Origin of the sequence: Actinomadura sp. NPDC048955, assembly GCF_040649435.1 — a bacterium.
Taxonomy (GTDB): domain Bacteria; phylum Actinomycetota; class Actinomycetes; order Streptosporangiales; family Streptosporangiaceae; genus Spirillospora; species Spirillospora luteofluorescens.
On record NZ_JBEZJI010000006.1, the window covers coordinates 1 to 113,621 of the forward strand.

Consider the following 113,621-nt stretch of genomic DNA (forward strand, 5'->3'; position numbering starts at 1 on the left):
CGCGGGTGATCTCGCGGTCGCCGAAGGCGGTGAAGCCGGTGGCGCGGCGCAGGAGTTCGGTGCCGAGGCGTGGGGCGGCGAGCGGGCGCCGGGAGCCCGGCCCGCCGGACCGGGCGCCCCGCGGGCCCGCCCGGCGCGCTCACCTGCCGCGCGGCCGGGAGAGGACGACCATTTTCCGTGATCACCTGTGTGCCCCGGTATTTTGGTGCATCCTTGTCACGCCTTATTCCGATATGACCACCGTGCAGCGGGTCGAGAAAGTCCTGCGCGCCAGTCACCGACGCTCACAGGGACACGAGGGATGGCAACGCGAGCGGATCGAGCACGCACCGAGCGCGCCGCGCTGGAACGCGCCTTCTGGGTCTGGCTGATCGTGGCGATCGTCAGCGGCGGCGCCTGGCTGGGAACGCTCCTGGCCGTTGACCGGGGAGCGCGGACCGTCGTCGCCCTCGGCGGCGGCATCGGGACCCTCCTGGTGAGCCTCGCCGTCGGGGCCGCGGCCTACTACGCCGTGTGCGCCCGCGCCGCCCGCGCCCGGCTGGCCCGGGTCGAGGGCGAAAGCGACCTCCTGGAGCGCAGGCTCCAGGAACTGGTCGACGGACCGCTCCCGGCCCTGATCGAACGGCTCCACGCCGGAGCCGGGCCGGACGAGACCCTGGCCGGGCTGCAGGCCGTCCCGAACCACCTGCTGGGCCGCCTGGTGCGCCTGGTGGCGGAGGGCGTCGCCGCGAGCGAGCGGCACGCGTCCCGGGCCGAGGCCGAGCTGGCCGCCCTGGAGGAGGAGGTCGACCGGCTCGCCGACTCGACGCTCCCCGTCCTGATCGAGCGGATCCGCGGCGACCGCGCCTCGGCCGCGTCCGTGCTGGCCGAGTTCCCGGCGCCCGCGCACGCCGCGCTCGGCCGGCTCCTCCGCGCGCTCGCCGACGACGTGGCCGCCGGGGAGCGCACCCGGGCGGCGGCCATGGCGGCCTCCGCGGCCGCGGCCGCGCGGATCCAGGCGCAGACGACCCGCATGCTCGCCCAGCTCCGGGACCTGGAGGACCGCTACAGCGAGGACGAGGTCTTCGGCGACCTGCTCGACCTCGACCACCACGTCTCCCAGATGGGGCGCCTGGCCGACAGCATCGCGCTGCTCAGCGGCGGGCGCTCGGGACGGCGCTGGACCAAGCCCATCGTGCTGGAGAGTGTCATCCGCGGCGCCATGGGGCGGATCGCCTCCTACCAGCGCGTCCAGTACCACTCGACCAGCACCGCCGCCATCGCCGGCTTCGCCGCCGAGGGCGTCATGCACGCGCTGGCCGAGCTGATGGACAACGCCGCCAACTTCTCCCCGCACGGCTCGGCCGTGCACGTCTACGCCGAGGAGGAGGACGCCGGGATCGTCGTCACCGTCGAGGACAGCGGGCTCGGGATGCGCCAGCGCGAGCGGGAGCGCGCCGAGCGGCTGGTCTCCGAGGCCGCCGACCTGACGTCGCTGCCCGGCACCCGGCTGGGCCTGGCGGTCGTCGGGCGGCTGGCGGGCAAGCACGGCCTGCGGGTCAGCTTCCGGCCGTCCTCGCGCGGCGGCGTCGGCGTGGTCGTGCTGATCCCGCGCCAGCTCGTCACCCACTCCTCCGAAGGGCCCGGCACGGGAACGCTGGCGGAGTCCATCCGCAGCGCGCCCCGGAGCACCGGCGCCCACGCCCGCGGACCCGTCCGCGAACCCGCCGCGGCCATGGCGGCGGCGCCCGGCGCGGACGCCCCCGACCCGTCGGCGTACCTGCCCAAACGCCGGCGCGGCGCCACCCTCACCGAGGAGGTGGAGCAGCCGGCGGCCCCGCCTCCGCTCCCCCGCGATCCGGGGGCGCGGTTCGCCGCGTTCCGCGCGTCCACGTCGGGGAGCCACCGAACGACCGGCGGCGCCGGCACCGGCTCCGCCCGGGAGGACACGTCCACCGAAGACCCCGATCAGTAGCTCATGGCCCGGCGCCCGTCCCGCGGACGGCCGCCGGCCGACCGGTCCCGGCGGCCTCGTCCGGACCGCAGGATCGACAGATAGGAGGCAGGGGCCCGCGTCTGCGGCGGACGGCGCCCCGTGATCTTGATGAGCACCGATGAGCGTCGACTCGACTGGCTGCTGACATCCCTCGCCGAACGGGCCCCCGGCGTCCAGCACGTCCTCGTGCTGTCCCGGGACGGCCTGAAGATCTGCCACACCCCCGGGCTGAGCAACGACCGGGCCGACCAGCTCGCGGCCATCGCCTCGGGCATCCAGAGCCTGTCCATGACCGCCTCCCACGAGTTCGGCCGGGGCGTCGGCGCCGGCCAGGCGATGGTGGAGTTCCCGGGCGGGCTGCTGCTGATCATCCCGGCCGGCGAGGGCGCGCACCTGGCCGTCGTGGCCGGCGACGACGCCGACGTCGGCCTGGTCGGGCACAGCATGAACGAGCTGGTGGAGCAGATCGGCGGCTACCTGACCGCGGCTCCGCGCACGTCCGCGTCGAGATGACCCCCCGACCCCTGGATCTCGGCGGGCCGGACCGGCTCTACACCGTGACCGGTGGCCGCAGCCGGGCCGGCGACGCCGACCTCGACCTCGTCACGCTGGTCGTCGCGGAGAACGACCCGGCGCCGGGCATGCAGTCCGAGCACGTCGCGATCCTGCGGCTGTGCCGGAACGAGCCGGTGGCCGTGGTCGAGCTGTCCTCCCATCTGCGGCTGCCGGTGAGCGTCGTGAAGATCCTTCTGCTCGACCTGCGCGACACCGGCCACATCACCGTCCGCCATCCGACGTCGGCCACCGCGACCACCCACCTGGCCGACCTGGACACCCTGAAGGAGGTGCTCGTTGGACTCAAAGCCCTCTGACCGCGCACCGGACCCCGCGCCCGCGGGCGGCGTGCCGCTGCGGCGAAGCGTCCGGGACGCGCTGAAGATCGTGGTCGTGGGCGGGTTCGGCGTCGGGAAGACCACCATGGTCGGCTCGATCTCCGAGATCCCCCCGCTGAGCACCGAGGAGGTCATGACGAAGGCCGGCGTCGGCATCGACGACCCGAGCCGCGTCGCCGACAAGCGCACCACCACGGTCGCCTTCGACTTCGGCCGGATCTCCCTGGACGCCCACCGCGTGCTCTACCTGTTCGGCGCCCCCGGCCAGCAGCGGTTCTGGTTCATCTGGGACCAGCTGTTCTCCGGCAGCCTCGGCGCGGTGGTGCTGGTGGACACGCGCCGCCTGGAGGAGTCCTTCTATCCGCTCGACCGGCTCGAACACCACAAGATGCCGTTCGTGGTGGCGGTCAACCGGTTCGAGGGCCCCGAGCCGCGCCCCCCGCTGGACCGGGTCCGCGACGCGCTGTCGCTGCCCGAGGACGTCCCCCTGATCGACTGCGACGCCCGGCAGCGCGACTCGTCCAAGAACGTGCTGATCACGCTCGTCCGGCACCTCACCACCCTCCACGATCCCGCCGCGCTCCAGGAGGCCGCGCAGTGACCGACGCGACCGTCCGGCCGCCCGCCGACGAGAACGCCGTGCGCCTGTACGGCGAGGAGTTCGACCAGCGGCCGAGCGACTTCTTCGAACGGATGCGGCGCGAGCACGGCCCCGTCGTGCCCGTCCTGCTCGAAGGCGACATCCCCGCCTGGTACGTGATCGGGTACCGGGAGGTCAACCACGTCACCGGCAACCCCGCCCTGTTCGCGCGCGACACCCGCCGCTGGAACGCCTGGGACATGGTCCCGGAGAACTGGTCTCTGCTGCCGTTCGTCGGCTGGAACCCCTCGGTGATGCTCGCCGAGGGCGAGGAGCACCACCGGCGCAGCGCGGCGATCAGCGACTCGCTGGACGCGGTCGACCGCACCGAGCTGGCGGGCATCAGCGAGCGCGTCGCCGACCACCTGATCGACGAGTTCGCGGGGGACGGCGAGGCCGACCTCGGCACCCAGTTCGCCGACCGGCTCCCCCCGATGGTGATGGTCGGCCTGTTCGGCGTCCCCGACGCCGAGGTGCCGGACATGATCCGCGACATCCAGAACGTGGCGGGCTCCGACGAGCACGCCGTCGCGGCCTACCAGCGGCTCCAGGAGACGATGCGCCGGCTGGCCGAGACGCGCAGGGCGAACCCCGGCCCGGACGTCACGTCCCGCCTGCTCCAGCACCCCGCCGGCTACACCGTCGACGAGCTGATCAGCGACCTGATCCCGATGCTCAGCGCCGGGACCCTGCCGACCGGCCACTGGATCGGCAACACGCTGCGGCTGATGCTGGTGGACGAGCAGTTCGCCGTGACGCTCCAGGGCGGCCGCGGCAGCGTCTCGCAAGCCCTCAACCAGGTGCTGTGGGAGGACACGCCGTCCCAGAACAACATCGGGCGCTTCGCCGTGCGCTCCTGCGAGCTGGCCGGCCGCAAGATCCGTCCGGGCGACATGCTGATCCTCGGCTGGGCCGCGGCGAACGCCGACCCCCAGGTCCAGCCGCCCGCGCAGGGCGTCGGCGCCGGCAACCGCGCGCACCTGTCGTTCGGCCACGGCGACCACGGATGCCCCTACCCCGCCCCGGAGCTCGCCGAGGTCGTCGCCAGGACGGCGGTGGAGGTCCTCCTCGACCGCCTGCCCGACATCGAACTGGCCGTCAAGCCGGAAGAACTCCTGTGGCTCCCGTCCTTCTGGGTCCGCCGCCTGGCCGCCCTCCCCGTCACCTTCACCCCCACGATGACCTCCCACTGACTCCCCTGGAGCCGTAGGTGCGGTAGGGCTCCGCGTCGGGCCATCTGACCTCCAGGCCCAGGCCGGGACGGTCGGGGGCGGGGACGAGGGCGCCGTTCGCGGGGGTGAGCGTCCCGTCGAAGATCAGGCGTTCGACGCGCACGTGGTCGTGGAAGTACTCCAGGTGGCGCAAGCGGTCGACCGAGGCGCAGGCCCGCGAGGTCGTCGGAGCTCACCGGCTCCTCGAACCACCGCACGTCCCACTCCTCGGCGAGACGCCGCGCCCAGTACAGGGCGTCCTTGCGGGTGAGGGCACCGTTGGCGTCGGCGTAAAGCTCGACGCCGTCCCCGATCGCTTCGCGGACGGCGGTGAGGCGCCGGGGGTCCTCGTCGGGGCGCCGCGAGACCTTCAGCTTGACGCGCGGGACGCCCTGCTCGACCCAGCCGGCGAGCTGGCCGGCCAGCCGGTCCAGGGAGTAGTTCGTGAAGCCTCCGCTGCCGTAGACGGGCACGTGGTCGTGGAATGCGGGCAGGAGCCTGAACAGTGGAAGCCCAAGGAGCTTCGCCTTGAGGTCCCAGAGCGCGACGTCGACGGCGGACACCGCCATCGCGCCCGCGCAGGGTCGTCCGGCGTTGCGGATCGCGGCGAACATCCGCTCCCAGGCAGCGGGCGGGGCGAGCGCGTCGGCGCCGCGCACCGCGGGCGCTAGCGCGGACTCCACGAACGCGGCGACCGAGACGTCCCCGTAGGTGTAGCCGATCCCGGTCCGCCCGCCCGCGTGGGCCTCGACGAGGACGAGGGTCGTGGAGTCCCAGCGGAGCGTGCCGTCCTCCTCCTCGCCGCCGGGGCCGTCAGTGGGCACTTCGAAGGCGTGCACCCGGACGCCTTCGACTTCGGCACCCTCCCGCGGACACATCGTTCTCCCTCCGTCGGCGTCTACCTACCGCTGGCGCCGGGCCTGAACCGGGAGGGGCCCTGGCCGGTCTCCATACCTTGGAGTACGGTTCCGTACCATGGAGTATGGAGATGAGATCGTGTGCCGCGTACGGGACCTCGCGCCGACGCTCGCCGGACGTGCGCGAGCCGCCGAGGAGGCGCGGCGGCTGCCCGACGAGACCATCGCCGACCTGGCCGCGACCGGGCTCTTCGCGATGCTGGTGCCGAAGCGGTTCGGCGGGGCCGAGCGCGGGTTCGAGGAGATGGCGGCGGCGTGCCGGGAGGCGGGCGCCGGATGCGCCTCCACGGGATGGCTGTCGGTCATCTACACGCTGCACAACTGGATGGTCGGGCTCTTCCCCGAGCGGGCGCAGGCCGAGGTCTGGGCGGACCGGCCGTACGCGCTGATCCCGTGCGTCCTCGCGCCGACCGGGACGGCGGCACCCGCGGACGGCGGGCACCGGGTCACCGGGCGCTGGTCGTGGGGCAGCGGGGTGATGCACGCCGGGCACGTCATGGTCATGGCGCTGGTCACCGCGGACGACGCCGTCGAGCCGAGGCTGTTCCTGCTGCCGCGCGAGGAGGTGGCCGTCCACGACGTCTGGCACACCAGCGGGATGCGGGGCACCGGCAGCAACGACATCGAGGTGGCGGACGTGTTCGTCCCGGCGCACCGGTCGGTGCCGCTCCTCGACCTGGCGGAGGGGCGCTCGCCCGGGTCCCTCGTCCACTCCGGCGCGCTCTACCGGACGCCGCTCGTGCCCGTGTTCGCGCTGACCGGCGCCGCGCCCGTGCTCGGCGTGGCCGAAGGCGTGCTGGCACGGTTCGCCGAACGGACGCGCGGCCGGGTGATGGCCTACTCCGGCGAGCGGCAGCGCGAGACGACCGGCGCGCAGGTGCGGCTCGCGTCCGCGACCGCGGACCTGGCCGCCGCCCGGCTGCTGCTGGAGGACGCCCTGCGCGGCGTCGTCCGCGCCGTGGCCGAGGGGAGCTGCGACCTGCGGCGGCGGGCCGGGGCCCGGCTGGTGGCGGCGCATGTCGCCGGGACGGCGCGGCGGGTCGTGAACGACCTGTGCTCGGCGGCCGGGGCGAGCGCGCAGTTCGCCGACTCCCCTTTCCAGCGGGCGCAGCGGGACGTGAATACGCTCTCCGGGCATGTGGTGTTCGAACCGGACGCGGCGTACGCCCTCTACGGCAGGATCGAGCTGGGCCTGGATCCCGGCCCGGTGACCCTGGTGTGACGGCGGCCCGGCGGAGACAGGGGGTGGGATGACGGCCCGGACGAGGGCGGCGCGGCCCAGGGTGGCGCGGCGCGACTGGATCGAGGCCGCCTACGGGGAGCTGGCCCGCGCCGGCGAGCGCGGCGTCGCGATCACCACGCTGGCGGCCCGGCTCGGCGTCACCAAGGGCAGCTTCTACTGGCACTTCCGGGACCGACCGGAGCTGATGCGGGCGCTGCTGGACCGGTGGGCGCACGAGCGGACCGACGAGGTGCTCGGGCTCGCGCTCGGCAGCACCGCCGACCCGCGCGAGCGGCTGCGCCGCATCGAGGCGCTCGGCCGCGAGGTCGCGCCCATCGACCGGGCGATGCGGCTGTGGGCCCAGGAGGAGCCCGCGGCGGAGGAGGCGGTGCGGCACGCCGACCGGGCGCTGCTCGGCCACATCGCCGCATGCCTGGAGGACCTGGGCTTCGAGGCGGAGGAGGCGCTCCTGCGGGCGCGGCTGATGCTGCGGTTCTGGGCCGGCGGCTACCTCGTGCCCGAGGCCGGGCCCGACCCGCGCGAACGCGTGCTGGAGATCCTCCTGGCTCCCTAGCCGGGCCTCACTCCCGGCGGACGAAGCCGTGCCGCGCGAGCACCTCGGCGAACTGCCGCCCGGCCGGGGTGAGCTCCTTGCCGAGGCCGCGGCACGCGGCGCAGCGCTCCTCCTCCGGCTCCTCCGGGCGGGCCCGCATGTGATCGTCGATGGCGCGTTCGACGGCGGTCACGATGGCGGGCTCGGCGTGCTCGGGCGCGGCGGCCGGCGGGGCGCCCGGGACGGGGCGCAGCTCGTGGGCGCGGCGGGCGGCCTGGGCGACCGCGATCAGCTCGCCGGCCCGCCGGTGCCAGGCGAGCCACTGCCCGTTCGGGGTGCTGCCCGTCCCCCCGCACTCCGCGCAGTCGTCCTCCAGCGCCTCCAGCAGCCGTGACAGGAACCCGGCGCTCGCCGCCCGGTCACCCACTCCGGTCACCCCGCGCAGGCTTCACGAATCCCTGTCCATTCACGTCGCGTCGGCCGGGCCCCGCGGGGCCCCACTCCCTCGTACGCGCGGCGTGCCCGCCGGGTTCGGATCCGCGCCGGTCATCGCGTCGCCTTGATCAGCTCGACGCAGATGCGGAACAGCAGGCTCGCCAGGGCGAGCGCCAGCCCGCACATGACGGCGACCCGGAGCCAGACGCCGTCGTGGAGCGCGCCCGCCAGGACGAGGAAGCACAGCGCCGTCGTCACGACGATGGCGCCGGCCGCGGTGAAGCCGTAGATCCGCACCCGGGGCTTGGTCCAGAACCGGACGCCGTTCGCCGGGTCGGCGCGGCGGGTCACGCGGTGCTCGCCGCGCAGCTCCTGCAGGTACCTCGACTCCCAGATGAGCGCCAGCAGGAGGACGGGCAGAACCTGGGCCATCGTCGCGTAGAAGTCCCGCATGTCGTTCTCCTCACTCGGGGGGTGCTCACGGCAGCCGGTCGACCCGCGCCCGGACCGCAGGGGCGAGCCTTCGCAGCAGGGCGGCGGCCCGGTCGCCGGGGAGCCCCCGCAGCAGGGCCGCGATGGTCGGCGGGGGGACGTATCCGAGGGCCCCGGCGGCGCGCGGCACCGGCATCGCGGCGAGCAGGCGCGCCCCCTCGGACGGCGGCAGCGCCCCGAGCACCCAGGCGGCCGTCCGCTGGTCGGCCTGCGCGACGATGCGCGCCGCCTCGCCGGCAGGCATCGCGGCGAGCACCGCCAGCGCGCGACTCCCGGTCATCCGCCCGAGGGCGCGGCCCGCCCGCTCGGCGGTGAACATCGGCAGGATCAGCGCGGTCGTCTCCGGGACGGCCGCCATCGCGTCGAGGACCCCGCCGAGGGACGCCGGCGGCAGCTCCGCCAGGATCAGCGCGGCGCGGTGGCGGGGCAGCGCCAGCAACGCGGGAGCGGCGGCCGCGGGCCCGGCCTTCACGACCGCCCGGGCGGCCTCGTCCACCGTCATGTTCTCGACCAGGGCCGCCGCGCCAGCGGGGGGTCTCGCGTTCACCGGCGGCGCCGCGCTCACGGGGCGTGCCGCGCGGACCGCGCCCGGCCTCCCGGCCCGCCCGGGGACCTCGGCCCCCTCCGCGCGCGGCACCCGCGCCTCCACCGCGGCGGGACGGGGAGGCGCGGGCCGCGGGACGTCCCGCGCCACCTCTTCCAGGGCGCTCCGCAAACGGGCGGCGTCGGACCGCGTGGCCGGGTCCTTGTCGAGGAGCCGGAGGATCGCGTCGGCGAGGGAGCCGGGGCGGCTCGGCGCCGGCGCGGGGTCGTGCACGATCGCGTAGAGGGTGGCGGGGACGTTGAGGGCGTCCGCGCCCCGGCGGAACGGCGAGTAGCCCTCCAGCGCGAGGAAGAGGGTGACGCCGAGCGACCAGAGGTCGGAGGCGACCGTCGCGTCGTGGCCCGCGATCTGCTCCGGGGCCATGAACTCCAGCGTTCCGAGGACGGTGTTCGTGACGGTGAGGGACGCGGCCCCGGCCAGCCGCGCGATGCCGAAGTCGGCGAGCAGGACGCGGCCGTCGGCGGCGAGGAGGATGTTCGCCGGCTTCACGTCGCGGTGCAGGACGCCCGCGCGGTGCACCGCGTCCAGCCCTTCGAGCGCCCACCGCCCGATCCGGGCGATCTCCCGTTCGGCGACGGGGCCCTCGGCGACGAGGTCGGCGAGGGTGCGGCCGTCGATGAGCTCCATCACCAGCCAGGGGACGCCGTCCTCGACGAACAGGTCGTAGATCTCGACCACGGCGGGGTGGCCGACGCGCGCCAGTGCCTGGGCCTCGCGCCTCGCGCGCGCGACGATGGGGCCGGCCTCGCCCGGGCGGCCGGGTTCGAGATTGATCGCCTTGAGCGCGACGCGGCGGTGCAGCACCAGGTCGTCGCCCACCCACACGGTGCCCATCCCGCCGGCGCCGAGCCGGGACAGGACGCGGTACCGGCCGTTCAGCGTGGGGTCGCGCCCGGCCACCGGCGGCTCAGAAATCGTCGTCGTCGGTGTAGAGGGGCTGGCCGTCGGAGCGGTCGGAGGAGTCGACCGTCCGGGTCACGCGCGTGTCGAGCGCGTTGCGGATCGCCTCGTGCTCGCTGGAGGGCGGCGTTCCGTCGCCGGACGCCTCCGGCCGGGTGCCGGGCGGAGGGCCGCCGGGCCCGGAACCCCATTCCGGGGCGCCTTGGATTCCGCCTTCGCCGCCGGAAGACCCCGTTTCCCTGCCCGGTCCGGACGGCCGGGCCGGGCGCCATTCCTCCTGCTCCCTTTGGCGCTCACCCCAAATATCATGAACGGACCCGCCGGATTCGCCCCCGAACAGGTTTCCCGGGACTGGAACGATCTTCTTCTTGGCCTGCTGGAGTTCCTTCTTGGCCTCCAGCGCGAGGATCTGATCGTAATTCGAGGTTTTCTGGAGCAGCTTGACCGCCACCGGAAGGCACTCGATGAGCAGGAAGAGGAGGAAGAGGAGGATGCGGGCGCCGTTCAGGACGACGTCCTTGCCGGAGACCTCGTCCAGCGCCTGCAGGCGGATCAGCAGCCCGTGGGTGTTGCCGTTCTGCGCGTCGAAGGACCGCTGGAGATCGGCCTGGCGCCGCTCGTCGGCGGTGAGCCGCTGCCGGGCCGCGGGCAGGTCGGCCTGCGCCTGCTCCAGCCGGGTGCGCTTGGCGGCGTCGCCCGTCGCGGTGAGCTCGCGCTTGCGGTCCTCGATCTGGCCGTTGAGGTCGTCCACGCGCTTCTTGGCGTTGCGGTACGCGGCCTCGCTGGCCGCGGCGAGCGGCCCGTCGCCCTTCCGGGGGCACTGGGGGCCGCCGTAGAGCTGGCACTGCCACTGCTGGTACTGGCTCTGCATCTGCTTGCGCTGGTCGTCGCGCTGCTGGGTGAGCGCCCGGATCCGGACGTCGGAGGCGGGGTCGAGCGGGACGTCGCCCTGGGAGGCGATCACCTGCTGGAGGCCGGCGACCGCCTGGCGGTCGCGGGCGACGTCGGCGCCGATGGCGCCCCTCTTCTGGTCCAGCGCGAAGTCGTCGGCCCGGCGCTGCTTGATCTCCACGATCTGCGCGTCGATCTCCGCCCGGAAGATCTGCAGCACCAGCGGGGTCGAGATCACGAAGCCGAGCAGCACGGCCATCGCCACCCGGGGCAGCGCCAGCTTCCAGCGCCGGCCGCCGCTGGAGGGGATGGTGGCGACCAGCCACCGGTCCAGGCTCAGGATGGCCAGGCCCCAGAGCAGCGCGAGCGGCATCGCGGCGACCGGGTGGACGCCGATGGCGCTGGAGAGGGCGAACCACATGGAGATGGTCGCCAGGGTGCTGGTGGTGAGCACGGCGCCGCCGATGCCCTCGAACTTGCCGCGCTCGGTCGGGCACTGGTCGAGGACCGAGGCCCGGGCGCCGGAGAGGGTGATCAAAATTCTGCGCAATTCGGCCCCCGCTCGCGCCGATGGTTGGGATGGATAAGCATAAAACAGCGAACTCGGAGGGCAGTGTGGCGCAGTCCCCATTTGAAGCCATTGGCCAGATCAGGCCATTGAGGGGCCGGTAATGCGATCCCATGCCCCACAATCGATGCAGTCTCGCGGCCTGGGGGCCGGCCTTGAGTCCGTATTTCCACGGGGTGACGGGAGCCGCCATTGATCGAACAGAGTGGGGAGCTACGCGAAAGCCTTGCAAAAGCGATCGTTATGCATTCTTCGCAAAAGCCCCTTCTGGTGGTGGACGCGACGGCCGAGGGCCTGGACGTCCACGAACTGGTGCGGCTGGAGAACGGTGTTCCGTCCGGCCGCACCTGGCGGACGCCCTGGTCGGGCCTGGTCAGGTACGACCAGCTCGACCGGGGGGCCGTGCTCGACCGCGTCCCGCGCCTGCACGACGCGCCGACCGTGTTCCTGACCTGCACGTTCACCTCGGCGATGCGGCCGCTGCTGGCGCACGAGTGGCTGGCGGCGGAGCGGCCCGACGCGCGCACGGCGCGGGTGCACGGGGCGCGGACGGCCGAACTGCTCCGCGAGGTGATCGACGACGAGCCGTTGAGCCAGAGCTACGAACTCGTCACCGTCCAGGAGGCGGCGTCGGGGCGGCCCGAGCTGTCCGGCCTGCTGCTGTTCGCGGTCGGGGCCCGGCGCGGCGAGCGGGCGTCGCTGACCCTGCGCTGCGAGCCCGCCGGAGAGGACGGCACCGTGTTCGCGGTCATGGCGTGGTCGAGCGAGCGCAGGACGCTGAGCCTGGTGTCGCGGCGGCGGATCCGGCTGGCGCCCGGCCGCTACCCGCTCAGCGCCGAGCTGCGGGGGCCCGGGCGCGTGTCCTTCCACGGGCTGCCCGGCCCCCTGAGCCGCGAGGAGCGCAGCACGGACGAGCTGGTGGCCGCGCTTCCCGCGCGGCTCGCGCGGACGATGCCGCGCACCCACCTGGTCTGCGCGGTGGAGGTCTGCGCGGCGGAAGCCGACGCGGTCGCCGCCCGGGTCTCCCGCGCGCGGGAGGTGATCGGCGAGGTGGCGGCGGGCATGCGCCCGGGGCTCACGGTGTCCCTCATCGCGTACGGGAGCCACTCCTACGAGCGGCGGCCGCGAGGGTCGCCGGTGGAGGTGCTGCTCTGGGACGCGTCCGCCGACAAGGCGCTCGCCGCGCTGGACGAGCTGGACGCACGCCCGCCCGGGCCGCCCGGCCATCCGCGCGCGGCGCCGGTCGAGTGCGTCCTGGCCGAGGTCGACGCCCGGCTCGCCGCGCGCGGACGCACCGCCGCGCGGCCGGCCCCCGGCGTCCGGGGCGCGGAGGCCGAGCGGACGGCGCTGGTCCTGGTCGGCGACCGTCCGCCGCATCCGCTCTGGCCCACGCCGGGGCACCTTCCCTGCCCCGCCGGGACCGACTGGGAGGAGGCGCTGGTACGACTCCGGCACCAGCGGCGCGTGCGGGTCGGCGCCCTGTGCGACCGTCCGGCCACGCGCTCCCATCCGGCGTGGGCGCGGCTGGCCGGAGAGCCCCCGGCGGGCGCGGACGCCGGCGGCGGCCTTTCTGAACTCGTGGCCCGGCTGGGCCTCGGCCCTGACGAGGGGTACCGCGTGCCCTTCCCCATCAGCGAGCCGTCATGACGTCCACCCGCGGAGGGACGAGGTCGAGGATGCAACCAGGACAGGATGAGCGCGCCGCCACGCAGAACATCGCGATGTGGGGGGCGGCCGGCTGCGGGAAGACCACCTTCCTCGCCGCGCTGGACATCGCGCTGACCCAGGTGGACGGCGACTGGAAGGTGGTCGGCGCCGACGCCGGCTCCACCGAGGTGCTGACCGACCTGACCCGGTCACTCGCCGACAGGCGGCAGTTCCCCCGGGCGACCGGCGAGGCCATCGAGCGCTACAAGTGGTACCTGATCGGGAACCGCCCGGTCCGCACCGGACGGTTCCCGCGGCGGCGCACCGTCGTGGCCGAGAGCCGGATCGGCCTCGACCTGATCGACGCCGGCGGCGAGCAGTTCGAGCGGGGACGGGTGATCGGGCGCAGGCTGCTCGACAACCTCGTCCAGAGCCGCGGCATCCTCTACCTGTTCGACCCGATCCGCGAGTACGAGAAGGGCGACGCTTTCGAGAACCTGCACGGCATGCTCGCCCAGCTCTCGCAGCGGATGGTGGCCGCCGGCACGTTCCCCGGCGGCCGCCTCCCCCACCACCTGGCGGTGTGCGTCACCAAGTTCGACGAGGTCAGCGTGCTGAAGACGGCCGACAGCATCGGGGTCCTCGGCGTCGACCCGGACGACACGCGGGGCTTCCCGCGGGTGATGGAGGACGAGGACGCCGAGCGCCTGTTCGAGAGCCTCTGCGGGGTGTCGGCGAGCGGCAACGCCGAACTGGTCCTGCGGAAGCTGAAGAAGTTCTTCCACCAGGACCGCATCAGGTTCTTCGTGACCTCGGCGATCGGTTTCCACCTCCCGCCCGGCACGAACCGCTTCGATCCGCGCGACTACCAGAACCTGGTCCCCGCTCCGGGCGGCTACCAGATCCGCAGCGGCGTGCGGCCCATCAACGTCATGGAGCCGCTGCTGTGGCTCGCCCAGTCCCTGTCCGCCGATCAGCAAGGGTGAGGTGTCGACGATGAGCACCGACGGGGTGCGGCTGACGCCGGAATGGGCCCTGTGGGGCAAGGACCCGCAGGAGCGCGACTTCCGCCTTCTCCGCTGCAGCGACGTCCGGCTGGGGCGGCACGACTTCTCGGAGATCATCTCCCGCTACTCGCCGGGCACCCACACCGACCTGCCGCAGGTCGCCATCAGCTGGACGCGGCTCGGCGACGAGATCTACCTCGGCTTCGCGATCCAGGAATGGTCCAGCGAGGGCGACCGGCTCGGCCGGGACATCGCGGTCACGCGCTACTTCGGCGTCCCCTACTTCCAGCTCGGGCATCCGATCTCCTACGTGGACCTCTACGAGGCGCTCGCCACCTACGACGCCGCCGCGGGCGAGCCGATCAGCGTGCCCGGGCTCGACCCGCACCGGATCGCCGCCCGCGTCGGCTCGGACGCGCTGGGGGCGGCGGCGCTCCTGCTCACCCGGTCCCCGGTCCAGATCGAGGGCGCGGAGGGCGTCCCCATGCTGGACAGGCTGCGCTTCCTGGACACCGTGGCCGCCCTGCTGCCCTACCCGATGCGGACCAGGTTCTCGGCGGTGACCTGGGTGAGCAGCACCTCGGAGCACAACTTCAGGCTCGCGTTCAGCAGCCACGTGCGGGAGGGCGCGTTTCCCGTCATGTGGAGCGGCCCGCCGTCCGTGCCTCCAGCGGAACAGGTCGCGCAGACCTACCTGGACGTCCTCGCCCGCCAGAACGACCTGTCCCACGTGATCGGGGAGCTGGCCCGGCTCGACAAGCCGATGGGGTTCGGTCACCTCCATATCCGGGCCGCCCTGCGGCGCCTCCAGGACATCGCCGACTCTCCCCCGCAGCGTCCGGCGCCCGTGGTCGGCGCCGACACGGACCCGGCGGAGGTGCTGCGCACCTACGCCGACGCACGCCGGAACGGGCGGCGGGAGGCGGCCGAGTACTGCGTCGACCAGCTGGAGCATCTGCGGACGCAGAGCATCACGGCCGAGCAGCGCGGCCGGTACCGGCAGATCGTCAAGGAGCAGCGGCTGCTGGAGGAGTCGCCCGTGCTCGCACCGCCACGGCAGCTCCAGCTCTACCAGGCGCTGCTGCAGATGGCGTACGCGAGCACCCTGAGCGAGGCCCATCTCGACCAGATCGAGGAGGACGCGGGGATGGTCCACGGCCTGCTCCTGCGGGCCCTGGAGACCTACCCCTGCGCCGACCCGGTCGTGGACCTCCTCATCGCGGTCAGGTGCGGCGAGGACGGGCGCCGGAGGATCCTGGGCCGGCTCGACAGCGGTGCGCTGGTCGCGGCGGCCGCGCGGGAGCCGCTCAGGGTGGGCCTCTTCGACCTGGTCTTCCGCGAGCTGGCCCGGCGGCTCGCCGAGGAGGAGGACGCCGTCGGCGCGCTGTGGCAGCACGCCTACCTGGCCCATCCGCTCCGCGGACGCTTCCCGAACGACGACCTCACGCAGTTCACCTGGCTGCGCGGGCTGCTCGAAGCGGCCTACGGCCCCCAGCTGGGCGTCAAGGAGTTCGAGGAGGTCGTGGACGGGAGCCGGGCGCTCCAGCCGACCCCGGCGCTGTTCGCGGCCGCGCTCTCGCTGCACGGTCCCTCCCCGGACGCCGGCGCCGCCCTCTTCGACGCGTACTTCGGCCGGATGCTGCGGTCGTCCACGCTCGGTCCCCAGGTCACCGAGGACATCGAGGCGATCCTGGAGGGCACCGTGCCGGACCCGCCGCCCCCGAGCGGTCCTCCGCAGGAGTCCGGGAGCGTGGTGGAGAGATTCGTCCGCAAGATCCGTCCCCGGCGCGGCGGCCGGGGACGGCACGCGTCCCCCTCCCCGTCCGGGACGTCGGCTCCGCCGTCGTGGGGCGAAGGATCGAGACCGGATGAGCGACCCGGCCAGTCCCGGCCCCGGCAGAACCGCGAGCCCCACTACGACCCCCAGGGGCCCTGGATCACGTTCCTGACGGTCGTCGTCCTGCTTCTGGTGCTCACGCTGCTGGTGCTGACCCTGCAGTGGTTGCGCCTCAACTCCCCGCCCCCCTGATCGGAGGCCGCATGCCGCACGACGAGACGAGGGTCACCGCCGAGTGGGCGCTGTGGGGGCTGGACCGGCGCTCCGGCCTGCGCGGCGTGCTCGCCGGAAGCGGAGGACGGTTCAGCCGGGGGAACTTCGCCGAGATCGTGCACCGGTACCACACGGGCGCGCCGGCCGAGCTGCCACAGGTGACGATCGGCTGGACGCGCCTGCGGGACGTCCCCTACCTGACGCTCGCCATCGAGACCTGGCGCGGGACGGGGGCGGCGCCCGCCGGCGACTCGGTGACGCGCGTGTTCTGCGTCCCCTTCGCACCGCTCGCGCGGGCCCGGGTGTCCTACGAGTCGCTGTACCGGGCCTTCGCCCCGCTCGATCCGCCCGCGGACGGCGCCGCCGCGACGGTCGTCCTCCCGGCCGGCGAACCCGGCAAGCCGCCCGGCGGGCCCGCGATGGGGACCGCCGCGACCCTGCTGTCCGGGGAGAGCCGGCCCGTCGTCATCGAGGACGCCGGGGCGCTTCCCATGCTCGAACGCCTGCGCTTCCTCGACGAGGTGGCGTGGCTGCTGCCGTACGGGATGCGCGCCCGGCTGTCGGTCTCCACCTGGACGAGGAGCACCGCCGAGCACCGGATCCGGCTGTCGTTCACCGACCACGCCCCGTCCGGGTCCCGGGCGCTCACCTGGGACCGGCCACTGGACCTGCCGGCCGGTGCGGACGTGCCGAGGCGGTACCTGGCGCTGCTGACGGAATCCGCCGGCTCCGCCGACGTCCGCGGCGAACTGGCGAGCGCCGCCGCCCCCCTGTCGTTCGCCGACCCCCGCGCCGTGCTCCAGGCGCTGAAGACGGCCGTGGCCGTCGCGACCGGCGAGTCGTCCGACATCGAGACGCTGCTCACCGTGTGCCGCGACATGCTCCGGCAGGAGCGCCACGAGCCGCTGGTGACCGCGCTCGGAAGGCTCGACGCCGAACTGCGGTCCGGCGACGCGCACAAGAAGCGCGCGCAGCACCGCAAGGTCATCGACGATCTCGGGCTCATGGCCGGCCACGCGAACCTCTCCGGCTCCATCGCGGTGCTGTTCTACTCGGTCCTGCTGCGGCTCATGCACGGCCCCAGGCTCGACGACGCCGCCGCCGAGAAGCTCCTCGGCTCGTTCTCCGACCCCCCGGCGGAACTGCTGGAGGCGCTGCGGCGGCTGTCGGCGGGGGCGAAGCCTGTCAGATGACGAGCGGGAGGGGCAGCCGGGCCGCCATCGGCGGGACGAGCCGCAGGTCGATCGCCAGCCGCTGAGCGTCGACGACGTCGAGGGGGACGGGCGGCGCCCCGCCGCCGAGGCGCCGCCAGGGGGCCTCCGGCCGCCGGGCGGGATCGTCGCAGATCGCCGCGAACGTCATCCCCTCCCGCGCCTCCAGCCGCCGCAGCAGATCCGTCCAGTCGCGGCGGTTCGGGCACGGGAGGATCTCCGACGCGGTGACCCGCGCCGGATGCGGCGGCCGGTCGCCGACCGTCAGCAGCGCGGTGCGGCCCCCGGGGCGCCGGGGCAGCCTCTCGTCCACGACGGCCAGCGCGTCCTCGACCATGGCCGCGTCGGGGTAGGTCACCGGCAGCGGGGCCCGCTCCGTCGCCGCGGACAGCGCGGCGCGGGCCGTCCGGGCGTCGGCCGACCAGGCCAGGACGTCGGGCACGGGATCGCGGCGGCCGAGCCGGTCCCCGTAGTCGTGCCGGCCGTAGGCGACCAGCGACACGCTGAGGCCCGCGGGCACCTCCCATCCCAGCAGCATGACGAGCTGGTCGATGCGGCTCAGCCGGTCCGCGACCCGCTCGCGCGCACCGCTGACCTCGACGAGGCAGACCAGGTGCAGGGGCCGGGGCCGGGGGTCGTAGCGGTCGGGGACGGCGGTGACGATCTGCGTCCAGTCCCGGCGGTCGGCGGCCAGGCCGTCCAGCCCCCCGAACCTGACCAGGCCGGGGCGCCTCAGCCGCGCCACGAGGTCGTGGTGCCCCGACCGGATCCGCGCCGACCGGATCGACATGACGCGGAACAGGCCGTCGGGACCGTGCGCGCCGACCGCGAAGGCCGTTCCGGCGTCGGCGCCGGGCTCGCAGCGCACCGAGACCGGCACGCTGTCGTCGCGGAGGGCGCCCGGCGCGAACAGCGGCACGGTGGTGAGCCGCAGGCCCCCCGCGCCGTTGTGCGGGGCCAGGGCGACGAGGCTGTAGGGCTGGCGGATCGGCTCGCGCTCGACGACGCGGCGCAGCCAGCCGGCGACGTCGGCGTCCGGCGCGGTGACGAGATCGGCGTCCGGACGGGCCTCGCGGACCAGCGCGGCCACCCGGTCGGCCTCCGCCAGCCCTGCCGGGGCGGTGCGGATCGCCGCCAGGGGGCCGCGGCCGCCGGTGAGGCGCTCGATCCGCGGGGCCGCCGCCCCCTCCGTCCCGAGCCCGGTCCAGGGTTCGGTCGCGAGCCTGCTGGGGTGCGGGGTGCCCATCGCGTCGCGGTGCACCCGGTAGCGGGTGACGCCTGCCGCGCCGATATCGAGGATGGTGAGCGCGCCGCCGCCCTCGACCGCCGCCACGTGGCCGGCCAGCGCCGCCACGGGCGCCGGCAGCGCCGGGAGCGCCCGCGGGACGGGCGCCGTCCGCGCGGCGGGCACCGCCGCGCGGTCGAACGGCGCCGGCTCCAGGGACACCGGTCGCGGGGGTTCGCCCGCCGGGTGCCGCCCGGCCGGCAGGACGAAGCCCTCGCCGGACGGGCGGCCCCCGTCCGGGAGGATCGCCGCCACGGCGTCCTCCGGTCCGGTCAGCACCGCCAGCCGGTCGGCCATGTTCCGCCGGAGCTGCGCGAACGGCTCGGCCTCCACGGGGACGCCGCTCTTCCCGCCCGGATCGGGGACGAGCGTCCGCAGGTCCCCGCCGACGCCGAAGTTGCGCTGCAGGTGGTCGGAGGCGACGTTGAACGCCTTGAGCTCCTCCAGGTGGCCGACCTGCTCCCGGAACGTCTCCACGGCGGCGGGCAGGAACCGGTAGCTCTCGGATCCGGCCGGCTCCAGCAGGCCCGAGACGAAGATCTCCGCGCGTTCGGCCAGCCCCGTCTCGGGGGCGAGGTGCTCCTGCAGGATCTCGATCAGCTGCGTGGACAGCGTCGGCGCGCATGACAGGACCTGCGCGAGGTGCACGGCGCGCGGCGACGCGCGGCGCATGAACGCCGCGAGCAGCTGCCCGTCCCGGTTCTCCAGCCGGCGGTTGTACGCGCTCGGGTGCTCCGCCGGGCCCGTCCCGGGCACCGCGGTGGAGATGCCCTCCGCCCAGGTCGCGCCCGAGGTGAGGGCCCCGGCCCAGCCGCCGAGCCCCGCCGGGCTCAGCCCGACCACGGGCAGCGGCAGGCCGGCCGTCCCGGTGATCCACCAGCCGCGCTCCACCGTGTAGTGGGCGTTCGGCGCCGGCGTGCCCGGGGCGCCGAGCCGCATCCGCAGGCACGGCTCGCCGACCGCGGTCTCGCCCCAGTAGCGCCGCGGGAGCACGTGCAGGAGCGCCGTCGGCATCACCGCGGCCCAGGACTCGATCGTCTCCCAGATGTCCCGGTCGTACCAGTGGTCGCCGACCGCGTCGGAGGCCAGCAGCACGAGGCGGCGGCCGGACGGATCCCTGAGCCGGTCCGGCGGATGGCGGGTGCCGCCCGCGTCGACGAGGCGGGAGCCGTCGCGGCGCGGGAGGAGCCCCCACCGGGTCACCGCCCGGAACGCGCCGCTCTGGACGAAGATGTGCTCCAGCTGCGTGAAGGCCCGCTCCCAGATGCGCATGGAGGAGCCGGTGTCGACCACGAGGGCGACGTCCAGCGCGCGGACCGGAGGGCGGTGCGTCACGACGACCAGCGGCCTCGGCGAGGCGGCACCGGCGCGGGAGGGCGCGGCCCGGGCGGACAGGGCCGCGGTGACCCAGGCCTCGGCCGTGGCCTGCACCGTGGCCTCCTCGTCGGGGACGAGCGGTCCGGGTCGCACGGCCCGCCTGAACGGCCGGAGCGCGCGGGTCAGCTCAAGGGCGTCCCGCAGCGGACGCACGCCCTTGAAGCCGACACCGGTCACCGGGACGAGCCGGTCGGGCCCCTCGTCCGAGCCGGCTCGGCCCGGCGCGGCGTCCTCGTCACCCGCGCCGGCCCCTTCGGCCGGGCCGCCCCCTTCCGGTGGACCGCCCGCCTCCGGCGAGCCGGCCGCGCCGTCCCCGATCCGCACGGAGGGCGTGTCGCCCGCGAACACCGGCTCCACGACCGTGGCGGGCGAGTCCGGCCCGGTGGGCTCGGGCGGTCGCCGCTCGATCGCCTCCTCCCGGACCGTCGGCGGAGCCGGGACCCGGAGCGGCGACGGCGTGACCGGGGCCGCCCGCCCGGCCGGGAGGGGCGGCGGGTCCCGGGCCAGCCACAGCAGGTCGAGGATCTGCTCGGCGTCGGGGCCCGCGTCGCCGCGGGCCAGCCCGAACTCGGCGAGCGCGCGTACGAGGCCGTCCATCACCGCTCGCCGAGATCGTCCAGAAGGATCTTCTCCAGCCGCCCGCGCTCCTCGGCGCCGAGGTCGTGCCCCGTGACGAGGTACACCATCTCCAGGAGCTGGTTGACGGCGAGCTTCTCGCCCGCCTGGAGCCGCCCCGCGAAACGCTCGATGTCCTGCCGGCACGCGCCGTCGATCTCCGGCAGGTGCGCTTGCACGATCCTGGTGAGCAAGGAGGCGTCCGGGTTCTTGATCTGGAAGCGGATGCAGCGGCGGAGGAAGGGCGGGGCGAACGTCCGCTCATTGTTGCTCGTCAGCACGATGACCGGATAGTGCCGGCGGGTGACCCTCCCGTCCCCCACGTCGTAGGTCCGGCCGTCGGCGCCGGTCACCCGGAACGGGCCGCCCTTGCTGCGCATCAGGGGCGGGATGTCGAAACGGCCGCTCTCCAGGACGTTCAGCAGGTCCCCCGGCAGGTCGAGGTCGCTCTTGTCGATCTCGTCGATGAGCACGGCGCGCGGATGGCCGGGATCGGCCAGCGCCGTGCCGAGCGGCCCGAGGCGGACGAACTCGCCGATGGGCGCGTTCCCGTCGGCCAGCTGGGCGGCGTGCAGGCGGTCCAGGGCGTCGTACCGGTAGAGCCCGTCGTTCACCGTGCTCTTGGAGGTGATGTGCCATTCCAGGACCTCGCCGAGTTGCAGCTCGTGCGCGAGCACGCCGACGAGCGTCGACTTGCCCATCCCGGCGGACCCGTTGATCAGCAGCGGGCGGCGCAGGTGGAGCGCCGCGTTGACGGCGTCGTCCAGGCCCGGCAGGGCGACGAACACCGGGGGGCCGCCGCCCTCGGCGCGTCCCCGCCAGGGCGGCAGGTCGGGAAGGGCGCGCCAGGCCGGCAGCGGCCTGCCGTCCGGGCCGATCCCGCCGGGCCGGGGCCTGCCGTCACCGTGAAACAGTTTCCAGGTCACCGTCGCTCTCCTCTGGGGGGTTCTGCAGGCGGGCCAGGGGCAGGTCGAAGCCCGGGCGGCCCGTGGGGTCGTTCCAGATGACCGACGGCGGGTTCGCGCCGTTGCCGCCGTTCAGGAGCTTCTCCGGCAGCAGCTGGCGGCGCTGGTGCCCCTTCAGCTCGTCCCAGTGCCGCCGCGTGATCTGCACGACGCCGCCGGGGCGGTGCCACACGATGTAGCCGCACCCCGCGGCCAGCAGCCAGCCCAGCGCCTCGGTGCGGACCGTCTCGTCCTCGACGGCGAGCACGCAGGGCCGCTTCGCGTTGGCCTCGTGCGCCAGCCACGCGGAGACGGCGTCCCAGCTGCCGGCCTCGTCCGGCGAGAGGAGGGGCGGCGCGTGCTCCCACGCCGACTCCGCCATGGCCGCGGCGCGGTCGTGCTGCATCTGCCGGACGCCGGGGTCCAGCACGTGCCTCACCCAGCGCAGCCTCGGTTTGCACCGGCGGCTCAGCGGCTCCCTGAAACCGGACGGGAGGGGGACGAGGCTCTGGTGCTCGTAGCCCTCGGTGAGGAAGCGCAGGGGCGCCACCAGGTCGATCACCATGGGGGCGTTCTCCAGCTTCTTCTGGAGGTCGCGGATGAGCTCGTGGAGCTTGGCGGGAAGCTCCTCCGGGGACCGGCACTCCGTCTTGACGAGCGCGTGGTCGATGTACGACCCGTCGCCGTCGGCGGCCTCCAGGAGGCCCACGGGCTTCGGCTCCACCACGGCGCACAACCGGATCGGCCCGTCCCGGTCCGCGCCGATGGTCTCCTCGCCGAGGAAGATCAGGGCCCAGTAGTGCCGCTTGCAGGTCCGCAGGTACTCGGAGGCCTCCTTCTCCTGGCCGCGCTCCATCACCCATGTGTGCAGGTCCGGGTGGTCGAGGCCGACACCGTGATGCGCCGCCACCCGCAGGAGGAAGGCGGTCAGGGGATCGGGAACCCGGTCGTAGCCCGTCAGCGCGGCCTCGACGAGCAGGACTTCCGTGCTCTGGGTGTCGACCACCCGGTCGGTGGCCTCGTAGAAGAACCAGCGCGCGTGCTGGAGGCCCGGCGTCCCCCCGATCGCCTGGTAGACGGCCTTGGCGCGCAGCGCCCGCAGCAGGGCGGGAGCGGTCAGGGCGTGGTCCTGAGTCCCGCCGTCGAAGGCGATCTCCTCCAGCCCCTCGACGTCCCACCGGGCGGGCTGCGCGGCGAGCCTGCCTGCGTAGCGCAGGCGCACCTCGTCTCCGAAGGACGCCCTGGGTGCGGGCCGCTCGACGAGGGACCTGTCGACCTCGCGTACCGGACGGTTGGTCACGTGAAGGACGAAGCCGACGTCCACCATCGTCGTCCCGTTCGACCTGTGGAGAACTTCCCTGCCCTTGGCGCAGGCCTCCTCGAAGCCGAGCCGGCTGCCGAACGGGAGCGGCGTGAGGGCGGTGAGCTCCACCGGGTGCCACCGGCCCGCGAGGTTCTCGCGGACGTGGTCCGCGGTGGGCCGCGCGAGTCCGTCCGCTGCGGGCACCCGGCCCCAGACCAGGGTCGCCTCGTCCTGGTCGAGCCAGACGTCCGGAAGGACCACGATCGCGTGGGGGCCGTTCGGGAGATCGAGGAGCGCGATCAGCGGTCGCAGCCCGAGCTGCTGGCACAGGCCCGCGTAGGCCACCGACAGGTCGAGGCAGTTGCCGTGCCTCTCCGTCTCCACCACCTGGTGCGGCTGGCGGATCTTCTGGCCGTTGGGGTTCCAGTGGTAGAGGGGCCCGTCGTAGGCCAGCTCCAGGTCGAGCAGCTGCGAATAGGCGAACCCGGCGCGTTCGAGCACCGTGCGGGGAAGCTCCTCCCCCACCCCGCGCATCAGCTCGTACTCGGCGGGGACGGTGAACACCGCGAGGTCGGCCGGGTTGGTGGACCACCACGTCCAGTCCGTGCTCATGAGACGTGCACCACGTCGAGAAGACCGTCTCCTCTGGGAGAGGCCGCGACCGACAGCGTGTAGAGGCCCGGCTGGACGAGTCCTAAGGGGATCGCGAACGAACCGTCGTCCTCGACCACGGTGGTGGCGGGGTCGCCGGGCGCCGGGGCGGCCCCGGCCGCGAACCGGAACCACAGGGTGTCGCCCGCCTCGAACCCCTCGGCTCTGCCCGTGACGGTGACCGGCTCCACGGCGAGGTAGGCGTCGGCCAGGTCGAGGCCCAGCACGCGCTCTCCCGGAGGCGGCCCGAAGTCGTCGGGCTCGGCCTCGGCGCGGGAGGGAGCGGGAGCGGGGGTGTCCGGTCGTTCCGGGAACAGGACCGGCCTGCGCCGCGCCAGCCTCGAAAGGTCGTAGCCGAGCATGCGGATCAGCTCGTCCACCTGGTCGCCTCCGTGCGCCAGGCCGTTGTGCGTCTGGTTGCAGTAGACGGGCGGGACCTCCTGGTAGACGGCGGGGCTCGCCGAGACCGCCGGGACGGTGCCGTCACCGCCGGAGTCCTCGCCGGTCAGCCCGGACCCGGCCGCCTTGGAGACCTCCAGGCGCCCGCCGGGGCGCAGGACGGCGTGCTGCGCGGTCCGCTGCCCGTACCCGATCACCGGGCGGACGTCCGACAGCCGCTCGTGCGGGGCGTTGAGCTCCAGCAGGAAGTCCCGCGAGGCGCGGGCCCGCCCGGCGTCGAGCCCGGCGATCGCACCGGCGAGCTCCGCGACCCGGGCGGCGGGCCGGGCGGAGCCGTTCCGCGCGTCGGTGACCACCGGGTAGAGCGGGAGCAGCTCGTAGACCGACGGGAGGCGGTGCAGCGCCTCGTGGATGTGCCCGAGCGGAAGCCGCTCGGACGGGACGGGCCCGAGCCGCGGCCCGTTGGCGAGGGTGTCGAGGGCCTTGACCGCGCCCCGGAACGGCGTGCCGAGCGTGTAGACGCGCCGGCAGTCGCGGCGGACGTCGTGGCGGCGGATGTAGTCGAGCGCCACGAGGCCGCCCATGCTGTGCGCGACGAGGATGACCCCGGCGGCGGGGAACCGCTCCCGCAGCGCCCTGAGGCGCGGCGCCACCGCGCCGGCGAGCCGGGCGGAGTTGACCGCTACCGGACGCCGCCAGTCGTAGGCGAATTCCAGATGGTTGGCGTCGTCCAGCTCGAAGTGCCGGCGAAGGCGCGACCGCAGCTTCTGGTAAGGCCCGAGAATCCGGGAAAACCCGGGTACCGGAATGGCCATGAGATCGTACGCCTCGACGCCGTCGTCGTATTCCGGATCGTCCAGCCGCGCTTTGGGCAGGGCCAGCCGATCGGGATTGGCGATGGCCCGCGCCAGGGCGGCGCCCGTCCCCCAGATCTCCTCGTCTCCCCTGCGCAGGGCACTTCCGCCCAGGCCGGGCAGGAGGACCAGAAGATGCGGGAAAGCCCGCCTCACCGGTCGCCCGGCCCCGTCCGGGGTGCCCCCGTATCGACTCACCACGAATGCCCGTCCCCCGTGGATCGGCAACGTCTGGGCGCAAATGCTACATCGCACATATCCGCCAAGGACATGCTTTGGCCGCAATGGTCCACCCGCACGGAAGGGGGATTTATCGATCATGAAATCGAGAATGCCGGGGCGCACGCCCCGAATGCGCCTTATGGCGCGCCTGCCTCCCGGCGGGGGCGGGACCGGCCGGAGGGCGCCTCCGCACACCGGCGCGGACGCGGCCGTGCGTCCCGACGGCCCGAGCCCCTATCGTGGTACCGCCCGCGACCGTACCGTCCGGTCCCTGACCGGGGGCGGCGCGGCGGGGCCACCGGGGGCCGAGGAGAGGCCTCACCGGCGGGGACTCCGTGCGAAAGGCTGAGGTGTGAGTCAGCGACGACCGCGGCCGTCAGGCGAACAGCAGGCGAGCGAAGCACCCGGCGCCGTCCCGGACGACGTCGCGGCCGCCGTGGAGCGCGTGCTGAGCGCGACGGCGCTGCTCTGGAACCGCGCCGACCAGGGCCTGGAACCCGCCATCTCGCCGATCCAGCTGCGCGCCGTCGAGGTGATCGCGCGGTTCGGCCGGCTGAACCTCGGCCGGCTCGCCGAGGAGCTCGGCGCGATCCCCTCGTCCACGAGCCGGCTCTGCGACCGGCTGGAGGCGGCCGGGCTGATCGTGCGGGAGACCGCCCGCGTCGACCGGCGCGAGATCGTGCTGCGGCTGACCGACCAGGGCGAGCGCCTGCACGCCGAGCTGGTCCGGCGGCGCCGCGCGGCGGTGCGGGACGTGCTGGCGCAGATGTCGCCCGCCTCCCGGGGCCGGCTGCTCGACGCGCTGACCGAGTTCGGCCAGGCGGGTGAGCGGCGTGAGCACGGCGGAAGAGGGATGCTCGGGTCCCGGACGGCCTGACCGGCGCCCGCGCGGCCCGGCGCGCGGACCCCTCCGCCCGCAGCTCGACATCAAGTATTTGCCATACGGCAATCTCTTTGGCAGTCTTCCCCTGCGGTCCTGCGTCCGAGACGGGGCGGACCCGATGACAGAGCCGCATTCCCGCGGTTGGACGGCCGGTCGAGGGGGGCACGGCCGTTCCCGCGGCCCGGTGCATGGAAACCGGGCCGCCCCGGGAACGCGGCCGCGTCCGGCGCGTCGGCAGGCAGTGATGAGATGGGGTCGCGATGAGCACGCACGGCCGCCCGGCCAGGGATGAACACGGCCGCCCGGCCAGGGATGAACACGGCCGCCCGGCCAGGGGCGAGCACGGCCGCCCGGCCGGGGACGAGGACGGCCGCCCGGGGCGCACGGCCAGGGTCGAGCGGGCACTGCGGGCCGCCCCGGCGTACGCGCTGCCCGAGGTGCTGGCCGCGACGCTCTCGCGGGAGTACCCCGCGGTCTCCACCGCCCGCCTGCTGGTCAGCGACTACCACTCGCGCACCCTGATGCCGGTCGCGCCGCTTCTGGCCACGCCCCACCCTGACAGCCTGGCCCTGGCCGTACCGGACGGCGAGGCGCGGGCCGCCGAGGAGGCCGCCGAAGCGATCAGGATCCGGCAGAGCCCGGCCGGGCGGTCGTTCGTCACCGGGCGCGTCCTCGCCGCCCCCGACGGGGACGGCGACGGGTCCGGCGAGGCCGGGACCTATATACCGGTGCGCGCGCGGGGCGAGCGGCTCGGCGTCCTGGAGATCGGCTCGTCCGGCCCCTGGAGCGCGGACGAGGTCGGCGAGCTGGCCGAGATCGGCGAGCTTCTCGGCAGTGCCCTGAAGGTCGCGTGGAACCGGACCGACCGGTACGAGCGGGCCAGGCGGCGGCACCGCCTCACCCTCGCCGCGGAGCTGCAGTGGCAGCTCCTTCCCGGCCACGCCCACGCGGACGAATCGTTCAGCCTCGCGGGTCATCTGGAGCCGGCCTACTCGATCGGCGGGGACAACTTCGACTGGTCCGTCGAGCACGACCATCTGGCGCTGACCGTGACCAACGGCTCGGGCACCGGCATCAACGCGGCGCTGCTGACGTCGCTGACCGTCGGCGCGCTGCGCAACGCGCGCCGGTCGGGCGCCGACCTCGGTGAGCAGGCGAGCCTGGCGAACGACATGGTGCACGTGCGGCACGGCGGCCGGGAGTTCACCGAGACCCTCGTCATGCGGATCGACCTCGCCGACGGGAAGGTGCACGTCATCGACGCGGGGTCCCCGCGGCTCCTGCTGCTGCGCGGCGCCGAGGTGGCGCCGGTGCCGCTGGAGCAGCAGATGCCGCTCGGCATGTTCCCCGACACCGAGTACCGCCCCCAGTCGTTCGAGCTCGAACCCGGCGACCGGCTGATCATCGTCAGCGACGGGGTCTTCTCCGCGACGGCCCCGGCCGGCGAGTACGGGGCGCACCAGCTGGAGCAGGCGGCCCGGCGCAGCCGGCTCCAGCCCGCGGCCGAGGTCCCGCTGACCGTGATCGACGAGCTCATCGAGTTCCACGAGGGCACCGACCTCGCCGACGACGCGGTCGTGGTGTGCTTCGACTGGAACCATCCGCTCGGCGGCGCCGCGCCGGACCCGCGTGGCGGGGCCGTGCGCGGCGAGTCCGCCGTCTAGGGGAGGCGCCCGCGGCCGGCTACCGACAGGGCGGCGGCCTTCCGGTCACTCGGCCGGCGGGCCCGGCCGGTCGTCGGGGACGAGGCCGAGGGCCACCTCGAGGGCGGCGGCGTGCAGCTCGTCCTCGCTGAAGGCGGTGTCGCGCATGGCGAAGTGGGTCATGTGCAGCGTGAGGATGGCCAGGCGCCCGCGGATCTGGTCGGGCAGGTCCGCCTTCTCGTCGACCATGAACTCGGCGTACGACCTCATGCGCTCGCGCAGGTCCGAGGCGGCCTTCAGCTCTCGGACGGCCGGTTCGTTCACCTGCATGAAGCGGAGCATCTCCTTGCCGGGGCCCTCGATGATCTCGGCATAGCGGCGCACGAACTCCCGCCGCGACGCCGGGTTGGGCTGCTGCCCGCGCGCCCACTCCAGGAGTTCCTCGCCCTCGGCGCGGAAGTCCTCGAAGAGGCTGGCGACGATGTCCTCTTTGGTCTTGAAGTGGTAGTACAGCGCCGCCTTCGTCACCTCGAGGCGTTCGGCGATCTCGCGCAGCGAGGTCTTCTCGTATCCCTGCTCGGCGAACAGCTCCAGCGCGACGCTGCGGATCCGCTCGCGGGTGTCGCCTCGACGGCGGGCCATCGCGTCCTCCCCCTCAAACTTACTTGACGACCGGCTAGTTACGAGCCTACCGTACGGCAGGTAAGAACTAGCCGGGCGGCAGGTAAGTCGGACGGAGCGGGGACAGGGATGAGTACGTCACTCACGAAGGACGGGACGGCGGAGCCGCCCCGGAGCAAGCGCCAGGTGTACATCGTGATGAGCGGGCTGATGATCGGCATGCTGCTCGCCATGCTCGACAACATGGTGGTCGGCACCGCGATGCCAACGATCGTCGGCGAGCTGGGCGGGGTGGCGCACCTGTCCTGGGTGGTCACCGCCTACACGCTGGCCACCGCCGCGGCGACGCCGATCTGGGGCAAGCTCGGCGACATGTACGGCCGCAAGGGCATGTTCATGGCCGCCGTCGTGGTGTTCCTGGCCGGTTCGGCGCTGGCCGGCATGGCGCACAGCATGACGCAGCTGATCGCCTTCCGCGGCGTCCAGGGGCTCGGCGCCGGCGGCCTCATGGTCGGCGCCATGGCCATCATCGGCGACCTGGTGCCGCCCCGCGAGCGCGGCCGCTACCAGGGGCTGATGGCCGCGGTCATGCCGCTGGCCTTCATCGGCGGCCCGCTGCTGGGCGGCCTGGTGACCGACCACCTCAGCTGGCGGTGGGCCTTCTACGTCAACCTTCCGCTGGGCGCCCTCGCCCTGGTGGTCACCGCGCTGACCATGCACCTGCCGAAACGTCCCCGCAGCACGGCCCGCATCGACTACGTCGGCGCGGCCCTGCTGACCGCCGGCATCGTCTGCCTCTCGCTGATGACCAGCTGGGGCGGGACGGAGTACGCCTGGGCCTCCGCCACGATCATCGGCCTGGGCGCCGGCTCCGCCGTCCTGCTGGTCCTGTTCGTGCTGTGGGAGATGCGCGCGGAGTCCCCGATCCTGCCGATGAGCCTGTTCCGCAGCCGCAACTTCACGCTGGCCTCGGTGCTGGGCTTCCTGGTCGGCTTCGCGATGTTCGGCGCGGTGACCTTCCTGCCGCAGTTCCAGCAGCTGGTGCAGGGCGCCTCGGCCACCAACAGCGGTCTGCTCCTGCTGCCGATGATGATGGGCATGCTCTTCACCACCATGACCGTCGGGCAGTTGGTGACCCGGACCGGGCGCTACCGCGTCTACCCCATCGTCGGCGGGGTCGTCATGACCGCGGGCATGCTGCTGCTGTCCCGGCTCACCGTGGACTCCACCCAGCTCACCACCGGTCTGTTCATGCTCGTGCTGGGCGCCGGCATGGGCTTCCTGATGCAGAACACGATGCTCATCGCGCAGAACAGCGTGGAGATGAAGGACATGGGCGCGGCCAGCGGCGCGGCCACCCTGTTCCGGACGATCGGCGGCTCGCTGGGCGTGTCGATTCTCGGCGCCGCCTACAGCAGCCGCCTGACCGGCGGGCTGAGCGACCGGCTGGGCGAGAGGGCCGGCGAGTCGATCTCCGGCAGCGGCGGGCGGCTCACCCCGGCGCTGCTCAAGCGGATGCCGGCCGACGTGCGCGGCGCCGTGGAGCACGCGGTGGCCTCCGGCGTCCACAACGTCTTCCTCTGGGCGTCCGCGTTCACCCTGCTGGCCATCGTCGCCGCCTGGTTCATCCGCGAGACCCCGCTGCGCGGCGGTCCCGCGGAGCGGCCCGCCGCGGAGGACCGCACGGTCACCGAACCCGTCGCGATCTGATCCGGCGGCTTCCGGGCAGGGGCCGTCCTCGTCGACGACGGCCCCTGCCGCTCCCCTTGCGAGACCGCCCCGACCGGACAGTAACCTTTCGCTTACTTGATCAGCGAGGAAGCGGGAGAGCAGCGATGGGCGAGCTGAGCGCCGCGGAGACCGTCCGCGCCGCCGACAAGATCATCCACGACGTCGGGTCGCGGTGGATGCTGTCGCGCGGCACGGCGGAGCACGGCAAGGAGCAGGGGTACGACAACCCGTTCGCGTACTACTTCGCCGGACGGGGCGGGGTGATGGGCGACGTCGACGCCGACGTGGTCTCGGCGGCGCTCGGCTGGTTCGAGCCCGGTTTCGTCCGCGCCCAGTGGGACGAAGGGGTCGCGGTCGCCGGGGCGCGCGAGGCGACGCGGCGGTACATCCTCGGCTGCGCGGCCTGGGGCGAGGCCCACCTGCCGGAGGACCCGCGCCTCTGCGAGCTGGCCGAGCGCGTCGTCCGCGCGGCCGAGGGGTCGGGGCTGCCGCTGTTCTGCGGCTGGCGCGCCGAACCGCTGCCGGACGCCACCCGGGCCCGGCTGATGCAGCTGGTGCAGGTGCTGCGGGAACTGCGCGGCGGGCTGCATCTCGTCGCGACGACCGCCGTCGGGCTCTCCCCGCTGGAGGCGATCCTGACCCAGGACGGGCCGGACATCGCGCGCTTCTTCGGCTGGCGGGGCGACCTCCCCGACTGCGCGGCGCTCCGGCCGCGGCGCGTGGAGGCGGAGGAGATCACCGACCGGCTCTCCGCCGCCGTCTACGAGCGGGCGCTGTCGCCGTCGGAGCGGGCCGAGTTCGCCGAGCGGACCGGCGCGGTCGGCGCGGCCGTCCTCGGCTGAGCGGTTCCGCGAGGCGCGCCGGGGCCGGTCTTGTCGCCGACGGACAAGGGCCGGGCGGAGATTGCGCAAGCGGGGGACTGTCGCCCGGAGGACGACAGGTCCACAGTCGGACTTGAACCGATCACGCTCGGAAGGAGCATGTGATGGGACGGTCCCCTCTCCCCCTCGGCGCGCTCGCGGCGCTGGCCATAGCGGCGGCGTGCCTGCCGGCCCTCACCGCGGCGGCCGCACCGGTGGGCGCGCGCGAGGCCGGCCGGACCGAGACGCCGGTCGCCTCCAGCTCGCCCGTCACCGACGTCGCCGAGTCGGTCGTGCGCGTCAGGGTGCCGCTGCCCGCGTCGGCGGGCCCGCGTCCCGAAGCCTGCGACTGGCTGTCCTACCTGCGGTTCCGGCACAAGGACGGCCCCGCCGCGTCGGCCGCCGCCGACCGGATCCTGGTCGCGCAGCCCGGCATCCTGGAGGGCGCGGGCGCGTTCGACAGCGTCGCGCGCAACACGGTCTCGGCCGCGGCCGAGCGCGGGAAGCACATCGAGTTCTGGGCGCTGGACCGGCGGTCCAACTGCCTGGAGGACGGCACCGGGATCCGGGCGGGGCTCCGGGCGGGGGACGCCCACCTAGCGATCGACTACTACTACAGGCAGAAAGAGGTCGACGGCCGGAAGTTCGCCGGGTACCAGACCAACGACCAGGTGAAGTGGCTGCAGAACGTCGGGCTTGAGCAGACCGTCCGCGACCAGTACGACCTGATGGTCAGGGAGCTGCCCGACCCGGCCGCGCGCAAGCGGAAGACGATGTGCGGCGGGCACTCGCTGGGCGGCGTCCTGACGGCCTTCTTCGCCGAATGGGACTTCGACGGCGACCACTCCACCACGGGCGACGCCGGGTACGAGCAGTGCTCCGGCTACTTCGCGCTCGACACCCGGATCTCGACGGCGCTGCCCGGGTTCGGCGGGGACTTCCCCGAGGACTGGGTCCCCCTGCTGAAGTTCGGCGCGGGCGCCGTCCAGGCGGGACTGGAGAGCGGTGTGATCCCGCGAGCCCTGTCCGCCCCCGCGGTGGTCAACACCGAGACGATGAACCTGCTCGGCATCGCGGGGCTGGCGGCGCGCCTCGACCCGGGTGGCGTCTCCGACCTCGCCACCTACGTGCCGCCCTCGTCCAACACCGACACCACCTACCGGATCCTGTTCTCCAAGGACTACCCGACGTTCCTCACGGGCTCCCCCACGGTGAAGGACTTCCGGTTCACCAACGCCGCCGCGCTCGGCGGGCTGCTGGACGACAACTCCCAGCCGCTCGCGTTCATGCAGGCCAGCCTCGGGTTCTGGGACGGCGGAAAGATCGTCGACAAGGAGTTCCCGGCACCGAACGACCTCGGCGGCATCGGGCTCGGCGGCCTGTCCCGGCTGCTCGGAACCGAGAAGAAGGCGATCCCGGACGAGCCGGGCGGCCCGCTGTACACGTGGCGGAACTTCGACCGCGTCGGCGCCCCGGACGACCCGGTGCACACGTCCAAGGACGGCACCCCGTTCACGTCCGCGGGCAAGGAGGTCACCGACATCGCCGAACTGGCCCGCAGCCTGTCGGAGCACCCGCTCGACTTCACCGAGCACTACTTCCCCACGAAGTTGGTCACCGACATCGCACTGGCCGCCGCGCCCGGAATCGCCGACGACGCCGTCCATGAGAACGGCGTCGCCGCGAACCCGACGCTCAACCTGGAGGCGGAGGGCGGCCTCGGCGGCGATCCGCGGCCCGGCGACGTCGTCGCGCCCGGCTACCAGCACATCGACGTTCTGACGGCGTCCGCCGTCCAGAACGGCGGACGGCCCGAGCCCGTCTCGGTGAACCTCGCGGCGTTCGCCGCCGGATGACGTGCGTCCCCGCCCCGCCGCCCGCCCCGCGTGTTTCGCCGTGCGGGCGGCGGGTAGGCGGCGGACCGAGCCGTGAAGGGTGGTGTGACGTGGGCGTACGGACATGGATCGAGTCGTGGCCCGTCTACCGCCAGTTCAGCGGCGACGACCCCCTCGGCCGGGGCGCGGCGGCCAGGAGCGCCGGCACGGAGCGGATCACGCCGCGGGTGAGCACCGCCGACGAGGTCGTGAAGTCCGTCTGCCCCTACTGCGCGGTCGGCTGCGGGCAGGACGTGTACGTCAAGGACGGCAAGGTCACCCAGATCGAGGGCGACCCCGACTCGCCGGTCAGCCGGGGGCGGCTGTGCCCGAAGGGCTCGGCGTCCCTCCAGCTGACGACCGGGCCGGCCCGCGAGCACCGGGTGCTGTACCGGCGCCCGCACGGCACCGGCTGGGAGCCGCTCGACCTCGACACGGCGATGGACATGATCGCCGACCGGGTGATCGAGGCGCGCCGGCACGGCTGGCAGTGGGAGCAGGACGGCGTGCGGGTGCGCAGGACGCTGGGCTTCGCGAGCCTCGGCGGCGCCACGCTCGACAACGAGGAGAACTACCTGATCAAGAAGCTGTTCACCGCGCTCGGCGCGGTGCAGATCGAGAATCAGGCCCGCGTTTGACACTCCTCCACCGTTCCCGGTCTGGGAACCTCGTTCGGACGCGGCGGCGCGACCACCTTCCAGCAGGACCTCCAGCACGCTGACTGCATCGTCGTGCAGGGCTCGAACATGGCCGAGTGCCATCCGGTCGGGTTCCAGTGGGTGATGGAGGCGAAGGCGCGCGGCGCGAAGCTGATCCACGTGGACCCGCGGTTCACGCGGACGAGCGCGCTCGCCGACGCGCACGTCCCGCTGCGCGCGGGAAGCGACATCGCGTTCCTCGGCGGGATCATCAACTACGTCCTGCGGAACGAGAAGTACTTCCGCGACTATGTCGTGGCCTACACCAACGCGCCGATGATCCTCACTGACGAGTTCCGCGACACCGAGGACCTGGACGGCGTCTTCTCCGGCCTGGACGCGGAGAAGCGCGCCTACGACCACAGGACGTGGCAGTACGCGGGCACGGAGGTCCAGGCGGCCTCCGGCCAGCGCGACATGGAGTACGAGGACCGCGTCGGCCCTGTGGAGCAGGCGGCGCGCGGCGAGGCGCACGGTTCGGGCGGCGCAGCGATCGGCGAGGGCGAGCCGGAGCGGGACCCGACGCTGGAGCATCCGCGATGCGTGTTCCAGGTGCTCAAGCGGCACTACGCGCGGTACACGCCGGAGATGGTCGAGCGGATCTGCGGCGTCCCGCAGGACCAGTTCCTCAAGGTCTGCGAGATGGTCACGGAGAACTCCGGCCGCGACCGGACGACCGCGTTCGCCTACGCGGTGGGCTGGACGCAGCACACGGTCGGCGTCCAGTACATCCGCGCGGCCTCGGTCCTGCAGGGGCTGCTCGGCAACATCGGCCGCCCCGGCGGCGGCATCCTGGCGCTGCGCGGCCACGCGTCCATCCAGGGCTCGACGGACATCCCGACGCTGTTCAACCTGCTTCCCGGCTACATCCCGATGCCGCACGCCCACAGCAACGAGGACCTGGACACGTTCATCGAGGCCGAGGCCGCGCGCAAGGGGTTCTGGGGCGAGATGCGCTCCTACATGGTCAGCCTGCTGAAGGCGTACTGGGGCGACGCGGCGACGGCCGGCAACGACTTCCGCTTCGACTACCTGCCGCGGCTCACCGGGTCGCACAGCACGTACGAGACCTCGATGGCGCAGATCGACGGGGTGTGCAAGGGCTACTTCCTGATGGGCGAGAACCCGGCGGTCGGGTCCGCCAACGCCAAGATCCAGCGGCTCGGGATGGCCGCCCTCGACTGGCTCGTCGTCCGCGACTTCTCGCTGATCGAGTCGGCGACGTGGTGGCAGGACGGCCCGGAGATCGAGTCGGGCGAGATGCGCACCGAGGACATCGGCACCGAGGTGTTCTTCCTGCCCGCCGCCGCGCACACCGAGAAGGACGGCAGCTTCACCAACACGCAGCGGATGCTCCAGTGGCACCACAGGGCCGTGGAGCCGGCCGGGGACACGCGCAGCGACCTGTGGTTCATGTACCACCTGGGCCGCATCATCCGGGAGAAGCTCGCCGGGTCCACCGACGAGATGGACCGGCCCGTCCTGGACCTGACCTGGGACTACCCCACGACAGGCGACCTCGGCGAGCCGGACGCGGAGGCCGTGCTCGCCGAGATCAACGGCCGGGACGCCGAGGGGAGCCCGCTGTCGTCGTACACGCAGCTGAAGGACGACGGGTCCACCTCGTGCGGCTGCTGGATCTACTGCGGCTGCTACGCCGACGGCGTCAACCAGACGGCGCGCCGCAAGCCCGGCAGGGACCAGAACTGGGTGGCGCCCGAGTGGGGCTGGGCGTGGCCGATGAACCGCCGCATCCTCTACAACCGGGCGTCCGCCGATCCGGACGGCAAGCCGTGGAGCGACCGCAAGGCGCTGGTCTGGTGGGACGCCGAGGAAGGCAAGTGGACGGGCCACGACGTGCCCGACTTCATCGCCGACCGCCCGCCGGACTACGAGCCGCCGCGCGACGCGACGGGGCCGGACGCGCTCGCCGGCGACGACCCGTTCATCATGCAGGCCGACGGCAAGGCGTGGCTGTACGTGCCGGCCGGCCTGACGGACGGGCCGCTGCCGGCGCACTACGAGCCGCAGGACTCGCCGTTCCGGAACCCGCTGTACCGGCAGCAGCGCAACCCCGTCCGGCACCTGCCGGCGCCGCATCCCGACAACCGGTACGCGCCGAGCGGCACGGACCCGGGGGCCGAGGTCTACCCGTACGTGGCGACGACGTACCGGCTCACCGAGCACCACACGGCGGGCGGCATGTCGCGCTGGCAGCCGTACCTGGCGGAGCTGCAACCGGAGTTCTTCTGCGAGGTCTCGCCGGAACTGGCGGCCGAGCGGCGCCTGGAGCACGGCGGCTGGGCGACGATCGTCAGCCCGCGCGGCGTCGTGGAGGCGCGGGTCCTGGTGACCGAGCGGATGTCGCCGCTGACCGTGGACGGCCGCACCCTCCACCAGGTCGGGCTGCCCTACCACTGGGGCCCGAACGGCTACAGCCGCGGCGACGCGGCGAACGAGCTGCTGCACCTGTCCCTGGATCCGAACACCCACATCCAGGAGGCGAAGGCGCTGTCGGTCGACATCCGCCCGGGCCGCCGCCCGCGCGGCCCGGGCGCCGCGGCACTGGTCCGCGAGTACCAGCAGCGAGCCGGCATAACCGACCAGACAGGAACCGAGGTCTAGCGGACGATCAGCGGGTGCTCGCCTGCGGGGATCAACTCGCCGATGACGGGGGCGCCGGGGATCTCGCCTGCCAGGAGGAGGCCGCCGGAGGTCTGGGCGTCGGCGAGCAGGAGGCGGTCGTCCTCGCCGACGGCGCCGAAATCGGTGTGCGGGGCCACCCAGTCGAGGTTGCGGCGGGTGCCGCCGCTGACGTACCCGTCCCGGAGGGACGCGCGGGCGCCGTCGAGGTAGGGGACGGCGGCGGCGTCGACCACGGCGGTCACGCCGGACGCGCGGGCCATCTTGTAGAGGTGGCCGAGGAGCCCGAACCCGGTCACGTCGGTGGCGCAGGCGATCCCGGCGTCCAGCGCGGCGGCGGACGCGTCGCGGTTCAGCGCGGCCATGGTCGCGACGGCGTGCGCGAAGACCTCCCCCGTCGCCTTGTGCCGGTTGTTCAGGACGCCGAGCCCGAGCGGCTTCGTGAGGCTGAGGGGGGTGCCCGGCTTGCCGGCGTCGTTGCGCAGGAGGCGGGCGGGGTCGGCGACCCCCGTGACGGCCATGCCGTACTTGGGCTCGGGGTCGTCCACGCTGTGGCCGCCGCCGACGTGGCAGCCCGCCTCGGCGGTGACGTCGAGGCCGCCGCGCAGGACCTCCCGCGCCAGGTCGAACGGCAGGACGTCGCGGGGCCAGGCGAGCAGGTTCACCGCGACGAGGGGACGGCCGCCGATCGCGTACACGTCGGAGAGGGCGTTGGCGGCGGCGATGCGCCCCCAGTCGTAGGGGTCGTCCACGACGGGCGTGAAGAAGTCGGCGGTGGCGACGGCGGCGAGGTCGTCGCGGAGCCGGACCACGGCCGCGTCGTCGCCGGTCTCCAGACCGACGAGCAGGTCGGCGTTGGGCGAGGCGGGCGCGGCGCCGAGGCCGGCGACGACGTCCTCCAGCTCGCCCGGCGGGATCTTGCAGGCGCAGCCGCCGCCGTGCGCGTACTGGGTGAGCCGTTTCGTGAGCGGTCCGGTCATGGCTTCCTCCCGGTGCAGCGGCGGCGGAGGTCGTCGACCCGGACCGTGTAGCCCCGGTCGTCCATGTACTCCAGGAGCGGGACGGCGACGCGGCGGGTCGTGCCGAGCGCGCGGCGCGCCTCGCTCAGCGTGAAGGGGCCCCCGAGCCCGGCGAGCAGGCCGGCGGCGCGGGCGTCGTCGCCGGGCAGCAGGATGACGCCGTCGGCCACCTTGAGCAGCGCGCCGGTCGCGGCGGCGACGGCGAGCAGCTTCGGCGTGAGGCCGAGTTCGGCGAGCCGGTTCGCGTCCGGCGCCTGGAACGGGGCCGCGGCCAGGTCGCGGCGGACGGCGTCGACGGCCTCGCGCACGGGCGGCGGAAGCTCGGGCGCGGTCGTCCGGCCGTAGATCCTGCCGTCGCGCCGCCGGAGGCCCTCGGCGAGGGCGTCGACGAGGACGCGGTCGGGGAGGTCCAGTACGCGGCGCGCGGCGTCGGCCGGGAGCCCGGGGTCGGTGGGGTTCGCCGCGGCGTGCTCCTCGACGGCCGCCGCGAGCCGCTCGCGCAGGTCCTTCCAGAGGGCGGGGTCGGCGATCCAGTCCCCCGCCACCGGCTCGAAGGGGACGGGGACTCCCATCGCCAGCAGGTCCGACCGCCTGATCAGGCCCCGGCGGCGGACCTCCCCGGCGCCGTCCGGGCGGCCGGTCATGGCGGCGAGCACGCGGGCCCGCGCCGCCGCCGCGCCGCGCCGCGCGAACGGCTCGGGGCGGACGTCCAGGACCGTCGCCCCCGCCGGGACGCGGTGCCGCCCGGGGTCGCGCAGCAGCGCGGCGTCCCCGACGCGCAGCGGCAGCGGGCGGCGCAGCGACAGCCGCGCCGTGTCCTCCCCCAGCGGGCGGACGTGGACCGGCACGGCCGCCGTCCCCGCGTGTAGCGTCAGCTCGCGCGGCAGGTCCGGCGCGGCGTCGCCGCGGAGCCGGACGTCGACGACGTCGGCGGCGAGCCAGCGCCCGGGGGCGAGCAGGGCGTCGCCCCGGCCGATCTCCCCGGCGTTCCCGTGCAGGTTGACGGCGACGCGGGCGACGGCGCCGATCTCCCGGTGGTCCTCCTTGAGGCTCTGGAGCCCGCGCACGCGCAGGACGGCGCCGCCGGCGGCGAGGCGGTCGCCGACGCTGATCGTCCCCGCGCCGAGCGTGCCGGTCACGACCGTGCCCCTGCCGCGGATCGTGAAGACCCGGTCGATCCAGAGGCGGACGTCGGCGTCCCGGTCGGGTTCCGGGAGGGAGCCGGTGAGCCGTTCGAGGGCCGCGCGCAGCTCGTCGAGACCCTCGCCGGTGGCGCCGCTGACCACGACCGGCTCGACGCGGCCGAGCGTGGTTGCCGCGAGGTGGGCGAGGGCCTCCTCGCGCACCCGGTCCGCCGCCGCCCCGTCGGCGAGATCGCGGCGCGTCACGACGAGGAGGCCGTGCCGGACGCCGAGCGCGTCCAGGACGGCCAGGTGCTCCTCGGACTGGCGCTGCCAGCCCTGGTCGGCGGCCACCACGAACATCACGGCCGGGACGGGCCCGACCCCGGCGAGCATCGTGGTGACGAGCCGCTCGTGCCCGGGGACGTCCACGAAGGCGATCCGGTCGCCGCCGGGCAGGGCCGTCCAGGCGAAGCCCAGCTCGATGGTGAGGCCGCGGCGCCGCTCCTCCTCCAGCCGGTCGGGCTCCATCCCGGTGAGGGCGCGGACGAGCGTCGACTTGCCGTGGTCGACGTGGCCGGCGGTCGCGACGACGTGCGTCATGGCGTCCCCGCCAGGACGGCGCCGGCGAGCGCGCCGTCCTGGTCAGGCGGCACGGACCGCAGGTCGAGCAGGCACCGGCCGTCCTCGACGCGTCCCATCACGGCGGGCGTCCCCCGCCGCAGCCGCGCCGCGTACGGCTCGGGCACCGAGACCGCCGCGCTCGGCAGGACGACGCCCGGCGCGCCGCCGCCGCCGACCGCCGCCTCGCTCCCGACGGCCACCGCGTCCACTCCCGCGTCCCGCAGCCGGGCGGCGAGCCGTTCGGCCCTTTCCCGCAGCGCCGCCGCGTCGGCGTGCAGCGCCTCGGCGGTCGGGGTGAGCGGCCCGCGGAGGGTGGCCTCCAGGGCGGCGAGCGTCAGCTTGTCGACCCGCAGGGCCCGCGCGAGCGGATGGCGGGCGAGGCGCCGGACCGGCTCGGCCCGTCCGAGGAGGAGCCCGCACTGCGGGCCGCCGAGCAGCTTGTCGCCGCTGGCGGTGACGAGGTCGGCGCCCGCCTTGAGCATGGACGCGGCGTCGGGCTCGTCCGGCAGGAGCGGCTCGGGGGCGAGCAGGCCGGAACCGATGTCGGCGACGACCGGCACTCCGAGCCCGGTCAGTTCCGCGACGCCCGCGCCCCGTGTGAAGCCGGTCATGCGGAAGTTGGAGGGGTGCACCTTGAGGATGAACCCGGTCGCCTCGCCGACGGCCGCCGCGTAGTCGTCCGGCGCGGTCCGGTTCGTCGTGCCGACCTCGCGCAGCCGGGCGCCGGTGGCGGCGAGCAGTTCGGGGATCCGGAACCCGTCGCCGATCTCCACCATCTCGCCGCGGCTGATGACGATCTCCCGGCCGGGCGCGAGCACGGTCGCGGCCAGGACGAGCGCCGCCGCGCCGTTGTTGACCACGTGCGCGGCCTCCGCCTCGGGCACCCGCTCCCGCAGCGCCGCGAGGACCGACCGGCCGCGCCCGGCGCGCCTTCCGGTCTCCAGGTCGAGCTCGACGTCGGTGGCGCCGGAGGCCACCGCCACGGCCTCGCGGGCCGCGGCCGACAGCGGCGCCCGCCCGAGGTTGGTGTGCAGCAGGACGCCGGTCGCGTTGAGCACCGGGCGGAGCCCGGAGGCGCTCGGCGGGAGCGACGCGACGGCGGCGTCGGCCACCGCCTCCGGTGCGATCTCGCCGGCGCGGGCCCGGCGCTGGGCCGCGACCACCGCCGCCTTCACGACGCCGCGCCCGAGCCGTCCCGCCGCGCTCGCGAGGCGGGGTTCGGCGAGCAGCACGTCCGTGCGGGCGATCCGCCGCCGCTCGTCCTCCCCCGCGCCGGGCCCGGCTCCGCGATCCATCAGACGACCTCCGACATGCAGCGCTACCCCGCCAGCATGGCACGCAAACGGCGCCCTTCCCGGGCAGGGCGCGCCCTCTCCTGCTAACATGCATGACTCATGCATGGCAGACTGGCGAACCTGCTGGGCGCCGCCTCGCTGGCGGTGACCGACCTGGTGCTGGCCGGGGCGACGGACGCGGGACGGGTGAGCGCGAGCGGCGCGGCGGCGCTGGTCGTCCTGTCCCACGCGCCCGGTCTCGGCGTCACCGAACTCGGACGCCGCGTCGGGCTGACCCAGTCCGCCGCCGCGCGCATGGTCGACGGGCTCCAGGCGGCCGGCCTGGTCCGGCGCCGTCCCGGCGGAGGGCGCGCCGTCCAGGTCCTGCTGACTCCGGAAGGCGAGGAGGCGGTGCGCGAGATGCTGGCCGCGCGGGACGCGCCGCTGGCCGGTGCGCTCACCGCCCTGGACGACGGCGAGCGCGAGGCGCTCGCCGGGCTGCTGGCCAAGCTCCTGGCCGGCCTCTACGCGGAGATCGGCGACTCCGACGTCATCTGCCGCCTCTGCGACCGGGGGTGCTGCACGAGCGGCGACGTCTGCCCGGTCGGCCAGGCCGAACGCGACGCGGGCCGTGCATGACGGGGGTCCTCCTGGCCCTCGCCTCGGCCCTCCTCTACGGCGTCGCCGACGTCTGGGGCGGGCTTCTGTCGCGGCGCGCCGACTTCGCGGCCGTCGCGCTGCTCGGCCAGGCCGGCGGGCTCGCGTGCGCCATCGCGGCGGCGCTGGCCGTGCCCGCCCCCTCCGTGTCCACCGGGGACCTGGCGTGGGGCGCGCTCTCAGGCGCGGGGACGGGCCTCGCGATGGTCTTCCTCTACCGGGGCATCAGCAAGGGGAACCTCAGCATCGTCGTCCCGGTCAGCGCGGTCGGCGGGGTGGCCCTGCCGGTGGTCGTGGGCGTCGCGTTCCTCGGCGACCGCCCCACGGCGGCGGCCTGGCTCGGCATCGCCATCGTGGTGCCCGCGCTGTGGCTGGTCTCCCGGTCGCGGTCGGACGAGGGCGGCCGGGTCCGCGCGGCCCTCGTGAACGGTCTCGCCGCGGGCGCCGGGATCGGCGTCCAGTACCTGGCCCTCGCCCAGGCGGGGGACGAGTCGGGGCTCTGGCCCGTCGCGGCGGGACGGGTCGCGGCCGTCCTCGCGATCGCGCCGATGATGTTCTCTCGCGGGCGGCGCATGCCGGGCGGGACGGTGTGGCTCTGGTCGGCGGCGAACGGCGGCCTCGCGGCGGCGGCGCTCGTCTGCTACCTCCTCGCGACCCGGCAGCAGCTCGTCGTCACCGCGGTCGTGCTGTCCTCGCTGTACCCGGTGGTCCCGGTGCTGCTGGGCGTCACGGCGCTGCGCGAGCGCCTGTCGCGGACGCAGGCGGCGGGCCTGGCCGGCGCCGCCGCGGCCGTCGTCCTGCTGACCCTCGCGGCGGGCTGAGGACCACTCCTTGTGCGGCGCCACCAGCCCCATCCGCCGGGGGTGACAAGGAATCGGGCGGCGTTGTCACCGATGTGAGTGTCTTGTGAGACGCACGCTACCTAGCCTGGCGGCCCCAGGTGTCCGCTGACGGAGGTGACACTTTGACGGAGCTGCACGAGAGGTCCGCCCAGGCCGACGACCTGTCGGGGGAGCCCTGGCGGGACGTGCCGCGCGAGGAGGCGCAGTGGATGCGCCCGCACCTTCCGGCCCTGGTCGACTCCATGGTGGAGGGCGTGCTGCGGCACGTCCCCGAGTACGCCCGGCCCGACGACCCCGTCTACACCGAGGTGATGCGGCTCGCGACGGCGCAGGGCATGGGGCACTTCGTGCAGATGATCGCCGACCCCGACGCCTCCTGGCAGGAGGTGCACCAGGTCTACTTCGACATCGGGTACGGGGAGGCGGTCGAGGGGCGCGGGCTGGAGCACCTGCAGAACGCGATGCGCGTCGCCTCCAGGACCGCGTGGCGGTACCTGTCGCGCGAGGCCGACCGGCTGAAGAAGCCCCGCGACCTGGCGATCGCGCTCACCGAGGCGAACCTCGCCTACCTGGACCTGCTCGCGTCGGCCGCCGCCCAGGGCTACGCCCGGGCGCGGGAGAAGGCGGCGGGCGAGCGCGAGCAGCGCCGCGGCCGGCTGATGAGCCTGCTGCTGTCGGACCCGGCGGCGCCGCGGGACGTCGTCGCCGAGCAGGCCAACCTGGCGGGCTGGCCGCTGCCCGAGCGGCTGGCCGTGATCGTGCTGGAGCCGCGGCCCGGCAGCGGCGGGGAGGGTCCCGCCAGGCTGCCGCCGTCCCTGCTGAGCGGCCTGGACCGCGGGCGGCCGTGCCTGGTGATGCCCGACCCGGACCGCCCCGGCGGCCCCGACCGGCTGACCGCCACCCTCGGCGGCTGGGCGGGCGCGGTCGGGCCCTCCGTGCCGCTGGACCGGGCCGGGGTCTCGCTGCACTGGGCGCACCGCACGCTCGACTCGATGGCGGCCGGGCGGCTCGCCCGGCAGGACCCCGGCACGCTCGTCCACGCCGACCGGTACGTGCCCGACCTGCTGCTGGAGGAGGGCTGGACGCTCGCCGAGGCGGCGGCGCGGCGCCGGCTCGCGCCGCTCACCGCGCTCGGCCCGCACCGCGGCGGCCGGCTCGCCGCGACGCTGCTGGAGTGCCTCAAGCACGGCTTCAACGCGACGGACGCGGCGGAGGCGCTGTGCGTGCACCCGCAGACCGTCCGGTACCGGCTGGCGCAGCTGCACGAGCTCTTCGACTACGACATCGAGGACCCGGCGATCCGGCTGGAGCTGATGCTGCTGCTCCCCGTCTGGCTGCGCGACGGCGCCGACGGGGAGCACGCGTGAGGGGCCCGGCCCCGGCTCACTCGGGCCGGGGCGCCGCCTCCGCGACCGGCAGGGTCCCGTCGAGGTAGGCCAGCCGGCACGCGGACCGGGCGATCTTCCCGCTGCTGGTGCGCGGCAGGCCGCCGGGCTCGATCAGCACGAAGTCGTGCACGCGCAGGTCGTGCTGCTGCTTCACGGCCGTCCGCACCGCCCGCGCCACCTCCTCCTGGTCGAGCAGCGCGACCGGCACCCGGCGGTTGCGCTCGGCGACCACGACCAGGCCCTCGGTGTCGCTGGTGTCGACGGCCACCGCGCAGGCGTACTCGCGGCGGATCCCCTTGTGGGCGCCGGAGACGGTGAACTCGATGTCCTGCGGGTAGTGGTTGCGCCCGTCCACGATGACCAGGTCCTTGATCCGGCCGGTGACGAACAGCTCCCCGCCGTGCAGGACGCCGAGGTCCCCGGTGCGCAGCCACGGGGAGCGCGGCAGGTCGCCGGGGTCCGCGAGCTCCGCCTCGAACGTCTCCCTGGTGGCCTCGGGACGTCCCCAGTAGCCGGCCGCGACGTTCGGGCCGTGCACCCAGATCTCCCCGACGGCGCCGTCGGGGAGCCGCGCGCCGGTCCCGGGGTCGGCGATCACGGCGTGCTGGCCGTAGGACGTCCCGCAGGCGATCAGCTGGATCGCGCCGGGCGCGCCCGGGTCGCACGGTTCGGCGACGCCCCGGCGCAGCCCCTCGTGGTCGAACGCGACGCGGGTCGGCTCGCGGAACCGGGACGACGCCGACACGTAGACGGTCGCCTCGGCCAGCCCGTACGCGCACACCTGCGCCTCGGGCCGCAGCCCGCAGTCCTTGAACGCCTCGTAGAACCCGGTGAGGGTGCTCTCCCGGACCGGCTCCGCGCCGTTCATGAAGACCTGCACGCCGCTCAGGTCGAGCTTCGCCTTCTCCTCCTCGGTGACCTGCGCGGTGAGGTACTCGTAGGCGAAGTTGGGGCCGCCGGTGAACGCGTGGCTCTGCGCGCTGAGCAGCTCCAGCCAGCGGACGGGGCGCATGACGAACGCCACCGGATCCATGATCACGCCCGGGTTGCCGTACACCAGCGGCAGCGCGACGGTGGTCACCAGGCCCATGTCGTGGAAGACGGGCAGCCAGTTCACACCGGACGACACGCGCGGGACGCCCTCGAACGTCCGCCACAGCTGCTCGGCGTTCGTCGCGAAGTTCCCGTGCGTGATGATCACGCCGGCGGGGGTGCGGGTCGAGCCGGAGGTGTACTGCAGGTAGGCGACGTCGCCGGGATCGATCGGCTCGGGCGTCCAGTCGAGCGCCGCGTCCACCTCGTCCGCGACGATGACCTCGGCGGGCTCCGGGACCGATCCGCCCCCGAGGAACGCGCGGACGTGCGGCAGCGACGCGCTCGTGGTGATCACGACGTCGGGTTCGGCGTCCCGGTAGACGGCGAGGAGCCGGTCGCCGTGGCCGGGCAGGTCCGGGGAGAACAGCGGGACGCCGATGACGCGGGCGTACATGGCGCCGAGGAACGCGGTGACGTAGTGCAGGTCCTGCGGGGCGAGCAGCGCGACCCGCCGTCCGGGCTCGGTGGCCCGGCGGATGGCGGCGGCGATGCTGCGGGCGCGGCGGTCCAGCTCTCCCCACGTGACGTCGGTGGCGACGCCGTCCGGGTCCGTCATGTAGTCCATGAACGTGTAGGCGCGGTCGCCGGGGAAGTCCTTGGCGAACCGGGCGAGCCGCTCGATCAGCGGCGTGCGGTCGAGCGCGGGAAGACCGGTCATGATCGCTCTCCGGTGGTGGCGGCGGTGACGCGGCGGGCGGCGAGGCGCTCGTGGTCGGGCCAGCGGACGTCCCAGACCCAGCCGAGCCTCTCGAACACCCAGATGACGCGGGCGCTGATGTCGATCTGGCCCTTGAGGACGCCGTGCCGCGCGCAGGTCGGGTCGGCGTGGTGGAGGTTGTGCCAGGACTCGCCGAACGAGGGGATCGCCAGCCACCACACGTTGCGGGCCCGGTCGCGCGTCCTGAAGTCCTCCTTGCCGAACACGTGGCAGATCGAGTTGATCGAGAACGTGATGTGGTCGCCGACGAAGACGCGCATCACCCCGCCCCAGAACAGCGCGGTGACGGCGCCGTGCCACGACCAGGTGAGCAGCGCGCCGAGCCCCAGCGGGACGAGGAACGTCGACAGCACGATCACGGCGTAGACGGGGTCGAGGGACAGGAACCGGATGTCCCTGTCCCTCAGCAGGTCGGGCGCGTACTTGCTGCGGGACGTGCGCTCCTTGCCGAACAGCCAGCCCATGTGCGCGTGGTAGAGGCCCTTGGTCAGCCCCCACACGCCGGGCCCGTACGCCCACGGCGAGTGGGGGTCGCCCTCCTGGTCGGCGTACTTGTGGTGGCGGCGGTGGTCGGCGACCCAGCGGACCACCGAGCCGTGCATGGCCTGCCCGCCGAGGATCGCCAGGGCGATCCGCAGCCACCGCTTGGCCTTGAAGCCGCCGTGGGTGAAGTGCCGGTGGTAGCCGACCGTGATCCCGATCGCGTTCAGCGGATACAGGAACGCGAAGATGGCCACGTCGGCCCAGCCGATCCCCCAGCCCCACAGGAAGGGGACGGCGCCCAGCAGCCCGATGACGGGCCCGACCACGAACACCACGACCGCGACGCGCTCGGGGAACGGGACGGTGCCGGACACGTCCGGCTGCGGGGTGCGGCTGCCGACGTCGGCGACGCCCGCTGTCATGATCTGGACTCCCTTGGTTCGAGTTGCGGGATGTCTCGGCTCCGCGGTCAGCAGTCGCCCTGGGCGGGCTTGCCCTCGAAGCGGTCGCCGAGGAAGTTCGTCACGTCCCCGGCCGCTCCCCAGTCGGTGGACAGGTGCTCGGCCGGGTAGGTGTTCTTCCAGGTCGTGGTGATGCCGGCTTCGCAGTAGGCCTGGCGGGTGGCGTCCTCGGTCTCGTGCGGGATGATCTCTTCGAGCCAGCCGCGGTACTGGAACACCGGGAAGCCGATCTTGTACTTGGCGGCCGAGGACGGGACGCCGACGTCCACCCCGAGCTTCTGCCGGTCGACGATGTCGCCCCAGGTGACGCCGCCGGGACCGGGCAGCGCGTAGATCTGCTCCAGCGACAGGCCGTCCTTGGAGAAGTTCTCGACCCTCGCGCCGAGGAAGACCGCGAGCGTCCCGTACAGGCAGTTGGACCGGACGTCCTTGATCGCCTGCTTGCCCCGGTCGTTCATCAGCTCGTCGAACGGCATCTCCGGGTGGGCCGCGTGCAGGCCGACCAGCGCGTCGGCGAGGAATCCCGCGAACAGGCCGCCGTTCAGCTGCTTCGCCGTCAGCTTCAGGTCGCCGGGCACGCCGCCCGCCGCCGCGCCGACGACGTTCAGCTCCGGCGCGTAGGACGAGGCGAGCTGCGCGCCCCACAGCGCGGCCGCGCCGCCCTCGGAGTAGCCGGAGACGCCGACCGCGCCGTCCGCGGTGAGGGACCCGCCGGGGATGCGGCGCGACGCCCGGACGGCGTCGAGCAGCGCGTGCCCGGCGTTCGCGCCGACCATGTAGGTGTGGACCTGCCCGTCGAGGTACCCGGCGCCGTCGGTGGCGGCGACCGCGAAGCCCGCCTTGAGGAACAGCGTCAGGTTGGCGCCCTCGTACATGTCGACGTACTCGCCGGCGAGCTGCTTGGAGAAGGCGCACTGCGGGCCGGAGCCGAGCGTGCCTGGGTTGAACGCGACTGTCGGGCGGGACCCGCCCTTCGTCCAGGCCGCGTCGGGGACGGCGACCGCCCCGGTCACCACGCTCCTGGCGCCCTTGGCGTCGGTCGAGACGTACCGGACCTTCCACGCCTTCATCGGGACGTCGCCGGGGATGTTCGTCAGCTTCGCCGGGCGGCAGGCGAGCAGGTCGCCCGGACTCCCCGCGACCGTCGCGGGCGGCGCCGCGTAGATCTCCGCGTCGGTGGCGCCGCAGCCGGAGGGCGCGGCTGCGGCCGGGGGCGCGGCGACGGGCACGGCGAGGGCCGCGCCGAGCGCCGCGGTGGTGAGCAGGCTGCGGAAGCGCATTCTCGCTCCAGGGGTGGGCTGGAAACCGAATGCTGACGACTGTCTCCCACCCGGCGCGGCGCGCGGAATGAAGTCCTGTCACATGCTGGGGCGCCGTTCTTAGCACTCAACTCAAGGTCCGAGAAGGCCGGCCACCTCCCGGACCCCGTCCCGGATCGCGGTCTCGGAGAGGTCGCCGAAGCCGAGGACGAGCCGGGGCGGGTCGGCCGCGCCGGACGCCCGGTAGGTGCTCATCCCGTACAGGCCGACCGACCGCCGGCGCGCCTCGGCGACGACGCGCCGCTCGTCCGCCCCGTCCGGCAGGTGCGCGACGGCGTGGAAGCCGGCGGCCAGCCCGGTCAGCCGCACGGCGGGCGCGTGCTCGGCGAGGGCCGCCACGAGCGCCGCGCGGCGTGCGGCGTAGACGGGCCGCATCCGGCGCAGGTGCCGCCCGTAGCGGCCGGACTCGACGAGCGCGGCGAGCGCGAGCTGGTCGAGGACGGGCGAGCCGCGGTCGGCGAGCCGCTTCTCCTCCGCCACCGCCCGGGTCAGCGCGGGCGGGCACAGGATCCAGCCGAGCCGGACGGCCGGGGCCAGCGACTTGCTGACCGTCCCGAGGGCGATGACGCGGCCGGGGGCCAGCCCCTGCACCGACCCGACGGGCTCGCGGTCGTAGCGGAACTCGGCATCGTAGTCGTCCTCGACGACGACCCCGTCCCGCTCGCACGCCCAGTCGACGAGGGCGCGGCGCCGCTCGGGGGCCAGCACGACCCCGGTCGGCCACTGGTGCGCCGGGGTGACGACGACCGCTCGGGCGCCGCTCGCGTCGAGCGCGCCGACGTCCAGCCCGAGGTCGTCCACCGGGACCGGCACCGCCTCGATCCCGGCGCGCTCCGCGGCGGCCATGGTCGCGCCGTCGCCGTAGCCGGGGTCCTCGAACGCCACGCGGCGGACGCCCCGGCGGGCCAGGACGTGCAGGACGATGCCGAGCCCCTGGGCGAAGCCGCCGCAGACGACGATGTCCTCGGCCTCGGCGACCGCCGCGCGCACCCGCCTGAGGTGACCGGCGAGGACGTCCCGCAGGGCCTCGGCGCCGCGCGGGTCGCCGTAGCCGAGCGCCTCGCTGCGCACCGTCCGGGCGACCTCCCGCTGCGCCCACGACCAGTCGCCGCGCGGGAAGGACGCCAGGTCGGGCAGGCCCGCGGCGAAGTCGACGCGGAGCCGGGACGCGTCCGGCCGCGCGGCGGGCGCCCGCCCGCCGTCGACGGCGCGGACGGGCGCCACGCGGGTCGCCGACCCCGCCCGCGTGCACAGGTACCCCTCGGCAGTGAGCTGGCCGTAGCACTCCTGGACGAGACCGCGGGAGACGCCGAGCTGGCGGGCCAGCTCCCGCGACGACGGCAGCCGCTCCCCCGTCTTCAGCCGACCGGTGCAGATCGCGTCGCGCAGCGCGGTCTCCAGCTGCGAGCGCAGCGTCCCGGTCGCGTCCCGGTCCAGGTCCAGCAGCAGCTCCGGTGTCGAACCGGCCCACTCGATTGCCATGAAATTGGACCATATAGCAGGCCGGATGGTCCCCTAGCGTCATGCCCATGAGCGAGACACGGGAGACACTGCCGCAGCCGGGCACCGCCGTCGCCGCGCGGCCGCCGCTGGTCGGGCGGCATCTGGCGCTGGTGTTCGTGGCCGCCTTCACCACGCTGACGGGTTTCTTCCTGCTGTTCTCGGTCGTGCCGATGTACGCGGTGGACGGCGGCGCGGGCGGCGTCGGCGCGGGCGTCACCACGGGCGCGCTGATGCTCACGACCGTGCTCGCCGAACTCTCGCTGCCCCGGCTGCTCGACCGGTTCGGGCACCGGCGGATCCTCGCGGCGGGGATCGTGCTGCTCGGGGCGCCCTCGCTCGCGCTGCCGTTCTCCTCGGCCATGGCGACGATCACCGCGGTGAGCCTGGTGCGCGGCCTCGGCTTCGCGGTGGCCGTGGTGGTGACGGGCGCGCTGATCGCGGCGCTCGTCCCGGCGGAGCGGCGCGGCGAGGGGATCGGGCTGTTCGGGGTCGTGGCCGGGGTGCCGTCGCTGCTCGCGCTGCCGCTCGGGGTGTGGCTGGCGGGCGAGGTCGGCTACACGCCGGTCTTCCTCGCGGGCTCCGTGGCCTCGCTCGCCGCGCTGGCCGTCCTGCCCGGCCTGCCGCGCGAGGTCACCGGCCCGGTCTCCTCCGCGCCGGCCCCCGAGCGGCCCTTCGGCATCGTCGCGGGACTGCGGTCGGCGGCGCTGGTGCGCCCGGCCGTCGCGTTCGCCTCGACCGCGATGGCGGCGGGCATCCTCGTCACGTTCCTGCCCGACGCCGTCCCCGGCGGGGTCGCGGCGGCGGCGCTGTTCGTCCAGCCGGCGGCCGCCACGCTCTCGCGCTGGTGGGCGGGACGGATCGGGGACCGGCACGGCGCCGCGCGGCTCCTCCTGCCCGCCGTGGCGGTCTCCGCGTCCGGCATCGCGCTGCTGACCCTGGCGCCCAACACGGTCGCCGTCCTCGCCGCCATGGTGGTGTTCGGGGCGGGCTTCGGCGTCACGCAGAACGCGAGCATGGCCATGATGTTCGAGCGGGCGCCCGCGTCCGGCTACGGCACGGTCAGCGCGCTGTGGAACATCGGCTACGACGGCGGCATGGGCGTCGGCGGCGCCGCGTTCGGCCTCGCCGCCGCCGCGACCGGCTACCCGGCCGCCTTCGCCCTGACGGCCGCCGTGATCTTCCTCGCCCTCCCCCTCGCCTTCACCCGCTCCGGCTCCCGCCGCTCCTAATTTCAGCGTCCCGGCCCACTGCGCTCGCCTGGCGGCTCGCTACGTGACCGGGCCTGGGCGAACGCGGCATCGCTTCGCGATCTGCCCGGTTCCGCTCGCCTCCGGCCTCGCTCCACCGGCCAGCTCACGCGTTCGCGCGCTTGACCGGAGCCACTTCGAGACAGGCCCTAGCCGAGGCGGGCGGCGATGCGGTCTACGTCGCCGCGCTCCGCCTCGGGCAGCGGCGCGCCGGCGGCCGCCCGGGCCCGCGAGGCGGCGGCCAGCGCCCGCGCGGCCTCCGCGCGGCGGCCGGCGAGGGACAGCGCACCGGCCATGCCCTCCTGCGCGAGCGCGACCGCGCGGGGGTGGCCGGTGGCGCGGGCCGCGGCCAGCCCCTCGGTGTGCAGGTCGAGCGCCCGTCCGGCGTCGCCCCGCAGTTCGGCGATGAACCCCAGCTCGGCCAGGAGGAAGGCGAGGCCGGGCGCGCCGTCGATGTCGCGGCACCAGCCGAGCCAGCGGCGCAGGATCGCCTCCGCCTCGGCCAGGCGCCCGCGCCTGCGCGCCGCGAGGGCGAGGCCGATCTCGGCGAAGTGCTCCATCCGGCGGTGCGACTCGCGGACGGCCAGCCGCCTGCCGCGCTCGTGCAGGTCGTCGGCACGGTCGAGGTCGCCTTCGAGCATCGCGACGCGGCCGAGGCGGGCCAGCCGGCCGGACGCCTCCGCCCAGAGCCCGAGCTCCTCGGCGTCGCGCAGGCCGCTCTCGTGGAGCTCGCGCGCGCGGGCGTAGTCGCCGGTCACCTCCGCGACCAGGGCGAGCGTCTCGGTGGCCTGGAGGCGGCCCCACCGGTCGCCCGCCGTGCCGGACAGCCGCAGGGCCCGCTCGCCGTCGCGCCGGGCCCCGGCGAGGTCACCGGCCGACAGCGCCTGCCCGGCCCGCACGGCGAGCGCCGCCGCCTCGCCCCAGCCGTCCCCGCGGGCGCGGAACCCGTCGAGGGCGCGGGCGGTCAGCTCCTCGATCGGCCCGAGGTCCCCGAACCCTCCCCGCACGAATCCGAGGAACCAGTGCGCCCACGGGTCGCCGTCGGCGGCGAGGGCCTCGCGGACGCGCTCGTCGCGGTCCGCTCCGTCGCCGTCCAGCATGGCGAACCCGGTGTGCCAGGTCCGCGCCCGCGCCGCGTCCGCCGGGTCCGCCGCGCCCGGCACGGCGAGCGCCCGCCCGAACGCCCGGCGCGCCTCGCCGGCGCGGCCCCACAGGAACCACGCCCAGCCCATCGCGTTGACCAGCCGCAGCGCGAGGCCCGCGTCCCCGGTCCGGACGGCGCCGTCGAGAGCGGCCCGCAGGTTGCCGGTCTCCGCGCGCAGCCGCCGCAGCGCGTCGCGCTGGCCCGGACCGCGCAGGTCGGCGCGTTCGGCCAGGCCGATGTAGTACTCGGCGTGGCGGCGGCGCACCCGCCCGTCCTCGCCCGCCTCCCGGAGCCGCTCGGCGCCGTACGCGGCGACCGTTTCGAGCAGCCGGTACCGCGGGCCCTCCCCCACCGCGACGAGCGATCGGTCGACGAGACCCGCGAGCGTCTCGACGTCGGCACCGCAGACCGCCTCGGCCGCGTCGAGGGTGCAGCCGCCCGCGTGGACCGCCAGCCGCCGCAGCACCGCCCGCTCGCGCCCGTCCAGCGGCTCCCAGCTCCAGTCGATAAGGGCGCGGAGCGTCCGCTGCCGGGGCGGGGCGTCCCGGGCGCCGGACGACAGGAGCCGGAAGCGGTCGTCCAGCCGTTCGGCCAGGCCGGCGAGGCCGAGCGCCCGTACCCGCGTCGCCGCCAGTTCCAGGGCCAGCGGGACGCCGTCGAGCCGGTCGCAGATCGCCGCGATCGCCTCGTCGTTCCGGAGGCCCGGCGCGATGCCGGCCCGCTCGGCGAGCAGCGCGGCGGCGGCCCCGGCGGCCAGCGGCGGGACGGTCCACAGCCGCTCCCCCGAGATCGCGAGCGGCTCCCGGCTCGTGGCGAGGACCCGCAGGTCCGCGACGTCCCGCAGCAGCGCCGCCGCCAGCCGTGCCACCGGTCCGGCCACGTGCTCGCAGTTGTCGAGGACCAGCAGCGCCCGCCTGCCCCGCAGCGCCTCGCCCAGCCGCGCGGCCGGTCCGCCGCCCGAGCCCGCGTCGTCGCGCAGCCCGAGCACCCCTGCGGTGAACGACGCCGCGTCGTCGGCGGACGCGCTCGCCTCCAGCCCCTCGTCGAGCCGTACGAGCCACGCCTCGCCCGGGTCGCGCAGTTCGCGCGCGACCGCCACCGCGAGCCGGGTCTTGCCGACCCCGCCCGTCCCGTGCAGCGTCACGAGCCGCGACTCCCCCAGCAGCGCGGTCAGCTCCCGGACGGCGGCGTCCCTGCCGACGAGGGGCGCCACGTCGGCCGGCAGGTTGCCCCGCGGCCCGCCGGCCGCCGGGTCGCCGCGGAGCATGGACGCGTGCAGGGCCGCCAGCGCGGGCGAGGGGTCCACGCCCAGGTCGTCGCGCAGCCGGACGCGCAGGTCGTCGTAGGCGGCGAGGGCCTCGGCGGGACGGCCCGCCCGGTACAGGGCCCGCATGTGGGCCGCGCGCAGCCGCTCCCGGAACGGGTGCTCCCGCACCGGTCCGCGCAGCTCGGCCGCCAGTGCCGCGTCCTCGCCCAGCTCGAGGCGGGCCTCGGCGCGCCCCTCCAGGGCCGCGAGGCGCAGTTCGTCCAGGCGGGCGATCTCGGGGGCCGCGAACGGCGCGTCGGCGAAGTCGGCGAACGCGGGGCCGCGCCAGAGCTCCAGCGCCTCGGCGAACAGCGCGGCCCGGGCGGCGGGGCCGGACGCGTCCGGCACGCCCCCGGCGAGGTCCGCGAAGTCGAGCGCGTCGGTCCGCGCGGCCAGCCGGTAGCCGGGCGGGCGGGTCTCGACCAGGGCCCGGGCGCCCGGCTCGGCGTCCTCCAGCGTCCGGCGCAGCTGGGAGACGCGGGCCCGCAGCGTCGCCGGCGGATCGGCGGGCAGCGCGTCGCCCCACAGGTCGTCGATGAGGCGGTCGGCGGGGACGGCGCGTCCGGCGTGCGCGAGGAGATCGGCCAGCAGCGCCCGCACCTTCCGGTCCGGGACCGGGACCGGGCGGCCGTCCTCGGTCCGCACCTCCAGCGGACCGAGGACCCCGAAGCGCATGCCCCCACCGTAATGCGGCCCGAACCTTTCCCGAACCCGCCCGCCGCAGGCTGGAGCCCTACGAAGACGAAGGGGACCGACATGACGACGACTTCCGTGACCGTGCTGGGACTCGGGCTGATGGGCAGCGCGCTCGCCGAGGCGCTGCTGAGGGACGGGCGGACGGTGACCGTCTGGAACCGCTCGCGCGCCAAGGCCGGGCCGCTCGTCGCCAAGGGCGCGGTGGAGGCGGAGAGCGCCGAGGCGGCGATCTCGGCGAGCCCGCTGGTGATCGTGTGCCTGTCCGTGTACGGCAACGCCGAGGAGATCCTCGGCGGCGCGGCGGCCGGGCGCACGATCGTCCAGCTCACCAACGGGACGCCCCGGCAGGCCCGCGCCATGGCCGGCCGCGCCGCCGGGCTCGGCGCCCGGTACGTGGACGGCGGCATCATGGCCGTCCCGCCCATGATCGGGCAGCCGGGGGCGCTGATCCTCTACAGCGGCGACGAGGAGGCGTTCGAGGAGCACCGCGAGACCCTCGCGGCCCTGGGCCGGCCGCGGTTCCTGGGGGGCGACCCGGGGCTCGCGCCGCTGTTCGACCTGGCCCTGCTGGACGCGATGTACGGCATGTTCGCCGGCGTCCAGCACGCCTTCGCGCTCGTCCGGTCGGAGAAGGTCGCGGCCACGGACTTCGAGCCGATGGCCACCGCGTGGCTGACCGCGATGCTGGGCTCGCTCCCCGAGCAGGCCCGCGCCGTCGAGGCCGGCGACTTCGCGACCACCGTCTCCAGCGTCGCGACCAGCCAGATGGCGTTCCCCGGCCTGATCGAGACGAGCCGCGACCAGGGCGTGGACCCCGGGTACCTGCTCTCCGTGCGGGACCTGCTCGACCGCGCGGTCGAGGAGGGCCACGGCGAGGACGGCCTCGCCCGCCTGATCACCCTGCTGGAGCGTCCTGGCCGGTAGCCGGGTCCGTTGCGAATTGGTGGAGTCTTCATTAACGGTTCGCTGGTCGGCCAGGGGGCGCGCCTACTCTCCCGCCATGCGCCGAACAGCAGCAGCACTCGCGACCGTCCTGACCGCCGGCCTCGCCGCCGGCGTCCAGACGGCCGCCGCGGCGGAGCCGTCCACCTGCGGCATCCCCGCCGACCACCAGATCGCCGAGGTCCAGGGCAGCGGCAGCACGACCCCCTTCGCCGGGCAGACCGTCCGGGTGGAGGGGGTCGTGACCGCGGACCTCCAGCGCGCCGACCAGCTCAAGGGCTTCTTCGTCCAGGACCCGACGCCCGACGCGGATCCGCGGACCTCCGACGGGCTGTTCGTCTACTCGGCCACCGATGTCGCGGTCGGCGACCGGGTCCTCGTCACCGGCAAGGCCGTCGAGTACAACGGGCTCACCGAACTGTCCCCCGTGTCGGCCGTGGACGTGTGCGGCACCGGGAAGGTCGCGCCCACGGCCGTCCGGCTGCCGCTCAAGGACGGCGCGGGCCTGGAGCAGTACGAGGGCATGCTGCTGCGGTTCGGCCAGCGGCTCACCGCCACCGAGACCTACCAGCTCGGACGGTACGGGCAGGTCACGGTCTCCGCGGGCGGCCGCCTCTTCCAGCCGACCGACGGGCACGGCACCACCCAGGCGGGCAACGACGCGCGGCGGCTCCTGGTCGACGACGGGTCGAACGTGCAGAACCCGGCGACGATCCCGTACACCGACCCCCGCGTCCTGCGGATCGGGGACGCCACGACCGGGCTGACCGGTGTGCTCACCTACCAGTTCGGCGCCTACACGTTGCAGCCGACCAGGCCCGCGCGGTTCGACAACGCCAACCCGGGGCGGAAGCGGCCGCAGAACGTCGGCGGTGACTTGCGCGTCGCCAGCTTCAACACGCTGAACTGGTTCACGACGCTCGACAGGCGCGGGGCGGACACGGCCGAGGAGCAGGAGCGGCAGCTCGCCAAGCTGACCGCCGCGCTGCGGGGCCTGGACGCCGACGTCGTCGGGCTGATGGAGGTCGAGAACAACGGCGACACCGCCGTCGGGGCGATCGTCGACCGGCTGAACCGGGCGGCCGGCGCCGGAACGTACACGTGGGTGCGGCACCCGTACCCCGGGACGGACGAGATCCACGTCGCGCTGATCTACCGGCCGTCGAAGGTCACGCCGGTCGGCGACGCGCGCTCGTCGCAGGACCCGGTGTTCGACCGGCCGCCGCTGGTGCAGACGTTCCGCCCCCGGGCGGGCGGGACGGCGTTCACCATGATCGTGAACCATCTCAAGTCGAAGGGCTGCGGCGGGGCCACCGGCCCCGACCAGGACCAGGGCGACGGCCAGGGCTGCTACAACGCCCGCCGCGTGGCGCAGGCCGGGGCGGTCGCCGATCTCGCGGCCGGCGTGCCGAACCCGCTCGTCGTCGGCGACCTCAACGCCTACACCGCCGAGGACCCGGTGAAGGCGCTCACCGGCGCCGGGCTCGTCGGGCAGACGCAGCGGTTCGTCCGCCCGAGCCAGCGGTACAGCTACGTGTTCGACGGGCAGTCGGGCGAGCTGGACCACGCGCTCGCGGGCAGGGCGCTGTCGCGGCGCGTGACCGGCGCGACGATCTGGCACATCAACAGCGACGAGCCGGTGTTCCTCGACTACAACACCGAGTACAACCCGCCCGCGTTCTACAGGCCGGACGCGTTCCGGTCGTCCGACCACGACCCCGTCCTGCTAGGCCTCGACCTGCGCTGAGCGACCTCCCCAGGGCCGGCCGCCGTGAAAGCGCGGCCGGCCCTCTCGCGCACCCCGGTCACCGAGCGTATGATCCAGGTCACATTCCTAGAGATGGGTGCGCTCATGACCGAAGCCGTCTCCGGTGCCGTCTCCGCCTCGGCGCCCGCTCCCCGCCTCGCGTTCGGTATCGGCCCGGACGGCACCTACACACGGTTCGGGCAGGTCGTCGCCTTCGTCCTCGGCCTTCTCACGACGTTCGCGTGCCTGCCGCTGGTCGTGGTGGGCGCCCTGCTGTACACGCGGGCGGAGACCCGGTTCGCGGAGGACCCCGCGCGGGCCCGCACCCTGGTGAACTGGTCGTGGCTCAGCATCGCGGCCCCCGTCCTGATCGCGGTCGTCGCCGTCGCCGTCGTCGCCGCGATGAAGGGCTAGCGGGAAGAGGACCGGCCCGGGACGGGTTGGCACAGGGTATGACCGTGCGCCTCTCCGTCCTCGATCTCGCCCCCGTCGTCACCGGCTCCACGTCCGGCCAGGCCCTGCGCCACACGCTCGACCTGGCCCGGCACGCCGAGCGGCTCGGCTTCCACCGCTACTGGCTGGCCGAGCACCACGCGATGCCCGGCATCGCCAGCTCGGCGACCGCCGTGCTGATCGGGCAGGTCGCGGCGGCGACCTCCCGGATGCGGGTGGGGTCGGGCGGGGTCATGCTGCCCAACCACGCGCCGATGGTCGTCGCCGAGCAGTTCGGGACGCTGGAGGCCCTGCACCCCGGGCGCATCGACCTCGGTCTCGGCCGCGCGCCCGGCACCGACCAGGCGACCGCGCGGGCGCTGCGCCGGTCCGCCGAGGCGCTGTCGGTCGACGACTTCCCCGAGCAGGTCGTCGAGCTGCGCGAGTACTTCGCCGCCGACAGCAAGGTGACCCCGGCGGCCGGGAACGAGCCGCCGGTGTGGCTGCTCGGCTCCAGCGGGTACAGCGCGCGGCTCGCCGGCCTGCTCGGCCTGCCGTTCGCGTTCGCGCACCACTTCAGCGCCGAGAACACCGTGCCCGCGTTGACCCTGTACCGGCAGTCGTTCCGTCCCGGCGCGCTGGACGCGCCGTACTCGATGATCGGGGTGTCGGTGACGGCGTCCGACACCGACGAGCGGGCCCGCGAGCTGGCCGCTCCGCAGGCGCTGTCGTTCCTGCGGCTGCGGCAGGGGCGCCCGGGGCCGCTGCCGACGCCGGAGGAGGCCGCGTCCTACCCGTACACGCCGCTGGAGCGGCAGATGATCGACGCGCGGCTGTCCGACCAGGTCGTCGGCGGCCCGGACGCCGTCCGCAAGCAGCTGGACGAGCTGATCGGCCGGGCCGGGGTCGACGAGGTCATGGTGACCACGCAGGTCTTCGACCACGCCGACCGGCTGCGCTCCTACGACATCCTCGCGGGCCTGTACCCGGAGAGCCTCAGCGCGGCGTGACCCGGAACCCGGTCGCCGACGGGCGGTCCGCGGCTCAGACGCCCTCGGCGGCGTGGACGACGCGGCCGTCGAAGACGGTCATCGCGACGGGGGTGTCCGGGAGGTCGTGCGGGTCGAGGGCGGTCAGGGTGCCGTCCAGGACGGTGACGTCGGCGGCCTTGCCGGGTTCGAGGCTGCCCTTCCAGTCCTCGGCGAAGTCCTGCCACGCGGCGTTGGAGGTGTAGGCGCGCACGGCGTCCGGCAGCCCGACGCGCTCCCCGGGCCCGAACGTGCGGCCGCTGGCCTTGGACTCGCGCAGCAGCATCGCCGCGACGCCCTGCCGCCAGTTCGGGTAGGTGACGGGGGCGTCGGAGCTCGCGGTGACGGGGATGCCCGCCTCGACCGCCGACCGGACGGGGAACTGGTAGGCGGCCCGTTCGGGGCCTAGCAGCTCCTCCACCAGGTCGGCGATGGTCCACTGGATGGCGGGGTTCATGTTCGCGCCGAAGCCGTGGGCGGCGAGCTTGCGCAGGCTCTGCGCGCCGGGCAGGTCGGCGTGGATGACGTAGTGCCGCGGGTCGTCGCGGGGGTGCTCGACCTGCGCGGCCTCGAAGGCGTCCACCACGGCGTCCAGCGCCCGGTCGCCGGTTACGTGCACGCCGAGCTGGTGGCCCGAGACGTGCGCGAGCCGGACCATCTCGGTCAGCTCGCGGGTGCGCAGCGCGTCGGCGGCGCCGTGCACGCACAGGCAGCCGAAGCCGCCGCCGCCCTCGTACTCCTGGTGCATCCAGGCGGTCCTGTTGGGCGGGGTGCCGTCGGCGAAGACCTTGACGCCGAGGACGCGCAGGATGCGCGGGTCCACGTCCCGCGGCACCTTCGCGTTCGCGAGGCCCTCGGCGATCTCGGCGGCCGAGCCGCCCATGCCGGTGAGCAGCAGCAGGACGCTGACCCGGGCGGCGAGGTCGCCGGCGCGGGCGAGGTCGCCGTAGACGTCCAGGGTGAGCTGGCCCGAGGCGCCCGCGAACAGGCTCGCGCCGCCCGGCCCGAGGCCCGGCTCGGTGAAGCTGGTGATGCCCCTCGCGGTGCAGGACGGCGACGGCCGCCCGGATGGCGCGCTCGACGTCGGCCCTGGTGAAGGCGGGCAGGTGCCTCTGGATCAGTTCCTGCGCGCCCTCGGCGAGCAGGCCGGTCGGGTTGCCCGCGCCGTCGGTGTGGACGACCCCGCCCTCGGGGACGGGGGTGGAGGCGTCGACGCCCGCCAGTTCCAGTGCCCGTGAGTTGACCCAGGTGAGGTGGCCGCTGAAGTCCTGGAGGTAGACGGGGTGGGCCGGGGCGGCCGCGTCGAGGTCGGCCCGGTCCGGCGTCCGGGCGCCGTCCGCGCACTCGGCGAGGTAGCCGGTGTCCCAGCCGTTGCCGCGGATCCACTCGCCCTCGGGGGTCCGGGACGCCGCCTCCCCGACCGCCGCCCGGATGTCGGCGATCGACCGGACGGCCGGGAACCCGAGGTCCAGGGCGAGCGGCGGGCGGGTGGACCCGAACGCGCAGCCGTGCAGGTGCGAGTCGTTGACACCGGGGAGCGCGGTCCGCCCGCGCAGGTCGACGACCTGCGTGCGCGGGCCCGCCAGCGCCCGGATCTCCTCGGTCCCGCCGACCGCGCTGATCGTCCCGCCGGTGATCGCCAAGGCCCGCGCCACGCTGAACCGCGCGTCGGCGGTGAGGACCTCGCCGTCCAGCAGGACCAGGTCCGGGGTCACCGTCATCTTCCACCCCTCCTTTGGGCCCAAACGTCATGATGAACGTACGGGGCCAAACGATGGGCGGTCAATACCGGCGCCGACGCGGGTCAGCCCTCGAAGGCCGCGTCCAGGACGTCCAGCCCCTCGGTCAGCAGCTCCTCGGAGATGACGAGCGGCGGCAGGAAGCGCATCACGTTCCCGTACGTCCCGGTGGTCAGCACGAGCAGGCCGTTCTCGTGACAGCGGCGGGCGATCCGCGCGGTCAGCTCGGGGTCGGGCTCCTTCGTCCCCTCCCGCACCAGCTCGATGGCGATCATCGCGCCGCGCCCGCGCACGTCCCCGATCGCCGGATGCCGCGTCGCGAGGGCGCGCAGCCGGGGCAGCATGATCTCGCCGATCCGGCGGGCGCGCTCGGTGAGCTTGCCCTCCTCGATCTCCTCCAGGACGGCGAGCGCCGCCTCGCAGGCGAGCGGGTTGCCGCCGTAGGTGCCGCCGAGCCCGCCGCCGTGCACCTTGTCCATGATGTCGGCGCGCCCGGTGACGGCCGCGAGGGGCAGCCCGCCCGCGATGCCCTTCGCCGTCGCGACCAGGTCGGGCACGATCGCCTCGTGCTCGCAGGCGAACAGGTCGCCGGTCCGCGCGAAGCCCGTCTGCACCTCGTCGGCGATGAACAGGATGCCGTTGGCGCGGCCGAACTCGGCGAGCGCCGGCAGGAACCCGGGCGCGGGCTCGATGAACCCGCCCTCGCCCTGGATCGGCTCGATCAGCAGCGCCGCGACGTTCGTCGGGCCGATCTGCTTGGTGATCTGCTCGATCACCAGCGCCGCCGCCTCCGGCCCGCAGTCGTCGGGGCCGGTGGGCCAGCGGTAGGGGTAGGCCAGCGGCATCCGGTACACCTCGGGCGCGTACGGGCCGAACCCCTGCTTGTAGGGCATGTTCTTCGCGGTCAGCGTCATCGTCAGCAGCGTCCGGCCGTGGTAGCCGTGGTCGAACGCCACGACCGCCTGCCGCCCCGTCGCGTACCGGGCGATCTTGACGGCGTTCTCCACCGCCTCGGCGCCGCTGTTGACCAGCAGGGAGCGCTTCTCGTGGTCGCCGGGCGTGATCCGGTTGAGGTTCTCGCACACCGCCACGTAGGACTCGTACGGCGCGACCATGAAGCAGGTGTGGGTGAACCGCTCGGCCTGCGCCTTCACCCGCGCCGCGACCCGCGGGTTGGCGTTGCCGACGTTCGTGACCGCGATGCCGGAGCCGAAGTCGATCAGCGAGTTGCCGTCGGCGTCGACGACCACGCCGCCGTCCGCGTCCGTCACGTACACCGGCAGGACGCTGCCGACGCCGGGCGGCACCGCCGCGAGGCGCCGCTCGTGCAGCGCGCGGGAGCGCGGGCCGGGGATCTCGGTCACGACGCGGCGTTCCTGCGGCAGGCGGGAGGCGCTCGCGGCGAGGGTGGTGTCCTGGCTGGTCATGGCCTGAACATAAGCCGGGCTCCGCCTACGATGAACCGTACGGGACGGCGAAATCCGTCCGGCGAGGTAGACACTTTGCACAGGGATTGACATGCCGCCCACGTTGGCCGCCGTGGCCGCCCTCCCCCAGCTCGGACTGCGATCGCTCACCGGACCGCTCCCCGCGACCCCGGTCGTGTGGGTCGCCGTCAGCGAGCTGGAGGACCCGACCCCGTTCCTGGAGGGCGGCGAGCTGGTGCTGACCACCGGCATGCGGCTCACCGCCGCGAACGCCGAAGGCTACGTGTCCCGGCTGGTCGCGCAGGGGGTCGCCGGTCTCGGGTTCGCGGTCGGCGTCATCCACGAGACCGTCCCCGCCGAGCTGCTCGCCGCGGCCCGCGACCAGGGGCTCGTACTGCTGGAGGTGCCGCGCCCGACCCCGTTCATCGCGATCGGCAAGGCGGTCTCCCGGGTCCTCGCCGCCGAGTGGTACGAGGACGTGACCCGCGCGTTCCAGGCCCAGCGCGAGCTGACCCGCGCCGCGCTCACCGGCCCCGGCGCGCTGGTCGCCCGCCTGGCCCGGCTGCTCGGCGGGTGGGCCCTGCTGCTGGACGCGTCCGGCGACGTCCGGCACGCCGAACCCGCCCGCGCCCGCGACCGCGCCGGGGACCTCGCGCCCGAACTGGCCCGGCTGCGGCGCCGCCCCGACGGGGGCGGACCCGCCGCGAGCGTCGCGCTGGCGATCCCCGACGACCACATCGTCGTGCAGCGCGTCGGGCTGGGCGGGCGCCCGCGCGGGTTCCTCGCGGTGGGCGCGGACGCGCCGCTCCCGCCCACCGCGCACACGATCGTGGGCGCCGCCGTGGCCCTGCTGACGCTCCAGTCGGAGACGCCCCGCACCGGGCGCGACCTCCGTGCGTCGCTGGCGGCGCTGCTGCTCGGCCGGCCCGGTGAGGGCCCGTCGCTCCCGCGCGGGCCCGTCCGGGTACTGGCCTGCGCGGGCGGCGCCGCCGTCCTGGACGCGCTGGAGTCCGACCCCGCCGGGGAGCAGTGCCCGGCGGTTCCGCTCGGCGGGCACATCGCCGTGATCGTGCCGGACGGGACGCTCGGGACGGTCGAGCGGCTCCTCGCGGGCAGCGGCCCGGTCGGCGTCAGCGACCCCGCCTCCGGCGACCTGCGGCCCGCCCTGCGGCAGGCCGAGGAGGCCCTCGCCGCGGCCGGGCGGTCGGGACGGGACGTCCTGCACTACTCCCGGCTCCCCGGGCAGGGCGTGCTCGGTCTCCTGGACCCCGGCCTCGCGCACGCCTTCGCCGGCGCGCTCCTCGCCCCCCTCCGCGCGGAGGGCCTCGTCGAGACCGTCCGGGCCTACGTGGCGGCCAACGGGCAGGGGGAGGCGGCGGCGCGGGCGCTCGGCGTCCACCGGCACACGCTGCGGTCGCGGATGCGCAAGGCCGCCGAGCTCCTCGGGCGCGACCCGGACGATCCGGCCGTCCGCGCCGAACTGTGGATCGCGCTCGCCATCGCGTCCAACGGCGAGGAGCGGATTGGACAGCACGGCGACTCCCAATCGGGCCCGCCGCGGATACCGTGAAACGCATGAACGTGACCCCATTCTGGCTGGCCGGCCGGCCCGAGACCGGTGACGGTGAGCTGACCGTTACGCATCCCTACGACGGCCGCGTGGTCGGGACGGCGGCCGTGCCGACGCCCGCGCAGGTGGAGGAGGCGGTCGCCGCGGCCGACGCCGTCCGCCGGGAGGCCGCGGCGCTGCCGCTGCACGTGCGGGCCGAGGCCCTCGCGCACGTGTCCGCGCGGCTCGCCGAGCGCGCCGAGGAGGTCGCCCGGCTGATCACCGGCGAGAACGGCAAGCCGCTGCTGTGGGCGCGCGGCGAGGTGGCCCGCGCGGTCTCCACGTTCCGGTTCGCCGCCGAGGAGGCCCGCCGCATCGCCGCCACCACGCAGCGGCTCGACACCGACCCGGCCGCCGAGGGCCGGATGGCCTACGTCACCCGGGTGCCCAAGGGCCCGGTGCTCGGCATCTCGCCGTTCAACTTCCCGCTGAACCTCGCCGCCCACAAGATCGCCCCGGCGATCGCGGCGGGCGCGCCGATCGTCCTCAAGCCCGCCCCCGCCACGCCGCTGTCGGCGCTGCTGCTCGGCGAGCTGCTGGCCGAGACCGACCTGCCCGCCGGGATGTTCTCGGTCCTGCCGGTGCCGAACGACCGGGCCTCCGCCCTGGTCGACGACCCGCGGCTGCCGATCGTGTCGTTCACCGGCTCCGTGCCGGTCGGCTGGGCGATCAACGACCGGGCGCCGCGCAAGCACGTCACCCTCGAACTCGGCGGCAACGGCGCGGCCGTCGTCCTGCCCGACGCCGACCTCGACTGGGCCGCCAAGCGGATCGGGCTGTTCGCCAACTACCAGGCGGGGCAGAGCTGCATCGCCGTCCAGCGCGTCTACGTCGACCGGTCCGTCCTCGACGAGTTCCTGCCGAAGCTGGTCGACACGGTCTCCTCCCTCGTCACCGGCGACCCGTGGGACGACAAGACCCAGGTCGGCCCGCTCGTCGACCAGGCGGCCGCCGAGCGCGTCGAGGCCTGGGTGGACGAGGCCGTCGCCGCGGGCGCGCGCGTCCTCACCGGCGGCACCCGCGAGGGCGCCGCGTACGCGCCGACCGTCCTCGCCGACGTCCCCGCCGACTCGAAGATCGCCCGCGAGGAGGTCTTCGGCCCGGTCATGTTCGTCCAGGCCGTGGACGGCGCCGACGAGGCGTTCGCCCTCGTCAACGACTCCAAGTTCGGCCTCCAGGCGGGCGTGTTCACCCGGAGCCTGGACGTGGCGTTCCGCGCCCACCGCGAGCTCGACGTGGGCGGCGTCGTGATCGGCGACGTCCCGTCCTACCGCGCCGACCAGATGCCCTACGGCGGCGTGAAGGACTCCGGCGTCGGCCGTGAGGGGCTGCGGTCGGCGATCGCCGACTACACCGAGGAGAAGGTCATGGTCCTCACGGGCCTGCCCCTCTAGCCCCGGCCGCGGGGCCCCGCGTACAGCCCGGTGCGCAGGGCCCCGGCCGCCTCGGACGCCGCCTCCCGGAAGCGCCCGCCCAGGGACCACATGTTCGCGAACCCGTGGATGAGGTCCTCCTGCCGCCGCAGCGCGACGGGCACGCCGGCCTTGCGCAGCCGCTCGGCGAACTCCTCCCCCTCGTCCCGCAGCGGGTCGAACCCGGCGGTGACGAGGTAGGTGGGCGGGAAGCCGGAGAGGTCCTCGGCGACCAGCGGCGAGGCGGCGGGCTCGGCGCGGCGCGCCTCGGGGCAGTAGTGGTCGCTGAACCATGTCATGTCGTCGTCGGTCAGGTAGAAGCCCTCGGCGAACAGGTCCCGCGACCGCCGCAGGACGGACATGTCGACCGCCGGGTAGTACAGCAGCGCGAAGTCCGGCCTCCGCCGCGCCGTCAGCCCCACGACCGCCGCGAGGTTGCCGCCGGCGCTGTCGCCGCCCACCGCGACGGCTCCCGGGTCGGCGCCGAGGTCGCCGGCGTGGGCCACCGCGTACTCGTAGGCGGCCAGCGCGTCGTCGGCCGCCGCCGGGTACGGGTGCTCGGGCGCGAGCCGGTAGTCCACCGACAGCACCCGCACCTCCGCGTGCACGGCGAGGTACCGGCACACCGTGTCGTGGGTGTCGAGGCTCCCGATGACCCAGCCGCCGCCGTGGTAGAAGACGAGCAGCGGCGTCCCCTCCGCGAGGCCCTTGGGCGTGTAGAGCCGCGCCGGCACGTCGCCCGCGTCCACCTTCCGCGTCCGGACCGGCCGCGCCGGCACCTTCGGCAGGTACGCCTGCCCCCGGGCGATCCCCCGCCGCGCGTCCTCGACCGTGCCCCCGGCCAGCCTCCGCTCGCCCTCCAGCCGCATCATCGCCAGCAGGAGCTGCGCGTCCAGCGCCAGCTCGTGCCCGTCCCGCCGCACCGGCGCCCCGGCGACGAGCCGCTTCACCGGCCCCGGCAGCGCGAACACGGCGCGGAGCACGGCCCCGGTCACCCCCGGCGGAACCTTCTCGGTCAACGACGCCACACCAGCCTCCAGCCCTCGGCTCCCGCACACCGTACTCCCCAGTAGCCCCCGCGGCCCATCCCCTGCGAAGGGACCGGGGGCACTCAGCGCGGACCGCCGGAAACCCCCGCCCGCAAAGGGCTCTGGCATTCGGACGGGAGTGGCTAGGATCGTCGCGGCCCTGTGGCGGTGCGTGACGGGAGCGGTGGATGCAGCGAATCTGGAAGATGCTGACGGCCTATGTCGACGTCGCCGTCGCGTTCGTCCTCGCCGTCGTCATCCTCGGCCTGGACATCGCGGGGATAGCCTCGACCAAGGTCGTGCAGAGCGCCACCATGGCGACGCTGGCCGTGGTCTCCATCGTGCTCCTGCGCGACCGCGCCCGCAGCGACACCCGCGGCATCGAGGTGCAGAAGTCGGTCGAGACCCTGCAGAAGCAGCTGGACGTGCGTGTCATCAGCGGGACCGAGTGCAACCGGGTCCTGACCGAGGCGCGCCGCACCACGGACCGTTGGGTCTTCCGGGGCGGTACGGGCGCCTTCATCCGCGCGGTCACGCTGCCCGAGTGCGTGGCGACCGCACGGCCGCTGCGGCGCAGGCTCGACTTCCGGCTGGAGATCCTCGACCCCATGGACCCGGACCTGTGCCGCGAGTACGTCCGGCTGCACCAGCGGCTGGCGACCGACTCCGACAGCCCCGAGCAGACATGGACGGTGGAGGAGACCCGCCGCGAGCTGTTCGCGACGATCCTCGCGGCGGCCTGGTACCAGCAGCGCTACGAGCTGCTCGACATCGACGTCCGGCTCTCGTCGGCGTACTCGCTGCTGCGCTACGAACTGTCGACGAGCTGCCTCATCTTCACCCAGCGGGGCCCCGAGTTCCCCGCCCTGGTGATCAACAGCGGGACGCCGACGTACCTGTCCTGGGAGACGGAGCTGCACGTCAGCTTCCAGCAGGCCAGGCGGCTGCCGCTGCACTCGCTGCGCGACGCGCAGCTGAGCAGTGTGCCGAGCGCCGAGGAGATCCGGCACGTCTTCCGGACGCTCGGGATCGAACTTCCCGCCGACTACTCCGACGACGCCCTCGACGCCCTCTGCACCCTCGCCCTCGCCTCGCCCGACCCCTACGCCTGATCGGTCAGGCGAGGGTGATGGCCACGGGCATCTGCTTGATGCCGTTGACGAAGTTGGAGCGGAGCCGGCGGATCTCGCCGGCCGGGCGGATGTCGGCGAGGCGGGGCAGGAGCTCCTCGAACATGATCCGCATTTCCAGGCGGGCCAGGGCGGCGCCCAGGCAGAAGTGCGGGCCGCCCTTGCCGAAGGTGATGTGGTCGTTCGGGGTGCGGGTGATGTCGAAGCGGTGCGGGTCGGTGAAGACGGCCTCGTCGCGGTTGGCGGACGCGAACCACAGCACGACCTTGTCGCCCTCGCGGATCGCCTTCCCGCCGAGTTCGGTGTCGCGGGTCGCGGTGCGGCGGAAGTGGTAGACGGGCGAGGCCCAGCGCAGGAACTCCTCCACCGCGGCCGGCATGAGCGCGGGGTCGGCGCGCAGCCGCTCGGCCTGGTCCGGGTGGTCGATCAGGGCGCGCATGCCGTGCGTGATGGCGTGCCGGGTCGTCTCGTTGCCCGCGACGACCAGCAGCAGGAAGTAGTTGTCGAAGTCGCGCGCGGTGAGCGGCCCGCCGTCCGCCGGGACCTGGTTGACCAGGCGGCTGACGAGGTCGGTGCCCTCGCCGCCCCGGCGCCGCGCCGCGAGGTCGCGGCCGTACTCGAAGACCTCCAGGGCCGCGGGGCTGCGGAACGGCAGGTCGCGGTACAGCTCGCTCTCGGAGCTGTGCAGCAGGACGTCGGCGTGGTCGGGGTCGGTGTTGGCGATGATCCGGTTGCCCCAGTCGATGAGCCTGCGGGTGTCGCCGTCCGGGACGTCCAGCATGCGGGCCAGCACGTTGATCGGGAAGTCGGCGGCGATCTCCGCGACGAAGTCGAAGGCGCTCCCGGCGAGGGCGGTGTCGAGGGTCGCGGCGGTGAGGCCGCGCAGGAAGGTCGCGTAGCCGGCGACGGCGCGGGGGGTGAACTCGCGCTGCAGGAGGCGGCGCAGGGCGAGGTGCCGGGGGCCGTCGGTCTCCAGCATCGACCGGCGGAGCGCGGCCTGCCGGTCGTCGACCTCCTCCAGGTTGACGAACCGCTCGGAGGTGAACGTGGCGGGGTCCCGGCCGGCGGCGACGATGTCGGCGTGCCGGGTCAGGGACCAGAAGCCCTGGCCGCCGTCGGTCTCGGGGTTCCAGTGGACGGGCTCGCCCCGGCGCAGCGCCTCGAACATCCGCCAGGGCGTCTCGCCGTCCATGAAGTTGTCGAGGTCGGCGAGGTCCACGGCGAGGGTGTCGTGCGGCACGGGAGCTCCTTCAGAGGTGGTAGGCGTACTCGCGGAACTCCCAGTCGGTGACGTGCCGCCGGAAGCGCGCGGCCTCGTCCCGCTTGTAGGTCAGGAACGCGGTCGTGAACTGCTGGCCGAGCACCTCGGTGAGCGCCTCGTCGGCGGCGAGCGCGTCGAGCGCCGCGGGCAGGTCGGCGGGCAGGACGGGCGCCTTCGCGGCGTCGTAGCCGTATCCCTCCACCGGCGGCGGCGCGGACGCCTTGTCGCGGATCCCCAGGTAGACGGCGGCGACGAGGCCGGCGACGCCCAGGTAGGGGTTGGCGGAGGCGTCCCCGAGGCGCACCTCCAGCCGGGACGCGGCGCCGCGCTCGGGCGGGATCCGGACCATGGCGCTGCGGTTGTCCAGGCCCCAGTCGACGAGCCAGGGGGCGAGGCTGTCCGGGCCGAACCGCTTGTAGGAGTTGATCGTGGGGTTCAGCAGCGCGGTCAGGGCGGGGGCGTGCGCCAGCACCCCGGCGATCGCGTGGTGGGCGGTCTCGGACAGCCCGTCCGGCTCCCCGCCCTCGAAGACGTTGCGCCCGTCGGCCTCCAGGCACGACAGGTGGACGTGGAAGCCGGAGCCGCCCTCGTCGTTGAACGGTTTGGCCATGAAGGTGGCGAGCCGTCCGTCCAGCCGGGCGATCTCCTGGACGGCCGCCTTGAACCGGAACGCGCGGTCGGCGGCGTCGAGCGCGCCGGAGTGCGCGAGGTTGATCTCGAACTGCCCGCCGCCGAACTCGTGGTTGCCCATCGTGACGCCGAGGCCGAGGTCGCGCAGGTGCCGGAGCGTGCGCAGCAGGTGCCCGTCCGGGTCGCCCTTGCGGCCGGCGGTGTAGACGTTGCCGGGCGCGTCCCCGTACCGGCGCCAGCCGGTGGGCGAGGACGGGTCGGGCTCGCAGAGGTAGTACTCCAGCTCGGGCCCGGCGACGGCCTCCAGCCCGAGTTCCCGCAGCCTGCCGATCGTCCGGCGCAGCACCTCCCGGGGTCCTTCGGGGCACGGCTCGCGGCTTCCGGGCTCGCACGCCTCGCCGAGGCAGGACGCGACGCCGTCCTCCCAGGAGACGGTCGCCAGCGTCGACAGGTCGGGCCGCACGCAGATGTCGGGGAGCCCGGCGTCCAGCCCGCCCGGGACCTCGACGGTGCCGCCGCGCGGGGTCGTGTGGTAGATCGCCCGGCAGAACGACAGGCCGTGCTCGACGGCCTGGGGCAGCCGCTCGACGAGCACGTCCCGCGCGCGCTCGACACCGATCAGGTCGGTGTAGGACACCCGGACCACGTCGATCCCGTCGGCGGTCAGCCGCTGCACCACGTCCTCGACCGGTCGGCTCACGCGCGCTCCCCTCGGGTCATTTGGGACCAAACCATATGGCGGCGGGCGGTCCCTGGCAAGGGTCGCGACGAGAAACCACCTGATCACCGGGCGCGGGTGGCGGAACGGGGCATGGCGGGCTTATCGTATGGGCCCAAACGAGATGGAGGTACGTGGTGGCGACCGTGCGAGGCTTCCTGCACCCCAAGACCGCGACGGGGCGCTCGTCGCTGATTCCGAGCCCGCCGTGGCACTACTCGGGCGACCTGCTCACGGTCGAGTACCGCACCGATCCGGCCCGCGTGGCCGAACTGCTGCCCGTGCCGCTGTCCCCCGCCCCGGACGACCCGGGCGCGGTCGCGCTCATCTGGGCCGACTGGCAGTCCTGCTCGGAGTCCGGCGAGGAACTGCTGGACCCCGTGCGGGCGCAGTACAAGGAGTGCTTCGCCGTCGTCCGCTGCTCGTTCGAGGGGCGCACCTACTCGCGCTGCGTCCACATCTGGGTCGACAAGGACTTCGCCCTCGCGCGCGGCCTGCACCAGGGCTACCCGAAGAAGCTCGGCTCGATCCACCAGACCCGCCCGCACCCCTACGGCCGGGCCGCGCCCCGCATCGCCGCGGGCGGCCGCTTCGGCGCCACCCTGGCCGCCGCCGACCGCCGCCTGGCCGAAGCGGTCGTCACGCTGCACGAACCGTCCGAGACGAACGGCTTCGTCAACGGGCACCCGATGGCCCACCACCGCTTCCTGCCGTCCATCGAGCCGGGCGGCGCCCCGGCCCTGGACGAGCTGATCGAGTCGGGCGCCTCCTCCTTCGAGGCCGGCCCGGCCTGGAAGGGCGAGGCCGACCTGCGCCTGTTCGACTCCCCCACCGAGGAGCTGTCGCGCCTGGCGGTCGAGGAGCCCATCGCCGCCTACTACCGCCAGGTGGGCGTCGTGTGGGACGGGGGACGCCGCCTCGCCTGACCGGTCAGGACGCGCGCGTCCGGCGGCGCCAGTAGGCGAGCGTGACGGCGGCGAGCAGCGGCCCCCACGCCACCAGCGGCGCGTAGGCGACGGCGCCGAGCACGCCCTGCCAGTCGTGGAAGTGGATGGGGAAGCCTTCGGGCAGCGGCCGCCCCTGGACGGTCTCCTGGAACACCAGGCAGTTCACGACGGAGGCCGTCCACATCGGGGTCAGGATCGCGGCGCCCACGAGGCCCGGGACCACGGCGACCGTGATCGGAACGCGCCGTCCCCGCAGGCCCGGCAGCCAGCGCGGGAACACCTCGCCCCACCCGGCGATCATGCCGAGGGCGGTGAACGCCACCGCCTCCGACAGGATCGACAGCAGCACCACGTACGCCTCCAGCGGCACCCAGCCGGGCAGGTCACCTCCCGCCGCGTCCGTTTCCAGGGCGTTGCCGCTGAGGATCGGCAGGTGCAGGGCGAAGGCGGCGATCCGCCACAGCCCGGACGGCAGGACGGTCAACGGGACGGCCATGGCCGCGATCCGCGCCCACCGGGGGACGCCCGCGACCGGGGCGTGCGCGGAGTCCCAGCCCGCGCGCAGCCGCGCGAACGGAACCGAAGGCGTGCTCGCAAGGGTCATGGCCCCACCCTCGCGCCCGCGCCGCCCGCGTTGATCACCCGCGAGCGCCACCGCCCTCCCCCGCACGGGGGAATCCCGGAGCCGGACCACGGGGATCGTACGGAGCCGAACGACCTTCGACGAGAGTAGATTCGTCTTCGGCCCGCCAGAGGCGCGCAAGCGATCCGTCGGCGCCGGGCCCTACGGGAGGACGCACGTGACCGGGCATCACACCCTGCAAGAGACCGAGCAGGCCATCCAGCGGCGGCTCGGGGACGTGCCGCTGCGGCACGACGCGATGATGGCGGTGTCCAACATCTACCGCGCCGCCGCCGCGATCCGGCAGCACTTCGAGAGCTCGGTCCTGCGCGGCGCCGACCTGACCTGGACGTCGTTCGTCGTCCTGTGGGTGGTGTGGATCTGGGACGAGATGGAAACGCGGCACGTCGCCGAGGAGGCCGGCATCTCCAAGGGCACGCTCACCGGGGTGGTGAAGACGCTGGAGGGGCGCGGCCTGATCGAGCGCGGCTCGCACGCGACGGACGGGCGGCTGGTCCTGCTACGGCTGACCGACAAGGGGCGGGAGCTGATGCGGCAGATGTTCCCGGCGTTCAACGCCGAGGAGGCGTTCGTGGTGGAGGGGCTGAGCGGCGAGGACAACCGGGCGCTCGCCCGGACGCTGCGGTCGGTGGTCGAGCACCTGGAGGCCGAGGGCGAGGAACGGCGGGCCGCGCTGCGGGAGCAGTCGCCGCCGCCGCCCCGGCGCTCGGGCCGCCGCTCGCGCGGCTGACCCTCGCCCGTCGATCGTTTGGGCCCATACGATAACGGGATGACGCCACGCTTCGTGCTCGTGCTGAGCGAGAACTGGACCCTCACCACCGGCCGCGACCTGCCCGTGCTCGTCCGCTGGGCGCGGGAGGCCGAGGACGCCGGGTTCGACGCCGTCATGGTCAGCGAACACGTCGTGCTCGGCCCGGACGCCGGCGCGGACGGCGTGATGGGCGTCCCGTTCACCAGGCGCGGCGCGATCCTCGACGAGCAGTTGGAGATCTGGGACCTGCTGTGGCGCGGCTCTCCCGTCTCCCCAGGGGACGCACTTCGCGTTCGAGGACGTCTACTTCGAGCCCCGCGCCCACCGTCCGGACGGCCCGCGCATGTGGTTCGGCGGACAGCACCTCCACGACCGGCTGCTGGACCGCCTGGTCAGGTACGGGCACGGGTTCCATCCGCTGGGCCGTCCCACCCCCGGCGAGGTGGAGCGCCTGGCGACCGCCATGAACGCGGCCGGGCGGGACGCCACCGGACTGGAGATGATCGGCGGCTGCCGCCCGGTGTTCCCCGACGACCACTCGGTCTCCCCGCTGGAGCCCGCCCTGGAGAGCATCCCGGCGCAGATGGAGCAGGGATTCACGACGTTCTGCATCAAGCCGTCGCAGTTCACCGACGACCCGGACGGTGTCGGCGCCTTCTGCCGCAAGGTCGTCGAACACGCCGCCACCCTGACCTCCTGAGTCGGCTAGGGGCGGGGCACAGCCCCGCCCCGGGACTCAGCGGCGCGGTGGGCGGATGCATCGGAACTGCCAGTCGCCGCCGAACGCGGTGGAGATGACCTCTTCGGACTCGGTGGGCTGCGCGCCGCAGTCGTCCCGCACGGGGACGGGCCCAGCGACGATGTGGTTGCGGAGCCGTCCGAGCCCCTCGGCCTCGACCTCGACGACGTCGCCGGGCTGGACGGGACGCGAGTTCGCCGGCGTGCCGGACAGCAGCACGTCCCCCGGAAAGAGCGTGATGGTGCGGGCGATGTCGGCGACGAGGTAGTGCATGTCCCACTCCATCTCGCCGGTGCTGCCGTCCTGCACCAGTTCACCGTTGACGTACGTGCGCAGGTACTTCCCGTGGAAGTCCCAGTCGGTGACCAGGCCCGGCCCCAGGGGGCACAGGGTGTCGGAGCCCTTCACGCGCAGCATCGAGCCCGCGTCGGTGTCGCGGAAGTCGTGCAGGCCGTAGTCGTTGGCGACCGTGTATCCGGCGATGTACCCGCCGGCCTCCTTCGCGGAGATGTTGCGGGCCGTCCGGCCGATGACGATCGCGATCTCGCCCTCGTAGTTGAGGTACCTGCACCGCTCCGGGCGGACGACGGCGCCGCCGTGGGCGTTCAGCGCCGAGACCGGCTTGTGGAAGTAGGTCGGCGCGGGCGGCAGCCTCGTCTGGAACTCCTCCACGCGGCTGCGGTGGTTGAGGTGCACCGCGACCACCTTCGACGGTTCGCACGGCGGCAGGTGGACGGCGTCCGCCGCGCGCACCCGGCGGCCGTCCGCGGCGCGCAGGTCGTCGCCGTCCCGGACGACCTGGGTCGCGGCGCCGTCCAGCAGGATTCTCCGGTACTCGGTCATCAGGCGGTCCATCCGTTCGCGGGCCGGTCGAACCAGAGGTGCACCTGGCCCGTTCCGACGGAGTTCTCGTACTCGCTGTAGAGGCGGCCGGGGGCGGTGCAGGCGTGCTCGCCCAGGGCGCCGATCATCATGAGGTAGTGGCCGAAGCGCGCCTCGGGCCTGAAGGCCAGGAACTCCGGCATGGCGTTCAGGACGCGTGCGTGGTCGCCGTCCCTGAGCCAGGCGATGCGCTGCTCGTCGGCGGCCCGCGCCTGCGGCGTGAAGATGTGCTCGGGGCCGGACGCCTCGTGGTCGCGGATCACCCGCAGCGGCCAGAAGGTGTGCGACAGCGCGCCGGAGGCGATCAGCAGGACGCGGCGGTCGGTCGCGGCGACGGCGTCGGCGAGGGCGCGGCCGAGGCGCAGGAAGTCCTCGGTGTCGGCGGTCTGGCACACGCCGATCGACATCCACCGCCGGCCCGGTTCGCCCAGGTACGGGTCGTCGCGGACGCCGAGGTGCGTCCACAGGTTGACGGTGGCGTAGTAGATCGGCAGGTAGGGGTCGTCGATCGGGGTGATGTAGGTCCCGTGCCTGTCGGCGTAGCGCGCGACCGCCCGGGCCAGTTCGGGGTCGCCGGGGAAGTCGTAGGGCATCCGGCACATGCCGCGCGGCAGCTCCTCGGACGTGTAGAGCCCGGCGCGGCGGTCCTGCGCGGTGGTGACGAACTCGACGGTGGTGGCCCAGTGCGAGTCGAGCACCACGACGGTGTCGTAGTCGTCCCGCTCGAAGACGTCCGCGCGGAGCCTGCGCAGGCCGGAGACGAGGGTGGTGTCCTCGCCGCCGTTCAGCTCGCGGCGCGTGACCTCGGGCAGGACGATCGTGGGGACGTGCGCGAGGAGCCCCGCGCCGACTACCTCGCCCATGGCGCCGTCACCGTGTTCTTCAGGTCGCAGTAGAAGTCGAAGCTCCAGTCGCCGCCCTCGCGCCCGACCCCGGACTGCCGGGACCCGCCGAACGGCGCCCGCAGGTCGCGGACGAAGAAGCAGTTGACCCACACCGTCCCGGCCACGAGCCGCCCGGTGACGCGCCGCGCGCGCTCCGGGTCGCCCGTGGCGAGCGTGGCGGCGAGCCCGAACCGGGTGCCGTTCGCCATGGCGACGGCCTGCTCCTCGGTGTCGAACGTCTGGAGGGTGAGGACGGGCCCGAAGACCTCCTCGGTGAGGATCTCCGCGCCGCCGGGGGCTCCGGTGAACAGCGTGGGCCGGTAGTAGAGGCCGCCCAGTTCGCCGTTCGGGCCGCCGCCGATGAGGGCGCGCGCCCCGGCCTCCTCGGCGCGCCGGACGAAGCCGTCCACCCGTTCGAGGTGGCGGCGGTGGATCAGCGGGCCGACGTCGGTGGACTCGTCGCGGGGGTCGCCCTGCCGGAGCCCGGACGCCTTCTCCACGAACCGCGCGGTGAACTCGTCCGCGACGGACGACTCGACGAGCAGCCGGGTCCCGGCGAGGCACACCTGGCCGGCGTTGTCGTACTGCTCGACCGCGAGGTCCACGGCCAGGTCGAGGTCGGCGTCGGCGAAGACGAGCAGCGGGGACTTGCCGCCCAGTTCCAGCGACAGGGGCGTCAGGTTCGGCGCGGCCGCGGCGGCGATGGCGCGGGCCGTCGGCACCGAGCCGGTGAAGCTGATGCGCCGCACGTCGGGGTGCGCGGTGAGCGGCCCGCCGACCTCCGCGCCGTATCCCTGGACGACGTTGAACACCCCGTCCGGCAGCCCGGCCTCCGCGGCGATGCCGGCCAGCAGGCACGCGGTGAGCGGCGTCCACTCGGCGGGCTTCAGCACGACGGTGTTCCCGGCCGCGAGGGCGGGCGCGATCTTCCAGGTGGCGAGCATCAGCGGCGCGTTCCACGGGGTGATGAGCGCGCAGACGCCCGCCGGGTCCCAGCCGACGTGGTTGGCGTGCCCGCGGGTGTCGAAGTCGTCGTGGCCGAGGCCGAGCAGCCGGTCGGCGAAGAACCGGAAGTTGTGCGCGACGCGGGGCATGACCCCGCGCCGGTGGGAGCGGATCAGGGCGCCGTTGTCGGCGGTCTCGACCTGGGCGAGCTCCTCGGTCCGCTTCTCCACGCCGTCGGCGATGGCGTGCAGCAGCCGCGCTCGCTCGTCCCTGTCCGTCCGGGCCCAGGCGGGGAAGGCCCGCCGAGCGGCGGCGACCGCCGCGTCCACCTCGGCCGGACCGCCCCGCGCGATCTCGGCGATCGGCCGCTCATCGATCGGGGAGACGTCGGTGAACACCGCGCCGGAGGCGGCGCGCTCACCGCCGATCCAGTGCCCGGGCTCGACGGCGACGCCCGCGACTGTTGCCATCGCTGCGCACCTCCAGTTTGTTTGGTCCCAAATAATCTAGGAAGCGGGGATGGCGGCGGTCAAGCCGTCACGGCTATTGTTCGGGATCAAACGAATTGAGGGAGGGTCCGTGGCCGACGTCCCCTACGAGGAATGGCGCGCCCGTGCCGCCGGGCTCGTCCCGCACACCGGCCACCACGTCGACGGGGAGTTCACCGGCTCCGGCTCGGTCCCCGTGGTGGCGCCCCGCGACGGCGCGACGATCGCGCACGTCGCGTCCGGCGGCGCGGCCGAGGTGGACGCCGCGGTCGCCGCCGCGCGCCGCGCCTTCGACACCGGCCCCTGGCCGCGCCTCGCGCCCGCCGAGCGCAAGGCGGCCCTGCTGCGCTGGGCCGACCTGGTCGAACGCGACCGCGCGACGCTCGCCCTGCTCGTCAGCCTGGAGATGGGCAAGCCGATCTCCGAGGCGTACGGGATCGAGCTGCGCGCCGTCGCCGGCTGCCTGCGCTGGTACGCCGAGATCGCCGACAAGCAACGGGACGAGGCGCCCCGCACCGCCTCCTCCTCCCTCGCCCTGGTGACCCGCGAGCCCGCAGGCGTCGTCGCGGCCGTCGTCCCGTGGAACTTCCCCCTGACGATGGCCGCCTGGAAGATCGCCCCGGCCCTGGCCGCGGGCTGCACGGTCGTGCTGAAGCCCGCCGAGGAGTCGCCGCTGTCGGCGCTGCACCTGGCCGCGCTCGCCGCCGAGGCGGGGCTGCCGCCCGGGGCGTTCAACGTCGTCAACGGCCCCGGCGAGACCGCGGGCCGCGCCCTCGGCGAGCACCCATCCGTCGACGTCCTGGCGTTCACCGGCTCCACCGAGGTCGGGCGGCACTTCCTGCGCTACGCCGCCGGGTCCAACCTCAAGCGCGTCTGGCTCGAACTCGGCGGCAAGTCGCCCAACATCATCCTGCCGGACGCCCCGGACCTGGACGCCGCCGCCGACACCGCCGCGTGGGGGATCTTCTTCAACGCCGGCGAGATGTGCACCGCCCCGTCCCGGCTCCTCGTCCACCGCTCGGTCGCCTCCCGCGTCCTGGACCGGGTCGTCGCCCGCGCCGGGTCGCTGCGGGTGGGCGACCCGCTCGACCCGGCCACCGAGATGGGCCCGCTGGTCTCCGCCGCGCACCACGCCCGCGTCGTGTCGCACGTGGAGGCGGCCCGCGCGGACGGCGCCCGCGTGCGCGCCGGCGGGCGCGCCGACGGCCGGTTCCTGGCCCCCACGGTGTTCGACCGGGTCGACCCGGGGATGCGGATCGCCCGCGAGGAGATCTTCGGGCCCGTCCTGGCCGTCCTGGAGTTCGACGACGTCGGCGAGGCGGTCCGCCTGGCCAACGCCACCGACTACGGCCTGGCCGCCGCCGTCTGGACCTCCGACCTCTCCACCGCCCACCGCGTATCCCGCGCGCTGCGCGCCGGGACGGTCTGGGTCAACTGCTACGAGGAGGGCGACATGAGCGTCCCGTTCGGCGGCGTCAAGCTGTCGGGCCACGGCCGCGACAAGTCCCTGCACGCGCTGGACAAGTACACCGACCTTAAGACCACCTGGATCGAGCTGTGAGGCCCCTGATCGCGCTCCCCGCCCGGTTCTCCGCGAACGCCTCGGCCCTGCGGTACCGGGCCGAGGTCGCGTCCCGGGCTCTGGTCGAGGCGGTGTACCGGGCGGGCGGCGAGCCGTTCCTCATGCACCCGGCCGCGCCGTTCGACCCGTCCCGCCTGGAGCGCTGCGACGGCGTCCTGCTGCCCGGGGGCGGCGACCTCCACCCCCGGCACTACGGGGCGGCGTCCGCCCACGAGGCCCTCTACGACGTGGACGACGAGCAGGACGCCTTCGACCTCGCCCTGGCCGCCCACGCCCTGGAGGCGGGCCTGCCGACTCTCGCCGTCTGCCGCGGGCTCCAGGTGGTGAACGCGGTGCTGGGCGGCACCCTCCACCAGCACATGGAGCCCGGCCACCGGCACCGCGTCCACCCCGTGGCGGTCGGGCCCGGCACCCTGCTCGCCAAGACCCTGGACGCCGAGGAGACCGCCGCGTCCTGCTACCACCACCAGTCGATCGCGGCCCTCGCCCCGGCCCTGACCCCCACCGCCCGCGCCGCCGACGGCACGATCGAGGCCGCCGAACTCGCGGACCCGCGGGCATGGTTCCTGGGCGTCCAGTGGCACCCCGAGGACACCGCCGCCACCGACCGCGCCCAGCAGTCCCTCTTCACGGCCCTGGTCCAGGCGTCCGCCCGGCGGTGACCGCCGCGCCCTCAGGGTTTGCGGGCCAGCAGGCAGCCGGCGGGGACGGGGCGCTCGTTGTCCGCGGGACGGCGCAGGAGCCGCGCCACCTCCACCAGCCCGGCCTGGACGGCCAGCTCGGCCATGTCGTCGACGGGCCTGCGGTAGGCCAGGGCGACCTTGTGGTCGAACGACTCCGCCTCGTCCTCGTCGGTCGACTGGAACCCGAGCAGGACCAGGCCGCCGGGGGCCAGCACCCGGTGGAACTCGGCGAAGGCGCGCGGGAGCTCTGCCGGCCCCAGGTGGATGGTCGAGTACCACGACAGGACGCCCGCCAGGCCGCCGTCCGGGAGGTCGAGCGCCGTGATGTCGCCCTCGTCGAAGCGCAGGTGCGGATGGTCGGCGCGGGCCCGGGCGATCATGGCGGGCGACAGGTCGAGCCCGAACGCGTCCAGGCCGAGGCCGTGCAGCAGCGCCGTCCCGCGGCCGGGGCCGCAGCCGAGGTCGGCGACCGGCCCGGCCGGGACCATCGCCGCGAACGCGGTGATCATCGCCCGGTCCAGATGGAGCTCGTCGAGCGCGTCGCGGAAGAGGTCGGCGTACAGGTCGGCGACGGCGTCGTAGGCGCCGGACACGGTCTCGGTCATGATCCCCGACGGTAGCGCGCCCGGCGGGCGGCCGGGCCGGTGGGCGCGAGACCCGACAGCCCCCGCTCCACCGCCGCGGCGGCGCGCCGGCAGAACGCCTCCGGCTCGTCGGCGGCGTCCGGGCGCTCGTCGACGAGCGCGTCCGCCAGCCCGCCGCGCAGCAGGTCCGCCGACCGGACGCCCTGCTCCTCGGCCATCTCCCCGGCCCGCGCCGCGGTCCGGTGGACGATCAGCGAGGCGCCCTCGGGCGGCAGCGGCGAGAGCCAGGCGTGCCGGGCCACCAGGACGCGGTCGGCGGGCAGCAGCGCCAGCGCGGCCCCGCCCGTGCCCTCGCCCAGCAGCAGGCAGAGCGTCGGCGCCGGGAGGGTGATCAGGTCGGCGAGGCAGCGGGCGATCTCGCCCGCGAGGCCGCCCTCCTCCGCGTCGGCCGAAAGGACGGCGCCGGGCGTGTCGACCACGGTGACGAGCGGCAGGCCCAGCTCGGCGGCGAGCCGCATCCCGCGACGCGCGACGCGCAGCCCGGCCGGGCCGAGCGGGTGGCCGCCGCGCTGGCCGCGCCGGTCCTGGCCCACCAGGACGCACGGCGCCGCCCCGAAACGGGCCAGGGCGAGCAGCAGGCCGGGCTCCGCCTCCCCCTGGCCGGTGCCCGACAGCGGCGTCACGTCCGCGGCGCCGTACCGCAGCAGTTCACGCACGCCCGGACGGTCGGGGCGGCGCGACCGCTCGATCGAGTCCCACGCCGTCCCCTCCGGCGGAACGCTCCCGGGCAGGGGCGAGGGAGCCGACGGCGGCCGCCCGCACAGCACGTCCAGTGCGGCGGACGCGACAGCGGCGAGGTCGTCGATGGGCACCACGGCGTCCAGCAGGCCCTTGGCCGCCAGGTTCTCGGCGACCTGCACCCCCGGCGGGAACGCCTCCCCGTACAGGCCCTCGTAGACGCGCGGCCCGAGGAACCCGATCAGCGCGCCGGGCTCGGCGGCCGTCACGTGCCCGAGCGACCCCCACGACGCGAACACCCCACCGGTCGTCGGATGCCGCAGGTAGACCAGGTAGGGCAGCCCGGCGGCCCGGTGCGCCATGACGGCGGCGGTGATGCGGGCCATCTGCACGAACGCGGCGGTCCCCTCCTGCATGCGGGTGCCGCCGGAGGAGGGCGCGGAGAGCAGCGGCAGGCCCTCGGCGGTGGCGCGCTCGACGGCCGCGACGATCCGGTCGGCCGTGGCGAGCCCGATCGAGCCGGCGAGGAACCGGAACTCCGACACGACGAACGCGACGCGGCGCCCGCGCAGCCGGCCCTCCCCCGTCAGGACGGCCTCGTCGCAGCCGCTGCGCTCGCGGGCGGCGGCGAGATCCCGGGCGTACGCGGAGGAAGGGGGCGGCGCCTCGGCGGGCGGGGCGTCCCAGGACGTCCAGGCGCCCTCGTCCAGCACCCGGCGCAGCAGCTCGCGCGCCCCGACACGTTCCGTCACGAAGCCCCTCCCGCCGGTCTCCCCTGCATGATGACCTCACCCTGGGATCGGCGGGCGCGCGGGGTGGACACTGGTGGGGACCCGCGCACGAGGAGGGCCTGTGTCCGAGGAGATCGTTTTCGCGTCCGCCCGCGACCTGGCGCGCCGGATCCGCGCCCGCGAACTGTCGGCGCGCGAGGTCCTGCAAGCGCATCTCGACCAGATCGAGCGGACGAACTCGCAGGTCAACGCCATCGTCACGCTGGTCGCCGAGCGGGCGGAACGGCAGGCGCGCGAGGCCGACGAGCGGCTGGCCGTCGGCGAGCCGCCGGGCCCGCTGCACGGCCTGCCCGTCGCGCACAAGGACACCCACGCCACCGCCGGAATCCGCACCACCTCCGGGTCGCCGATCTTCGCCGACCACGTCCCCGGCCGCGACGAGCTCGTCATCGAGCGGATCCGCGCCGCGGGCGCCGTCACGCTCGGCAAGACGAACACGCCGGAGTTCGCCGCCGGCTCCCACACCTTCAACCCGGTGTTCGGCCTGACCCGCAACCCCTACGACCTCTCCCGGTCGGCGGGCGGCAGCAGCGGCGGCGCCGCGGCCGCGCTGGCGTGCGGGATGCAGCCGCTCGCGGACGGCGGCGACATGGGCGGCTCGCTGCGCAACCCGGCCTCGTTCTGCAACGTCGTCGGGCTGCGCCCCTCGCCGGGCCGGGTGCCGTCCTGGCCGGTCCTCGCGGGCTGGTCGACGCTGGGCGTGCAGGGCCCGATGGCCCGGGAGGTCGCGGACGTCGCGCTGCTGCTCTCGGTGCTCGCCGGTCCCGACCCGCGCAGCCCGATCGCGCTGGAGACGCCCGGCTCGGCGTTCGCCGTGCCGCTGGACCGCGACCTCGCCGGGCTGCGCCTCGCCTGGTCCCCCGACCTCGGCGGGACGATCCCCGTCGACCCGGCCGTCACCGGCGTCCTCGAACCCGCCGCCAAGGTGTTCGAGGAGATGGGCTGCGCGGTCGAGGAGGCCTCGCCCGACCTCACCGGCGCCGACGAGGTGTTCCGGACCCTGCGGGCCTGGCACTGGGACATCACCCTGCGCCCCCTGCTGGACGAGCGGCGCGCCGACTTCAAGCCCTCCCTCGCCGAGAACATCGACGCCGGCCGCTCCCTCACCGGCGCCGACCTCGGCCGCGCCGAGACCCTCCACACGGCGCTGTTCCACCGCGTCCGGGAGTTCTTCGAACGCTACGACGCGCTGCTGCTGCCGGTCAGCCAGGTCCCGCCCTTCGACGCCGGCGCCGAGTACCCCGGCGAGGTCGCCGGGCGGCCGATGCGCGACTACCTGGAGTGGATGCGGTCGTGCTTCCTCATCTCGGCGACCGGGTGCCCCGCGCTGTCGGTGCCCGCCGGGTTCACCTCGGACGGGCTGCCCGTGGGCATGCAGATCGTCGGCCCCCACCACGCGGACCTCGCCGTCCTGCGGATCGGCCACGCGTTCGAGCGGGCGACGCGCCACGGCGCCCGGCGCCCGCCCCTCGCACTCCCCTAGGTCCCCTCGCGGGGGATGCGCAGGACGAAACGGGCGCCCTGGTCGCTGTCGGCGGCCACGAGCGTGCCGCCGTGCGCGCGGGCGATGTCGCGAGAGATCGTCAGCCCGAGGCCGGTACCGCCGCGGTCGCGCTCGCGGCCCTCGGCGAGCCGGTGGAAACGCCAGAAGATCCGCTCGCGGTCCTCCGGCGCGATCCCGGCGCCGTCGTCGCGGACCTCCAGCACCGCCTCCGGCCCGTCCGCCGCCACGCTCACCCAGATCCGCGACTCCGCGTGCCGCTCGGCGTTGTCCAGGAGGTTCGTCAGCAGCCGGACCAGATGGGCCCCGGTCACCCGGGCCGTGACGCCCTCGTCCGCCGCGACCTCGACCGGGACGCGGCGGGGCCGCCGGCTCACCTCCGCCCGGACCAGCTCGCCGAGGTCGACCCGCTCCCGCGCGACGTGCACGCCCGCGCCCAGCTTCGCCAGGAGGAGCATGTCGCTGACGATGGCCTGCAGCCGATCGGCGTCGGCGAGGGCCGCCCGCGCGACCGCCGGCCAGTCCTCGTCCTCCGGCTGCTCCAGCGCCACCTCCAGCTGGGTGCGCAGGCCCGTCAGCGGGCTGCGCAGCTCGTGCGAGACGTCCGCGACGAACGCGCGCTGCCGGGCGAGGACGTCCTCCAGCCGGTTCAGCATCACGTTCACCGAGTCGGCCAGCTCGGACACCTCGTCGTTCGGCTCGGGCACGGTCACCCGCCGGTCGGCGCCGCCGGTGATCTCCGCCATCTCGGCGCTCATCACCCGGACCGGCCGCAGCGCCCGCCGGACCGACAGGGACACGATCCACCCCACCACGGCTGCCGCGACCAGCACCGTCACGATGAGCAGCGCGATGAACACCGGCCTGTAGCGGGTGAACGTCGTGATGGGCGCGCCGGCGTAGACCATACGGGTGCCGAAGCGGGTGTCCACCCGCTCGGTGACGAAGTAGAAGTCGGCGAGCCCCTGGAAGCGCAGGGTGTGGTACTCGGGCCGCCCCGCCATCGGTGAGACCGGCACCTTCAGCGGGCCGCGGCCGTGCAGGGACTCGCTGGCCGCGAGCACGTTGCCCTGACCGTCCAGGACCTGGAGCAGCGGGTAGCCGGGATCCTCGACGCGGATCGACCCCCGGAGGTCGGTCTCGCGCACGAGCGTGGCCAGATCGGTGACGACCAGGGTGCCCCGGTCGTGCAGGCCTCGGTAAACGGTGCTGCGGATGGCCTGGTAGAAGAGCGTGACGCCGACGATGAGCAGAAGCGTAACGATCAGAGTCGCGGCCGCCGTCACGCGGGTCCGCACGGACCAGTACGACGGCGACAGCAGGTCCCCGATTATCCGCACCCCGGCGCCCCTCCCCCTTCCGCTCGCACGCGGCGGCGGGCGCCGCGCCGCGTCGACGCGCCGGGGGGAGAGCGCAGAACTGGTTCTTACCGGGCCATTGCCCTGCGAAACATCGCCACATACCGGACCGGTGCCCGCGCGGGCGGCGCCTCCCACCCCTGGGGAGCCGTCCACGCGGGCACCGCTTCCCTCACTCTGCACGTCCCCGATGCACGGGGTGCTACATCGACGTGACGATCACGTTTCCGCCCTTCTTCGGAAAAACCCGCCATAATTCGCCGCCGAAAGGGGATGGGTGGGCGGGAGAGACGGAAGGGGGGTGCTGAGGCACCGCATGGATACTGACTTCAGGCCACTCGAACCCGCCGACCCCCGCGAGGTCGGCGGACACCGGCTGCTGGGCAGGCTCGGATCCGGCGGCATGGGCACGGTCTTCCTGGGAGCCGACCCCGTGTCGGGCGGGCGCGTCGCGGTGAAGACGATCCACCCGCACCTCGCCGGCGACCCCTCGTACCGGCGGCGCTTCCGCGACGAGGCGCACCTCGCGAGCCGGGTCGCCTCGTTCTGCACCGCGCGGGTCCTCGCCCACGGCGAGCAGGACGGCCTCCCCTACCTCGTCACCGACTACGTCGGGGGCGTGTCCCTGCACGACCGGCTCACCGCAGGCGGCCCGCTGCCGCCCGCCGACCTGCACGGCGTCGCCGTGGGCGTCGCCTCGGCGCTCGCCGCGATCCACGCGGCGGGCCTCGTGCACCGCGACCTCAAGCCCGCCAACGTGATGCTCACCCTGTCCGGGTGCCGCGTCATCGACTTCGGCATCGCGGGCAGCCAGGACGAGCCGGACGAGGCCGCCACGACCGGCCAGGTGTTCGGCACCCCCGGGTGGATCGCCCCGGAGGTGCTCGTCGGGGGCCCGTCGTCCCAGGCGGCCGACATCTTCTCCTGGGGCTGCCTCATCGCCCACGCCGGGACGGGGCAGATGCCGATCGGCGGCGACCCCGCGACGCTGCGCACCGCGGCCGGGGACGCCGACCTGTCCGGCCTTCCGGACTCGCTGGTCCCGCTCGTCCGGTGGGCGCTGGCGCAGGACCCGGCGGACCGGCCCACCGCGACCGACCTGCTGCTCGCCCTCGTCGAGCAGCCACAGCCGCACGCCGCGGGCCGCCTCGCACCCCGCCCCGCTCCGCCGGAGGACACGCCGTCGCGCGCCGCGGCCCGGCGCTCCCTCCCGCCGCGCTCCCGGCGGCGACGCCCCGTCCCGGGGCCCTCGACGCCGTTCCGGTCCCGCGAGTCCGGCGCCGAGGACACCGACACCAGGGCGTTCACGCCGCTCGGCGTGGCGGACGCCACGACGTCCACCCGCACTCGGCTGCTGGCGGGCGCGGGCGCCGCGGCGGGCACCCTGCTGTTCGGGGCCATCATCCTCGGGATCACCGGGGCCAAGGCCGCGCCTCCCGCCTCACCCGGCGCGCCGGCGCCGTCCGCGCCGGCGGTCTCCGCCGCCCCCGCGAAGAAGGCCAACGCCGTCAGGGCCGGAACCTCCCGGCGGCCCCTGGTGAAGAACCACAAGCAGAAGCCGAAGCAGAAACCCCAGGAGAAGAAGAAGCCGAAGTCGAAGCCGAAGCACGCGGCGAAGCACGGCAAGGTCAAGGGAAAGGCCAGGTCCAGGCACTGAGCCCGGCCCCCTGGGCCGCGCCCGTCAGGTGCGCCAGACCAGGACGAGGGCGCAGTCGTCGTCGCGCGAGGCGGACATCGTCTCCACCAGCTCCCGCGCGCCCCTGCCGAACCCCTGCGGGACGAGCCGCTCCGCCTCACCGAGCAGCCGGTCGATGCCGGCGTCGAGGTCGCTGCCCGGCGACTCCACCAGGCCGTCGGTGTACAGGAGCAGCGCGTCGCCCGGCCGGAGCTGCCCCCGCTCGGGCACGCAGTTCAGATCGGGCACCACGCCCAGCACCACGCCCTTGGCGGAGCTGACCCGCCAGGCGCCGCTGCCCGCGTCGAACTGGACGGCGGGCGGGTGCCCCGCCGACTCGACGGTGTACTCCCCCGTGCGCAGGTCGACCACGACGTGGACGGCCGTCACGAAGCCCTCGTCCCAGCGCTGGCGCTGCAGGTAGACGTTGCAGGCGGGCAGGAAGTCCTCGGGCTGGACCGATCCAAGCAGCCCTCCGAAGGCGCCCGACAGCATCAGCGCCCGCGTTCCGGCGTCGGTGCCCTTCCCGGACACGTCGACCAGCGCGACCTCCAGCTTGTCGCCGTCGGAGGCCGACACCACGAAGTCGCCGCCGAACGAGGAGCCCCCCGCCTGGAGCATCACGACCTGCGAGCTCCAGCCGTCCGGCAGCTCGGGCATCTCGCCGTGCCGCCGGAGCCGGTCGCGCAGCTCCAGCAGCATCGAGTCGCCGCGCAGGCCCTGCACGCCGAGCTGCTGGCGGGTCCGGGCCAGGGTGATCGCGAGCACCGCGGTGATGCTCAGCGTGGCGATCATGCCGAGGCCGAACGCGGCGACGTCCTTCCAGACGTTGTAGGCGGCCATCGCGGCCACCACGGCCAGGAGGGCGGCCAGGCTCCGCACCTTCAGCAGCAGCCCGCCGACCACCACGATCAGCACCAGCGCCCCGGAGGGCGCCAGCCCGCGCGAGTCGCCGGACGTGGCGATGCCGATGGCGACCGCGAGGATCGCCAGCGCCGCGAAGACGTACCTGTCCCTGGTCAGCGTGCCCCGCCTGAGCCACCGGTAGAGCACGACCAGGAACGGGATCCTGCGCAGCACGGCACGCACGCGCGGCGGGAGCAGCTGCACCAGACGTTGAAGCATGACTCCGGCACTGTATCGAGCAATGCGCCCGGTCGGTCAGTATCCGACGGCACCAGTGACGCATCGTAACGATCGTGCTACGTGAAATCAGGGTAAATGTGGCCTTGCGACTATCTCGGAGGGAGCGGCCCATGGTTCAGCCGGGCATGCGGATCACGGTGGACGCGGCGATGCGGGCCCGCGACGTCTCGCGCTCGCCCGCCGGGGGCGGGGAGCCGCCCGCCGGCGCCGGACCCGCGGCCGCCTCCGGATCGGCCCCGAACAGGCCCGGCGACACCGGCAGGCGGACCAAGGCCGAGAAGAACGAGCGGCGCCGCCTCGACAAGCGCGGCGCCCGCCGGCCCCCCGAGAACGGGCGCTAGCCGGACGGCTCGGCCCGGCTCAGCCCTCGCGCGGCAGCGGGGGCAGCTCGCCGGTGTGCTCGTAGGCGCCGAGCATCCTGATCCGCCGGGTGTGGCGCGGCTCCTTGGAGTAGGACGTCGCGAGGAACAGCTCCACGAAGCGGGTCGCGGTGTCCAGGTCGTGCTGGCGCGCCCCGAGCGCGATCACGTTCGCGTCGTTGTGCTCGCGGGCGAGCACGGCGGTCTCATCGTTCCAGACCAGCGCGGCCCGCACGCCCTTGACCTTGTTCGCCGCGATCGCCTCGCCGTTGCCGGAGCCGCCGATCACGACGCCGAGCGTTCCCGGCTCCGCCGCCGTCCGCTCGGCCGCCCGCAGGACGAACGGGGGGTAGTCGTCGACGGCGTCGTACACGAACGCGCCGCAGTCGACGGCCTCATGCCCGTTCGCCTTCAGCCAGGAGACCAGGTGCTCCTTCAGTTCGAAACCGGCATGGTCGGATCCAAGAAACACGCGCATGCGCCCGATTGTCGCAGGCCCGCGCCGTGCCCGCGCGCGGGGGTCAGCCGTCGTCGTCACGCTTGCGGTCGATGATCGTCCGGTCGGCCAGATCGAGGTTGTCGTCCTCGGGCGCGTCCTGCGGGCCGTCGGCGGGGGCGTCCTTCGACTCCTCCGGCTTCTCCGCCTTCTCCGGCGGCTCTTCCGGGCTCTCCTCCTTCCGCCCCTCCGGCTCCTCGGGCGCTTCTGGCTCCTCGGGCGTCTCTGGCGGTTCGGGCGCCTCGGGGGCCGCCTGCTCCTGGGGCGGCGCGGACGGCTGCGGGGGCACCGGCGGCACGCCGAACTGCCCCGGCTGCTGAGGCTGCGGGACGGGAGCGGCGCCCCAGGCGGGCTGCTGCGGCTGCCCCTGCGGCGGGACGTACGGGACGGCCGAGGGGTGCGGCGGCATCTGCTGCGGATACGGCTGCCGCTGCACCGGCATGCCCTGCTGGGGCAGGTAGGGCTGGGCCGGGGCGTAGGGCTGCCGCGGCCGGGGCCCGGACTCACGGGTCCGGGCGAGGAAGAACCCGGCCAGGGCGCCGAGCCCGGCGAGCCAGCCGAACGCGAAGCCGAAGGAGGCGCCCTGGCCGACCGTGGCGTTGAAGGTCGCGCTGAACGACGTCTCCTGGAACTCGAACGCCCAGCGGGTGAGCGGCGCGGCCACGATCCCGGACACGCCGCCCGCGACGACCGCCGCCCACCAGCCGATGATCAAAGCGCCGAACGGCCCGCGCTCCGGGTCGGCCAGCCGGGCGCCCGCCAGCACCAGCGCCACCAGCACGCCGAAGAAGACGAGCAGGCTGAAGTCGTCCAGCAGCACCTGCTTCGCGCCGAGGCTCCCCATCGGCGTGATCCGCCAGGAGAGCGTGAGCAGCCACGTCACCACGGGCCCGATGCCCTCGTCGTACCTGATGTGGCTCTTGTTGATCTCGTCGACGACCCACTGGTTGCCGAAGAGCAGCGCGAGGAGCGCCATGGGAGCCACCGCGCCGCCCGTCATCGCGAGCATCCGCCGCATCGTCATGGCGGGCAGAGTAGTGCGGTTCCGTCTCCGCCGGTAGGGCCCGGACTACCCGCAGTAGGCGCTAGGAGGCGGGGACCGGGAAGCGGAACCCGGGGTCGACCTGCGCTTCGAGGTCCTCCCCCGCGGCCGGGCTCGCCCAGCTCCGCGCGTTCTTCACGTGGAACTCTACGGCCTGCCGCTGGAACTCGTCCCAGTCCTTGACGCGGCCGTCCACCTCGGCGCGCATGACGTCGAGGGCGGCGGTGTTGCGGTCCTCCAGTTCGACGCCGTCGCGGCCCTGCTCCAGCGCCCGGACGGCGGCGGATTGGCCGACCCAGGTCAGCAGGTCGTCGCCGACGTGCTCGCGCAGGTAGGCGACGTCCTCCTCGGACTGCACCTTGTTGCCGACGACGCGGATGGCGACGTCGTAGTCGCGGGCGTACTCGGTGTACTGCCGGTAGACGCCGACGCCCTTGCGGGTGGGCTCGGCGACCAGGAACATCAGGTCGAACCGCGTGAAGAGCCCGGAGGCGAACGTGTCGGCGCCGGCGGTCATGTCGACGACGACGTACTCGCCGGACCCGTCCACGAGGTGGTTGAGGTAGAGCTCCACCGCGCCGGTCTTGGAGTGGTAGCAGGCCACGCCGAGGTCGTCGTCGTTGAACGGGCCGGTGGCGAGCAGCGTGACGCCGTCGACCTCCTGGCCCGCCTCGTGGAAGGGGTCGTCGCCGCGGAACCGCAGCAGCCGCGACCCGGAGCCGGGCGGGGTGGTCTTGACCATCGCGGCCGCCGAGGAGATGCGCGGGTTGGCGCCGCGCAGGTGCTCCTTGAGCTCGGTGAGCCGGTCGCCCAGCGCGGGGATCTTGGCGGCGCGGCCCTCGTCCAGCCCGAGCGCCACGCCGAGGTGCTGGTTGATGTCGGCGTCGATGGCGACCACGGGCAGCCCGCGTCCGGCCAGATGGCGGACGAACAGCGCCGACAGGGTGGTCTTGCCGCTGCCGCCCTTGCCGACGAACGCAACCTTCATGAATGCCCCCATTTTGGATATGAAAACCGTTACCACTGTCAGGCAATGAGTCTCCCGGAGCGGGGCCGGGCAGGCAAGCGGAACGGCCGAAGTGCCGGCGATCCGGCGAGGCGGGCGGGCGCGTCGGTCAGCGCAGGGCCGCGGCCGGGTCGAACCCGAAGGGCAGTTCCAGGCGGTGCGCCGCGAGCAGCTCGGCGTCGGTGAGCAGGTCGCGGGTGGGACGGTCGGCGGCGATGACGCCGCCGGAGAGGATCACCGACCGCGGGCACAGCTCCGCCGCGTACGGCAGGTCGTGCGTGACCATCAGCACCGTCACGTCCAGGCTCAGCAGGATCTCGGCGAGCTCGCGGCGGCTGGCCGGGTCCAGGTTCGAGGACGGCTCGTCCAGCACGAGGATCTCCGGCTCCATCGCCAGGACGGTGGCCACGGCGACGCGGCGGCGCTGGCCGAAGCTGAGGTGCTGCGGCGGGCGGTCGGCGGCGTCCCCCATGCCGACGCGGGCGAGCGCGTCCGCCACCCGGCGGTCCAACTCGGCGCCGCGCAGGCCGAGATTGGCGGGGCCGAACGCGACGTCCTCCCGGACGGTCGGCATGAACAGCTGGTCGTCGGGGTCCTGGAAGACGATGCCGACGCGGCGTCGGATCTCCCGCAGCGCCTTCCTGTCCTGGGGGCCGACGGCGAGACCGCCCACCCGGACCTCGCCCAGGCCGCCGTGCAGGATCCCGTTCAGGTGCAGGACGAGCGTGGTCTTCCCGGCGCCGTTCGGCCCGAGCAACGCGACGCGCTCCCCGCGCCCGACCGTGAGGTCGACGCCGTACAAAGCCTGAGTGCCGTCGGGGTACGCGTAGGCGAGGCCCTTCACCTCGAGCGACGGGGTCATGGGGCAATCCAAGCAGCCAGCGCGACGAGCGCGGCGGCCGAGGGCAGCGCGGCGGCGGCCGTCCACTGCGCGGCGGTCGCGCCCACGGTGTCGATGACGGGCATGCGGCCCTCGTACCCGCGGCTCACCATGGCCAGGTGCACCCGCTCGCCGCGCTCGTAGGAGCGCAGGAACAGGGCGCCCACGGACCTGGCGAGGACCCCCGTCGCGCGGATGTCGCGGGCCTCGAAACCGCGGGCCGCCCGCGCGACCCTCATCCGGCCGAGCTCCGCGGCGACGACGTCGGCGTACCGCAGCATGAACGTGGCGATCTGCGTGATGAGCTGCGGCATCCGCAGCCGCTCGATGCCGAGCAGCAGCAGCCGCGGCTCGGTCGTGGCGGCCAGCAGGATCGAGGCGACGACGCCGAGGGTGCCCTTGGCGAGGATGTTCCAGGCGCCCCACAGCCCGCTCTCGCTCACCCGCAGCCCCAGCACGGTGATCTTCTCGCCGTTCGCGACGAACGGCATGAGGAAGGCGAACGCGACGAACGGCACCTCGATGGCGATGCGCCGCGCGACCGTCCCGAACGGAACCCGGGCCGCCGCCGTCACGGCCGCGAGCAGCAGCGCGTACACGCCGAACGCCCAGATCCGCTCGCGCGGCGTGGCGACGACCAGCAGCACGAACGCCAGGACGGCGACGAGCTTGCACTGCGGCGGCAGCCGGTGCACCGGCGAGGCGCCCGGCACGTAGAGCCGGTGCGCGTGGCCCGCGCCCATCAGCCCTTCCGGGACGGCTCGGACGGCGCCGTCTCGTCCCGCTCCGGAGCCGCCTGCGCGGCGGCCGGGCCGCGCCGCCGGACCGTCCAGAACAGCCCGCCGCCCACGAGGAGGACGAGGCCGACGCCGATCACGCCGGACAGCCCCCCGGACAGCCGCGCGTCGTCGACGCCCTTGACGCCGTAGTCGCCGAGCGGCGAGTCCTTGAGCGAGTGGTCCTTCTCCTTGGCGCTGATGCCCTTGTCCTCGGCGACCTTCTCCAGGCCGTCGGGGTTCGCGCTGGCGTAGTAACTGACGATCCCGGCCAGGAGGAGGGAGACGAGCAGGAACCCGGCGAAGAAGCGCTTGGTGGTCATCGTGGTCCTCCTCAGGCCTGGGACGGCTTCGGTTCGGCGGCGTTCCGCCCGCCCGTGCGCAGCTCCAGCGGCTTCATCAGCCCGCGCGCCCCGTACACCAGGTCGGGCCGGACGGCGAGCACGCTCGACACGGTCACGGCGGTGATCAGCGCCTCGCCGATGCCGATCAGCACGTGCACGCCGATCATCGCGGCGGCGACCTTGCCGATCGAGACGTCGGCCGTCCCCCCGATCGCGTAGATCAGCGTGAAGGCCACGGCCGCGGCGGGCACCGAGACGACGGCCGCGGCGAACGACGCCCCCGACACGGCGGCGCGGGTCTTGGGCAGCACCCGCAGCAGCAGCCGGAACAGCCCGTAACCGGCGACCACGGTGACCAGCGCCATCGTGGTGATGTTGACGCCCAGCGCGGTCAGGCCCCCGTCCGCGAACAGCAGCGCCTGCATGAGCAGGACCACCGACACGCACAGCACGCCGGTATACGGCCCGACGAGGATCGCGGCGAGCGTCCCGCCGAGCAGGTGCCCGCTCGTCCCGGCCGCCACCGGGAAGTTGAGCATCTGCGCGGCGAACACGAACGCGGCCGTCAGCCCGGCGAGCGGCGCGGTGCGGTCGTCGAGTTCCCGCCGGGCGCCGCGCAGCGCGACCCCGACCCCGGCCACCGCGACGGCGCCCGCAGCGAGCGAGACCGGCGCGTCGATGAATCCGTCCGGTACGTGCACGACTCAACCACCCCTACCTCTTTGCAGCCAGCAGGACCAGTTTGTCGGCATACACCTCGTAGTTGCAACATCCTTGCAATAGCAACCGGTGTGTGGCCCGCCGGCAAGGGCGCGAGGACGGCCGCGTTCCGCGCTCAGTCGAAGCTCGGGTCCGCCGTCCTCGTGCGCTTCAGCTCGAAGAAGCCGGGGACGCTCGCGACCGCCAGAACGCCGTCGAACAGCTTGACGGCGTCCTCGCCGCGCGGGATGGGGGTGATGACGGGGCCGAAGAACGCGTGGCCCTCGACCTCGATCACCGGGGTGCCGACCTCCTGGCCGACCCGGTCGATCCCGTCCTTGTGGGAGGCGCGCAGGGCCTCGTCGTAGCCGGTGGACTCGGCGGCGTCCGCGAGGGCCGGGTCCAGGCCCGCCGCGGTCAGCGACTCCTCGAAGAACGCGCGGCCGAACTTCTGCCGCTCGTGGTGCCTGCGGGTGCCCATCTCGGTGTAGAGCCGCCCGAGCACTTCGGAGCCGTACTTCTGCTCGGCCGCGATGCACACGCGGACGGGGCCCCAGGCGTCGGCGAGCATCCGCCGGTAGTCCTCGGGGATGTCCTTGTCCTCGTTGAGGACGGCCAGGCTCATCACATGCCAGCGCACGTCGATCGGGCGCTGCTCCTGCACTTCCAGGATCCAGCGGGAGGTGATCCACGCCCAGGGGCACAGGGGGTCGAACCAGAAATCCACGGGTGTGGGAACGTCCTCGGGCAACGTCGCCTCCTAGAGATTGCGCATGTCCCCAGCGACAACCCGGGGGCGGCCGTCCCGATTCCCGTCGGCGAGAGGTCCCCGAAGGCCGTGGCGGACGGGCCGTCGGGTCGTCCGGTTGGTAGACATGGGGGCACCAAGCCTTTAAGCCGACCAAGGAGTTCATGTGGCAGGCAACCTCACGCGCGACGAGGCGCGGGAACGGGCCCGGCTGCTCAGCGTCGCGTCGTACGCGGTCGACCTGGACCTCACGACGGGCGAGGAGCGGTTCGGCTCCACCACCGTGGTCAGGTTCGGGAGCGCCGAGACCGGCGCGTCCACCTTCATCGACCTGCACGGCGCCGTCGTGCGGGAGGTGACCCTGAACGGCGAGGCCCTGGACCCCGGGTCCTACGACGCCGAGAAGGGCCGGATCCCGCTGCCCGGCCTCGCGGCCGACAACGAGCTGCGGGTCGTGGCCGACTGCGCGTACTCCCGGTCCGGTGAGGGCCTGCACCGGTTCGTCGACCCCGTCGACGACAGCGTGTACCTGTACTCGCAGTTCGAGACGGCCGACGCGCACCGCATGTTCACCTGCTTCGACCAGCCCGACCTGAAGGCCACCTTCGAGCTGACCGTGAAGGCGCCCCAGAACTGGGAGGTCGTCACCAACGAGGCCGCCGAGACGGCCGGAGACGGGACGTGGCACTTCCTGCCGACGCCGCAGATCTCCACCTACATCACGGCGCTCGTGGCCGGGCCCTACCACGTCGTCCGGGACGAGTACCGCCGCGAGGACGGCACCGTCATCCCGCTCGGCGTGTACTGCCGCGCCTCGCTGGCCGAGCATCTCGACGCCGACGCGATCGTGGACGTGACCCGCCAGGGGTTCGGCTACTTCGAGAAGGTCTTCGGCCGCCCGTACCCGTTCTCGAAGTACGACCAGCTCTTCGTGCCCGAGTTCAACGCGGGCGCCATGGAGAACGCGGGCTGCGTCACCTTCCTGGAAGACTACGTCTTCCGGTCCAGGGTGACCGACGCGGCCTACGAGCGGCGCGCCGAGACGATCCTGCACGAGATGGCGCACATGTGGTTCGGCGACCTCGTCACCATGCGCTGGTGGGACGACCTGTGGCTGAACGAGTCCTTCGCCACGTACATGAGCGTCCTGTGCCAGGCCGAGGCCACCAAGTGGAAGGGCTCGTGGACGACGTTCGCGAACCTGGAGAAGGCCTGGGCCTACCGGCAGGACCAGCTGCCGTCCACGCACCCGATCTCCGCCGACATCCCCGACATCCGCGCGGTGGAGGTGAACTTCGACGGGATCACCTACGCCAAGGGCGCGTCCGTGCTGAAGCAGCTCGTGGCGTACGTCGGCCTCGACAACTTCCTCGAAGGCGTGCGGCGTTACTTCGACCGGCACGCGTGGGGCAACACCGTCCTCACCGACCTGCTGGGCGCGCTGGAGGAGACGTCCGGCCGCGACCTGGCGTCCTGGTCGAAGGAGTGGCTGGAGACCGCCGGGGTCAACACGATGCGCCCCGAGTACGAGGTCGACGGCGAGGGCAACTTCTCCTCGTTCACCGTGCTCCAGGAGGCCAAGGCCGACTACCCGACGCTGCGGGCCCACCGGCTCGCCATCGGCCTGTACGACAAGACCGCCGACGGGCTCGTGCGGCGCGAGCGGGTCGAGCTGGACGTGGTCGGCGCCCGCACCGAGGTCCCGCAGCTCGTCGGCAAGAAGCGGCCCGACCTGGTCCTGGTCAACGACGACGACCTCACCTACGCCAAGGTGCGCCTGGACGAGCACTCCCTGAAGACGCTCGTCGAGGACATCGGCGAGGTCAAGGACAGCCTGCCGCGCGCCCTGTGCTGGTCGGCGGCGTGGGACATGACCCGCGACGCGGAGATGGCGACGCGCGACTACGTCCGGCTGGTGGTCAAGGGGATCCGCGGCGTCACCGACATCTCGGTCACGCAGACGCTGCTGCGGCAGGCGCGCACCGCCGTCCAGCAGTACGCCGACCCGGCGTGGCGCGAGGAGGGCCTCGCCCTGATGGCGGACACCCTGTCGGAGCTGGCCCGCGACGCCGAACCCGGCTCGGACCTCCAGCTCGCCTACACCCTGGCGTTCACCGCGTCGGCCGTCACCGGCGAGCACCTGGCGTTCGTCCAGGGGCTGCTGGACGGCTCGCAGGTCCTGGACGGCCTCACCGTCGACACCGACCTGCGCTGGGCGCTGCTGCGCCGCCTCGTCACCACCGGCAAGGCGGGCGAGGCCGAGATCGACGCCGAGCACGAGCGGGACCGGACCGCCGCCGGGGAGCGGCACGCCGCCGCCTGCAAGGCCGCGATCCCGACCCCCGAGGCCAAGGCGGCCGCCTGGGAGCGGATCGTCGCCGGCGACCTGCCGAACGCCGTCTACCGGGCCACGCTCGGCGGCTTCGTCGAGCCGGACCAGGCCACGCTGCTCGTCCCCTACCTCGACGCGTACTTCGCCGAGGTCGGGCGCGTGTGGAAGGAGTGGACCAGCGACATGTCCCAGACGTTCGCCGAGGTCGCCTACCCCTTCCTGGTGATCGAGCAGTCCACGGTCGACCGCACCGACGCCTACATCGCGGAGAACGACCCGCCGGCGGCGCTGCGGCGGCTCCTGTCGGAGGGGCGCGACGGCGTCGCCCGCGCCCTGCGCGCCCGGGCGAAGGACGCCGCCTCCGCCTGATCCGTCCGCGGCCGTCCTGCCGAACCGGCCCAAAGGCCCCGTGACCATGCGATCGTTACATGGTCACGGGGAGGGGACGCGGTGGAGACGGCTCGGGACGTACTGACGGCGCTGGCGCGGCGCTACGCCTTCGGCGACCTGGAGGCGCTGATCACCCAGGGCACCCTGGCCGCGGACGGCCGCGCCGCGCCGGTCGCGGCGCTGTGCGCGTTCGGCCAGCGCGTCCTGGACCTGGACGCCGAGGACTTCGGCATGCCGGAGGCGGCCGGCGAGGTCCCGCGGGACCTCCTCGACCGGGCCCGCGCCAGCCGCATGCCGCAGGCGGCGCGCGAGCACCCCCGCGGGGCGCTCGCCAGCCTCCGCCCCGCCTACCGGCTGCTGCTGGAGGTCATCGCGATCCGCTGGCACCGCCGCGACATGGCCGCGCTCGTCGCCGCCGTCCACATCGCCGGCGAGTACCTGCCGATGCTGGCCTGGGAGACCGTCCTCGGCCACGCGGGCGACCCGGCCCGGATCAGGGCCGCCGTGGGCGGCGAGGGCAGCCGCTTCGGCGTCCCCGTCGAGCCGGGGACGGCGCGCGTGTGCGACCACACCCGGCCGGAGCGCTCCGCCTGCGAGCGCACCCTGCGGGTCGCCAAGGAGCCGCCGTCCGGCTGGCGCGCCTACCTCGACCGCCAGCACAGCCAGGTCGCGGCCGCGCTCGGCGACTGCGCCGCCCGCTGCCGCACCCCCTGCACGGTCATGACCCGCATGGACGACCTCGTCCGCGCCGACCTCAGCGACCGCTGCAGGCTCGCCGCCGACTTCTCCGACGGCGCCCTGGTGAAGCTGCGGCACGCCGCACCGGTCGGCCACGGGTTCGGGGTCCCCTCGCCCGAGGAGGTCCAGGCGGCCTGGACGCGCGCCCGCAGGTCCCTGTCCCGGCACCCGCTGGGCAAGTCCGCGCTGGCCGACGACGACTCCTACCCCCTGCCGGGCCTGCCGGCCGTCTTCTCGGCGATCGCCACCACCGACCTGCGGCCCGACACGCTCCTGCGCGACGTCACCGAGCGCATCACGTCCTCGCTCGCCTGAAGAGCCGGAGCGCGTCGCGGGCCCTGAGATCCTCCAGGAGGACGGGGCGGCCCTCCGCGTCCCCGAGCGGAACGCGCCAGTTCGGGTACTCGTCGACGGTGCCCGGCTGGTTCTGCGTGCGGCGCTCGCCGACGGCGTCGGCCAGGGAGATGCCGATGAGCCGGGCGGGGGTGCGGGTCAGGAACTCCTGCAGCGCGGTGACGATCTCCTCGTCGTGGGCGTCGGAGCCGTCCGCCAGCGCCCCCGCGACCTCGGCCGGCTCGGCGGACAGCAGTCCCTCGGCGTGCAGCACGGCGAGCCAGTCGGCCAGCTGGCGGCGGTGGTCGTCCTCCTCCTCGGCCCGGGGACGGGTCAGCAGCCCGAGGCGGTCGCGCAGGTCGATGTGGTCGCCGTGCACGAACCCGGTGATCGGCGGCATGTCGTGGGTGCCGACGGTCGCCAGGGACAGCTCCCGCCACCGGTCCGGCGGCTTGGGCCGGCCCCGCCCGTCCCGCTCGAACCAGAGCAGGGACGTGCCGAGGACGCCGCTGTCGGCCAGCGCCACCCGGACCTCCGGCTCGACGGTGCCGAGGTCCTCCCCGACGACCACGGCGCCGAAGCGCTCGGCCTCCCAGGACAGCGAGCCGAGCAGGGCGTCGCGGTCGTAGCGGACGTAGGTGCCGTCGGCGGGGGACGCTCCCTCGGGCACCCACCACAGCCGCGACACCTGCATGGCGTGGTCCAGGCGGATCCCCCCGGCGTGCCGCAGCGCGGCGGCGGCCATCTCGCGGAACGGCCGGTAGCCGTCGAGGGCGAGCGCGCCCGGCCGCCACGGCTGCTGCCCCCAGTCCTGCCCGCGCTGGTTGAACTCGTCCGGGGGCGCCCCTACGCTCATCCCGGCCGCGCAGGAGGCGCTGTACATCCAGGCGTCGGCGCTGCCGTGCGGCACCCCGACCGCCAGGTCGTGGATGACCCCGAGGGGCATCCCCGCGTCCCGGGCCGCGCGCTGCGCCGCCGCGAGCTGCCCGTCCAGCCTCCACTGGAGCCACTCGTGGAAGCCGGCGCGGGCGTGGTACCGGGGCGCGTCCACCACGCCGTGGTCGTGGGCGCCCCGCAGCCCGGACGGCCAGCGCCGCCAGTCCGTGGTGCCCTGCTCCTCGCTGATGGCGCACCACGTCGCGAAGCTCGCGAGCGCGGCGCCCTCCCTCCGCCGGAACTCCTCGAACCGCGGGTCGCGGTCCCGGCGCCGGCCGTACATCGTCTCCAGGGCCTCCAGCTTCGCGGCCCACACCGCGTCCCTGTCCAGCAGGCCCTCCCGGGCGCGCAGCCCGGCGGCGAGGGCCGCGAAACGCTCCCGGTCCGCGGCGGGCAGGTCCGCGTACTCCGGCATGTCCTCGATCCGCAGGTAGAGCGGCGAGGGGAAGCGGCGGCTCATCGGCGAGTACGGCGACGCCCCGACCGGCGCGACCGGCTCGGTCGCGTGCAGCGGGTTGACCAGCACGAAGCCCGCGCCGAGCTCCCGCCCGCTCCAGTCCGCGAGGTCCGCCAGGTCGTGCAGGTCTCCGAGGCCCCACGACGCGGCGGACCGCACCGAGTACAGCTGCGCCGTGAACCCCCACATCCTGGGCGGCGGCGTCAGCGCGCCGGGCGCCACCAGCAGCTGCGTGTACCGCGTCCGCGTCCCGTTCCGGATGCGCAGGCCGCGCCAGCCGGGCGGGACGTCCGCGAGCCCGTCCAGCGGCTCGAAGGAGCGCTCGTCGGGCGGCACATGAGCGTGCGGCGGCGCCAGCACCTCGTCCGTGCCGGACTCGATCTCCACCTCGGCGCCGGCGTCCAGGTGCCCGCCGAGCGCCGCGCGGATCCGGCCGGCGGTGCCGGCGCCGGCCCGGCGGACGACGACGGTCGGCGGCAGCTCCCGCGCCCGGTCCCGGTGCCGTTCGAGCTCCGCCCGGACGGAGGAGGGGGTGGAGGCGTCCACCCCGAGCGCCGCGAGGACGGCGGCGAGCGTGTCGCGCGAGACCGCCGTCTCCCGTCCCCGCCAGTCCTCGTAGCGCGTCGCGACGCCGTGGTGCCCGGCCAGTCTGATCAGTTCGTCGTCAGCCACGCCTGCACCATGCCCGGTGCGGGTCGCGTCACGCCGTCCAGACCGGCGGCGTGCGGCCGATCCAGGGGCGGGCCTCCTCCAGCTGCGCGGACAGCGAGATCAGCGTGCCCTCCGCGCCGAGCGGCCCGGCGAGCATGACACCGATCGGCAGACCCTCGCCGTTCCAGTGCAGCGGGACGTTCACCGCGGGCTGCCCCGAGATGTTGTACATGGCGCAGAACGGGGTGAAGTGCGTCTGCCGCCGGAAGTTCTCCTCCGGGTCCTGGTCGTGGAAGTACCCGACCGGCACGGGCGGCATGGCGAGGGTGGGGTGCAGGATCGCGTCGAACTCGTCCATCACCGGGAACGCGGCGCGCAGCGCGCCCTGCAGCGCCGCGTGGGCCTGGAACAGCTGCGGCGCCGTCGTCCTCTCGCCGAACCCGCGCAGCCAGCGGGTCAGCGGCTGGAGCTCGTCCTCGCCTCCCTCGGGGACGGGCGTCATCGTCGCCATCACGCCCCACAGCGTCGCGAAGTGCGGGACGAGATCGGAGCCGAGCACCTGCGGCAGCTCCACGACCTCGTGGCCCAGCTCCTCCAGGAGCGCCGACGCGTCCTCGTAGGCGGCGACGCAGTCGGGGTGGACCTCGACGTCCGGCACCGGCGGCTGGAGGCTCCGCGCGATCCGCAGCCGGCCCGGCGCGCGGTCGGCGCGGGCGAGGAACGGCCCGTCCGCCTCCGGCGCACGGTACAGGTCGCCGGGCATGTGGCCCGCCATGACGTCCAGCATGAGGGCGGCGTCGCGGACGGTGCGCGCGATCGGCCCGTTGGTGGAGAGCCCGAACAGGTCGGGGATGACCGGCCCCTGCGAGACCCGGCCGCGGGTCGGCTTGATCCCGAACAGCCCGCACACGCTGCTCGGGATCCGGATCGAACCGCCGCCGTCGCTGCCCTGCGCGATCGGCGCCAGCCCGGACGCGACCGCCGCCGCCGCGCCGCCGCTCGACCCGCCGGCCGACCGGGACGGGTCCCACGGCGTGCGGGCCGGAGGCGACACGGCGCCCTCGGTGTAGCAGGGCAGGCCGAACTCGGGGGTCGCGGTCTTGCCGAGGAGCACCGTCCCCGCCGCCGCCAGCCTGGCCACCACGTGGTCGTCGGCGAACCCGGTCAGCTCGGAGTAGACCGCCGAGCCGAACGTCATCCGGACGCCGGTCACCATGTTCAGGTCCTTGATCGGCACCGGGACGCCGTGCAGCGGCGGCAGCTCCGCCGGGTCGCCGGTCTCCAGCACCGCCTTCTCGGCGCGGCGCGCCTCCTCGCGGGCGCGCTCGGCGGTGACCGTCACGTAGGCGCCCACCTGCTCGTTCAGACGTTCGATGCGGGCCAGGTAATGGTCGGCGAGCTCGACCGGGGACACGTCCCGGGCGCGGACGGCGGCGGCCATACGGGTGGCGCTGAGGTCATGAATCTGTGTCACGATCCGGAACGCTAGACGCCGTGTGCGCGGGCATCAAAGAGGGCACACACGACAGCAGCGGCGGAAGGAGATTAATACTGGCCTACCCGACCGTGCCGTAAGAGAATCACTGACGTGGGGCGACAAAACATTAACCCGGCATGACTGGTCGCCCACCCTCCCGATGATTACTCTGCGCACGGAGGATCATGCCCCCGAAGGGAAAGGAACACGGAGCGTCACCATGGCGACCATGGAGCGGGGCAACACGCAGAATGCCAGGGCGCGACCCGAGTCCGAGGAGGCGCGTGAACACGATGACCAGACACCGGTGAAGGAGCGGCTGGAGGGCAGCGCCGCCGCGGCGGTGCTCGACGATCCCAAGATCCGCCGCTGGGCGTACCGGATCGGCGCGGCCGTCCTCGCCGGCGCCGCCGCGCTCATGCTGACGAGCTGGCGGATCGGCCTGACCGTCGCGGTGCTCGTCGTCATCGGCGACTACGTGCGGCTGTCCCGCAAGAGCTCCACCGTCACCGCCTGGCAGAAGTCCTCGGCGGCCGAACGGCGCACCGAGCGGCAGCTCAAGTCCCTGCGGCGCAACGGATACCTCGTGCTGCACGCGCGGGCCGTCCCCCGCGACGACGAGGGCGTCAGCGACGGGCGGATCGACCACCTGGTCATCGGGCCGAGCGGCGTCTACGCCATCGACTCGGAGAAGTGGGACAAGCGCCTCCCCGTGCGCACCATGTCCCACCTCAAGCTCTTCCACGGCCCCTTCAACAAGAAGGACCGGCTGGACGAGGCGCGCTGGGAGGCCCAGATGGCGAGCATGATCCTCGCCGAGCAGGTCGGCTTCGACGTGCCGGTGCAGCCGTCCGTGGCGATCTACGGCCCGTCCATCCCGTGGAAGGTCATGCGGGTGCGCGACGTCGACGTCTACGCGGGCAACCGGGCGCGCTCGTACCTGCGCCGCCGCCCGAAGATCCTCACCGACGGCGACGTCCAGTGCATCTTCCAGGCGGCCGAGGAGTCCCTGCCGCCGAAGTACCCCGACTGAGGGCGAGGGCGGCCCCCTTTCCCGGGCCGCCCGCCGCAAAGCCGGGACACCGCCGTCCCGGCTTTTTTCCTGCCCTCCGGCGGGTTGGTAGCATCGGAGGTCACGGGCCGGCCCGGGCGCGACCTCCGCTGAGCCGGCGGCAGCGCCGCGATCCGCCGCTGCGCGTACCCTTCCAGGCGACCCGCCCGCCCACGCCGAACCATGCGCGGCCCGTCGTCCCCGCACGTCACAGGTTTGGAGAGGTCGAAGATGCCACCGCTCAGGTCACGCACGGTCACCCATGGCAGGAACATGGCGGGCGCCCGCGCGCTCATGCGGGCCAGCGGCGTGGAACGCGAGGACTTCGGCAAGCCGATCGTCGCGGTGGCCAACAGCTTCACCCAGTTCGTGCCCGGCCACGTCCACCTCGACGAGGTCGGCAAGGTCGTCGCCGGCGCCGTCCGGGAGGCCGGCGGCGTGCCCCGCGAGTTCAACACCATCGCCGTCGACGACGGCATCGCGATGGGCCACGACGGCATGCTGTACTCGCTGCCGTCCCGCGAGGTGATCGCCGACGCGATCGAGTACATGGTCAACGCGCACTGCGCCGACGCCCTGGTCTGCGTGTCCAACTGCGACAAGATCACCCCGGGGATGCTGCTGGCCGCGCTGCGCCTGAACATCCCGACCGTGTTCGTCTCCGGCGGCCCGATGGAGGCCGGCAAGCCCGTCGAGGGCGTCATGGGCGGCAACAAGCTCGACCTGATCGACCCGATCATCGCCTCCGCCGACTCCTCCATGCCGGAGGACAAGCTGCTGGAGATGGAGGAGAGCGCCTGCCCGACCTGCGGGTCCTGCTCGGGCATGTTCACCGCCAACTCGATGAACTGCCTCACCGAGGCGATCGGGCTGGCGCTGCCCGGCAACGGCACCGTGCTGGCCACCCACACCGCCCGCCGCCGCCTCTACGAGGACGCCGGCCGCACCGTCGTCGAGGTCGCCAAGCGGTACTACGAGGGCGACGACGCGTCCGTCCTGCCGCTGAGCATCGCCACCCGCGAGGCGTTCGAGAACGCCATGGTCCTCGACGTCGCGATGGGCGGCTCCACCAACACGATCCTGCACCTGCTCGCCGCCGCCACCGAGGGCGGCGTCGACTTCGGGCTCACCGACATCGACGCGATCTCCCGCCGCGTCCCGTGCGTCTGCAAGCTGGCCCCCGCCACCGGCAAGTACCACGTCGAGGACTGCCACCGCGCGGGCGGCATCCCGGCGCTGCTGGGCGAGCTGAACCGCGCCGGCCTGCTGAACGCGTCGGCGCACTCGGTCCACTCCGCGTCCCTCGACGAATTCCTCGCCAAGTGGGACGTCCTCTCCCCCGACGTCCTGCCGGAGGCCGTCGAGCTGTTCCACGCGGCGCCCGGCGGCGTGCGCAGCACCTCGGCGTTCTCGCAGAGCGCCCGCTGGGAGTCGCTCGACCTCGACCGCGAGAACGGCTGCATCCGCTCCGCCGAGCACGCCTACACCGCCGACGGCGGCCTGGCCGTCCTGCGCGGCAACATCGCCCCCGACGGCGCGATCGTCAAGACCGCCGGGGTGGACGAGGAGCTGTGGACCTTCACCGGCCCCGCCGTCGTCTTCGAGTCGCAGGACGACGCCGTCGAGGGCATCCTCGGCGGGAAGGTCAAGGCCGGCGACGTCGTCGTGATCCGCTACGAGGGCCCGAAGGGCGGGCCCGGCATGCAGGAGATGCTCTACCCGACGAGCTTCCTCAAGGGCCGCGGGCTCGGCAAGGCGTGCGCGCTGATCACCGACGGCCGGTTCTCCGGCGGCACGTCCGGGCTGTCCATCGGGCACGCCTCCCCCGAGGCCGCGGGCGGCGGGATCATCGCCCTCGCCGAGGACGGCGACCGCATCGTGATCGACATCCCGAACCGCGTCCTGGAGCTGGACGTCCCGGCCGACGAGCTGGAGATCCGCCGCGAGAAGCTGCTCGCCGACCTCGGCGGCTACCGGCCCCGCGACCGCAACCGCCCGGTCAGCGCCGCCCTGCGCGCCTACGCCGCGATGGCCACCTCCGCCTCGACCGGCGCCGCGCGCGACGTCTCCCAGCTCGACCGCCTGAACGGCTGAGCATTACCCGGCGGGTAATCGCCTTCATTCCCCGTCCAGGGCAAAGTGGTGGGTGTCGGGCGAACCAGCCCGGCCCCACCACCAAGGAGAACGCGATGACCGCCTACGCCCTCGCCTACATGACCCCCCAGCCGCCGCTGCACGACGACGTCTTTGTCTACATGGAGCGCATCCAGGAGACCATGGACCCGTTCGGCGGTCGCTTCATCGTGCACGCCAGCGAGACCGAGGTGCTCGAAGGCCCGTTCGAGGGCGCCTACGTCATCATCGAGTTCCCCGACATGGACAAGGCCCGCGACTGGTACGCCTCGGACGCCTACCAGAAGATCCTCGCGATGCGCGCCGACAACATTCCCGGCACCACCGTGCTGCTCCAGGGCGTCCCGCCGAACTACGACGTCGCCGCGACCGGCCGGGCGCTGCGCGCGGCCCAGGCCGGGTGACCGGTCAGGAGCAGCAGCCCCCGCCGCAGCAGCCCCCGCCCCCGCTCGGCGGCGGCTGCGGCGCCCCGCCACGGGAGGTGCCGGTGACGGCGACCGTGGACAGGAGCTTGACGGTGTCGTCGTGGCCGGCCGGGCACGGGGCCGGGTCGGACGAGTTGATCATCGGGCGGGAGACCTCGAAGGTCGACCCGCACGCGCGGCAGCGGTAGTCATAGCGAGGCACGCACCCAGGATACGTCCCCCGGGTGTGCGCGTCAGGCCGCGGGCTCGGTGACGTAGGCGGCCCACTGCGGATCGCCGTCGTGGACGAGGCCGATGAGCCGCCAGTGCGCCCCTCTCGGAACGGCCGGGGTGATGCTGAGCGTCCAGCCCAGCTCCGACAGCAGCCGGTCGGCCTTGCTGTGGTTGCACGTCATGCAGGAGGCCACGCAGTTCTCCCAGACGTGCTTGCCGCCCCGGCTGCGCGGATGGACATGGTCGATCGTCTCGGCGCGGCGGCCGCAGTAGACGCAGCGGAAGTTGTCGCGGCGCATCAGCGCCGCGCGGGTCAGGGGCACGCGGGTCCGGAACGGGATGCGGACGTAGCGGCGGAGCCGGATGACGGACGGGATCTCGACCGTCATCGTGGCCGAATGGAGCACGTCACCCGAGGTGTCGTGATGGACGATCTCCGCCTTCTCGCGAAGCACGAGGCAGACCGCCCTCCGCAGAGGCAGCGTGGTGAGGGGTTCGTACGTCGCGTTCAGGAGGAGGACCTGTCGCATCAGACGCCCTCCGCCGGGCCGCACTGCCTGATCGCCCCGGTGGTCGCGGCGCAGCGCGCCTCCCACCGAGGCCCGATTATCGTCTCCGGCACCTGCGCACTCGCCATGAGGACCTCCCCAGGGGCGAACCGACCAGAATCAGTGTGGCGTCTGAGGGAGGTCGTCCGCTACCCCAATAATCCCCCACCGCACACCCGCTCGAACACGGAACCCGCGGGGAGTACTGGCCGGCCAGCCCTTAACGCCCAATACAGTTCAATCATGACGCCGTATCCGTCCGCGCAGCGCCTGGACATCGTCGAGGACATCCACGGCCACCGGGTCGCCGACCCTTACCGCTGGCTGGAGGATCCGGACAGCGCCGAGACCGGCGAGTGGCGCGCCGCGCAGGACGGGCTCTTCCACAAGACCATGGACGCCCTGCCGGGCCGGGACGCGCTGCGGGCCCGCCTGCTCGAACTGCTCGGCGCGGGCAGCGTCGGGGCCCCCGTGTGGCGGGGCGAGCGGCGCTTCTTCACCCGCCGCTCAGCCGACCAGGAGCACCCGGTGCTCCACACCGTGGACCCCGACGGATCCGAGCGCGTCCTCGTCGACCCGACGGCACTCGACCCCGCCGGGACGACGACGCTGGACGGCTGGCAGCCCGACAAGGAGGGCCGCCTCCTGGCGTACAAGGTGTCCACCGGCGGCGACGAGGAGTCGCTGCTGTACGTCATCGACGTCGCGACGGGCGACCGGGTGGAGGGGCCGATCGACCGGGCCCGGTACTCCTCGGTGGCCTGGCTGCCGGGCGGTGAGGCGTACTACTACACGCGCCGGCTGCCCGCCCAGGACGTCCCGCCGGGCGAGGAGCAGTACCACCGGCGCGTCTACCTGCACCGCGTCGGCACCGAACCCGACACCCACGACGTGCTGGTCTTCGGCGCGGACATGGACAAGACCAACTACTACGGGGTCGGCGTCAGCCGCGACGGCCGCTGGCTCACGATCTCCGCGTCGCAGGGCACCGCGCCCCGCAACGACCTGTGGATCGCCGACCTGACCTCGTCCTCCCCCGAGGCGCCCGCGCTGCGGTCCGTGCAGGAGGGCGTCGACGCCTCCACCGGCATCCACGTGGGCCGCGACGGCCGCGCCTACGTCTTCACCGACCGCGACGCGCCCCGGTCCCGGCTGTGCGTCGCCGACCCGTCCGACCTCTCCTACGGGACGTGGCGGGACCTCCTCCCCCAGGACCCCGAGGCCGTCCTCACCGACTTCGCGATCCTCGACGGCCTGGAACGCCCGGTCCTGCTCGCCGGGTGGACGCGCCACGCGATCAGCGAGATCACCGTGCACGACCTGGCGTCCGGGGAGCGGCTCGGCACCGTCCCGACCCCCGGCCTCGGTTCCATCGGCGGCATCGTCGAGCGACCCGAAGGCGGACACGAGGCCTGGTTCGGCTACACCGACCACGTGACCCCCTCGGCGGTCCTGCGCTACGACGCGCGCACCGGAGAGACGACACCGTGGGCGTCGGCGCCCGGCACGGTCGACGTCCCCGAGATCGAGACGCGCCAGGTCGCCTACACCTCCCGCGACGGCACCGAGGTGCGCATGCTCGTCGCGTCCCGTCCGGGCCTGACCGGGCCGCGCCCCGCGATCCTCTACGGCTACGGCGGGTTCAACATCTCGCTCACGCCGTCCTACTCGGCGAGCATCCTCGCGTGGGTCGAGGCGGGCGGCGTCTACGCGGTCGCCAACCTGCGCGGCGGCTCCGAGGAAGGCGAGCAGTGGCACCGCGCCGGCATGCGGGACCGCAAGCAGAACGTCTTCGACGACTTCCACGCCGCCGCCGAGAAACTGATCGCGGACGGCCTCACCACGCCGTCCCAGCTCGCGATCTCCGGCGGCTCCAACGGCGGCCTCCTCGTCGGCGCCGCCCTCACCCAGCGCCCCGACCTCTACCGGGCGGTCGTGTGCTCAGCGCCGCTCCTGGACATGGTCCGCTACGAGCGCTTCGGCCTAGGCCAGACCTGGAACGACGAGTACGGGACGGCCGACGACCCCGAGGAGTTCGGCTGGCTCATCGGCTACTCGCCCTACCACCACGTCCACCCCGGCACCGCCTACCCCGCCGTCCTGTTCACGACGTTCGGCAGCGACACCCGAGTGGACCCCCTCCACGCCCGCAAGATGTGCGCCGCCCTCCAGCACGCAACGACTTCCGAAGCCCCGATCCTCCTACGCGACGAACCCGAAGTAGGCCACGCCGCCCGCTCCGTGACCCGCTCAGCAGACCTCACCGCCGACACCCTCACGTTCCTGGCCGCTCAAACCGGCCTCACCCTGAAAGAAGAATTGACGCGTGATCTAATAGTGGGATGAGCACGACGTTGCGCGAGTCGGCTGTGTTCATTGCAATCCCCTCCTCCTTCGGGCCTGACGGCCCTCCATCGTCGGACACTGCGGGCGATCGCTGGCATCGCTCCGACGCGCCTGGCGGCTCGCTGCGCGATCAGGTTCTCGCTTCGCTCAAACCTGCCTTCGGACGCGATCGCAACTGTTGGGGTTGTTGCGTGGTTGCCGTGTCGGCTGAGGTGGGCGCCAGCGAACGACGAATTGACGCGTGATCTAATAGTGGGATGAGCACGACGTTGCGCGAGTCGGCTGTGTTCATTGCAATCCCCTCCTCCTTCGGGCCTGACGGCCCTCCATCGTCGGACACTGCGGGCGATCGCTGGCATCGCTCCGACGCGCCTGGCGGCTCGCTGCGCGATCAGGTTCTCGCTTCGCTCAAACCTGCCTTCGGACGCGATCGCAACTGTTGGGGTTGTTGCGTGGTTGCCGTGTCGGCCGAGGTGGGCGCCAGCGAACGACGAATTGACGCGTGATCTAATAGTGGGATGAGCACGACGTTGCGCGAGTCGGCCGGGCGGGTGCTGGAGCTGCTGCGTGAGGCGCCCGGCGAGCCTGACATGTCCGCCGGGTACCTCGACTTGCTGGGGCCGTCCGCGAAGAGGTCGCCGTCCCTCGCCCAGTCGGTGATGGAGTCGACGTTCCTGCCGCGGATCTACGAGAAGGTGTGGCGGCCCGTCGGCTTCAACCTCGCCAAAGGCTGGCCCTTCGGCCCCGACACCGCCGAAGAGCACGCGATGGCCCGCGACTGGCTCGGCCTCTCACAACCCGGCTACGCCGCCCGTCCGCCCGCCACCGTCCTGGACGTGGCATGCGGACCCGGCAACGTCACCCGCGCCCTCGCCGCCGGCATCGGCGCCTCCGGCCTCGTCGTCGGCCTCGACGCGTCCGAGACCATGCTGACCCGCGCCGTCGCCGACACCGACCCCGCCGACCCCGTGACCTACGTCCGCGGCGACGCCGTCGACCTCCCCTTCCGCGACGCCGCGTTCGACGCCGTCTGCTGCTTCGGCGCCCTCTACCTCTTCGACGACCCCTGGGCAGCCCTGGACGGCATGACCCGCGTCCTCAGACCCGGCGGGAAACTGGTCATCCTCACCTCCCGGCGCCCGCTCGCCGCCCCACGCCTCGGCACCGAACTCCTGCGCCGCGCCACCGGCTTCACCGCCTTCGGCGACCGCGAGATCACCCGCGCCCTCACCGAGCGCGGCTGCACCGGCGTCCGCCGGCGCCGCTACCCCCTCATGCAGGTGGTGGCCGCCGGTCGCCCCTGACCGATCCACAGCACGCGCCCCAAGATCGCGCTACGCTGCCGGAGCGACACGCACGGCCAACCGTGCCCACGATCGACCCCCTCCTGGGGTTGGGAAGCCTCCAGGAGGGGGTTTGGCGTGTTTATCGCTTTTTCTCCTCCTTCGGGCCCTGGCGGCCCTCCATCGTCGACAAAAGCGGGCGATCGCTGGCATCGCTCCGGCTCGCCTTGCGGCTCGCTGCGCGATCAGGTTCTCGCAGGCTCGAACCTGCCTTCGGACGCGATCGCGACCGTTGGGGTTGTTGCGGGGTTGCGGTGCTGGCTGAGGTTGATCCTGTGGACGGTTTGTCGTCGTGTCGCCTGAGGGGCCTCAGCGCATCAGTTTTTGGATGTAGATGTTGACTATGCCGCCTATGGACTCGCGGCGGGTCTCCGTCCAGCCGAACTTGCTGTAGAGGGCCAGGGCGGGGGTCTGGAGTTCGGTGGTGTCGGCGCGCAGGATGCGGTAGCCGTACTCGGTCGCGCGTTCCTCCAGGGCCTGGACGAGCGCGGTGCCGTAGCCGCGGCGCTGGACCGCCGGCAGGACGCGCAGGCGCACCATCTCGGCGGCGTCGAGGGCCGGGGTGCCGGGGGCGTAGCCGCCGTAGGCGCGGGCGCGGCCGCCGGGGATGAGGTCGGCGCGGCGCAGGCCGCCCATCGCGACTATCCCGCGGTCGAGTTCGCCGATGAGGAACTCGCCGTTGTTGCGGAGATAGATGTCCTCCATCTGGAAGAAGTCGTGGTCGTAGTAGACGCCGTCGCCAGGGCGCAGGCCGACCTGGGCCAGGCCCTTCTGGTGGAGGGCCAGGACGACGCCGTGGTCGGCCGCGCGGTACCGGCGGATCCGCAGGTCGCCGTAGCGCCATTCGGGGGGCTCGTCCTTGAGCCGGACGAGCGTGGGGTGGCCCTGCCAGGAGGCGTTGTCGGTGCTCATCCCGGTCAGACCTGCTCCCCCGGGCGGACGGCGGCGGGCTGATCCTGGGTCGGGCTCTTCACCGACGGGCCGGAGAGGGCCTCGTAGAAGTCCGCCAGCTCCGGGATCTGGCCGTGCTGGGTCGCGACCGCCGCGCCGATCTGCCGGGCGCGGTGCACGAGGATGTCGGACCGGTGGTCGGCGGGCAGGTCGTAGATGGCCTCGCGGCCCGCCGTCAGCGCGGCCTCGGGGTGACCGGCGTGCAGCTTGCACATCGCCCGGTCGAGCCGCACCAGGGTCAGGTCGACGCGGTCGGTGGGCGAGTACAGGGTGAGGGCGTGGCTGAGCACCTCGTCGCCCTGCTTGTGGTCGCCGAGGTTGGTGAAGGTGTCGCCCTCGTAGAAGGCCATCTGCCGGTCGGTGAACCCGAACACCAGGTCGGAGGTGTCGGTCTTGGAGAGCTGGTCGAACACCGAACGGCCGCGCACGAGCGCGCGGCGGGCGCTGGGGGCGGCGTCACCGCGGCCGCGCATCGCCAGCATGCCGAGTGCGCGCGCCTCCACGGCGGGGGCCATGGCGGCGGCGACGCCGGGGGTCCGGCCGGCGAGGTCCTGCGCCTTGCGGGCCAGGTGCAGCGCCTCGCGCGGGTCGCCGTAGTACATCGGGACGAGCGACTCGCGGACGGTCACCCAGGCGCGCAGCTGGCGGTCGCCGGTCTCGTCGGCGGCGGTCCGCGCGGTGCGGAAGAACGAGCGGGCGAGCCGGTGGTCCCCCAGGTTGATCATGATGAGCCCGGACAGCCCGGACAGCTGCGCGGCGATCCGGCACAGGCGTTCCTGCAGCTCGACCGGCTGGCGCTTGTCGCACATGCGGCGCACCTCGCTGAAGTCGAGCAGCACGTCGCAGAGCATCCGCAGCGACGGGGTCGCCTGGTACTGCCGGCCGTAGCCGTAGGTGGTCTCCTCCCACTGGTCGAGCATGGTCGGCGAGACGGTCGCGCTGACCAGGGTGTCGTCCATCTTGCGGCGCAGGTTGTCGACCGCCCCAAGGAACTGACCGTCGAGCGCCACGCCCGCTCCGGCCAGCAGCTGCAGAAGGGTTCTACGAAGCACGATGTCCTCCTCTCCCACATCAATGGTCAGGGGGCCGTCGGCGCGGTCATGGCCCCGCAGGTCGTTGACGGTCGCCCAGGGGCGCTCCTCGCTCCTGGGCACGATCGCCCCGACGATGGCGTCGGGGTCGGGTACCGGACGCAGGTCCGGCGCGCGCGGTTGCGGGACGCTCGCGGCGCCCGCACGGGCCGCGTGTCCGCGGCCGCAGATGCAGGGACTCTGGTAGTCGAGGGCGTCGGGTTCCACCCGGTAGACGGCGCACAGGTAGTGCAGGTACTCCGGGCCGGGACGCTTGTAGCCGCTCTCGTAGGCGGACAGCAGCGTCTCCCCGAGTCGCGGCGGCGGCTTGCCGTCGACCTCGTAGAGCGCCTTGACCTGCGCCACGATGTCGGACAGCGCCACGCCGTGGGCCAGCCGGTGCGCCTTGACCCGGCTGGTCCCGAACAGCGGCCCGCACTGCTCGTGGATCTCTTGGGCGATCTCTACCGGACCCCGTCCCCGTGCCAGGGCGTGTGCGCGTATCCGGCGAGCCACGTCCGTTTCTCTCCGAGGGGGGTCCGACATCCGGCCTCCTCCCGTCGGGCCGGCACGCCGCCCTCCTCGGGGGGTGGGCGGTCGTCCCGGCCACGGCGACCGGTCGTTTTGGCCACAACAGATAATCTCTTGCGCACGCAGCGTAATCCTCGTCACAGTCCCCGCCAAGCGATTCCGGAGAACTGGTGAGGGCCGGGACGCGCTCCGCACCCCGCGGGTAGAGATTTTTCCTCCGCGGGGAGGAGGACTTCTCCTGAGGTGGGGTTATCCGGTTCTTCGGCGCTCGGCCGGCCCCTTGACCGGTCAGTGTGAGAGTTGCAAATCTCTCGTGTTGTGATCGAGCGAATCCGGAGTGTCGACCGTCCGGTCGACCGGGCCCTGGGCCCGCGGGCGATCCGCCCGCCTATGGAGGGGGTGCGAAGGTGGTCAGCGACAGACGCGTCGGCTACCTCGAAGAACTGGAGCACGAACTGGACACGCGGGGCCTCGTCGCGCGCGTCGTCAGGACCCGCTCGGGGCCGGCCTTCCTGAGGGTCGTGAACCCCGAGGCCGCGAGCCTCGCGGAGGACGTCACCTGCGCCCCCGCCCCCGAGACCAAGGACCACTACTTCTGGTGGTCGTGGGGCGAGCGCATGCACCGCGTCGACGACGTCGGCGGCGCGGCCCTCAAGCTGGCGCACGTCCTCCAGCCGCTCGCCGCGGGGTGAGCGGACGCTCCCCGGGCCGCTGAGCCCGGGCTCCGTCACAGACTCGGGCGCCCTGACCGGGCGACCCGCAAGACCGGGCGTGTCCCGCGAGGCCGCGGCGAAGGGCGCGGCAGCCGCGGTCCCCGCGGGACACGTTCGCCCGGTGGACCCCCTCCCCGGCCGGTCCCCGCCACCAGCCCCGGCGTTCGTATGAACCGGTCGGAACCGTCCCCTACGATCGGGCTCGTACCGCCGCCGGTCCACGGCGAGGTGGCGTGGAACCGCAATGGCCGGGGAGGGTCTGCCACACCATGTCTCTGTTCGCGTCGATCAGCGTGCCGCTCGCCGCGTCGCCGGTCGCCAAGCCGTTCCTGCCCTGGGCCGAGAAGGGGACCCCGGAGGCGGCCTGCAAGAACACCGACCCCAGCATCTCGTGCCGGCTGGTCTGGAACGTCTCGAAGAACACCGACTTCACCCAGTTCTGGGCCACCTGGCTGGACAAGCCGCTCACCACGCTGCTGTGGATCATCGTGACCTTCGTGGTGGCGCTGATCGTCAAGAACATCGCGCACCGGATGATCACCAAGGTCACGCTGCGGATGGCCGAGGGCACGATGTCGGAGAAGGTCCGGGAGCGGTCCCGGACGGTCTTCGAGGGCAGCCCCGCCCTGCTCAACAGGCGGCGCGCCCAGCGGGCCCAGACGCTCGGCTCGGTGCTGCGCTCCATCGCGTCCATCATCATCATGGGGACGGCCGCGTTCAGCATCCTCGGCTCGCTCGGCCTCAACCTCGCCCCCATCCTGGCCAGCGCCAGCGTCATCGGCGTCGCGGTCGGCTTCGGCGCGCAGAACATCGTCAAGGACTTCCTCGCCGGGCTGTTCATGCTGCTGGAGGACCAGTACGGCGTCGGCGACGTCATCGACGTGGGCAGCGCCAAGGGGACGGTCGAGGCCGTCACCCTGCGGGTCACCCGCATGCGGGACGTCGACGGCACCGTCTGGTACGTCCCGAACGGCGAGATCAAGAAGGTCGGGAACGAGTCGCAGAACTGGGGACGCGCCGTCCTGGACATCCCGGTCGACATCAACGAGGACACCGAGAAGGTCAAGGAGATCCTGCAGACCACCGCCGACGAACTGGTCGCGGACTCGCCCTGGAACGACATCGTCCTGGAGCAGCCGTCGGTGTGGGGCGTGCAGGCCCTCGCGGGCGACGCCGTCGTGATCCGCGTCGTGCTGAAGACGGTGCCGGGCCGGCAGGGCGACATCGCCCGCGAGCTGCGCGAACGCGTCAAGCGGGCCTTCGACGAGGCGGGCGTCACCGTCGCCACCCCCGCCCCCTAGCCCCTTCCCAGTGGATCAAGGTGAGGAAGGGGGCGTGTCTCACATAGGGTGGGGGCGCTATGGCTGAACAGGTGACCTTCTACGAAGCGGTCGGCGGCGAGGAGACCTTCCACCGGCTGGTGCACCGCTTCTACCAGGGGGTCGCGGACGACCCCGACCTCCGCGCGCTCTACCCCGAGGAGGACCTCGGTCCGGCCGAGGAGAGGCTGCGCCTCTTCCTGATCCAGTACTGGGGCGGCCCCAACACCTACAGCATGCGGCGCGGGCATCCGAGGCTGCGGATGCGTCACGTTCCCTTCGTCATCGGCTCCGCCGAGCGGGACGCGTGGCTGCGGCACATGCGGGTCGCGGTGGACGAGCTCGGGCTTCCCGAGGATCTGGAGCGGCAGCTCTGGGGCTACTTCACGATGGCGGCGCAGAGCATGGTGAACGCCCCTACGTAAGCGGGTAGAGGGCCCCGTATGACGCGAACCCCTTGGTGGCGCAACGCCGTCGTGTACGAGGTCTACGTCCGCAGCTTCGCCGACGCCGACGGGAACGGCGAAGGCGACCTCCAGGGGATCCGGTCCCGGCTCGGCCACCTGCGCGAACTCGGTGTGGACGCGCTGTGGCTCACCCCCTTCTACACCTCCCCGCTGGCGGACGGCGGCTACGACGTCGCCGACTACCGCGACGTCGATCCCCGGTTCGGCACCCTGGACGACTTCGACGCGCTCGTGGCGGACGTGCACGCCCACGGGATGCGGCTGATCGTCGACATCGTCCCGAACCACTCCTCCGACCGGCATCGCTGGTTCCGGGAGGCGCTCGCGGCGCCGCCCGGATCGCCCGCACGTTCCCGCTACATCTTCCGGTCCGGCAAGCCAGGGGATCGTCCCGGCGAGGAGGCCCCGCCGAACGACTGGCCGTCGGCGTTCGGCGGCCCCGCCTGGACGCGGACGGACGACGGCGAGTGGTACCTGCACCTGTACGCGCCCGAGCAGCCCGACTTCGACTGGCGCAACCCGGACGTGCGGCACGAGTTCGAGGACATCCTGCGGTTCTGGCTCGACCGGGGCGTGGACGGCTTCCGCATCGACGTCGCCGCCGGCCTGTTCAAGGACGAGTCGTTCCGCGACCTCCACGGCCAGGACCGGCGCATGCCGGACGGTCCCATCTACAGCCGTCCGGAAGTCCATGACGTGTACCGGAGATGGCGGCAGATCCTCGACGAGTACGACGGCGACCGCATGGCCATAGGCGAGGTGTGGACGGACGGCCCGGAAGACCTCGCGCTGTACCTGCGCCCGGACGAACTGCACCAGGTCTTCCAGTTCGACCTGCAACTCGCCCCATGGTCGGCCATGGCGTTCCGCGAAGTGATCGACGCCGCGCTGAAGGCCGTCGCCCCCACGGGCGCCGCACCGACGTGGGTGCTGTCGAGCCACGACTCCGTCCGCCACGTCACCCGCTATGAGCGGCAGGAGGGTTTCCAGGGGATCGGGCTCGCCAGGGCCAAGGCCGCGTTACTGCTTCTCTTGGCGCTTCCAGGGTCCGCCTACCTGTACCAGGGGGAGGAACTGGGGCTGCCCGAGGTGACCGATCTGCCGGATGACGCCCGGCAGGACCCCATCTTCAAGCGGACGAACGGGGAGAACGCGGGACGCGACGGCTGCCGGGTGCCGCTCCCGTGGTCGGGCCGCGCCGAACCCTACGGCTTCTCGCCCGACGGCGTCCGGCCCTGGCTGCCGATGCCGGAGCGGTGGGCGTCCATGACCGCCGAGGCGCAGGCGTCCGACCCGTCGTCCATGCTGAACTGGTACCGCAGGGCGCTCGCCCTGCGCCGCCGCCTGCACGGCGACCTCCCGGAAGACCTGGAGTGGATCGACTCCCCCCAGACCGCCCTCTTCTTCAGGCGCGGTTCACTGCTGTTCGCCCTCAACTGCGGCGACAACCCTGTGCGCCTTCCTGCGGGCACCCCGCTGCTGACCAGCACACCCCTGTACGGCGAGTTGCTTCCCGGCAACACCGCCGCCTGGCTGAGCTCCCCCTGAAAGCGCGACGCGGCGCGCCGGTCCGTGCGAGGGGTCGACGCACGGACCGGCGCACCGCGGCGCTTCGCCGATGGGTGCCTCCGGCTACAGCGGCGGGCGCTGAAGCTGGAGCGGGTCGTCGGCCATCGGAGCCGACTTGAGGGTCTGCAGGCCGGTCCCGACGCCCGCCCAGCGCTTGACGTCGGTGATCGCCTTGGTCTGCTGGTCACCGGGCAGCTTGGCGATGAGCCGGCCGCTGTGGTTCATGCCCGGCGCGACGTAGACGGCCGAGTCGCGGCTGCCGCGCCCGAGGCGGAACGGCTCGGAGCCCCACGGGTCGTTGGCGCCGTACAGGAACAGCATGTGGTTGGCGTTGCCCCGCACCCAGCGGTCGATGTCGCGCATGGCGCGGCCGTTGTCGAACCGCATGGAGATGTCACGCGGAACGTAGGTGCGCGGCTGGTAGCTGTCCTCGTACCGCAGCAGCGGCCGCAGGTGCTTGAACTTCGGCGTCGGCCAGCCCAGCTGCGTCCCCGCCTGGTAGTAGTACGGGATGTACGGGGAGAGGCCCTGGTCGCTGTAGAACGACAGGCCCGAGATGTTGTCGAGCGTCTCGTAGAGCTGGTCGTCCGAGGCCTCGCCCGCCTTGGGCAGCGATGCGCAGTCGGACTGCAGGCTGTACTGCCAGAAGCCCCACTCGTAGTCCATCACCGAGTTCTCGAACGCGCGGTCCTGGGTGCGCAGGATGTCGAACGTCCAGCCGTTCTCGTCGGCGGCGGCCTTGAAGCGCTTGAGCATCTCGGTGCGGCGTTCGAGGAACCTGTGCGCGAGGGCCTTGACGTTCGCCCGGCACGCGGGGTCGGAGCCGACCGTCTGGAAGAACTTGTCGTAGGCGCGGTCGTCGTTGTTGCTGACGTCGTTCGGCGCCACGTACACGACGCTGCCGTCGACGTCACGCGGGTAGAACCGCTTGTGGTAGACGGCCGTCATGCCGCCCTTGCTGGCCCCCGTCGAGATCCACTTGCCCTGGTAGATGGTCTTCAGGGCGCCGATCAGCCGGTGCTCGTCGGTGGCCGCCTGCCAGATCGTGTCCTTCTTCCAGTCCGTCGGCTCCGGACGGGACGGGGTGAAGTACCGGTACTCGACCGAGATCTGGTTGCCGTC

General features: G+C 73.9%; 95 protein-coding genes and 3 pseudogenes (1 of these 98 running past the window's edge). 50 read left to right on the forward strand and 48 right to left on the reverse strand.

The window, feature by feature from the left end; all coding sequences use genetic code 11:
- The 6 genes from AB0C84_RS08220 to AB0C84_RS08245 form a co-directional block, all read left to right on the forward strand.
- A partial coding sequence (locus AB0C84_RS08220) for a hypothetical protein (RefSeq protein WP_361062694.1) occupies positions 1-181 on the forward strand: 181 nt, incomplete at its 5' end.
- 120 nt (positions 182-301) lie between these two features.
- Entirely contained in the window at positions 302-1,954 is a 1,653-nt protein-coding gene (locus AB0C84_RS08225; protein ID WP_361062697.1) for an ATP-binding protein, read from the forward strand.
- Between the two features lie 129 nt (positions 1,955-2,083).
- Positions 2,084-2,488, forward strand: a complete 405-nt coding sequence (locus tag AB0C84_RS08230; RefSeq protein WP_361062700.1) for a roadblock/LC7 domain-containing protein — start codon at positions 2,084-2,086, stop codon at positions 2,486-2,488.
- The gene (locus AB0C84_RS08235) at positions 2,485-2,847 is read left to right on the forward strand and encodes a DUF742 domain-containing protein (RefSeq protein ID WP_179846991.1); all 363 of its coding nucleotides are present in this window, start codon (positions 2,485-2,487) and stop codon (positions 2,845-2,847) included. Before AB0C84_RS08230 ends, AB0C84_RS08235 begins: the two co-directional genes overlap by 4 nt.
- Before the next feature lie 31 nt (positions 2,848-2,878).
- The gene (locus AB0C84_RS08240; RefSeq protein WP_258942685.1) at positions 2,879-3,469 is read left to right on the forward strand and encodes an ATP/GTP-binding protein; all 591 of its coding nucleotides are present in this window, start codon (positions 2,879-2,881) and stop codon (positions 3,467-3,469) included.
- Positions 3,466-4,701, forward strand: a complete 1,236-nt coding sequence (locus tag AB0C84_RS08245) for a cytochrome P450 (protein ID WP_361062704.1) — start codon at positions 3,466-3,468, stop codon at positions 4,699-4,701. Before AB0C84_RS08240 ends, AB0C84_RS08245 begins: the two co-directional genes overlap by 4 nt.
- On the opposite strand, the gene AB0C84_RS08250 is transcribed toward AB0C84_RS08245, so the two are convergent.
- The gene (locus tag AB0C84_RS08250; RefSeq protein ID WP_361063242.1) at positions 4,676-4,843 is read right to left on the reverse strand and encodes a hypothetical protein; all 168 of its coding nucleotides are present in this window, start codon (positions 4,841-4,843) and stop codon (positions 4,676-4,678) included. The genes AB0C84_RS08245 and AB0C84_RS08250 overlap by 26 nt on opposite strands.
- Positions 4,844-4,946: 103 nt before the next feature.
- Positions 4,947-5,597, reverse strand: a pseudogene (locus tag AB0C84_RS08255) (enolase C-terminal domain-like protein); the annotation flags it as partial.
- Positions 5,598-5,694: 97 nt separating this feature from the next.
- On the opposite strand from AB0C84_RS08255, the gene AB0C84_RS08260 reads away from it, so the two are divergent.
- Both AB0C84_RS08260 and AB0C84_RS08265 read left to right on the forward strand, forming a co-directional pair.
- Positions 5,695-6,858 (forward strand): acyl-CoA dehydrogenase family protein, encoded by a 1,164-nt coding sequence (locus AB0C84_RS08260; protein WP_361062707.1) that lies wholly within the window; start codon positions 5,695-5,697, stop codon positions 6,856-6,858.
- Between the two features lie 28 nt (positions 6,859-6,886).
- Positions 6,887-7,432: a TetR/AcrR family transcriptional regulator gene (locus AB0C84_RS08265; protein ID WP_361062710.1), complete on the forward strand. Its 546-nt coding sequence runs from the start codon at positions 6,887-6,889 to the stop codon at positions 7,430-7,432.
- A gap of 7 nt (positions 7,433-7,439) precedes the next feature.
- Here AB0C84_RS08265 and AB0C84_RS08270 read toward each other — a convergent pair whose 3' ends face one another.
- The 4 genes from AB0C84_RS08270 to AB0C84_RS08285 form a co-directional block, all read right to left on the reverse strand.
- Positions 7,440-7,847 (reverse strand): hypothetical protein, encoded by a 408-nt coding sequence (locus AB0C84_RS08270; RefSeq protein ID WP_361062713.1) that lies wholly within the window; start codon positions 7,845-7,847, stop codon positions 7,440-7,442.
- Positions 7,848-7,957: 110 nt separating this feature from the next.
- Positions 7,958-8,299 carry a hypothetical protein gene (locus tag AB0C84_RS08275; RefSeq protein WP_361062716.1) on the reverse strand — a complete coding sequence of 114 codons (342 nt, stop codon included), beginning with the start codon at positions 8,297-8,299 and terminating at the stop codon, positions 7,958-7,960.
- A 25-nt stretch (positions 8,300-8,324) separates the two neighbouring features.
- Positions 8,325-9,842 carry a protein kinase gene (locus tag AB0C84_RS08280; RefSeq protein WP_361062719.1) on the reverse strand — a complete coding sequence of 506 codons (1,518 nt, stop codon included), beginning with the start codon at positions 9,840-9,842 and terminating at the stop codon, positions 8,325-8,327.
- Between the two features lie 7 nt (positions 9,843-9,849).
- Positions 9,850-11,283 (reverse strand): DUF4407 domain-containing protein, encoded by a 1,434-nt coding sequence (locus AB0C84_RS08285; RefSeq protein WP_361062722.1) that lies wholly within the window; start codon positions 11,281-11,283, stop codon positions 9,850-9,852.
- Positions 11,284-11,544: 261 nt separating this feature from the next.
- On the opposite strand from AB0C84_RS08285, the gene AB0C84_RS08290 reads away from it, so the two are divergent.
- The 4 genes from AB0C84_RS08290 to AB0C84_RS08305 are packed head-to-tail and all read left to right on the forward strand — an operon-like array spanning position 11,545 to position 17,198.
- On the forward strand, positions 11,545-12,948 hold the full coding sequence (locus AB0C84_RS08290) for a hypothetical protein (protein ID WP_361062725.1): 1,404 nt from the start codon (positions 11,545-11,547) through the stop codon (positions 12,946-12,948).
- A gap of 29 nt (positions 12,949-12,977) precedes the next feature.
- Positions 12,978-13,934 (forward strand): hypothetical protein, encoded by a 957-nt coding sequence (locus AB0C84_RS08295; protein ID WP_179846981.1) that lies wholly within the window; start codon positions 12,978-12,980, stop codon positions 13,932-13,934.
- 10 nt (positions 13,935-13,944) lie between these two features.
- On the forward strand, positions 13,945-15,984 hold the full coding sequence (locus AB0C84_RS08300) for a hypothetical protein (RefSeq protein ID WP_361062728.1): 2,040 nt from the start codon (positions 13,945-13,947) through the stop codon (positions 15,982-15,984).
- Positions 15,985-15,995: 11 nt separating this feature from the next.
- Positions 15,996-17,198, forward strand: coding sequence for a hypothetical protein (locus AB0C84_RS08305; RefSeq protein ID WP_361062731.1), 1,203 nt, complete (start codon positions 15,996-15,998; stop codon positions 17,196-17,198).
- Here AB0C84_RS08305 and AB0C84_RS08310 read toward each other — a convergent pair.
- The 4 genes from AB0C84_RS08310 to AB0C84_RS08325 are packed head-to-tail and all read right to left on the reverse strand — an operon-like array spanning position 17,191 to position 24,800.
- Complete coding sequence (locus tag AB0C84_RS08310) at positions 17,191-20,475, reverse strand: SAV_2336 N-terminal domain-related protein (protein ID WP_361062734.1); 3,285 nt, start codon at positions 20,473-20,475, stop codon at positions 17,191-17,193. The two genes, AB0C84_RS08305 and AB0C84_RS08310, sit on opposite strands and share 8 nt — an antisense overlap.
- Complete coding sequence (locus AB0C84_RS08315) at positions 20,475-21,419, reverse strand: MoxR family ATPase (protein ID WP_361062737.1); 945 nt, start codon at positions 21,417-21,419, stop codon at positions 20,475-20,477. Before AB0C84_RS08315 ends, AB0C84_RS08310 begins: the two co-directional genes overlap by 1 nt.
- On the reverse strand, positions 21,394-23,352 hold the full coding sequence (locus tag AB0C84_RS08320; protein WP_361062740.1) for a hypothetical protein: 1,959 nt from the start codon (positions 23,350-23,352) through the stop codon (positions 21,394-21,396). The genes AB0C84_RS08315 and AB0C84_RS08320 overlap by 26 nt, the downstream gene beginning before the upstream one ends.
- Positions 23,349-24,800 (reverse strand): hypothetical protein, encoded by a 1,452-nt coding sequence (locus AB0C84_RS08325; RefSeq protein WP_361062743.1) that lies wholly within the window; start codon positions 24,798-24,800, stop codon positions 23,349-23,351. The genes AB0C84_RS08320 and AB0C84_RS08325 overlap by 4 nt, the downstream gene beginning before the upstream one ends.
- Positions 24,801-25,218: 418 nt before the next feature.
- Here AB0C84_RS08325 and AB0C84_RS08330 point away from each other — a divergent pair, with 418 nt between their 5' ends.
- Both AB0C84_RS08330 and AB0C84_RS08335 read left to right on the forward strand, forming a co-directional pair.
- The gene (locus AB0C84_RS08330) at positions 25,219-25,743 is read left to right on the forward strand and encodes a MarR family transcriptional regulator (RefSeq protein WP_258942663.1); all 525 of its coding nucleotides are present in this window, start codon (positions 25,219-25,221) and stop codon (positions 25,741-25,743) included.
- Positions 25,744-26,009: 266 nt separating this feature from the next.
- The gene (locus AB0C84_RS08335) at positions 26,010-27,413 is read left to right on the forward strand and encodes a PP2C family protein-serine/threonine phosphatase (RefSeq protein WP_361062747.1); all 1,404 of its coding nucleotides are present in this window, start codon (positions 26,010-26,012) and stop codon (positions 27,411-27,413) included.
- Positions 27,414-27,458: 45 nt separating this feature from the next.
- Here the strand turns inward: AB0C84_RS08335 and AB0C84_RS08340 are convergent, their stop codons facing one another.
- On the reverse strand, positions 27,459-28,034 hold the full coding sequence (locus tag AB0C84_RS08340; RefSeq protein WP_258942665.1) for a TetR/AcrR family transcriptional regulator: 576 nt from the start codon (positions 28,032-28,034) through the stop codon (positions 27,459-27,461).
- A gap of 108 nt (positions 28,035-28,142) precedes the next feature.
- Between AB0C84_RS08340 and AB0C84_RS08345 the strand changes: the two genes are divergently transcribed.
- From AB0C84_RS08345 to fdh, 4 genes are all read left to right on the forward strand, one after another.
- On the forward strand, positions 28,143-29,723 hold the full coding sequence (locus AB0C84_RS08345) for an MDR family MFS transporter (protein ID WP_361062751.1): 1,581 nt from the start codon (positions 28,143-28,145) through the stop codon (positions 29,721-29,723).
- A 125-nt stretch (positions 29,724-29,848) separates the two neighbouring features.
- Positions 29,849-30,586, forward strand: a complete 738-nt coding sequence (locus AB0C84_RS08350; protein ID WP_361062754.1) for a hypothetical protein — start codon at positions 29,849-29,851, stop codon at positions 30,584-30,586.
- A gap of 143 nt (positions 30,587-30,729) precedes the next feature.
- Positions 30,730-32,460: a hypothetical protein gene (locus AB0C84_RS08355; protein ID WP_361062757.1), complete on the forward strand. Its 1,731-nt coding sequence runs from the start codon at positions 30,730-30,732 to the stop codon at positions 32,458-32,460.
- 89 nt (positions 32,461-32,549) lie between these two features.
- Positions 32,550-35,801, forward strand: coding sequence for a formate dehydrogenase (gene fdh / locus AB0C84_RS08360; protein WP_361062760.1), 3,252 nt, complete (start codon positions 32,550-32,552; stop codon positions 35,799-35,801).
- Here the strand turns inward: fdh and selD are convergent.
- From selD to selA, 3 genes are read right to left on the reverse strand one after another with little or no spacing between them, the layout of a single operon-like run.
- A complete protein-coding gene (gene selD, locus AB0C84_RS08365) occupies positions 35,798-36,799 on the reverse strand; it encodes a selenide, water dikinase SelD (protein ID WP_361062763.1) in 1,002 nt (333 codons plus the stop codon). The genes fdh and selD overlap by 4 nt on opposite strands.
- Entirely contained in the window at positions 36,796-38,562 is a 1,767-nt protein-coding gene (selB, locus tag AB0C84_RS08370) for a selenocysteine-specific translation elongation factor (RefSeq protein ID WP_361062766.1), read from the reverse strand. The genes selD and selB overlap by 4 nt, the downstream gene beginning before the upstream one ends.
- Positions 38,559-39,878, reverse strand: coding sequence for an L-seryl-tRNA(Sec) selenium transferase (gene selA / locus AB0C84_RS08375; RefSeq protein ID WP_361062769.1), 1,320 nt, complete (start codon positions 39,876-39,878; stop codon positions 38,559-38,561). Before selA ends, selB begins: the two co-directional genes overlap by 4 nt.
- 99 nt (positions 39,879-39,977) lie before the next feature.
- Between selA and AB0C84_RS08380 the strand changes: the two genes are divergently transcribed.
- The 3 genes from AB0C84_RS08380 (at position 39,978) to AB0C84_RS08390 (ending at position 42,723) form a co-directional block, all read left to right on the forward strand.
- Positions 39,978-40,496 (forward strand): MarR family transcriptional regulator, encoded by a 519-nt coding sequence (locus AB0C84_RS08380; RefSeq protein ID WP_361062772.1) that lies wholly within the window; start codon positions 39,978-39,980, stop codon positions 40,494-40,496.
- A complete protein-coding gene (locus AB0C84_RS08385; protein ID WP_361062775.1) occupies positions 40,493-41,335 on the forward strand; it encodes an EamA family transporter in 843 nt (280 codons plus the stop codon). The genes AB0C84_RS08380 and AB0C84_RS08385 overlap by 4 nt, the downstream gene beginning before the upstream one ends.
- 143 nt (positions 41,336-41,478) lie before the next feature.
- Positions 41,479-42,723 carry a helix-turn-helix domain-containing protein gene (locus AB0C84_RS08390; protein WP_361062778.1) on the forward strand — a complete coding sequence of 415 codons (1,245 nt, stop codon included), beginning with the start codon at positions 41,479-41,481 and terminating at the stop codon, positions 42,721-42,723.
- A 16-nt stretch (positions 42,724-42,739) separates the two neighbouring features.
- Here AB0C84_RS08390 and AB0C84_RS08395 read toward each other — a convergent pair whose 3' ends face one another.
- The 4 genes from AB0C84_RS08395 to AB0C84_RS08410 form a co-directional block, all read right to left on the reverse strand.
- Positions 42,740-44,497 (reverse strand): fatty acyl-AMP ligase, encoded by a 1,758-nt coding sequence (locus AB0C84_RS08395; protein WP_361062781.1) that lies wholly within the window; start codon positions 44,495-44,497, stop codon positions 42,740-42,742.
- Positions 44,494-45,462, reverse strand: coding sequence for an acyl-CoA desaturase (locus AB0C84_RS08400; protein WP_179846964.1), 969 nt, complete (start codon positions 45,460-45,462; stop codon positions 44,494-44,496). The genes AB0C84_RS08395 and AB0C84_RS08400 overlap by 4 nt, the downstream gene beginning before the upstream one ends.
- A 47-nt stretch (positions 45,463-45,509) precedes the next feature.
- The gene (locus AB0C84_RS08405; RefSeq protein WP_361062785.1) at positions 45,510-46,781 is read right to left on the reverse strand and encodes a lipase family protein; all 1,272 of its coding nucleotides are present in this window, start codon (positions 46,779-46,781) and stop codon (positions 45,510-45,512) included.
- 111 nt (positions 46,782-46,892) lie between these two features.
- Positions 46,893-48,302, reverse strand: coding sequence for a PLP-dependent aminotransferase family protein (locus tag AB0C84_RS08410; protein ID WP_361062788.1), 1,410 nt, complete (start codon positions 48,300-48,302; stop codon positions 46,893-46,895).
- Positions 48,303-48,349: 47 nt separating this feature from the next.
- On the opposite strand from AB0C84_RS08410, the gene AB0C84_RS08415 reads away from it, so the two are divergent.
- A complete protein-coding gene (locus AB0C84_RS08415; RefSeq protein WP_361062791.1) occupies positions 48,350-49,552 on the forward strand; it encodes an MFS transporter in 1,203 nt (400 codons plus the stop codon).
- A gap of 167 nt (positions 49,553-49,719) precedes the next feature.
- On the opposite strand, the gene AB0C84_RS08420 is transcribed toward AB0C84_RS08415, so the two are convergent.
- On the reverse strand, positions 49,720-52,695 hold the full coding sequence (locus AB0C84_RS08420; RefSeq protein ID WP_361062794.1) for a BTAD domain-containing putative transcriptional regulator: 2,976 nt from the start codon (positions 52,693-52,695) through the stop codon (positions 49,720-49,722).
- 81 nt (positions 52,696-52,776) lie between these two features.
- Here AB0C84_RS08420 and AB0C84_RS08425 point away from each other — a divergent pair, with 81 nt between their 5' ends.
- The 4 genes from AB0C84_RS08425 to AB0C84_RS08440 all read left to right on the forward strand — a co-directional run bounded on the left by AB0C84_RS08425 (position 52,777) and on the right by AB0C84_RS08440 (position 56,847).
- Positions 52,777-53,640, forward strand: coding sequence for an NAD(P)-binding domain-containing protein (locus AB0C84_RS08425; RefSeq protein WP_361062797.1), 864 nt, complete (start codon positions 52,777-52,779; stop codon positions 53,638-53,640).
- Positions 53,641-53,716: 76 nt separating this feature from the next.
- Positions 53,717-55,405: an ExeM/NucH family extracellular endonuclease gene (locus AB0C84_RS08430; protein ID WP_361062800.1), complete on the forward strand. Its 1,689-nt coding sequence runs from the start codon at positions 53,717-53,719 to the stop codon at positions 55,403-55,405.
- 105 nt (positions 55,406-55,510) lie between these two features.
- Positions 55,511-55,819 carry a hypothetical protein gene (locus tag AB0C84_RS08435; RefSeq protein WP_361062803.1) on the forward strand — a complete coding sequence of 103 codons (309 nt, stop codon included), beginning with the start codon at positions 55,511-55,513 and terminating at the stop codon, positions 55,817-55,819.
- Between the two features lie 38 nt (positions 55,820-55,857).
- Complete coding sequence (locus AB0C84_RS08440; protein WP_361062806.1) at positions 55,858-56,847, forward strand: LLM class flavin-dependent oxidoreductase; 990 nt, start codon at positions 55,858-55,860, stop codon at positions 56,845-56,847.
- A 34-nt stretch (positions 56,848-56,881) separates the two neighbouring features.
- Here AB0C84_RS08440 and AB0C84_RS08445 read toward each other — a convergent pair whose 3' ends face one another.
- The 3 genes and pseudogenes from AB0C84_RS08445 to gabT all read right to left on the reverse strand — a co-directional run bounded on the left by AB0C84_RS08445 (position 56,882) and on the right by gabT (position 60,031).
- The gene (locus AB0C84_RS08445) at positions 56,882-57,898 is read right to left on the reverse strand and encodes an amidohydrolase family protein (RefSeq protein ID WP_361063245.1); all 1,017 of its coding nucleotides are present in this window, start codon (positions 57,896-57,898) and stop codon (positions 56,882-56,884) included.
- A gap of 61 nt (positions 57,899-57,959) precedes the next feature.
- Positions 57,960-58,586: pseudogene (locus AB0C84_RS08450) on the reverse strand (amidohydrolase family protein); the annotation flags it as partial.
- Between the two features lie 83 nt (positions 58,587-58,669).
- Complete coding sequence (gene gabT, locus AB0C84_RS08455) at positions 58,670-60,031, reverse strand: 4-aminobutyrate--2-oxoglutarate transaminase (RefSeq protein WP_361062809.1); 1,362 nt, start codon at positions 60,029-60,031, stop codon at positions 58,670-58,672.
- 91 nt (positions 60,032-60,122) lie between these two features.
- Here gabT and AB0C84_RS08460 point away from each other — a divergent pair, with 91 nt between their 5' ends.
- A complete protein-coding gene (locus tag AB0C84_RS08460) occupies positions 60,123-61,601 on the forward strand; it encodes a PucR family transcriptional regulator (protein ID WP_361062812.1) in 1,479 nt (492 codons plus the stop codon).
- 5 nt (positions 61,602-61,606) lie between these two features.
- Positions 61,607-63,034, forward strand: coding sequence for an aldehyde dehydrogenase family protein (locus AB0C84_RS08465; protein ID WP_179846952.1), 1,428 nt, complete (start codon positions 61,607-61,609; stop codon positions 63,032-63,034).
- Here the strand turns inward: AB0C84_RS08465 and AB0C84_RS08470 are convergent.
- Entirely contained in the window at positions 63,031-64,080 is a 1,050-nt protein-coding gene (locus tag AB0C84_RS08470; RefSeq protein WP_361062816.1) for an alpha/beta hydrolase, read from the reverse strand. The two genes, AB0C84_RS08465 and AB0C84_RS08470, sit on opposite strands and share 4 nt — an antisense overlap.
- Before the next feature lie 188 nt (positions 64,081-64,268).
- Between AB0C84_RS08470 and AB0C84_RS08475 the strand changes: the two genes are divergently transcribed.
- Complete coding sequence (locus tag AB0C84_RS08475; RefSeq protein WP_361062818.1) at positions 64,269-65,192, forward strand: hypothetical protein; 924 nt, start codon at positions 64,269-64,271, stop codon at positions 65,190-65,192.
- A 4-nt stretch (positions 65,193-65,196) separates the two neighbouring features.
- Here AB0C84_RS08475 and AB0C84_RS08480 read toward each other — a convergent pair whose 3' ends face one another.
- Both AB0C84_RS08480 and AB0C84_RS08485 read right to left on the reverse strand, forming a co-directional pair.
- The gene (locus tag AB0C84_RS08480; RefSeq protein ID WP_361062821.1) at positions 65,197-66,450 is read right to left on the reverse strand and encodes a cytochrome P450; all 1,254 of its coding nucleotides are present in this window, start codon (positions 66,448-66,450) and stop codon (positions 65,197-65,199) included.
- 10 nt (positions 66,451-66,460) lie between these two features.
- Positions 66,461-67,801: a glutamine synthetase family protein gene (locus AB0C84_RS08485; protein ID WP_361062824.1), complete on the reverse strand. Its 1,341-nt coding sequence runs from the start codon at positions 67,799-67,801 to the stop codon at positions 66,461-66,463.
- A gap of 155 nt (positions 67,802-67,956) precedes the next feature.
- Here AB0C84_RS08485 and AB0C84_RS08490 point away from each other — a divergent pair, with 155 nt between their 5' ends.
- On the forward strand, positions 67,957-68,745 hold the full coding sequence (locus AB0C84_RS08490) for an acetoacetate decarboxylase family protein (protein WP_361062826.1): 789 nt from the start codon (positions 67,957-67,959) through the stop codon (positions 68,743-68,745).
- Positions 68,746-68,749: 4 nt separating this feature from the next.
- Here the strand turns inward: AB0C84_RS08490 and AB0C84_RS08495 are convergent, their stop codons facing one another.
- Positions 68,750-69,370, reverse strand: a complete 621-nt coding sequence (locus AB0C84_RS08495) for a hypothetical protein (protein ID WP_258944435.1) — start codon at positions 69,368-69,370, stop codon at positions 68,750-68,752.
- Positions 69,371-69,566: 196 nt separating this feature from the next.
- Here AB0C84_RS08495 and AB0C84_RS08500 point away from each other — a divergent pair, with 196 nt between their 5' ends.
- Both AB0C84_RS08500 and AB0C84_RS08505 read left to right on the forward strand, forming a co-directional pair.
- A complete protein-coding gene (locus AB0C84_RS08500; protein ID WP_361062830.1) occupies positions 69,567-70,139 on the forward strand; it encodes a MarR family transcriptional regulator in 573 nt (190 codons plus the stop codon).
- A 364-nt stretch (positions 70,140-70,503) separates the two neighbouring features.
- Positions 70,504-70,860: a hypothetical protein gene (locus tag AB0C84_RS08505; RefSeq protein ID WP_361062833.1), complete on the forward strand. Its 357-nt coding sequence runs from the start codon at positions 70,504-70,506 to the stop codon at positions 70,858-70,860.
- A gap of 36 nt (positions 70,861-70,896) precedes the next feature.
- Here AB0C84_RS08505 and AB0C84_RS08510 read toward each other — a convergent pair whose 3' ends face one another.
- The 3 genes from AB0C84_RS08510 to AB0C84_RS08520 are packed head-to-tail and all read right to left on the reverse strand — an operon-like array spanning position 70,897 to position 74,080.
- A complete protein-coding gene (locus AB0C84_RS08510) occupies positions 70,897-71,742 on the reverse strand; it encodes a fumarylacetoacetate hydrolase family protein (protein ID WP_361062836.1) in 846 nt (281 codons plus the stop codon).
- On the reverse strand, positions 71,742-72,644 hold the full coding sequence (locus tag AB0C84_RS08515) for a catechol 1,2-dioxygenase (protein ID WP_361062839.1): 903 nt from the start codon (positions 72,642-72,644) through the stop codon (positions 71,742-71,744). The genes AB0C84_RS08510 and AB0C84_RS08515 overlap by 1 nt, the downstream gene beginning before the upstream one ends.
- A complete protein-coding gene (locus AB0C84_RS08520) occupies positions 72,632-74,080 on the reverse strand; it encodes an aldehyde dehydrogenase (RefSeq protein WP_361062842.1) in 1,449 nt (482 codons plus the stop codon). Before AB0C84_RS08520 ends, AB0C84_RS08515 begins: the two co-directional genes overlap by 13 nt.
- Before the next feature lie 109 nt (positions 74,081-74,189).
- Here AB0C84_RS08520 and AB0C84_RS08525 point away from each other — a divergent pair, with 109 nt between their 5' ends.
- Both AB0C84_RS08525 and AB0C84_RS08530 read left to right on the forward strand, forming a co-directional pair.
- Positions 74,190-75,659, forward strand: coding sequence for an aldehyde dehydrogenase family protein (locus tag AB0C84_RS08525; protein WP_361062845.1), 1,470 nt, complete (start codon positions 74,190-74,192; stop codon positions 75,657-75,659).
- A complete protein-coding gene (locus AB0C84_RS08530; protein WP_361062848.1) occupies positions 75,656-76,342 on the forward strand; it encodes a gamma-glutamyl-gamma-aminobutyrate hydrolase family protein in 687 nt (228 codons plus the stop codon). Before AB0C84_RS08525 ends, AB0C84_RS08530 begins: the two co-directional genes overlap by 4 nt.
- An 11-nt stretch (positions 76,343-76,353) precedes the next feature.
- Here the strand turns inward: AB0C84_RS08530 and AB0C84_RS08535 are convergent, their stop codons facing one another.
- Together AB0C84_RS08535 and AB0C84_RS08540 are read right to left on the reverse strand one after the other, a co-directional pair.
- Complete coding sequence (locus AB0C84_RS08535) at positions 76,354-76,968, reverse strand: methyltransferase domain-containing protein (protein ID WP_361062851.1); 615 nt, start codon at positions 76,966-76,968, stop codon at positions 76,354-76,356.
- Positions 76,965-78,437, reverse strand: coding sequence for a carboxyl transferase domain-containing protein (locus tag AB0C84_RS08540; protein ID WP_361062854.1), 1,473 nt, complete (start codon positions 78,435-78,437; stop codon positions 76,965-76,967). The genes AB0C84_RS08535 and AB0C84_RS08540 overlap by 4 nt, the downstream gene beginning before the upstream one ends.
- A 100-nt stretch (positions 78,438-78,537) precedes the next feature.
- Between AB0C84_RS08540 and AB0C84_RS08545 the strand changes: the two genes are divergently transcribed.
- Positions 78,538-79,959, forward strand: a complete 1,422-nt coding sequence (locus tag AB0C84_RS08545) for an amidase (protein WP_361062857.1) — start codon at positions 78,538-78,540, stop codon at positions 79,957-79,959.
- Here the strand turns inward: AB0C84_RS08545 and AB0C84_RS08550 are convergent.
- The gene (locus AB0C84_RS08550) at positions 79,956-81,317 is read right to left on the reverse strand and encodes an ATP-binding protein (RefSeq protein WP_361062860.1); all 1,362 of its coding nucleotides are present in this window, start codon (positions 81,315-81,317) and stop codon (positions 79,956-79,958) included. The two genes, AB0C84_RS08545 and AB0C84_RS08550, sit on opposite strands and share 4 nt — an antisense overlap.
- A 334-nt stretch (positions 81,318-81,651) precedes the next feature.
- Here AB0C84_RS08550 and AB0C84_RS08555 point away from each other — a divergent pair, with 334 nt between their 5' ends.
- Positions 81,652-82,992 (forward strand): serine/threonine-protein kinase, encoded by a 1,341-nt coding sequence (locus AB0C84_RS08555; protein ID WP_361062863.1) that lies wholly within the window; start codon positions 81,652-81,654, stop codon positions 82,990-82,992.
- A 24-nt stretch (positions 82,993-83,016) separates the two neighbouring features.
- Here the strand turns inward: AB0C84_RS08555 and AB0C84_RS08560 are convergent, their stop codons facing one another.
- The gene (locus AB0C84_RS08560; protein WP_361062866.1) at positions 83,017-84,135 is read right to left on the reverse strand and encodes a PP2C family protein-serine/threonine phosphatase; all 1,119 of its coding nucleotides are present in this window, start codon (positions 84,133-84,135) and stop codon (positions 83,017-83,019) included.
- Between the two features lie 131 nt (positions 84,136-84,266).
- On the opposite strand from AB0C84_RS08560, the gene AB0C84_RS08565 reads away from it, so the two are divergent.
- Positions 84,267-84,497: a hypothetical protein gene (locus tag AB0C84_RS08565; protein ID WP_258944446.1), complete on the forward strand. Its 231-nt coding sequence runs from the start codon at positions 84,267-84,269 to the stop codon at positions 84,495-84,497.
- A gap of 19 nt (positions 84,498-84,516) precedes the next feature.
- Here AB0C84_RS08565 and AB0C84_RS08570 read toward each other — a convergent pair whose 3' ends face one another.
- The 8 genes from AB0C84_RS08570 to AB0C84_RS08605 all read right to left on the reverse strand — a co-directional run bounded on the left by AB0C84_RS08570 (position 84,517) and on the right by AB0C84_RS08605 (position 90,509).
- Complete coding sequence (locus AB0C84_RS08570; protein ID WP_258944447.1) at positions 84,517-84,993, reverse strand: ribose-5-phosphate isomerase; 477 nt, start codon at positions 84,991-84,993, stop codon at positions 84,517-84,519.
- Between the two features lie 43 nt (positions 84,994-85,036).
- Positions 85,037-86,035, reverse strand: coding sequence for a hypothetical protein (locus AB0C84_RS08575; RefSeq protein ID WP_361062869.1), 999 nt, complete (start codon positions 86,033-86,035; stop codon positions 85,037-85,039).
- Between the two features lie 61 nt (positions 86,036-86,096).
- Positions 86,097-87,041, reverse strand: a complete 945-nt coding sequence (locus AB0C84_RS08580) for an ATP-binding protein (protein WP_361062872.1) — start codon at positions 87,039-87,041, stop codon at positions 86,097-86,099.
- A 127-nt stretch (positions 87,042-87,168) separates the two neighbouring features.
- Positions 87,169-87,921, reverse strand: coding sequence for an ABC transporter ATP-binding protein (locus AB0C84_RS08585; protein WP_361062875.1), 753 nt, complete (start codon positions 87,919-87,921; stop codon positions 87,169-87,171).
- Positions 87,918-88,682 carry a cobalt ECF transporter T component CbiQ gene (gene cbiQ, locus AB0C84_RS08590; protein ID WP_361062878.1) on the reverse strand — a complete coding sequence of 255 codons (765 nt, stop codon included), beginning with the start codon at positions 88,680-88,682 and terminating at the stop codon, positions 87,918-87,920. Before cbiQ ends, AB0C84_RS08585 begins: the two co-directional genes overlap by 4 nt.
- Positions 88,682-89,038, reverse strand: coding sequence for a PDGLE domain-containing protein (locus tag AB0C84_RS08595; RefSeq protein ID WP_218905673.1), 357 nt, complete (start codon positions 89,036-89,038; stop codon positions 88,682-88,684). The genes cbiQ and AB0C84_RS08595 overlap by 1 nt, the downstream gene beginning before the upstream one ends.
- A gap of 11 nt (positions 89,039-89,049) precedes the next feature.
- A complete protein-coding gene (locus AB0C84_RS08600; protein WP_361062882.1) occupies positions 89,050-89,760 on the reverse strand; it encodes an energy-coupling factor ABC transporter permease in 711 nt (236 codons plus the stop codon).
- Positions 89,761-89,894: 134 nt separating this feature from the next.
- Entirely contained in the window at positions 89,895-90,509 is a 615-nt protein-coding gene (locus AB0C84_RS08605) for a DsbA family protein (RefSeq protein WP_179846930.1), read from the reverse strand.
- Positions 90,510-90,672: 163 nt separating this feature from the next.
- Between AB0C84_RS08605 and pepN the strand changes: the two genes are divergently transcribed.
- Positions 90,673-93,207, forward strand: a complete 2,535-nt coding sequence (gene pepN / locus AB0C84_RS08610) for an aminopeptidase N (RefSeq protein ID WP_339154741.1) — start codon at positions 90,673-90,675, stop codon at positions 93,205-93,207.
- 81 nt (positions 93,208-93,288) lie between these two features.
- Complete coding sequence (locus AB0C84_RS08615) at positions 93,289-94,281, forward strand: hypothetical protein (RefSeq protein ID WP_361062887.1); 993 nt, start codon at positions 93,289-93,291, stop codon at positions 94,279-94,281.
- Here the strand turns inward: AB0C84_RS08615 and malQ are convergent.
- Both malQ and AB0C84_RS08625 read right to left on the reverse strand, forming a co-directional pair.
- A complete protein-coding gene (gene malQ, locus AB0C84_RS08620; protein WP_361062890.1) occupies positions 94,262-96,364 on the reverse strand; it encodes a 4-alpha-glucanotransferase in 2,103 nt (700 codons plus the stop codon). The two genes, AB0C84_RS08615 and malQ, sit on opposite strands and share 20 nt — an antisense overlap.
- A 28-nt stretch (positions 96,365-96,392) precedes the next feature.
- A complete protein-coding gene (locus tag AB0C84_RS08625; RefSeq protein ID WP_361062893.1) occupies positions 96,393-97,817 on the reverse strand; it encodes an amidase in 1,425 nt (474 codons plus the stop codon).
- A gap of 223 nt (positions 97,818-98,040) precedes the next feature.
- Here AB0C84_RS08625 and AB0C84_RS08630 point away from each other — a divergent pair, with 223 nt between their 5' ends.
- The 3 genes from AB0C84_RS08630 (at position 98,041) to AB0C84_RS08640 (ending at position 101,408) form a co-directional block, all read left to right on the forward strand.
- Positions 98,041-98,853 carry a nuclease-related domain-containing protein gene (locus AB0C84_RS08630; protein ID WP_361062896.1) on the forward strand — a complete coding sequence of 271 codons (813 nt, stop codon included), beginning with the start codon at positions 98,041-98,043 and terminating at the stop codon, positions 98,851-98,853.
- Between the two features lie 249 nt (positions 98,854-99,102).
- Positions 99,103-100,965 (forward strand): dihydroxy-acid dehydratase, encoded by a 1,863-nt coding sequence (gene ilvD / locus AB0C84_RS08635; RefSeq protein WP_361062899.1) that lies wholly within the window; start codon positions 99,103-99,105, stop codon positions 100,963-100,965.
- A 95-nt stretch (positions 100,966-101,060) separates the two neighbouring features.
- Positions 101,061-101,408 carry a DUF1330 domain-containing protein gene (locus tag AB0C84_RS08640; RefSeq protein ID WP_179846923.1) on the forward strand — a complete coding sequence of 116 codons (348 nt, stop codon included), beginning with the start codon at positions 101,061-101,063 and terminating at the stop codon, positions 101,406-101,408.
- 4 nt (positions 101,409-101,412) lie between these two features.
- On the opposite strand, the gene AB0C84_RS08645 is transcribed toward AB0C84_RS08640, so the two are convergent.
- Positions 101,413-101,631: a zinc ribbon domain-containing protein gene (locus AB0C84_RS08645; RefSeq protein ID WP_179846922.1), complete on the reverse strand. Its 219-nt coding sequence runs from the start codon at positions 101,629-101,631 to the stop codon at positions 101,413-101,415.
- A 31-nt stretch (positions 101,632-101,662) separates the two neighbouring features.
- The gene (locus AB0C84_RS08650; RefSeq protein WP_179846921.1) at positions 101,663-102,172 is read right to left on the reverse strand and encodes an HNH endonuclease; all 510 of its coding nucleotides are present in this window, start codon (positions 102,170-102,172) and stop codon (positions 101,663-101,665) included.
- A 261-nt stretch (positions 102,173-102,433) separates the two neighbouring features.
- Here AB0C84_RS08650 and AB0C84_RS08655 point away from each other — a divergent pair, with 261 nt between their 5' ends.
- The 4 genes from AB0C84_RS08655 to AB0C84_RS08670 are packed head-to-tail and all read left to right on the forward strand — an operon-like array spanning position 102,434 to position 105,840.
- On the forward strand, positions 102,434-104,536 hold the full coding sequence (locus tag AB0C84_RS08655) for a prolyl oligopeptidase family serine peptidase (RefSeq protein ID WP_361062904.1): 2,103 nt from the start codon (positions 102,434-102,436) through the stop codon (positions 104,534-104,536).
- Entirely contained in the window at positions 104,533-104,781 is a 249-nt protein-coding gene (locus AB0C84_RS08660; protein ID WP_361062907.1) for a hypothetical protein, read from the forward strand. The genes AB0C84_RS08655 and AB0C84_RS08660 overlap by 4 nt, the downstream gene beginning before the upstream one ends.
- Before the next feature lie 12 nt (positions 104,782-104,793).
- On the forward strand, positions 104,794-105,042 hold the full coding sequence (locus AB0C84_RS08665) for a hypothetical protein (protein WP_361062907.1): 249 nt from the start codon (positions 104,794-104,796) through the stop codon (positions 105,040-105,042).
- A 12-nt stretch (positions 105,043-105,054) separates the two neighbouring features.
- Positions 105,055-105,840 carry a methyltransferase domain-containing protein gene (locus AB0C84_RS08670; protein WP_361062909.1) on the forward strand — a complete coding sequence of 262 codons (786 nt, stop codon included), beginning with the start codon at positions 105,055-105,057 and terminating at the stop codon, positions 105,838-105,840.
- A gap of 348 nt (positions 105,841-106,188) precedes the next feature.
- Here the strand turns inward: AB0C84_RS08670 and AB0C84_RS08675 are convergent, their stop codons facing one another.
- Together AB0C84_RS08675 and AB0C84_RS08680 are read right to left on the reverse strand one after the other, a co-directional pair.
- Positions 106,189-106,791 (reverse strand): GNAT family N-acetyltransferase, encoded by a 603-nt coding sequence (locus AB0C84_RS08675; RefSeq protein WP_361062911.1) that lies wholly within the window; start codon positions 106,789-106,791, stop codon positions 106,189-106,191.
- A 5-nt stretch (positions 106,792-106,796) separates the two neighbouring features.
- On the reverse strand, positions 106,797-108,416 hold the full coding sequence (locus AB0C84_RS08680) for an XRE family transcriptional regulator (protein WP_361062913.1): 1,620 nt from the start codon (positions 108,414-108,416) through the stop codon (positions 106,797-106,799).
- 422 nt (positions 108,417-108,838) lie between these two features.
- Here AB0C84_RS08680 and AB0C84_RS08685 point away from each other — a divergent pair, with 422 nt between their 5' ends.
- The 4 genes and pseudogenes from AB0C84_RS08685 (at position 108,839) to AB0C84_RS08700 (ending at position 112,478) form a co-directional block, all read left to right on the forward strand.
- A complete protein-coding gene (locus AB0C84_RS08685; RefSeq protein ID WP_179846917.1) occupies positions 108,839-109,123 on the forward strand; it encodes a hypothetical protein in 285 nt (94 codons plus the stop codon).
- A 290-nt stretch (positions 109,124-109,413) separates the two neighbouring features.
- On the forward strand, positions 109,414-110,445 hold the full coding sequence (locus AB0C84_RS08690; protein ID WP_258944464.1) for a mechanosensitive ion channel family protein: 1,032 nt from the start codon (positions 109,414-109,416) through the stop codon (positions 110,443-110,445).
- Positions 110,446-110,516: 71 nt separating this feature from the next.
- Positions 110,517-110,876, forward strand: a pseudogene (locus AB0C84_RS08695) (globin); the annotation flags it as partial.
- 30 nt (positions 110,877-110,906) lie between these two features.
- Positions 110,907-112,478 (forward strand): glycoside hydrolase family 13 protein, encoded by a 1,572-nt coding sequence (locus tag AB0C84_RS08700; RefSeq protein ID WP_361062918.1) that lies wholly within the window; start codon positions 110,907-110,909, stop codon positions 112,476-112,478.
- Between the two features lie 84 nt (positions 112,479-112,562).
- Here AB0C84_RS08700 and AB0C84_RS08705 read toward each other — a convergent pair whose 3' ends face one another.
- Positions 112,563-113,621: the 3' portion of a S28 family serine protease gene (locus tag AB0C84_RS08705; RefSeq protein WP_361062921.1), read on the reverse strand. The gene runs 354 nt beyond the window's last position; the window shows 1,059 of its 1,413 coding nt (coding positions 355-1,413); its start codon lies off the right edge, out of view; its stop codon occupies positions 112,563-112,565.

Excerpts from the sequence above, each read along its gene's own strand:
- AB0C84_RS08350 (WP_361062754.1), top strand. The coding sequence starts at position 29,849 with ATGGGCGAGCTGAGCGCCGCGGAGACCGTCCGCGCCGCCGACAAGATC.
- AB0C84_RS08295 (WP_179846981.1), top strand. The coding sequence starts at position 12,978 with ATGCAACCAGGACAGGATGAGCGCGCCGCCACGCAGAACATCGCGATG.
- AB0C84_RS08405 (WP_361062785.1), bottom strand. The coding sequence starts at position 46,781 with ATGCGCTTCCGCAGCCTGCTCACCACCGCGGCGCTCGGCGCGGCCCTC.
- AB0C84_RS08585 (WP_361062875.1), bottom strand. The coding sequence starts at position 87,921 with ATGACCCCGTCGCTCGAGGTGAAGGGCCTCGCCTACGCGTACCCCGAC.
- AB0C84_RS08420 (WP_361062794.1), bottom strand. The coding sequence starts at position 52,695 with ATGCGCTTCGGGGTCCTCGGTCCGCTGGAGGTGCGGACCGAGGACGGC.
- AB0C84_RS08410 (WP_361062788.1), bottom strand. The coding sequence starts at position 48,302 with ATGGCAATCGAGTGGGCCGGTTCGACACCGGAGCTGCTGCTGGACCTG.
- AB0C84_RS08535 (WP_361062851.1), bottom strand. The coding sequence starts at position 76,968 with ATGACCGAGACCGTGTCCGGCGCCTACGACGCCGTCGCCGACCTGTAC.
- AB0C84_RS08235 (WP_179846991.1), top strand. The coding sequence starts at position 2,485 with ATGACCCCCCGACCCCTGGATCTCGGCGGGCCGGACCGGCTCTACACC.
- AB0C84_RS08275 (WP_361062716.1), bottom strand. The coding sequence starts at position 8,299 with ATGCGGGACTTCTACGCGACGATGGCCCAGGTTCTGCCCGTCCTCCTG.
- AB0C84_RS08515 (WP_361062839.1), bottom strand. The coding sequence starts at position 72,644 with ATGGGCGAGGTAGTCGGCGCGGGGCTCCTCGCGCACGTCCCCACGATC.
- AB0C84_RS08570 (WP_258944447.1), bottom strand. The coding sequence starts at position 84,993 with ATGCGCGTGTTTCTTGGATCCGACCATGCCGGTTTCGAACTGAAGGAG.
- AB0C84_RS08555 (WP_361062863.1), top strand. The coding sequence starts at position 81,652 with ATGGATACTGACTTCAGGCCACTCGAACCCGCCGACCCCCGCGAGGTC.
- AB0C84_RS08435 (WP_361062803.1), top strand. The coding sequence starts at position 55,511 with ATGACCGAAGCCGTCTCCGGTGCCGTCTCCGCCTCGGCGCCCGCTCCC.
- AB0C84_RS08665 (WP_361062907.1), top strand. The coding sequence starts at position 104,794 with ATGAGCACGACGTTGCGCGAGTCGGCTGTGTTCATTGCAATCCCCTCC.
- AB0C84_RS08565 (WP_258944446.1), top strand. The coding sequence starts at position 84,267 with ATGGTTCAGCCGGGCATGCGGATCACGGTGGACGCGGCGATGCGGGCC.
- AB0C84_RS08510 (WP_361062836.1), bottom strand. The coding sequence starts at position 71,742 with ATGACCGAGTACCGGAGAATCCTGCTGGACGGCGCCGCGACCCAGGTC.
- AB0C84_RS08305 (WP_361062731.1), top strand. The coding sequence starts at position 15,996 with ATGCCGCACGACGAGACGAGGGTCACCGCCGAGTGGGCGCTGTGGGGG.
- AB0C84_RS08265 (WP_361062710.1), top strand. The coding sequence starts at position 6,887 with ATGACGGCCCGGACGAGGGCGGCGCGGCCCAGGGTGGCGCGGCGCGAC.
- AB0C84_RS08700 (WP_361062918.1), top strand. The coding sequence starts at position 110,907 with ATGACGCGAACCCCTTGGTGGCGCAACGCCGTCGTGTACGAGGTCTAC.
- AB0C84_RS08495 (WP_258944435.1), bottom strand. The coding sequence starts at position 69,370 with ATGACCCTTGCGAGCACGCCTTCGGTTCCGTTCGCGCGGCTGCGCGCG.
- AB0C84_RS08335 (WP_361062747.1), top strand. The coding sequence starts at position 26,010 with ATGAGCACGCACGGCCGCCCGGCCAGGGATGAACACGGCCGCCCGGCC.
- AB0C84_RS08320 (WP_361062740.1), bottom strand. The coding sequence starts at position 23,352 with ATGAGCACGGACTGGACGTGGTGGTCCACCAACCCGGCCGACCTCGCG.
- AB0C84_RS08310 (WP_361062734.1), bottom strand. The coding sequence starts at position 20,475 with ATGGACGGCCTCGTACGCGCGCTCGCCGAGTTCGGGCTGGCCCGCGGC.
- AB0C84_RS08580 (WP_361062872.1), bottom strand. The coding sequence starts at position 87,041 with ATGAAGGTTGCGTTCGTCGGCAAGGGCGGCAGCGGCAAGACCACCCTG.
- AB0C84_RS08355 (WP_361062757.1), top strand. The coding sequence starts at position 30,730 with ATGGGACGGTCCCCTCTCCCCCTCGGCGCGCTCGCGGCGCTGGCCATA.
- gabT (WP_361062809.1), bottom strand. The coding sequence starts at position 60,031 with ATGACCAGCCAGGACACCACCCTCGCCGCGAGCGCCTCCCGCCTGCCG.
- selB (WP_361062766.1), bottom strand. The coding sequence starts at position 38,562 with ATGACGCACGTCGTCGCGACCGCCGGCCACGTCGACCACGGCAAGTCG.
- selA (WP_361062769.1), bottom strand. The coding sequence starts at position 39,878 with ATGGATCGCGGAGCCGGGCCCGGCGCGGGGGAGGACGAGCGGCGGCGG.
- AB0C84_RS08300 (WP_361062728.1), top strand. The coding sequence starts at position 13,945 with ATGAGCACCGACGGGGTGCGGCTGACGCCGGAATGGGCCCTGTGGGGC.
- AB0C84_RS08385 (WP_361062775.1), top strand. The coding sequence starts at position 40,493 with ATGACGGGGGTCCTCCTGGCCCTCGCCTCGGCCCTCCTCTACGGCGTC.
- AB0C84_RS08340 (WP_258942665.1), bottom strand. The coding sequence starts at position 28,034 with ATGGCCCGCCGTCGAGGCGACACCCGCGAGCGGATCCGCAGCGTCGCG.
- AB0C84_RS08380 (WP_361062772.1), top strand. The coding sequence starts at position 39,978 with ATGCATGGCAGACTGGCGAACCTGCTGGGCGCCGCCTCGCTGGCGGTG.
- AB0C84_RS08395 (WP_361062781.1), bottom strand. The coding sequence starts at position 44,497 with ATGACCGGTCTTCCCGCGCTCGACCGCACGCCGCTGATCGAGCGGCTC.
- AB0C84_RS08440 (WP_361062806.1), top strand. The coding sequence starts at position 55,858 with ATGACCGTGCGCCTCTCCGTCCTCGATCTCGCCCCCGTCGTCACCGGC.
- AB0C84_RS08425 (WP_361062797.1), top strand. The coding sequence starts at position 52,777 with ATGACGACGACTTCCGTGACCGTGCTGGGACTCGGGCTGATGGGCAGC.
- AB0C84_RS08690 (WP_258944464.1), top strand. The coding sequence starts at position 109,414 with ATGTCTCTGTTCGCGTCGATCAGCGTGCCGCTCGCCGCGTCGCCGGTC.
- AB0C84_RS08640 (WP_179846923.1), top strand. The coding sequence starts at position 101,061 with ATGACCGCCTACGCCCTCGCCTACATGACCCCCCAGCCGCCGCTGCAC.
- AB0C84_RS08650 (WP_179846921.1), bottom strand. The coding sequence starts at position 102,172 with ATGCGACAGGTCCTCCTCCTGAACGCGACGTACGAACCCCTCACCACG.
- AB0C84_RS08415 (WP_361062791.1), top strand. The coding sequence starts at position 48,350 with ATGAGCGAGACACGGGAGACACTGCCGCAGCCGGGCACCGCCGTCGCC.
- AB0C84_RS08520 (WP_361062842.1), bottom strand. The coding sequence starts at position 74,080 with ATGGCAACAGTCGCGGGCGTCGCCGTCGAGCCCGGGCACTGGATCGGC.
- AB0C84_RS08475 (WP_361062818.1), top strand. The coding sequence starts at position 64,269 with ATGCAGCGAATCTGGAAGATGCTGACGGCCTATGTCGACGTCGCCGTC.
- AB0C84_RS08290 (WP_361062725.1), top strand. The coding sequence starts at position 11,545 with ATGCATTCTTCGCAAAAGCCCCTTCTGGTGGTGGACGCGACGGCCGAG.
- selD (WP_361062763.1), bottom strand. The coding sequence starts at position 36,799 with ATGACCGGACCGCTCACGAAACGGCTCACCCAGTACGCGCACGGCGGC.
- AB0C84_RS08595 (WP_218905673.1), bottom strand. The coding sequence starts at position 89,038 with ATGACCACCAAGCGCTTCTTCGCCGGGTTCCTGCTCGTCTCCCTCCTC.
- AB0C84_RS08655 (WP_361062904.1), top strand. The coding sequence starts at position 102,434 with ATGACGCCGTATCCGTCCGCGCAGCGCCTGGACATCGTCGAGGACATC.
- AB0C84_RS08505 (WP_361062833.1), top strand. The coding sequence starts at position 70,504 with ATGTGGTTCGGCGGACAGCACCTCCACGACCGGCTGCTGGACCGCCTG.
- AB0C84_RS08660 (WP_361062907.1), top strand. The coding sequence starts at position 104,533 with ATGAGCACGACGTTGCGCGAGTCGGCTGTGTTCATTGCAATCCCCTCC.
- AB0C84_RS08670 (WP_361062909.1), top strand. The coding sequence starts at position 105,055 with ATGAGCACGACGTTGCGCGAGTCGGCCGGGCGGGTGCTGGAGCTGCTG.
- AB0C84_RS08230 (WP_361062700.1), top strand. The coding sequence starts at position 2,084 with ATGAGCACCGATGAGCGTCGACTCGACTGGCTGCTGACATCCCTCGCC.
- AB0C84_RS08675 (WP_361062911.1), bottom strand. The coding sequence starts at position 106,791 with ATGAGCACCGACAACGCCTCCTGGCAGGGCCACCCCACGCTCGTCCGG.
- AB0C84_RS08560 (WP_361062866.1), bottom strand. The coding sequence starts at position 84,135 with ATGCTTCAACGTCTGGTGCAGCTGCTCCCGCCGCGCGTGCGTGCCGTG.
- AB0C84_RS08460 (WP_361062812.1), top strand. The coding sequence starts at position 60,123 with ATGCCGCCCACGTTGGCCGCCGTGGCCGCCCTCCCCCAGCTCGGACTG.
- AB0C84_RS08260 (WP_361062707.1), top strand. The coding sequence starts at position 5,695 with ATGGAGTATGGAGATGAGATCGTGTGCCGCGTACGGGACCTCGCGCCG.
- AB0C84_RS08225 (WP_361062697.1), top strand. The coding sequence starts at position 302 with ATGGCAACGCGAGCGGATCGAGCACGCACCGAGCGCGCCGCGCTGGAA.
- AB0C84_RS08400 (WP_179846964.1), bottom strand. The coding sequence starts at position 45,462 with ATGACAGCGGGCGTCGCCGACGTCGGCAGCCGCACCCCGCAGCCGGAC.
- AB0C84_RS08430 (WP_361062800.1), top strand. The coding sequence starts at position 53,717 with ATGCGCCGAACAGCAGCAGCACTCGCGACCGTCCTGACCGCCGGCCTC.
- AB0C84_RS08575 (WP_361062869.1), bottom strand. The coding sequence starts at position 86,035 with ATGACGATGCGGCGGATGCTCGCGATGACGGGCGGCGCGGTGGCTCCC.
- AB0C84_RS08345 (WP_361062751.1), top strand. The coding sequence starts at position 28,143 with ATGAGTACGTCACTCACGAAGGACGGGACGGCGGAGCCGCCCCGGAGC.
- cbiQ (WP_361062878.1), bottom strand. The coding sequence starts at position 88,682 with ATGGGCGCGGGCCACGCGCACCGGCTCTACGTGCCGGGCGCCTCGCCG.
- ilvD (WP_361062899.1), top strand. The coding sequence starts at position 99,103 with ATGCCACCGCTCAGGTCACGCACGGTCACCCATGGCAGGAACATGGCG.
- AB0C84_RS08630 (WP_361062896.1), top strand. The coding sequence starts at position 98,041 with ATGGCGACCATGGAGCGGGGCAACACGCAGAATGCCAGGGCGCGACCC.
- AB0C84_RS08465 (WP_179846952.1), top strand. The coding sequence starts at position 61,607 with ATGAACGTGACCCCATTCTGGCTGGCCGGCCGGCCCGAGACCGGTGAC.